The 115,343-nt window shown below is 69.5% G+C and carries 91 protein-coding genes, 1 tRNA gene, 1 rRNA gene and 3 pseudogenes; 47 read left to right on the top strand and 49 right to left on the bottom strand.

All coding sequences use genetic code 11. The features are described 5' to 3' along the window. Nucleotides 1-111: 111 nt before the first annotated feature. Nucleotides 112-633 carry a DUF4256 domain-containing protein gene (locus ACGLYG10_RS04690; protein ID WP_073328418.1) on the top strand — a complete coding sequence of 174 codons (522 nt, stop codon included), beginning with the start codon at nucleotides 112-114 and terminating at the stop codon, nucleotides 631-633. A gap of 26 nt (nucleotides 634-659) precedes the next feature. Here ACGLYG10_RS04690 and ACGLYG10_RS16560 read toward each other — a convergent pair whose 3' ends face one another. After that, a complete protein-coding gene (locus tag ACGLYG10_RS16560; protein WP_244542581.1) occupies nucleotides 660-1,703 on the bottom strand; it encodes a type II toxin-antitoxin system ParD family antitoxin in 1,044 nt (347 codons plus the stop codon). A gap of 33 nt (nucleotides 1,704-1,736) precedes the next feature. Here ACGLYG10_RS16560 and arfB point away from each other — a divergent pair, with 33 nt between their 5' ends. Next, on the top strand, nucleotides 1,737-2,177 hold the full coding sequence (gene arfB, locus ACGLYG10_RS04680; protein WP_073328413.1) for an alternative ribosome rescue aminoacyl-tRNA hydrolase ArfB: 441 nt from the start codon (nucleotides 1,737-1,739) through the stop codon (nucleotides 2,175-2,177). 44 nt (nucleotides 2,178-2,221) lie between these two features. Here the strand turns inward: arfB and ACGLYG10_RS04675 are convergent, their stop codons facing one another. Together ACGLYG10_RS04675 and ACGLYG10_RS04670 are read right to left on the bottom strand one after the other, a co-directional pair. Then, nucleotides 2,222-2,656: a GNAT family N-acetyltransferase gene (locus tag ACGLYG10_RS04675; RefSeq protein WP_073328410.1), complete on the bottom strand. Its 435-nt coding sequence runs from the start codon at nucleotides 2,654-2,656 to the stop codon at nucleotides 2,222-2,224. A gap of 262 nt (nucleotides 2,657-2,918) precedes the next feature. Beyond that, entirely contained in the window at nucleotides 2,919-3,752 is an 834-nt protein-coding gene (locus ACGLYG10_RS04670; RefSeq protein ID WP_073328407.1) for a MerR family transcriptional regulator, read from the bottom strand. 112 nt (nucleotides 3,753-3,864) lie between these two features. On the opposite strand from ACGLYG10_RS04670, the gene ACGLYG10_RS04665 reads away from it, so the two are divergent. Then, entirely contained in the window at nucleotides 3,865-4,104 is a 240-nt protein-coding gene (locus ACGLYG10_RS04665) for a type II toxin-antitoxin system Phd/YefM family antitoxin (protein WP_073328404.1), read from the top strand. Continuing rightward, nucleotides 4,101-4,529 carry a type II toxin-antitoxin system VapC family toxin gene (locus tag ACGLYG10_RS04660; protein ID WP_073328401.1) on the top strand — a complete coding sequence of 143 codons (429 nt, stop codon included), beginning with the start codon at nucleotides 4,101-4,103 and terminating at the stop codon, nucleotides 4,527-4,529. The genes ACGLYG10_RS04665 and ACGLYG10_RS04660 overlap by 4 nt, the downstream gene beginning before the upstream one ends. 28 nt (nucleotides 4,530-4,557) lie before the next feature. Here ACGLYG10_RS04660 and ACGLYG10_RS04655 read toward each other — a convergent pair whose 3' ends face one another. Continuing rightward, complete coding sequence (locus ACGLYG10_RS04655) at nucleotides 4,558-5,406, bottom strand: alpha/beta fold hydrolase (protein WP_073328399.1); 849 nt, start codon at nucleotides 5,404-5,406, stop codon at nucleotides 4,558-4,560. Continuing rightward, nucleotides 5,403-6,431, bottom strand: a complete 1,029-nt coding sequence (locus tag ACGLYG10_RS04650) for an NADP-dependent oxidoreductase (protein WP_211482973.1) — start codon at nucleotides 6,429-6,431, stop codon at nucleotides 5,403-5,405. Before ACGLYG10_RS04650 ends, ACGLYG10_RS04655 begins: the two co-directional genes overlap by 4 nt. 697 nt (nucleotides 6,432-7,128) lie before the next feature. Between ACGLYG10_RS04650 and ACGLYG10_RS04645 the strand changes: the two genes are divergently transcribed. Continuing rightward, nucleotides 7,129-7,566, top strand: coding sequence for a winged helix-turn-helix transcriptional regulator (locus ACGLYG10_RS04645; protein ID WP_073329249.1), 438 nt, complete (start codon nucleotides 7,129-7,131; stop codon nucleotides 7,564-7,566). Nucleotides 7,567-7,749: 183 nt separating this feature from the next. Here the strand turns inward: ACGLYG10_RS04645 and ACGLYG10_RS16905 are convergent. Together ACGLYG10_RS16905 and ychF are read right to left on the bottom strand one after the other, a co-directional pair. After that, nucleotides 7,750-7,800, bottom strand: a pseudogene (locus ACGLYG10_RS16905) (HigA family addiction module antitoxin); the annotation flags it as partial. A 39-nt stretch (nucleotides 7,801-7,839) separates the two neighbouring features. After that, a complete protein-coding gene (gene ychF / locus ACGLYG10_RS04635) occupies nucleotides 7,840-8,925 on the bottom strand; it encodes a redox-regulated ATPase YchF (RefSeq protein ID WP_073329247.1) in 1,086 nt (361 codons plus the stop codon). A 69-nt stretch (nucleotides 8,926-8,994) separates the two neighbouring features. Between ychF and ACGLYG10_RS04630 the strand changes: the two genes are divergently transcribed. Then, the gene (locus tag ACGLYG10_RS04630; RefSeq protein ID WP_073328394.1) at nucleotides 8,995-10,296 is read left to right on the top strand and encodes a DNA recombination protein RmuC; all 1,302 of its coding nucleotides are present in this window, start codon (nucleotides 8,995-8,997) and stop codon (nucleotides 10,294-10,296) included. Between the two features lie 220 nt (nucleotides 10,297-10,516). On the opposite strand, the gene ACGLYG10_RS15820 is transcribed toward ACGLYG10_RS04630, so the two are convergent. Then, the gene (locus tag ACGLYG10_RS15820) at nucleotides 10,517-10,774 is read right to left on the bottom strand and encodes a hypothetical protein (RefSeq protein ID WP_139240834.1); all 258 of its coding nucleotides are present in this window, start codon (nucleotides 10,772-10,774) and stop codon (nucleotides 10,517-10,519) included. A gap of 41 nt (nucleotides 10,775-10,815) precedes the next feature. Here ACGLYG10_RS15820 and ACGLYG10_RS15815 point away from each other — a divergent pair, with 41 nt between their 5' ends. Continuing rightward, nucleotides 10,816-11,115, top strand: a complete 300-nt coding sequence (locus ACGLYG10_RS15815) for a hypothetical protein (RefSeq protein ID WP_073328391.1) — start codon at nucleotides 10,816-10,818, stop codon at nucleotides 11,113-11,115. A gap of 79 nt (nucleotides 11,116-11,194) precedes the next feature. On the opposite strand, the gene ACGLYG10_RS04620 is transcribed toward ACGLYG10_RS15815, so the two are convergent. After that, nucleotides 11,195-12,238, bottom strand: coding sequence for a 4-hydroxy-3-methylbut-2-enyl diphosphate reductase (locus ACGLYG10_RS04620; protein ID WP_244542580.1), 1,044 nt, complete (start codon nucleotides 12,236-12,238; stop codon nucleotides 11,195-11,197). 63 nt (nucleotides 12,239-12,301) lie between these two features. Between ACGLYG10_RS04620 and xseA the strand changes: the two genes are divergently transcribed. Next, nucleotides 12,302-13,669 (top strand): exodeoxyribonuclease VII large subunit, encoded by a 1,368-nt coding sequence (xseA, locus tag ACGLYG10_RS04615; protein WP_073328388.1) that lies wholly within the window; start codon nucleotides 12,302-12,304, stop codon nucleotides 13,667-13,669. Nucleotides 13,670-13,737: 68 nt separating this feature from the next. Here xseA and ACGLYG10_RS04610 read toward each other — a convergent pair whose 3' ends face one another. Continuing rightward, on the bottom strand, nucleotides 13,738-14,763 hold the full coding sequence (locus ACGLYG10_RS04610) for a LacI family DNA-binding transcriptional regulator (RefSeq protein ID WP_073328386.1): 1,026 nt from the start codon (nucleotides 14,761-14,763) through the stop codon (nucleotides 13,738-13,740). 201 nt (nucleotides 14,764-14,964) lie between these two features. Between ACGLYG10_RS04610 and ACGLYG10_RS04605 the strand changes: the two genes are divergently transcribed. Together ACGLYG10_RS04605 and ACGLYG10_RS04600 are read left to right on the top strand one after the other, a co-directional pair. Continuing rightward, on the top strand, nucleotides 14,965-15,255 hold the full coding sequence (locus tag ACGLYG10_RS04605) for an exodeoxyribonuclease VII small subunit (RefSeq protein WP_073328383.1): 291 nt from the start codon (nucleotides 14,965-14,967) through the stop codon (nucleotides 15,253-15,255). A 72-nt stretch (nucleotides 15,256-15,327) separates the two neighbouring features. Next, the gene (locus tag ACGLYG10_RS04600) at nucleotides 15,328-16,284 is read left to right on the top strand and encodes a carbohydrate kinase family protein (RefSeq protein ID WP_073328381.1); all 957 of its coding nucleotides are present in this window, start codon (nucleotides 15,328-15,330) and stop codon (nucleotides 16,282-16,284) included. Between the two features lie 41 nt (nucleotides 16,285-16,325). Here ACGLYG10_RS04600 and ACGLYG10_RS04595 read toward each other — a convergent pair whose 3' ends face one another. Further along, nucleotides 16,326-17,657 (bottom strand): PhoH family protein, encoded by a 1,332-nt coding sequence (locus ACGLYG10_RS04595; RefSeq protein ID WP_073328378.1) that lies wholly within the window; start codon nucleotides 17,655-17,657, stop codon nucleotides 16,326-16,328. A gap of 220 nt (nucleotides 17,658-17,877) precedes the next feature. After that, entirely contained in the window at nucleotides 17,878-18,741 is an 864-nt protein-coding gene (gene uppS / locus ACGLYG10_RS04590; protein WP_073328375.1) for a polyprenyl diphosphate synthase, read from the bottom strand. A gap of 177 nt (nucleotides 18,742-18,918) precedes the next feature. On the opposite strand from uppS, the gene trhA reads away from it, so the two are divergent. From trhA to msrA, 3 genes are all read left to right on the top strand, one after another. Next, nucleotides 18,919-19,617 (top strand): PAQR family membrane homeostasis protein TrhA, encoded by a 699-nt coding sequence (gene trhA / locus ACGLYG10_RS04585; protein WP_073328373.1) that lies wholly within the window; start codon nucleotides 18,919-18,921, stop codon nucleotides 19,615-19,617. Between the two features lie 167 nt (nucleotides 19,618-19,784). Continuing rightward, entirely contained in the window at nucleotides 19,785-20,279 is a 495-nt protein-coding gene (locus tag ACGLYG10_RS04580) for a GreA/GreB family elongation factor (protein ID WP_073328370.1), read from the top strand. Between the two features lie 229 nt (nucleotides 20,280-20,508). After that, complete coding sequence (gene msrA, locus ACGLYG10_RS04575) at nucleotides 20,509-21,252, top strand: peptide-methionine (S)-S-oxide reductase MsrA (protein WP_083565532.1); 744 nt, start codon at nucleotides 20,509-20,511, stop codon at nucleotides 21,250-21,252. A gap of 123 nt (nucleotides 21,253-21,375) precedes the next feature. On the opposite strand, the gene ACGLYG10_RS04570 is transcribed toward msrA, so the two are convergent. Beyond that, complete coding sequence (locus ACGLYG10_RS04570; RefSeq protein ID WP_244542579.1) at nucleotides 21,376-22,092, bottom strand: LysE/ArgO family amino acid transporter; 717 nt, start codon at nucleotides 22,090-22,092, stop codon at nucleotides 21,376-21,378. Between the two features lie 129 nt (nucleotides 22,093-22,221). Between ACGLYG10_RS04570 and ACGLYG10_RS16955 the strand changes: the two are divergent. Beyond that, nucleotides 22,222-23,085 (top strand): annotated as a pseudogene (locus tag ACGLYG10_RS16955) (ABC-ATPase domain-containing protein); the annotation flags it as partial. Between the two features lie 549 nt (nucleotides 23,086-23,634). After that, nucleotides 23,635-24,939 (top strand): annotated as a pseudogene (locus ACGLYG10_RS16950) (P-loop domain-containing protein); the annotation flags it as partial. A gap of 106 nt (nucleotides 24,940-25,045) precedes the next feature. On the opposite strand, the gene ACGLYG10_RS04555 reads toward ACGLYG10_RS16950, so the two are convergent. After that, on the bottom strand, nucleotides 25,046-25,603 hold the full coding sequence (locus tag ACGLYG10_RS04555; RefSeq protein ID WP_073328365.1) for an NADPH-dependent FMN reductase: 558 nt from the start codon (nucleotides 25,601-25,603) through the stop codon (nucleotides 25,046-25,048). A 165-nt stretch (nucleotides 25,604-25,768) separates the two neighbouring features. On the opposite strand from ACGLYG10_RS04555, the gene ilvA reads away from it, so the two are divergent. From ilvA to ACGLYG10_RS04540, 3 genes are all read left to right on the top strand, one after another. Then, complete coding sequence (gene ilvA, locus ACGLYG10_RS04550) at nucleotides 25,769-27,343, top strand: threonine ammonia-lyase, biosynthetic (protein WP_073328363.1); 1,575 nt, start codon at nucleotides 25,769-25,771, stop codon at nucleotides 27,341-27,343. A gap of 962 nt (nucleotides 27,344-28,305) precedes the next feature. Beyond that, complete coding sequence (locus ACGLYG10_RS04545) at nucleotides 28,306-29,001, top strand: ABC transporter ATP-binding protein (protein WP_073328360.1); 696 nt, start codon at nucleotides 28,306-28,308, stop codon at nucleotides 28,999-29,001. After that, entirely contained in the window at nucleotides 28,976-30,091 is a 1,116-nt protein-coding gene (locus ACGLYG10_RS04540) for a hypothetical protein (RefSeq protein ID WP_139240832.1), read from the top strand. The genes ACGLYG10_RS04545 and ACGLYG10_RS04540 overlap by 26 nt, the downstream gene beginning before the upstream one ends. Nucleotides 30,092-30,163: 72 nt before the next feature. On the opposite strand, the gene ilvD is transcribed toward ACGLYG10_RS04540, so the two are convergent. After that, complete coding sequence (ilvD, locus tag ACGLYG10_RS04535) at nucleotides 30,164-32,059, bottom strand: dihydroxy-acid dehydratase (RefSeq protein WP_073328355.1); 1,896 nt, start codon at nucleotides 32,057-32,059, stop codon at nucleotides 30,164-30,166. Nucleotides 32,060-32,353: 294 nt separating this feature from the next. On the opposite strand from ilvD, the gene ACGLYG10_RS04530 reads away from it, so the two are divergent. Further along, nucleotides 32,354-33,721 carry an amidase gene (locus tag ACGLYG10_RS04530; RefSeq protein ID WP_073328352.1) on the top strand — a complete coding sequence of 456 codons (1,368 nt, stop codon included), beginning with the start codon at nucleotides 32,354-32,356 and terminating at the stop codon, nucleotides 33,719-33,721. A 261-nt stretch (nucleotides 33,722-33,982) separates the two neighbouring features. Here ACGLYG10_RS04530 and ACGLYG10_RS04525 read toward each other — a convergent pair whose 3' ends face one another. After that, nucleotides 33,983-34,390: an FKBP-type peptidyl-prolyl cis-trans isomerase gene (locus tag ACGLYG10_RS04525; RefSeq protein ID WP_073328349.1), complete on the bottom strand. Its 408-nt coding sequence runs from the start codon at nucleotides 34,388-34,390 to the stop codon at nucleotides 33,983-33,985. A gap of 141 nt (nucleotides 34,391-34,531) precedes the next feature. Beyond that, nucleotides 34,532-35,506, bottom strand: a complete 975-nt coding sequence (locus ACGLYG10_RS04520) for a Bax inhibitor-1/YccA family protein (protein WP_073328347.1) — start codon at nucleotides 35,504-35,506, stop codon at nucleotides 34,532-34,534. Nucleotides 35,507-35,842: 336 nt separating this feature from the next. Here ACGLYG10_RS04520 and ACGLYG10_RS04515 point away from each other — a divergent pair, with 336 nt between their 5' ends. The 4 genes from ACGLYG10_RS04515 (at nucleotide 35,843) to ACGLYG10_RS04500 (ending at nucleotide 40,166) form a co-directional block, all read left to right on the top strand. Next, the gene (locus tag ACGLYG10_RS04515) at nucleotides 35,843-36,784 is read left to right on the top strand and encodes an ABC transporter ATP-binding protein (protein WP_073328344.1); all 942 of its coding nucleotides are present in this window, start codon (nucleotides 35,843-35,845) and stop codon (nucleotides 36,782-36,784) included. A 77-nt stretch (nucleotides 36,785-36,861) separates the two neighbouring features. After that, a complete protein-coding gene (locus ACGLYG10_RS04510) occupies nucleotides 36,862-37,791 on the top strand; it encodes an ABC transporter permease subunit (protein ID WP_083565528.1) in 930 nt (309 codons plus the stop codon). Nucleotides 37,792-37,863: 72 nt separating this feature from the next. After that, nucleotides 37,864-39,423 carry a sensor histidine kinase gene (locus ACGLYG10_RS04505; RefSeq protein ID WP_073328342.1) on the top strand — a complete coding sequence of 520 codons (1,560 nt, stop codon included), beginning with the start codon at nucleotides 37,864-37,866 and terminating at the stop codon, nucleotides 39,421-39,423. Beyond that, nucleotides 39,405-40,166, top strand: a complete 762-nt coding sequence (locus ACGLYG10_RS04500) for a response regulator (RefSeq protein WP_083565525.1) — start codon at nucleotides 39,405-39,407, stop codon at nucleotides 40,164-40,166. Before ACGLYG10_RS04505 ends, ACGLYG10_RS04500 begins: the two co-directional genes overlap by 19 nt. Nucleotides 40,167-40,287: 121 nt before the next feature. On the opposite strand, the gene pth is transcribed toward ACGLYG10_RS04500, so the two are convergent. The 12 genes from pth to ACGLYG10_RS04440 all read right to left on the bottom strand — a co-directional run bounded on the left by pth (nucleotide 40,288) and on the right by ACGLYG10_RS04440 (nucleotide 56,656). After that, nucleotides 40,288-40,884, bottom strand: coding sequence for an aminoacyl-tRNA hydrolase (gene pth / locus ACGLYG10_RS04495; RefSeq protein WP_073328339.1), 597 nt, complete (start codon nucleotides 40,882-40,884; stop codon nucleotides 40,288-40,290). Between the two features lie 25 nt (nucleotides 40,885-40,909). Next, on the bottom strand, nucleotides 40,910-41,521 hold the full coding sequence (locus ACGLYG10_RS04490; RefSeq protein WP_073328337.1) for a 50S ribosomal protein L25/general stress protein Ctc: 612 nt from the start codon (nucleotides 41,519-41,521) through the stop codon (nucleotides 40,910-40,912). A gap of 296 nt (nucleotides 41,522-41,817) precedes the next feature. Then, on the bottom strand, nucleotides 41,818-42,834 hold the full coding sequence (locus tag ACGLYG10_RS04485; protein WP_083565523.1) for a type I 3-dehydroquinate dehydratase: 1,017 nt from the start codon (nucleotides 42,832-42,834) through the stop codon (nucleotides 41,818-41,820). Then, entirely contained in the window at nucleotides 42,831-43,889 is a 1,059-nt protein-coding gene (locus ACGLYG10_RS04480; RefSeq protein ID WP_073328335.1) for a Ppx/GppA phosphatase family protein, read from the bottom strand. Before ACGLYG10_RS04480 ends, ACGLYG10_RS04485 begins: the two co-directional genes overlap by 4 nt. A gap of 66 nt (nucleotides 43,890-43,955) precedes the next feature. Further along, the gene (locus ACGLYG10_RS04475) at nucleotides 43,956-44,447 is read right to left on the bottom strand and encodes a DUF501 domain-containing protein (protein WP_244542577.1); all 492 of its coding nucleotides are present in this window, start codon (nucleotides 44,445-44,447) and stop codon (nucleotides 43,956-43,958) included. Continuing rightward, on the bottom strand, nucleotides 44,444-45,160 hold the full coding sequence (locus tag ACGLYG10_RS04470; protein WP_139240830.1) for an FtsB family cell division protein: 717 nt from the start codon (nucleotides 45,158-45,160) through the stop codon (nucleotides 44,444-44,446). Before ACGLYG10_RS04470 ends, ACGLYG10_RS04475 begins: the two co-directional genes overlap by 4 nt. Nucleotides 45,161-46,637: 1,477 nt before the next feature. Beyond that, nucleotides 46,638-47,924 carry a phosphopyruvate hydratase gene (eno, locus tag ACGLYG10_RS04465; RefSeq protein WP_073328330.1) on the bottom strand — a complete coding sequence of 429 codons (1,287 nt, stop codon included), beginning with the start codon at nucleotides 47,922-47,924 and terminating at the stop codon, nucleotides 46,638-46,640. A gap of 221 nt (nucleotides 47,925-48,145) precedes the next feature. Continuing rightward, nucleotides 48,146-48,700 (bottom strand): hypothetical protein, encoded by a 555-nt coding sequence (locus ACGLYG10_RS04460; RefSeq protein ID WP_073328327.1) that lies wholly within the window; start codon nucleotides 48,698-48,700, stop codon nucleotides 48,146-48,148. 236 nt (nucleotides 48,701-48,936) lie between these two features. Next, the gene (mfd, locus tag ACGLYG10_RS04455) at nucleotides 48,937-52,686 is read right to left on the bottom strand and encodes a transcription-repair coupling factor (RefSeq protein WP_073329236.1); all 3,750 of its coding nucleotides are present in this window, start codon (nucleotides 52,684-52,686) and stop codon (nucleotides 48,937-48,939) included. A gap of 49 nt (nucleotides 52,687-52,735) precedes the next feature. Further along, a complete protein-coding gene (locus ACGLYG10_RS04450) occupies nucleotides 52,736-54,037 on the bottom strand; it encodes a Coenzyme F420 hydrogenase/dehydrogenase, beta subunit C-terminal domain (RefSeq protein WP_073328325.1) in 1,302 nt (433 codons plus the stop codon). Nucleotides 54,038-54,062: 25 nt separating this feature from the next. Beyond that, entirely contained in the window at nucleotides 54,063-55,571 is a 1,509-nt protein-coding gene (locus ACGLYG10_RS04445; RefSeq protein ID WP_083565521.1) for a lipopolysaccharide biosynthesis protein, read from the bottom strand. Then, entirely contained in the window at nucleotides 55,568-56,656 is a 1,089-nt protein-coding gene (locus ACGLYG10_RS04440) for a polysaccharide pyruvyl transferase family protein (protein WP_073328322.1), read from the bottom strand. The genes ACGLYG10_RS04445 and ACGLYG10_RS04440 overlap by 4 nt, the downstream gene beginning before the upstream one ends. A 273-nt stretch (nucleotides 56,657-56,929) precedes the next feature. Between ACGLYG10_RS04440 and ACGLYG10_RS04435 the strand changes: the two genes are divergently transcribed. Both ACGLYG10_RS04435 and ACGLYG10_RS16160 read left to right on the top strand, forming a co-directional pair. Then, nucleotides 56,930-57,544, top strand: coding sequence for a YveK family protein (locus ACGLYG10_RS04435; protein ID WP_073328320.1), 615 nt, complete (start codon nucleotides 56,930-56,932; stop codon nucleotides 57,542-57,544). A 106-nt stretch (nucleotides 57,545-57,650) separates the two neighbouring features. Beyond that, complete coding sequence (locus ACGLYG10_RS16160) at nucleotides 57,651-58,892, top strand: hypothetical protein (protein WP_073328317.1); 1,242 nt, start codon at nucleotides 57,651-57,653, stop codon at nucleotides 58,890-58,892. 119 nt (nucleotides 58,893-59,011) lie between these two features. On the opposite strand, the gene ACGLYG10_RS04425 is transcribed toward ACGLYG10_RS16160, so the two are convergent. Both ACGLYG10_RS04425 and ACGLYG10_RS04420 read right to left on the bottom strand, forming a co-directional pair. Then, complete coding sequence (locus tag ACGLYG10_RS04425) at nucleotides 59,012-62,035, bottom strand: LamG domain-containing protein (protein ID WP_073328314.1); 3,024 nt, start codon at nucleotides 62,033-62,035, stop codon at nucleotides 59,012-59,014. Between the two features lie 182 nt (nucleotides 62,036-62,217). Next, complete coding sequence (locus tag ACGLYG10_RS04420; RefSeq protein ID WP_139240828.1) at nucleotides 62,218-62,841, bottom strand: hypothetical protein; 624 nt, start codon at nucleotides 62,839-62,841, stop codon at nucleotides 62,218-62,220. 140 nt (nucleotides 62,842-62,981) lie between these two features. Between ACGLYG10_RS04420 and ACGLYG10_RS04415 the strand changes: the two genes are divergently transcribed. Then, nucleotides 62,982-63,968 (top strand): glycosyltransferase family 2 protein, encoded by a 987-nt coding sequence (locus ACGLYG10_RS04415; protein ID WP_073328312.1) that lies wholly within the window; start codon nucleotides 62,982-62,984, stop codon nucleotides 63,966-63,968. After that, nucleotides 63,965-64,687, top strand: coding sequence for a polysaccharide deacetylase family protein (locus tag ACGLYG10_RS04410; RefSeq protein ID WP_170866455.1), 723 nt, complete (start codon nucleotides 63,965-63,967; stop codon nucleotides 64,685-64,687). The genes ACGLYG10_RS04415 and ACGLYG10_RS04410 overlap by 4 nt, the downstream gene beginning before the upstream one ends. Nucleotides 64,688-64,728: 41 nt before the next feature. Here the strand turns inward: ACGLYG10_RS04410 and ACGLYG10_RS04405 are convergent, their stop codons facing one another. The 3 genes from ACGLYG10_RS04405 to ACGLYG10_RS04395 form a co-directional block, all read right to left on the bottom strand. Further along, entirely contained in the window at nucleotides 64,729-65,703 is a 975-nt protein-coding gene (locus ACGLYG10_RS04405) for a ribose-phosphate diphosphokinase (RefSeq protein ID WP_073328309.1), read from the bottom strand. A gap of 66 nt (nucleotides 65,704-65,769) precedes the next feature. Then, entirely contained in the window at nucleotides 65,770-66,774 is a 1,005-nt protein-coding gene (locus ACGLYG10_RS04400) for a bifunctional UDP-N-acetylglucosamine diphosphorylase/glucosamine-1-phosphate N-acetyltransferase GlmU (protein ID WP_073328307.1), read from the bottom strand. Nucleotides 66,775-66,922: 148 nt separating this feature from the next. Beyond that, a tRNA-Gln gene (locus ACGLYG10_RS04395) sits at nucleotides 66,923-66,994 on the bottom strand. Nucleotides 66,995-67,206: 212 nt separating this feature from the next. Here ACGLYG10_RS04395 and ACGLYG10_RS04390 point away from each other — a divergent pair. From ACGLYG10_RS04390 to ACGLYG10_RS04375, 4 genes are all read left to right on the top strand, one after another. Beyond that, on the top strand, nucleotides 67,207-68,586 hold the full coding sequence (locus ACGLYG10_RS04390; protein WP_073328304.1) for a glycerophosphodiester phosphodiesterase: 1,380 nt from the start codon (nucleotides 67,207-67,209) through the stop codon (nucleotides 68,584-68,586). A gap of 47 nt (nucleotides 68,587-68,633) precedes the next feature. Further along, nucleotides 68,634-69,095 (top strand): hypothetical protein, encoded by a 462-nt coding sequence (locus ACGLYG10_RS04385; RefSeq protein ID WP_139240824.1) that lies wholly within the window; start codon nucleotides 68,634-68,636, stop codon nucleotides 69,093-69,095. A 145-nt stretch (nucleotides 69,096-69,240) separates the two neighbouring features. Continuing rightward, nucleotides 69,241-69,906 (top strand): YveK family protein, encoded by a 666-nt coding sequence (locus tag ACGLYG10_RS04380; protein WP_073328300.1) that lies wholly within the window; start codon nucleotides 69,241-69,243, stop codon nucleotides 69,904-69,906. 111 nt (nucleotides 69,907-70,017) lie between these two features. Then, complete coding sequence (locus tag ACGLYG10_RS04375; RefSeq protein ID WP_083565502.1) at nucleotides 70,018-72,792, top strand: right-handed parallel beta-helix repeat-containing protein; 2,775 nt, start codon at nucleotides 70,018-70,020, stop codon at nucleotides 72,790-72,792. Between the two features lie 60 nt (nucleotides 72,793-72,852). Here the strand turns inward: ACGLYG10_RS04375 and ACGLYG10_RS04370 are convergent, their stop codons facing one another. Beyond that, nucleotides 72,853-73,800, bottom strand: coding sequence for a glycosyltransferase family 2 protein (locus tag ACGLYG10_RS04370; protein ID WP_073328296.1), 948 nt, complete (start codon nucleotides 73,798-73,800; stop codon nucleotides 72,853-72,855). A 164-nt stretch (nucleotides 73,801-73,964) separates the two neighbouring features. Here ACGLYG10_RS04370 and ACGLYG10_RS04365 point away from each other — a divergent pair, with 164 nt between their 5' ends. Genes ACGLYG10_RS04365 through ACGLYG10_RS04355 form a run of 3 tightly spaced genes read left to right on the top strand, consistent with a single transcriptional unit; the run spans nucleotide 73,965 to nucleotide 77,315 of the window. Continuing rightward, nucleotides 73,965-74,981 (top strand): glycosyltransferase family 2 protein, encoded by a 1,017-nt coding sequence (locus ACGLYG10_RS04365; RefSeq protein ID WP_073328294.1) that lies wholly within the window; start codon nucleotides 73,965-73,967, stop codon nucleotides 74,979-74,981. Next, on the top strand, nucleotides 74,971-76,149 hold the full coding sequence (locus tag ACGLYG10_RS04360) for a DUF1972 domain-containing protein (RefSeq protein ID WP_073328292.1): 1,179 nt from the start codon (nucleotides 74,971-74,973) through the stop codon (nucleotides 76,147-76,149). The genes ACGLYG10_RS04365 and ACGLYG10_RS04360 overlap by 11 nt, the downstream gene beginning before the upstream one ends. Continuing rightward, nucleotides 76,146-77,315: a glycosyltransferase family 4 protein gene (locus tag ACGLYG10_RS04355; protein ID WP_073328290.1), complete on the top strand. Its 1,170-nt coding sequence runs from the start codon at nucleotides 76,146-76,148 to the stop codon at nucleotides 77,313-77,315. The genes ACGLYG10_RS04360 and ACGLYG10_RS04355 overlap by 4 nt, the downstream gene beginning before the upstream one ends. Nucleotides 77,316-77,408: 93 nt before the next feature. Here the strand turns inward: ACGLYG10_RS04355 and ACGLYG10_RS04350 are convergent, their stop codons facing one another. After that, nucleotides 77,409-78,152 carry a CDP-alcohol phosphatidyltransferase family protein gene (locus ACGLYG10_RS04350; RefSeq protein ID WP_073328288.1) on the bottom strand — a complete coding sequence of 248 codons (744 nt, stop codon included), beginning with the start codon at nucleotides 78,150-78,152 and terminating at the stop codon, nucleotides 77,409-77,411. Nucleotides 78,153-78,242: 90 nt separating this feature from the next. Next, entirely contained in the window at nucleotides 78,243-78,878 is a 636-nt protein-coding gene (locus tag ACGLYG10_RS04345) for a TetR/AcrR family transcriptional regulator (RefSeq protein WP_073328285.1), read from the bottom strand. Between the two features lie 1,243 nt (nucleotides 78,879-80,121). On the opposite strand from ACGLYG10_RS04345, the gene ACGLYG10_RS04340 reads away from it, so the two are divergent. From ACGLYG10_RS04340 to ACGLYG10_RS04310, 7 genes are all read left to right on the top strand, one after another. Then, nucleotides 80,122-81,597 carry a sugar transferase gene (locus tag ACGLYG10_RS04340; protein ID WP_244542576.1) on the top strand — a complete coding sequence of 492 codons (1,476 nt, stop codon included), beginning with the start codon at nucleotides 80,122-80,124 and terminating at the stop codon, nucleotides 81,595-81,597. Further along, nucleotides 81,597-82,037, top strand: coding sequence for an FAD synthase family protein (locus ACGLYG10_RS04335; RefSeq protein ID WP_073328280.1), 441 nt, complete (start codon nucleotides 81,597-81,599; stop codon nucleotides 82,035-82,037). Before ACGLYG10_RS04340 ends, ACGLYG10_RS04335 begins: the two co-directional genes overlap by 1 nt. Nucleotides 82,038-82,042: 5 nt before the next feature. Then, nucleotides 82,043-87,850 (top strand): Ig-like domain-containing protein, encoded by a 5,808-nt coding sequence (locus tag ACGLYG10_RS04330; protein WP_083565653.1) that lies wholly within the window; start codon nucleotides 82,043-82,045, stop codon nucleotides 87,848-87,850. 110 nt (nucleotides 87,851-87,960) lie between these two features. Further along, on the top strand, nucleotides 87,961-88,923 hold the full coding sequence (locus ACGLYG10_RS04325) for an AAA family ATPase (protein WP_073328274.1): 963 nt from the start codon (nucleotides 87,961-87,963) through the stop codon (nucleotides 88,921-88,923). Between the two features lie 10 nt (nucleotides 88,924-88,933). Continuing rightward, nucleotides 88,934-90,238, top strand: a complete 1,305-nt coding sequence (locus ACGLYG10_RS04320) for a DUF58 domain-containing protein (protein WP_244542575.1) — start codon at nucleotides 88,934-88,936, stop codon at nucleotides 90,236-90,238. Continuing rightward, the gene (locus ACGLYG10_RS04315; protein WP_073328271.1) at nucleotides 90,235-92,535 is read left to right on the top strand and encodes a transglutaminase-like domain-containing protein; all 2,301 of its coding nucleotides are present in this window, start codon (nucleotides 90,235-90,237) and stop codon (nucleotides 92,533-92,535) included. Before ACGLYG10_RS04320 ends, ACGLYG10_RS04315 begins: the two co-directional genes overlap by 4 nt. After that, entirely contained in the window at nucleotides 92,532-93,791 is a 1,260-nt protein-coding gene (locus ACGLYG10_RS04310; RefSeq protein ID WP_139240822.1) for an RDD family protein, read from the top strand. Before ACGLYG10_RS04315 ends, ACGLYG10_RS04310 begins: the two co-directional genes overlap by 4 nt. A gap of 84 nt (nucleotides 93,792-93,875) precedes the next feature. Here the strand turns inward: ACGLYG10_RS04310 and ACGLYG10_RS04305 are convergent, their stop codons facing one another. From ACGLYG10_RS04305 to ACGLYG10_RS04295, 3 genes are all read right to left on the bottom strand, one after another. Continuing rightward, on the bottom strand, nucleotides 93,876-95,333 hold the full coding sequence (locus tag ACGLYG10_RS04305; protein ID WP_073328266.1) for a serine/threonine-protein kinase: 1,458 nt from the start codon (nucleotides 95,331-95,333) through the stop codon (nucleotides 93,876-93,878). Next, the gene (locus ACGLYG10_RS04300) at nucleotides 95,330-96,673 is read right to left on the bottom strand and encodes an FHA domain-containing protein (protein ID WP_073328263.1); all 1,344 of its coding nucleotides are present in this window, start codon (nucleotides 96,671-96,673) and stop codon (nucleotides 95,330-95,332) included. The genes ACGLYG10_RS04305 and ACGLYG10_RS04300 overlap by 4 nt, the downstream gene beginning before the upstream one ends. A 160-nt stretch (nucleotides 96,674-96,833) precedes the next feature. Then, entirely contained in the window at nucleotides 96,834-97,562 is a 729-nt protein-coding gene (locus ACGLYG10_RS04295) for an FHA domain-containing protein (protein ID WP_244542574.1), read from the bottom strand. A gap of 62 nt (nucleotides 97,563-97,624) precedes the next feature. On the opposite strand from ACGLYG10_RS04295, the gene ACGLYG10_RS04290 reads away from it, so the two are divergent. Further along, a complete protein-coding gene (locus ACGLYG10_RS04290; RefSeq protein ID WP_073328261.1) occupies nucleotides 97,625-98,209 on the top strand; it encodes a hypothetical protein in 585 nt (194 codons plus the stop codon). 16 nt (nucleotides 98,210-98,225) lie between these two features. On the opposite strand, the gene ACGLYG10_RS04285 is transcribed toward ACGLYG10_RS04290, so the two are convergent. The 4 genes from ACGLYG10_RS04285 to ACGLYG10_RS16800 all read right to left on the bottom strand — a co-directional run bounded on the left by ACGLYG10_RS04285 (nucleotide 98,226) and on the right by ACGLYG10_RS16800 (nucleotide 102,938). Then, a complete protein-coding gene (locus ACGLYG10_RS04285; RefSeq protein ID WP_073328258.1) occupies nucleotides 98,226-100,082 on the bottom strand; it encodes an ABC-F family ATP-binding cassette domain-containing protein in 1,857 nt (618 codons plus the stop codon). Then, nucleotides 100,082-101,047: a 4-(cytidine 5'-diphospho)-2-C-methyl-D-erythritol kinase gene (locus ACGLYG10_RS04280; protein WP_073328256.1), complete on the bottom strand. Its 966-nt coding sequence runs from the start codon at nucleotides 101,045-101,047 to the stop codon at nucleotides 100,082-100,084. Before ACGLYG10_RS04280 ends, ACGLYG10_RS04285 begins: the two co-directional genes overlap by 1 nt. After that, nucleotides 101,044-101,997, bottom strand: a complete 954-nt coding sequence (rsmA, locus tag ACGLYG10_RS04275; RefSeq protein WP_073328253.1) for a 16S rRNA (adenine(1518)-N(6)/adenine(1519)-N(6))-dimethyltransferase RsmA — start codon at nucleotides 101,995-101,997, stop codon at nucleotides 101,044-101,046. The genes ACGLYG10_RS04280 and rsmA overlap by 4 nt, the downstream gene beginning before the upstream one ends. Nucleotides 101,998-102,116: 119 nt before the next feature. Further along, nucleotides 102,117-102,938: a resuscitation-promoting factor gene (locus tag ACGLYG10_RS16800; RefSeq protein ID WP_073328251.1), complete on the bottom strand. Its 822-nt coding sequence runs from the start codon at nucleotides 102,936-102,938 to the stop codon at nucleotides 102,117-102,119. An 892-nt stretch (nucleotides 102,939-103,830) separates the two neighbouring features. Here ACGLYG10_RS16800 and ACGLYG10_RS04265 point away from each other — a divergent pair. Continuing rightward, nucleotides 103,831-104,343 carry a hypothetical protein gene (locus tag ACGLYG10_RS04265; RefSeq protein WP_139240819.1) on the top strand — a complete coding sequence of 171 codons (513 nt, stop codon included), beginning with the start codon at nucleotides 103,831-103,833 and terminating at the stop codon, nucleotides 104,341-104,343. Between the two features lie 50 nt (nucleotides 104,344-104,393). Here the strand turns inward: ACGLYG10_RS04265 and ACGLYG10_RS04260 are convergent, their stop codons facing one another. The 3 genes from ACGLYG10_RS04260 to metG all read right to left on the bottom strand — a co-directional run bounded on the left by ACGLYG10_RS04260 (nucleotide 104,394) and on the right by metG (nucleotide 108,197). Beyond that, nucleotides 104,394-105,338 carry an aggregation-promoting factor C-terminal-like domain-containing protein gene (locus ACGLYG10_RS04260; RefSeq protein ID WP_073328245.1) on the bottom strand — a complete coding sequence of 315 codons (945 nt, stop codon included), beginning with the start codon at nucleotides 105,336-105,338 and terminating at the stop codon, nucleotides 104,394-104,396. Nucleotides 105,339-105,417: 79 nt separating this feature from the next. Next, nucleotides 105,418-106,350 (bottom strand): TatD family hydrolase, encoded by a 933-nt coding sequence (locus ACGLYG10_RS04255; RefSeq protein WP_073328243.1) that lies wholly within the window; start codon nucleotides 106,348-106,350, stop codon nucleotides 105,418-105,420. Then, nucleotides 106,347-108,197, bottom strand: coding sequence for a methionine--tRNA ligase (gene metG, locus ACGLYG10_RS04250; protein WP_073328240.1), 1,851 nt, complete (start codon nucleotides 108,195-108,197; stop codon nucleotides 106,347-106,349). Before metG ends, ACGLYG10_RS04255 begins: the two co-directional genes overlap by 4 nt. Nucleotides 108,198-108,331: 134 nt before the next feature. Between metG and ACGLYG10_RS04245 the strand changes: the two genes are divergently transcribed. The 3 genes from ACGLYG10_RS04245 (at nucleotide 108,332) to ACGLYG10_RS04235 (ending at nucleotide 110,523) form a co-directional block, all read left to right on the top strand. Beyond that, on the top strand, nucleotides 108,332-108,883 hold the full coding sequence (locus tag ACGLYG10_RS04245) for a hypothetical protein (RefSeq protein ID WP_139240817.1): 552 nt from the start codon (nucleotides 108,332-108,334) through the stop codon (nucleotides 108,881-108,883). Nucleotides 108,884-109,168: 285 nt separating this feature from the next. Beyond that, nucleotides 109,169-109,663 (top strand): hypothetical protein, encoded by a 495-nt coding sequence (locus ACGLYG10_RS04240; protein WP_139240815.1) that lies wholly within the window; start codon nucleotides 109,169-109,171, stop codon nucleotides 109,661-109,663. 110 nt (nucleotides 109,664-109,773) lie between these two features. Next, entirely contained in the window at nucleotides 109,774-110,523 is a 750-nt protein-coding gene (locus tag ACGLYG10_RS04235; protein WP_073328233.1) for a hypothetical protein, read from the top strand. Between the two features lie 25 nt (nucleotides 110,524-110,548). Here ACGLYG10_RS04235 and rsmI read toward each other — a convergent pair whose 3' ends face one another. Further along, entirely contained in the window at nucleotides 110,549-111,529 is a 981-nt protein-coding gene (rsmI, locus tag ACGLYG10_RS04230; RefSeq protein WP_244542573.1) for a 16S rRNA (cytidine(1402)-2'-O)-methyltransferase, read from the bottom strand. Nucleotides 111,530-111,565: 36 nt separating this feature from the next. Between rsmI and ACGLYG10_RS04225 the strand changes: the two genes are divergently transcribed. Beyond that, on the top strand, nucleotides 111,566-113,485 hold the full coding sequence (locus ACGLYG10_RS04225; RefSeq protein ID WP_073328230.1) for a dolichyl-phosphate-mannose--protein mannosyltransferase: 1,920 nt from the start codon (nucleotides 111,566-111,568) through the stop codon (nucleotides 113,483-113,485). Nucleotides 113,486-115,000: 1,515 nt separating this feature from the next. Here the strand turns inward: ACGLYG10_RS04225 and rrf are convergent. Then, nucleotides 115,001-115,122, bottom strand: a 5S ribosomal RNA gene (gene rrf / locus ACGLYG10_RS04220). Nucleotides 115,123-115,343: the final 221 nt, after the last annotated feature.

Raw genomic sequence — 115,343 nt, 5'->3', positions numbered from 1 at the left:
GCCGCCGTGTGACGTGTCGGGGAGCGGTACCCGCAGCACCGTTCGCCACTCCGGCGAGGCATAGGGGACAATGCGCCCGGACGTTGGGGTAACACATACGGAGGAGACGACATGCTCGACGTACTCAGGGCCCGATTCGAGGCGCATCCGCACCGACATCAGGGCATCTCCTGGGACGCGGTCGCCGCCCGCCTGGCCGCGCATCCCGAGGCGCTGATCGCGCTCGGGCGCATGGAGGACACGGGCGGGGAGCCCGACGTCGTCGCCTATGACGCGCAGGCGGACGAATTCGTCTTCTACGACTGTTCGGCCGAAACGCCCGCCGGCCGGCGCAGCCTGTGCCTGGACGACGAGGCCCTGCGCTCCCGCAAGCGGAACCCGCCGCGGGGCAGCGCCGCGGGTGAGGCGGCGGCGATCGGCGTCGAGCTCATGAGCGAGGCGGACTACCACCACCTGCAGGGCCTGGGGGAGTTTGACTTGAAGACCTCGACCTGGCTGGCGACGCCGGCGGATGTCCGGGCACTGGGAGGCGCACTGTTCGGCGACCGGCGCTTCGGCCGGGTCTTCGTCTACCACAACGGCGCCGACTCCTACTACGGGGCGCGCGGCTGGCGCGGCGTGCTGCGGGTTTAGCGGCCGGGGTCAGCGCGCAGCCGGCGTCAGCCGGTAGGCAGTCCTGCCGTCTTCGGTGTTTTGGATGAGATGAAGGCATCGAAGTCGAAGGGCTCCGCGGGGCCGCTCGCTTCGCCTGCTGCAAGCGCCTCGCGCAGTGCCGTCGGCCCCGCCGCGCGGCGTGCAATGGCTGCTGCCCGAGGATCGTCGGGCAGCACGACGAGCCCATCGGTGACGCCGGGCCAGTGCAGGGGCGGGGAGAAGCCGGCACGTGCGAGCGCCGTGCGGATGGCGGCGGCTTGGGGGTGGGCGATCACCGGCTGGTAGGCGGCCCCGGGGTTGATGACGTCCAGATCGGCGACGGCGGCGTGCAGGCGCGCCAGGCGGGCGCGACGCCGGGTGAGCTTTCCGCCGAGTCCCGGGGCGGCGAGCCGGGCACGGTAAGGGCCCGGCATGGGGGCGGGCGCCCAGGCGAGGTCGAGCAGGTCCTCGACGGCGTCCTTGAGCACGGGCACATCCCGGTGGCGCTCGGCAATCGCGGCGACGGCGGCCAGGTCCGCGTTCAGCTCGTCCCCGGTCGGCGCCGCCGGGCGGACGAGCCCGTGGACCACGCCGCCGAGCGGGATGGGCAGCAGCTTGCGCAGGCTCGCCACCAGGTAGTCGGCGTTGTCGAGGTCAGCGGCACCGGTCCCGGGTCCGGCGTCTGTCAGCAGTTCTTCGGCACGTTCCAGTGCCGTGTGGGTGGCGTCGACGACGATGCGCGCCCCGGTCGAGCGGGCGGCAGCGAGCACGGTGCGGAGTTCGCCGTCGGCCCGGTTGCCGAAGGTCTCGGCGTGCAGGATCAGTGGCGGCCGGTCGCAGGCCGCGAGCGCGGCGGCGAGGGCGCCGGGGGCGAGCAGGCCGGATGGGGCACAGTCGACGTCGGTGACGTGCAGGCCCTCGAGTTCGAAGGGGGTGGTCATGGCGGTGCAGCGCACGCGGGGCGCCAGGACCTCGCGGACGCCGTCGGCGCGGGCCTCGCGGGCCACCAGGGCCAGCGCGTGCCTGCCCGCGGCGGTGAACACGGGCGATGCCGGCTGGGACGTAGGCATGCGCCCAGGGTAGGCCCGGCGCACACTGTTCGCATGAAGGACCTGTCGATCCCGCCCGGCCCCGGCTGCCCGCGGGGGCTGACGGTGCCGGCGGCGGAGCTGAGCGAGCAGTTCACGCATGCCTCCGGCCCCGGCGGCCAAGGCGTAAACACCGCCGACTCCCGCGTCCAGCTGAGCCTGGACCTGGCGACGACGACGGCGCTTGACGAGCGGCAGCGTCAGCGGGCCCTGCAGAACCTGAACGAGCGCCTGACCGGGACGGTGCTCACGGTTACCGCGGCCGAGCACCGCTCCCAGTACCGCAATCGGATGGCGGCGCGGGAGCGCCTGGCGGCGTTGCTGCGGGGTGCGCTCGCGCCGCCGGTGGCGCGCCGGGCAACCAAGCCCACCCGTGGTTCCCAGCGTCGTCGTCTGGCGGCCAAGCGACGGCGCGCGGAGCTTAAGGGCCTGCGGCGCAGACCGTCCGCCGAGTAGAGCCGCAGGCGCTTGCCGGGCGGCAGGGATGTGGGCGAGCGGTCTCAGAGACCCGCGAGCGTCTTTGCAGTTTCCCCGCCCGTCAACGCACCGGGATTGCGCAGGCCCGCGCCGGCCAGGCGCGTGAATCCGAGCTTCTCGTAGTACGGCAGCATTCCCGGATCACAGCACAGATCGACGGCGTACATGTCGTCGAGCTGGGCTAGCAGTCGACGCACCAGTTCCGTGCCGATCCCCCGGCCCTGGTAGTCGGGGTGGACCTCGAGCCAGGGGATGAAGGCGTTGAGCACGCCGTCGCTGATGGCGTTGATGTAGCCGATGACGCGGTCGCCGTCGAGCGCCCAGACGCGCCGGTAACTGCCGTCCATGACCGCCACCAGCTGCTGCGGGGAGGGAGGAGACGGCCAGCCGACGAACATGCCCTCGATCTGTCCGGGAGCGACGGCGCCGCGGCCGGTGAGGTAGGTCAGCTCGTCCATGGCGGGGATCCTACGGCGGAATTGCTCCCAGCAACGTATGTCACTCAGCCCTGGGCTGCGCCACTTCACCGTCTGCAACGCCACTTCGGGGTTAACAACGCCGTTTAACCGTCTGCTGAAAGCTCCTGGGGTATACAGCAGAACGTTAAGTAGCGTTGTTAACGTCCAACCGGCGCAGCAGACACCTCGGCCCCGATGCAATCACCACACACCCAAACCGGAAGAACCGGTAACACCGCAGACGTCGCACACGGGCGCGCGGTCACTCCTCGATGATCGGGAAGCACGCATCCGTAACCCAGGTGGACGGGTCGGGGTTGTGCGCCGGGCCGACCCGGTAGATGTTGAGCATGGGTCCCGTGCGAAGGTTGTGGGCCGCGATGTAACTGCCGATCGCCGCGGTGACCTCCGGCATGCCGTCATATCCGCCATGTAGCGTGGCGGCCACGACGTCGCGCGCAGGCACCTCACGGCATTCCAACGGCGCTACCGGTGTGAAGGGTTCCGGGACTCTGATCCAAACCTCGAGCTCTACATCAGTCTCCCTGTACTCCGGGTCTAGGTAGGTCGCCCCACCCAGCCCTTCGTCATGACTGGGCAGTTCCAGGCCGCTGCGCTCCATGAGCGGCACGATCTCCTGCCACAGCCGGCCCTCGTCGTTGTAGGACGGCAGGACGCGGCGCAGGACTGCCACGGTCATGGCAGGCATGTGAATCTGGCGGACATCGATATCCATGGTCGACTCCTTGAGATAGGCGTTGATATGTTCAAACGCGGCGCTCATGCGTTCCAGCCGTTCCCGCTCGGCATCCAAGCGGTCGCCGTGGGCGGACATGATGGCGCGCACACGCGTCGGATCACCACGGTTGGCCATAATCTCGGCGATCTCCCCGACCGGCATTCCGGCGTCACGCAGTCGCACGATCCAGTGTGCGTCAGTGAGCTGAGAGGGCGCGTAGGACCGGTGCCCGGTGAATGGGTCGATGGCGGCGGGCTCGAGTACACGCTGCTCCTGGTAATAGCGCAGCATCCTCACACTGATAGCCGTGAGCCTGGAGAACAGACCGATACGCAACAGTCCTTCGTCGTGATCCATGCCTCCATGGAACATCCTCACACCGTGTCAGATGCAAGGGGGGCGTCGTCCCCTTGCACGGGCTACGCACCCGACATAACGTAGGGTATGTAGCTACACAGGAGGTGCCGACATGTCCTCGATCACTGCTCGCGACTTCAACCACGATGTCAGCGCCGCCAAGCGGGCGGCCAATGAGGGACCGGTCATCATCACGGACCGAGGCAAACCGGCTTACGTTCTACTGACCATCAACGACTACCACCGACTCGGGGAGACGGGCGCCTCGCTCGTGGACAGGCTGAGCATGGATGACGACGTCGACGTCGAGTTCGAGCCGGCCTCTATCGGTCTGAAGGTTCCGGAGTTATGAGCTACCTATTGGATACCAATGTAGTCAGCGAGCTCCGCAAGCCCGCACGCAGGGCCGACCCCCGAGTGCGCTCATGGGTCGCTTCACGAAGGCCGTCGGACCTGTATCTCTCGGTGATAACAATCCTTGAGGTGGAACTGGGCATCGCCAGGCTGGACAGGCGGGATCACGCCCAGGCGCAGCGACTCCAATCATGGCTGGACGGGCAGCTTCTCAGCGCCTTTACTGGTCGCGTTCTCCCCATCGATCTTGCCGCAGCCCGCCGCGCCGCACACCTGCATGTCCCCGACCCGCGGCCGGAGCGCGACGCACTGATCGCGGCCACCGCCGCGGTCCACGGCCTGACCGTCGTGACGCGCAACGTCAAGGACTTCGCACCGCTGGAGGTAGCGGTCGTCAACCCTTGGGAGGGCACGCCCCGATGAACGAAGCTGTGCAGGCAACACAGTTCCGTCAGTCCAAGAAGGCGCGAACTTGTGAGGCGAAGAGGTCCGGCTCCTGGAAGATGGCGCCGTGGCCGGCGCCGGGGAAGAGCTCCTCGAGCCTGGCTGCGGGAAGACGCCGTCCCAGGTCCAGGGTGTTGGGACTGGGAACCATGAGGTCGTTGTCGCCGTTCACCACCAGGACCGGGTGGTCGATCCGGGACAGGTCCTGCGGCTCCTGCCGCCCCCAGCCGCGCACGGCCCTGAGTTGGCGCAGGAGTCCGGGCACCCGCGCGGCCCTGTCCGGATGCTTGAAGGCCGCCACACGGCCCAGGAACCCATCCGCCCTGTCCCAGGCGGTCACGGGGAAGAACAGGTAGTGACGGGGGTCCTTCCGGGTCAGCGCCGCCTTCGCCATGGCCCGGAAGGTCAGGCCCGGCACCCTGGTGATGCCCGCGCCTCCCGCCGGGCCGGTTCCAGCCAGCACGGCCATGCGGAACCGCTGCGGATGGGTCAGCAGCAGCTGCTGGGTGACGAAGCCGCCCAGCGAGAGCCCGAGCACGTCTACCCGCTCCAGCCGTGCGGCGTCCAGGAACTCGATCACGCCGTCGGCCATACCCGCAACCGTGGTGGGCGCCGAGCCGAACGAGCCGCCCATGCCGCGGTAATCCACCGCTACGACCGGGCGGTCCTGCGCCAACCGGTCGACCAGCAGCGGGTCCCAGCCGTCGAGAGTGGCCGCCAGGTGGTTCAGGAGCAGCAGGGGCACCCCGTCGTCGGAACCGACCGCCCGGTACGCGAAATGCGCCCCTTGGGGTACGGTCATGCGCTCGACCGGCGCGTCCGCGTATGGGCCGTCGAAGTACTTCACGGCGCTCACTCCCTTACCTCCACGACGATCTTGCCCGGGCGAGCCCTCCCGGAGGCGGACAGCTCCATGGCCTGTTCCAGCTCGTCCAACCGGAAGGTGTGCCCCACCAGCGGCTTGATGCTGCCGTCCTCAATGGCGGGGGCGAGTTGCGCCAGCCGGCCGCCGTCGGCACGCATGAACAGGAACTTATACTCGGCGCCCTGCTGCTTGGCGGCGCGGCGCACCTTGCGACTCATCAGCCACATGACCGGCTTCAGGATCGGCTTGCCCAGCTGTGCCGCGAACTCAGGGTCGGGCGTGCCAACGACCGAGACCATGGTGCCTCCCGGTCGCAGCACCTGCATGGAGCGCAGGGTCTCGTCCTTTCCCAGGGTGTCCAGGACGACGTCGTAGTCCTGGACATGGTCCTCATACCTCTGGGTGCGGTAGTCCACGACGACGTCGGCGCCCAGCTCGCGGGCCAGGTCGACGTTCTTGGTGCTCACGGTGGTCGCGACCGTGGCGCCAAGGTGCTTGGCCACCTGGATGGCGATAGAGCCGAGGCCCCCGGTGCCACCCTGGATGAAGACCTTGTCCCCCGGCTTGACTCGCGCCTTCTCCATGAAGGCCTGCGCGGCCGTAAGCAGCACCAGCGGCAGGGAGGCCGCCTCGGTGAAGCCGAGCCCGGCGGGCATGGGGGCGAGGTCGGCGGCGTCGACGGCGATGGCCCGCGTGAAGGTGCCGATCCGGTTGATGGCCGGGCGCCCGAACACGTAATCACCCACCGCGAAGTCCTCCACGCCGGGGCCGACCTCGGTGACCACGCCGGCGAGCTCCTGCCCCAGCACCTGCGGCAGCCGGTAGCCGATGAGCTGCCGGAACTGCCCGGCGGCGATCATGCGGTCCAGCGGGTTGAGGCCGGCCGCGCGGACTCCAACCACCACCTGCCCCCGGCCGGCCGGCGGCTCGGCTACGTCCAGCCACTCGAGCGTCCCACCGTTGCGGTAGGAGGTAAGGGCGTAGGCCTTCATCACGTCTGCTCCTGTCTCTGTCATGCTCCCATCGGGATACGACCCGGCAGGTGACAACCATCTAAGTCCAGATCGCGAACTTAGCCTGCGTCGGCTGCGCTGTCAACCGGACAGTCCAGCCGACACCGCCTGCTTAACGCACGGCCTTCATAGGTTCTTCGCGTTTGCGGGGTGCGGCGGGCCGGCGGTCGGCGTGCGTGTTTGGAATGCTGGACACGTACGCCCGGGGGCGTCTTGAGTTCGTCACCAATGCGGCTGGCATTCGCAGCCAAGAGGCCGCGGTCCCCGAGCCGGCGCCCACATGACTCCAATGGCTCCAACGAATCCTCCGCCGGCCACCAACACCGTCGATCCGAGAACGAACCCGCCAACCCGAGAACGACCTCTTTGGCCCGAGTACGACCTCGCCGAGCCGAAACCGACCACCGCATCACAGACCCAACCCAAACCGCCACACCCACAAACACGGAGAACCCCTGCACACCCCGGTCGCGAGCCGTGGAGCTCAGTGCTACGCTCCCTGGGTATCAAAAGCGGACTCAGAGATGCGCCGGGCTCGCAGGCGACGAGCGTACACGGGTGCGACGCGCATGCACGGATGCGGCCACACCTGCAGGCGAGCCGACGAGCCTGTTCCGCCCGCATCGACGCCGCATATACACGCATCCAGGAGACCGCGGCGCCATCGGCAGCCGCAACGGATCAGGGAGTGTTAGAGACCATGACGGGACCACAAACCACCTGCCCCATCGCCGCCAGCCTGGAGCTGCTGGGCGAGAAGTGGACTCTACTGATCCTTCGCGATATTCACCGGGGTATATGCCGGTTCAGCGACCTGGAGGAGAGTCTCGGATGCCCGCGCTCGGTACTGTCGGCGCGACTGAGGAAACTCGTCGAACACGACATCCTGCGGGTCGAGCCCTACCGGGAGCCCGGCCGCAGGCAGCGACACGCCTACACCCTCAGCACCAAGGGACGCGATCTTGTCCTCGTGCTGGCGGCGCTACAGCAGTGGGGACTCAAGCATCTGCCGGACGTGGCGCCGATTGCGCCGGAGCCGGTTCACCTGGGTTGTGGCAGCCCCGTCGAGGCGCGCCTGTCCTGCCGCCGGGGCCACCACGTCGAGGCCGAGGCCGTCGGCCTTCCGGAATGGCCGTAAGCCGCCACCCTCACATCGTCGGCACTCAGGCGGCTTGGATGAGCTTGATGGCGTCGAGCTCAGCGGCGATGCGGCCCTCCGCCAGTTCCAGCTCCTAGCGCGACTGCAGGTTGAGCCAGAGAACTGCGGCTCAACGCCGAAGTAGCGACCTAGGCGCAGCCCCGTGTCCGCGGTAATCGCCCGCTTGCCATGCACGATCTCGTTGATACGACGCGGAGGCGCACCAATCGACACCGCGAGCGTGTGCTGCGTGATGCCGAAGGGACGAATTCGTCACACGTTAAACCGGAACTCGACCACGTCACCGTCGGCCATGACGTAGTCCTTGCCCTCCATGCGGACCTTGCCGTGGGCGCGGACCTCGGCCATGGAGCCGTACTCCATGAGGTCGTCGTAGGAGACGATCTCCGCCTTGATGAAGCCCTTCTCGAAGTCGGTGTGGATCACGCCCGCCGCCTGCGGGGCGGTCCAGCCCTTGTGGATCGTCCAGGCGCGCGACTCCTTCTCCCCCGCCGTCAGGAAGGTCTGCAGACCGAGCGTGTCGAAGCCGACCCGCGCCAGCTTGTCCAGACCGGACTCGTCCTGGCCGTTCTCGTGCAGCATCTCGGCGGCCTCGTCGGGCTCCAGTTCCACCAGCTCGGCCTCGAACTGGGCGTCCAGGAACACGGCCTCCGCCGGGGCCACCAGGGCGCCGAGCTCCTGCTGTCGGGCGGCGTCGTGCATGCCGGCGTCGTCCAGGTTGAACACGTAGATGAAGGGCTTGGTGGTCATCAGCTGGAACTCGCGCAGGATCTCCTCATCCAGTGCCTTGCCCGCCGCGGCGGCCGACAGCAGCTCGCCCGCCTCCAGCACCTTCAGCGCGGCCCGCGCCACCTCCAGCACGGCGGCGTCGGTCTTCTTGCCGCGCACCTCCTTCTCCAGACGCGGGATCGTCTTCTCCAGGGTCTGCATGTCGGCCAGGATCAGCTCGGTGGCAATGGTCTCGATGTCCGAGGCGGGGTCGACCTTGCCGGCCACGTGGACCACGTCGGGGTCGTCGAAGGCGCGGGTGACGATGCAGATGGCGTCGGCCTCGCGGATGTTGGCGAGGAACTGGTTTCCCAGTCCCTCCCCCTCGCTGGCGCCGCGCACGATCCCGGCGATGTCCACGAAGGAGACGGTGGCGGGCACGATCTTCTGGGAGTGGAACATCTTGGCCAGCGCGTCCAGCCGCGCATCCGGCAGGGGCACCACACCGACGTTCGGCTCGATCGTGGCGAAGGGGTAGTTCGCCGCGAGAACGGTCGCCCGGGTCAGGGCGTTGAACAGGGTCGACTTGCCGACGTTGGGCAGTCCAACAATTCCGATAGTGAGTGCCACGGGGCGAGTGTAGCGGCCCGCCGCTAAGCGCCCGGAATTCATGTCGGCGCCCCGTGTCATGGTGGCCCCATGTCCACAGCGCTTCCCATCCTGCTCCTGCTCATCGGCCTGCTCGTCGGGGCGGTGGCCGGTTACGCCCTGGCGGTGGTCCGCTCGGCTACCGCCCGTGCCGGCGGTCGCGACGAGGCCGCCGCCCTGCGCGCCGAGGCGGCCCAGTGGCGGGCTCGCGCCGAGGAGCTGACCGCCCGCACCGTCGCGGCCGAGGAACGCGCCGAGCGCGACGGCTCCGTGCTGCGCGCCCTCGCGCCGGTCCGCTCCCAGTTGGAGCAGGTCGGCGCCCGGGTCGAGCGGATGGAGCAGCAGCGCGCCGCCGAGCACGCCACGCTCACCGAACAGCTGCGCGCGGGGGCCGAGTCCGATCGCGAGCTGCGGCGCACAACGACGGCGCTCGAGGGCGCCCTGCGCTCGCGCTCCTCGCGTGGGCTGTGGGGTGAGGTCGAGCTCGCCCGCGTGCTCGAAGCCTCCGGGATGATGCGGCATATCGACTTCTCCGAGCAGCGCTCGGTGGCCTCCGTGGTCGGTCGCCGCAACGGCGCCGGCGGCAGCGGGGGCGCCAGCGGCAAGTCGCGGCCCGACGTCGTCGTGCACCTGCCCGGCAACGGATTCCTGGCGCTGGACGCCAAGGTGCCGTTGGACTCCTACCTGAAGGCCTGCGCCGTCGGAGCAGATCCCGACGGTGCCGCCGCGCCCAGTCCCGCCTCACCCGGCGGCCCCACTACCGACGGCACCCTCTCCGGCCACGGTGCCCATTTCGGGACCGCCACGCAGGAGCGCCGGGCCCGGCTGCTGGCAGAGCACGCCAAGGCGCTGCGCGCTCACGTCGACGCCCTGGCCGAGCGTCACTATGCGCGCACGCTCCAGGACTCCCCGGAACTGGTGGTGCTGTTCGTGCCGGCCGAACCGATCCTGGCCGCGGCTCTGGAGGCCGATCCCACGCTCATGGAGCACGCACTCGACCACGGGGTCGCCCTGGCCACGCCCGCTTCACTGCTGGCGCTGCTGCGAACCTGCGCGACCGCATGGGCGCGCACCGCCGTCAACGACGACGCACGCGAGCTGGTAGAGCTCGGGCGCACGCTTTACGAGCGCCTCGGCACGGTCGCCAGACATCTCGACACCCTGGGCTCCGCCCTGACGCGCTCCGTGACCGCGTACAACCAGGCGGTCGGGTCCATGGAGTCGCGACTGCTGGTCACGGCCCGCTCCTTCGAGACCTTCGGCGACGGTCTGACCACGCCACGGCAGGTTTCCCCGGATAACGCGCAGGTTCGGCGCTTCGCCAGCGCCGAGTTGGCGGCGGACTCCGAGTAGCGGCAGGGCTCCGCAGAGACGGCGATTCGCAACGATGGGGTTACATATGCGCTTTCATTCACATAAACTAGTTGCACACGATATCTCACAGCAACCTTCCAGGTGCGCCCCCTAGCGTACCTGGCGAACTTTGAATCTACCTTGTGGAGGTTCTTCCTACATGGCAGCCCCAACCACCAGCAGCCCCCCATCCAGCGCCAACGCCACTCGTGGCGAAGCCTCATCCGCGCGCGATGAAGTACTCGACCACCTGGACACCCTCGCCTCCAAGCAGCAGGAGCTGCAGGAGCAGCTCAGCACGCTGCGCGACGAGCGCGACAGCCTCATCCTGCGCGGGCTCGCCAATGGCCTGAGTTCCACCGAGCTGGCCGAGACAGCCCACCTGACCGGGGCGCGAGTACGCGCCATCGCCGATGCCGCGGCGGACTCCTCCGCCCGCGAGCGCATCTCGCGGGCCATGTCCATACTGGTCGCCCACCGCCCCCGATCTGCACCACCTACGGCGCGCTCGCAGAAGCCGTGGGCATCGGCTCGGCGAAGGGCGTGGCCTCCTCGCTGGCCACCAACCCCGAGGTCCCGGCCCGCGCCGGCGCGCGCGTACTCCTGCTGCGCTGGGCGAATCCGGCGCTGGGCGGCTACGTCATTCCCAGCGAGGAACCCTCATGGCAGACCCAGGGCGACGACACCGCCTCACGCCTGGACTGCCTTCAGGCCGAGCACCTGGTGGTGCAGGTCGACTCCCCGAACGGACCGGTGTGGCTGGTTCCCTTCGATCGGGTTGTGGCCGACGCCGATACCCTGGCAGGCATCATCGGCTGAGCCTCGCGCTCCGCGGGTCCCGAACCGTGCACAGACAGCGAGCTGTCGGCCGCGCCCCAACCGGTGCGCGGCCGACAGTTCAACGGGTGTGGTCGTGCGCGGGGCGGTCACGCTCCGGGGCGCGGCCGCCGGCGGCGGTCTTGAGGTCGGCGCGCAGGTTCTTCGGCAGGGAGAAGGCGATCTTCTCCGTCGCGGTACGCACCTGCTCGACGTCGGTGAACCCCAGCTCCCCCAGTCGCTCGATCACCTCGCGCACCAGAATCTCCGGCACCGAGGCCCCGGAGGTCAGGCCCACGGTGTTCGCGCCGTCGAACCAGGAGGGATCCAGCTCGCGGGCGTAGTCGACCCGGTGGGCGGCGGGCGCGCCGGCCTCCAGGGCAACCTCCTTCAGTCGCACGGAGTTGGAGGAGTTGCCGGAGCCGACCACGATCATCACGTCCACCTGCGAGGCGATGGTCTTGACGGCACCCTGCCGGTTCTGAGTGGCGTAGCAGATGTCGTCACCGGGCGGGTCACTCAGGCCCGGAAAGCGCTCCCGCAGGCGCCGCACCGTCTCCATGGTCTCGTCCACGGACAGGGTGGTCTGGCTGATCCACACCACCTTGCTCGGGTCACGCACCTGTACGGAGTCGACCTCGTCGGGGCCGTTGACCACCTGAATATGGTCGGGTGCCTCCCCCTGGGTCCCTTCGACCTCCTCGTGGCCCGAGTGACCGACCAGGATGATGTCGTAGTCGTCCTTGGCGAAACGAATCGCCTGCTTGTGTACCTTCGTCACCAGCGGGCAGGTCGCGTCGATCGTCTGCAGGTGGCGTGCGGCCGCCTGCGCGTGCACGGCCGGGGACACGCCGTGGGCTGAGAAGACCACGCGCGCCCCCTCGGGCACCTGATCGGTCTCCGAGACGAACACCGCGCCCCGCTTCGAGAGCGCCTCCACCACGTACTTGTTGTGCACGATCTCCTTGCGCACGTAAATCGGCGCCCCATAGAGGGCCAGGGCCTGTTCCACGGCGTCGACGGCGCGATCCACGCCGGCGCAGTAGCCGCGTGGGGAGGCCAGCAGGATGCGCTTTCCGGGCCGGCCGGCGGCATCCGGCGCACCCGCAGCTTGAGCAATCGTCACGCCCCCACTGTGCCACACCACCCGGTCGGGCGAACACGCCCCGGCGGCGTTTAACGTGGCACAGTGGAGCACGTGACCGACTCCTCGCCCCGCCGCACACCTTCGCCGCCCGCGCAGGCGCCCCTGAACCCGCCCGCCGCCCAGCCCGCTGGTCCCGGCACGAGCCGGCCCCTGGCCCGTCTGGCGCGTGAGACCACCCCGGAGAACCCCTGGCCGCTGCGGCTGCTGTCCACCAAGATCGACGAGTACGTCAACAAGATGACCTTCGTGTGGGTGGAGGGGCAGATCGTCCAGTTCAACCGGCGCCCCGGCTCGGGCATGCAGTACCTGACCCTGCGCGACGCCGACGCCGACATGTCCATGTCCTTGTCCGTGTTCACCCGGGAGCTGGCCGCCATCGAGCGGGCCACCGGCGTGCAGGTGACCGAGGGGTCTCGCGTCGTCGTCCACGCCAAGCCGCGCTTCTGGACCAAGCGCGGCAGCCTGGAGTTGCGCGCCGACGACATCCGCCCGGTCGGCATCGGCGACCTGCTGGCCCGCATCGAGCAGCTGCGCCGGATCCTGGCGGCCGAGGGCCTGTTCGACGCCGAGCGCAAGCACCCACTGCCCTTCCTGCCCCGCAAGGTCGGGCTGGTTTGCGGCCGCAACGCCAAGGCCAAGGACGACGTCGTCGTCAACGCCCGCCTGCGCTGGCCCGGCCTGCCCTTCGAGATCCGCGAGGTAGCCGTGCAGGGGGCGCAGGCGGTGCGGGAGGTCACCGCCGCCATCCGGGAGCTCGACGCCGACCCGAGCGTGGACGTGATCGTGGTGGCGCGCGGGGGTGGGGCCGTGGAGGACCTGCTGCCCTTCTCCGACGAGGGGCTGGTGCGGGCCGCGGCCGCCGCCCGCACCCCGATCGTCTCCGCGATCGGGCACGAGACCGACTGCCCGCTGCTGGACCTTGTCGCCGACTACCGGGCGTCCACCCCCACGGATGCGGCCCGTCGCATTGTGCCGGATCTGGCCGAGGAGACCATGGGGCTGGACCAGGCCCGTGAGCGCATGCGCACGGTGCTGCGCTCCCGCCTGGACGCCGAGCAGCGCGGCCTGGACCAGGTGCTGGCCCGGCCGGTGATGGCCGATCCGACGCTCATCGTGCGCGACCGGGTTGCCGAGCTGGAGCAGGCCCGCGAGCGCATGCGCCGGGCGCTGTCCGCCACGCTGTCCCTGGCCGACGCCGATCTGCGCGCCGATCACGCCCGTCTGCGGGCCCTGTCCCCCCAGGGTGTGCTCGACCGGGGCTACGCGATCCTGCGCAGCCCGGGCGGCGGCATCATCACCTCCGCCCGGCAGGTGAAGAAGGGCGATCTGATCGAGGGCGTGCTGGCCTCGGGCCGCCTGGTGGCGCAGGTCGTGGGTACCACCAAGCCCGTCTCCAACGCACCCGAATAATGGGACGCCGACCCGCGCCGGATCGGACTACCCACCTGTGCCGAGCCCGCCCCTGCCGAGTGCCAGGTTCAGCTTCCCGGCCGCGTCACCGACTCCCGCTCAACCACGCGCCCGACGATTCGCAGGTTCTGCGGCTGCGCATCCGGGTTATCCAGCAGGCCGTAGAGCCGCTCCACCGCCCACGCCGCCATCTCCGCGTGCGGGAGGGCGATGGAGGTCAACGGCGGGGACAGCGACTCGTTGATCAGCACCATGTCGTCGAATCCGACCACGGACAGGTCCTGCGGTATGCGCAGTCCCAACTCGGCGGCGGCCGCGTACACGCCCATGGCCATGGCGTCGGCGAAGCAGAACACTCCCGTGGGGCGCTGTGCCGGTGGCGCGTCGAGCAGCCGGATGGCGGCGTCGTGAGCGGCGCGACCGGTCGGCGTGCAGGCGACAACGACGGGCTCGATGCCACTAGCGCGGCAGCGGGCGAGGAATCCCTGTGCGCGCCCGTGAGCCGCGGGGATGTCATCCTGATTGTTGATCATGGCCACGCGGCGGTGCCCGGACGCTAACAGCGCCTCGGCGCCAGCGCGGCCGCCGGCCACCTCATCCGGCACTACCCAGGAGTAACGGGCGTCGGTGGTGAAGGCGTTGACCACCACCGTGGGCACGCCCGCCAAGGCCGATGGCACCGTCACCTTCTGGTGGTAGAGGGCACCGAGGATGACGCCGTCGACTTGATAGTCCATGAGGGTGGCGATCACACCGTCCTCGTCGTCGGCCGTGTCGGCGACGATGAGCAGCCCGCCGCGGGCGCGCACGGCGTCCTGGGCTCCCAGCACCATGCGGCCCAGGTGTTCGGTGGTGGCCAGTTGGCGCCCGACCAAGGCGATCGTGTCCGTGCGTCGAGTGCGCAGGGCGCGGGCGGACGGGTTGGCGCGGTAGCCGAGAGCCGCCGCCACGGACTTGACGTGGCTGCGGGTCTCCTCCGAGACGCGCGATCCCTCCGGGTTGTTCAAGGCGTGCGAGACCGTCGTGACGGATACGCCGGCCTCCCGGGCCACATCCTTGATGGTGACCCGGTCAGCCTTGCGACCAGGACTCATCGGCCACTCCCTCCTGCAGACACTCAGGCAGGCGGTAAGTATCTCCCATGTGGTCCGCCGCGATGCAGGCGCGGGCCATCAAGACCATCGGCGTACCAGGCGTGCAGTTGCTTGCCGGTTCGCGCGGAGTCTCGATCCGGATTCACCGTGCCCGAGCGTTAACTGGCGCACATCCGCCGCCCGCGTGCAACAATCGGTGCCATGAGCGCACCCTCCCCCGCTGAGTCGATCGGCCCCGCAGACGCCAACGCCGACGTCGCCTCCCTGCCCTACGAGCAGGCCCGCGAGCAGCTGGTCGGCGTCGTCCAGCGCCTGGAGGCCGGTCAGGTTCCCCTGGAGGAGGCCCTGAAGCTGTGGGAGCGCGGCGAGGCCCTGGCCGCCCGCTGCCAGTCCTGGCTCGACGACGCGCGCGCCCGCCTGGCCGCCGTCGCCGGCAACGGCAGCGAGCCCGCCGAATCCGCCGGCCCCGACGCCAATTCCACACCCTTCTGAGCGCCCTTCCGCCCCGTATTCACTTGTCACCGTCCGCCCTCGCCACCGCCCATCAACCATGAGGAGCCCAACATGTCCGCACCCGGCCCCGCAGGCGCCGCCCTCGTCATCGGCGAGGCGCTCGTCGACGTCGTCATCCACCCCGGCGAGCCCGCCCAAGACATTCCCGGCGGCTCCCCCGCCAACGTCGCCCTGGGGCTCAGCCGCCTGGGCCGCGACGCCGAGCTGGACTGCTGGATCGGCACCGACCCGCGCGGCCTGGCGGTGAAGGCGCACCTGGAGGCCTCCGGAGTGCGGCTGACACCGGGGTCCGACGGCGCCGAGCGCACCTCGACGGCACAGGCCACCATCGGCGCCGACCGCGCCGCCACCTACGTGTTCGACCTGGACTGGAATCCGCCCTACCCGCAGCGCACTGAGGGCGCCCCCGCGCCACTGCTGGTGCACACCGGCTCCATCGGGGCGGTCCTCCAGCCCGGCGCACGCACGGTCGAACAGGTGCTGTCCGACTACCGGGCCACCTCCACGATCTGCTACGACCCCAACGCCCGCCCGCAGCTGATGGGCACGCCCGAGCAGGCACGCGCGCAGGTCGAGCGGCTGATCGCCCTGGCCGATGTGGTCAAGTGCTCCGACGAGGACATTGCCTGGTTCTACGGTGAGGACGCGGACGTCGAGGCCGTGGCGCGCGACTGGCTGAAGCTGGGCGCGGCCGTCGTCGTCGTCACCCGCGGCAAGCAGGGTTCGCTGGCGGTGACCGCCTCCGGGCTGCGCATGGAGGTGCCCGCCGACCCCACCGTGGTGGTCTCCGACACCGTCGGCGCGGGCGACTCCTTCATGGGCGGGCTCGAGGACGGCATCTGGGCCGAGGGCCTGGTGGGCGCCGAGCAGCGTGAGGCGCTGCGCAACATCGACGCCGCGGCGCTCGAGCGCGTGCTGCGGCATGCGGCCGCCATCGCGGACATCACCGTCTCCCGCGCCGGCGCCAACCCGCCCACCCGCGCCGAGCTGGAGGGCCACACCGCCTGACCCCGCCCGGCCCTCTCCGCAGCGGCGGGCAGGTTCGGCACTCAGTACAGCGGGATCTCGTCGAGCATGCGCGTGACCAGCTCGGCGATCTCGCTGCGCTCGGTGCGCACCAGGTCGACGTGCGCGAACAGGTCCCTGTCCTTCAGGGACTCGACCACGCTGACCACGCCGTCCCAGCGGCCCACCCGCAGGTTGTCCCGCTGGGCGACGTCGTGGGTGAGCACCACCTTGGAGTTCTGGCCGATCCGGGACAGCACCGTCAGCAGCACATTGCGCTCCAGCGACTGGGCCTCGTCCACGATCACGAAGGCGTCGTGCAGGGAGCGTCCGCGCACGTGCGTCAGCGGCAGCACCTCCAGCTGCCCGGCGGCGACGATCCGGTCGATCCGGTCCGTGGGCACCACCGAGCTGAGGGTGTCAAACACCGCGTCCCCCCAGGGGGACATCTTCTCAGCCGAGTCGCCGGGCAGGTAGCCGAGGGTCTGCCCGCCCACCGCGTACAGGGGCCGGAACACCATCACCTTGCGGTGCTCGTGCCGGTTGACGACGGCGTCCAGGCCGGCGCTCAGCGCCAGGGCGGACTTGCCGGTGCCCGCACGGCCGCCCAGTGAGACGATGCCGATGTCGGGGTTGAGCAGGTGGTCGATGGCGATGCGCTGCTCGGCGCTGCGCCCGCGCACGCCGAAGACCTCGCGGGAGGGGTCGACCAGGTGCAGGGTCCCGCCGACCACGGTGGCCAGCGCCGATCCGCGTGGGGAGGTCACCACCACGCCGGTGTGGGTCGGTTGAGCCGCCAGGTCGTCGGCGGCCTCCTCGTCCGTCAGCCCGGACAGGTCCAGGACGCCGTCGTCCCACAGGCGGGAGATCTCCTCCGCGGTGACGGTTACAGCGGTCATGCCGGAGTAGATGTCCTCGCTGGCGAGCTCGGCCCGGTACTCCTCCGCGGTCAGCCCGACGGCCGCGGCCTTGATACGCATGGGCAGGTCCTTGGACACGACGACGACCTCGCCGTCGTCCCCTCCCTGCCGGGCGCGGCGGGCAAGGGTGACGGCCACGGACAGGATGCGGGAGTCGTTATCGCCCAGGCGCATGGCGGCGGGCAGCACGTGGTCGTCGGCGCCGTTGAGCTCGACCCGCACCGTGCCGCCGCGGTCGCCCACGGGGATGGGGCGGTCGAGCCGGCCGTGCTGCTCGCGCAGGCCGTCGAGCAGCCGCAGTGCGGAGCGGGCGAAGTAGCCCAGCTCGGGGTGGTGACGCTTGCCCTCCAACTCGGTGACCACCACGACCGGCAGCACGACGGCGTGCTCGTCGAAGCGCAACACGGCGCGGGGGTCCGACAGTAGGACCGAGGTGTCCAGGACGTAGGTTCGCATGGCTGTCTCCGTCTGTGCTCGGCGGGCTGTACCCGACGTCCGGCCCCGGCCCGTCTGTGATACCGCTCACCATACCCGCTGTCGCTGCCGGAACGCTGAGCACAACGAGGCGTGGTGGCCGGAGCACCGTCGGCGCGGGCCTACAGTCACGGACCTACCGCCGACGGCCAGCAACTGAGCCACCGCCGACGGCGGGGTCCGGCGCCCGAAGAAACCTCGGCTACTTGCCCAATCGGCGCTCGCGTCGCCCGTAGTCGCGCAGCGCCCGCAGGAAGTCGATGCGGCGGAAGTCCGGCCAGTACACCTCGCAGAAGTAGTACTCGGAGTGGACCGACTGCCACAGCAGGAAGCCGGACAGGCGCTGCTCCCCCGAGGTGCGGATGACCAGCTCGGGGTCGGGCTGCCCCTTGGTGTACAGGTGCGCGGTGATGTCCTCCTCGGACAGGGAGTCGGCGACCTGCTCCAGCGTGGCGCCGGCGGCGGCGCGCTCACGCAGCAGGGAGCGCACGGCGTCGGCAATCTCTTGGCGCCCGCCGTAGCCGACGGCGACGTTGACCTGCATGCGCCCATCCACGCCCGGCCCACCGGCATTCCCCGCCGCAGACGCCGACGCGCCGGCGGCGGATCCGGCACCGGGGACGACGCTCCCGTCGCCGGGGCCGCCGTCGTCGCGCCCGGCGGTGGACGCGACGGCGGCACGCAGCCGGTCCGCCACGGGCGCGGGCAACAGGTCCACATTCCCAACCAGACGCAGCCGCCAGCGGCCGGCGGCGGCCAACTCGTCGACGGCGTGGGCGATGATGTCCAGCAGCGGCGAGAGCTCGGCGGGGTCGCGTGAGAGGTTGTCGGTGCTCAGCAGCCACAGGGTGACCACACCGACGCCGGCATCCTCCGCCCACCCCAGGAACTCCTCGATCTTGTCGGCGCCACGCTTGTGCCCCTGCGCGGTGCCGATACCCATGGCCCGCGCCCAACGGCGGTTGCCGTCGAGGATGACACCCACATGCTCGGGCACGCGGTCGGGTTTGACCTGGGCGACCAGGCGGCGCTCGTAGAGGTCGTACAGGAGGTTGTCGCCCGCCATGGCTCGTCTCTTTCTGTGCGCGCCGGTCCGCTATGACGCCGCCGCACCAGGGTCGGTGGGCGCGCCCAGCTCCGAGGGTACCGCGAGTGAGCCCTAGCCCACCTTCCCCACAAACCTACGGAAGCGTAAGTTACGGTAGCGTAGGTTGCTGGGACGTCCACGTGAGGAGAACCGTCGATGCGTACTTCCGCCCGGTCGCGCGGCGCGGCCGCAATCAGCGCCGCCAACGACCTCGCCCGCGCCGTCAAACCCAAGCTGCGCGGGTGGATCCACGCCTGCACCGCTCCCCTGGCGCTGGCCGCCTGCATCGTGCTGACGGTGCTGGCGCCGGGTGCAGGGCTGAAGTGGGCGTGTGCCGCCTACCTGGCCTGCTCGCTGCTGCTGTTCGCCAATTCGGGCGTCTACCACATCTCCAACGGCCACTTCCCCAGCGCCGTGTCCACGGTGCTGCAGCGCTTCGACCATGCCAACATCTACCTGCTGATCGCCGGCACCTACACACCCCTGTCGGTGGCACTGCTCGACGCCGGCACGGCCCGCCTGGTGCTGGGAATCGTGTGGGGCGGGGCCGCACTCGGCATCCTCACCACGCTGCTGTGGCCGACGGCGCCGCGCTGGCTGTCGACCCTGTTCTACATCCTGCTCGGCTGGGTGGCGCTGTGGTTCCTGCCCCAATTCTGGGTCACCGGCGGTCCGGCGGTCTTCTGGCTGCTGGTGGCCGGCGGCGTCGTCTATACGGTGGGCGGTGTCATCTACGCGCGCAAGCGCCCCGACCCGTTCCCCCGCTGGTTCGGCTTCCATGAGATCTTCCATACGTGCACGGTGGCCGCGTGGGCCTGCCACTGCGTGGCCTGTTATCTGGCGGTGCTGGGCTGAGAGGCCGCGCACCGCGCCGCGCCCACCGCAGACATCCGGCCGACATGGCCACGCACACCGCCGTCGCCGACCCACGGGGCGGCGGGAACGTATAGACTCGCGGTTTATATCCGGACAGCACCTGAGGATTCCTGAGGATTTCTGCCGCCCGTTCGCAAGGAGGAACCATGGCCGAAGAGACCACCGAACAGCAGGGCACCTGGCTCACCCAGGAGGCGTTCGACCGACTCACCGAGGAACTCGAGCGCCGCAAGAACGTTGAGCGCAAGGCGATCGCCCAGCGCGTGGAGGCCGCCCGCCAGGAGGGCGACCTGCGGGAGAACGCCGGCTATCACGCGGCCCGCGAGGAGGCCTCGCTCAACGAGGCCCGCATTGTCACGCTCACCGAGATGCTGGAGCACGCGCAGGTGGGCGCCGCCAGCTTCGACGGCTCCGTCGCCGCGGGCACCGTCGTCACGGCGAAGGTCGCCGGCCGCGAGCAATCCTTCGCCCTGGGCGGGCAGGAGATCACCGCGGACGTCCCCGAGGGCGTCAAGGTCTTCTCCCCCGACGCCCCACTCGGCCGCGCCCTCATGGGGCACCGTGCCGGCGAGACCGTCACCTACAACGCGCCCACCGGCAAGGAAATAACCGCCGAGATCATCGACGTCAAGGCGCTGTAGACCGCACCAACTATCAACGCGCCCCGTTCCCGCCCACGCGGCGGGCACGGGGCGCGCTTGTTCCTCCCCGATCCCACTCGTACTCCACGCCTCGCGCCGCATTCCCGGGTTATCGGCGCGAACGTGGCGTTTTCGACCGGGGCGCCCGGGGGTGCCCGCGCATACGCCTCCGGCGTACTCCCATGGTTCACACTTAACGCGCTCGGCCGCCCCGAGTACGGTCACCCCCATGACAGCAGCTACACAGTCCGCTCCTGCCGCCGCGCCGACGGCGCGCCCCCGCCCGGCACGCAACCCTCAGATTCCCGGTCGGGAGACCACGCTACTGCCCAACCCGGGCGACCACGTCGTCCTGGGCACTCCCCTGGACGGCCCCTGGCCCGAGGGCACCCAGGTGCTCTACCTGGCGGGCGGCTGTTTCTGGGGTGTGGAGCGCTTCCTGTGGCGCCAGCCCGGCGTCGTGGCAACCGCCGTCGGCTACATGGGCGGCACCACCCCGAACGCCACCTACCAGGAGGTGTGCACCGGCGCCACCGGTCACGCCGAGACGGTGCGCGTGGCTTATGACCCGGCCGTGTGCGGGCAGGGCGGGGAGAGCCTGCTGCGCACCTTCTGGGAGAACCACGACTCCACCCAACTGAACCGGCACGGCAACGACGTCGGCACCCAGTACCGCTCGGCGGTATGGACCACCACGTCGGCGCAGGCGAACGCCGCCCTGGCGATCCGCACCGCCTTCCAGGGCGAGCTGACCCGGCTGGGCCGCGGCACCTGCGTGACCACGATCGCCCCCGCCAGCGAGCTGTACGCCGACTTCGGCGGCCCCTTCTACCTGGCGGAGGACTACCACCAGGGCTACCTGGACAAGAACCCCGACGGCTACTGCAACCACGGCCCCAACGGGATCACCTGCCCGGTCGGGATCGCGAACGTGCCCGCACAGACGGACGTGCTGCCGCCGGAGGCGGTGTAAGCACACCGATTGCCGCGGCAACGTGTTCGGGCCGGGCAGAGGCGTTCAGCGTCTCTACCCGGCCCGTTACGTTCCCACCCGGCGCCCTACCGGCGCCGCCTTCGGCGAGAAAGGCCGCCGCCTTCAGGCACCCAGCGCCAGATTGACTGCCACCCCCAGCATGACCAGGCCGACCAGCACGTCCAGCACGCGCCAGGTGCGTGGGCTGGACAGCGGCCCAGACAGCGCCCGCGCCCCCAGGCCCAGCGCCGTGAACCACAGGATCGACGCCGTACCGGCGCCGGCGGCGGCCACCCACCGGGCCGTCCCGAAGCCGTTGGTGACCGTGCCGAGCATCAGCACGGTGTCGAGATAGACGTGCGGGTTCAGCCAGGTGAGCGCGAGCGTCGTAAGCGCCACCGACGACGCCGGACGCGCCTGCTCCTGCTCAAGCGCACCGGGACGCATGGCCGACCGGAAGCTGGAGATCGCGAAGCCGATCAGGTAGAGCACGCCGCCCCAGCGCAGCACCTCCAGCGCCCAGGGGGCCAGGCGCGCCACCACGCCGATCCCGCCGGTGCCAATGGCGATGAGCGCCAAGTCGCTGAGCGCACAGATGGCGATCACCAGCCCGACGTGTTCGCGGCGTACGCCCTGGCGCAGTACCCACGCGTTCTGTGCGCCGATGGCCACGATCAGCCCCAGGCCGGTGGCGAAGCCGGTAATGGCCGGCGCCAAGCCTGCGTTGTGTGCGGCCGACACCGTTCCGAAGACCGGTGCCGCCGTCAAGGCAGCGGACGCCGGGTTCCAGGACGCAGGGATCAAGGCCGCGCAATCCAGCAGGCTCATGGAAGTGATCACTACCCGACCGTACGGGCAACGGCCGGGCTGCCGTAAGCCCCGGCCCGCCGTCCGCCTCGGTGGCGGAGCCCACGCGGTGCCGGGTGCAACTCGCCGTCGGCGGACCGCACCGCAGGGATCGCGCCGGAAATGTGCCAATATCAGGGCATGAGTGAGCGCAGTGACTTCACAGACGACCGCGGCTATGGCGACCGCGGCAACCGTCGCGACCGATACGACCGGCGCGACCGCGGGGACTACCACGGCTCCGGCGGCTACGACCGTGGCTACCGCAGCAACTACCGGGGCGACGGCGAGCGCGGCTACGGCCGGGATCGCGGCTATGGCGACCGGCGCGACGACCGGGGCTATAACCGCGACCGCGACGGCCGGGGATACGACCGGGGCGGACGCGGCTACGACCGCGACGGCCGGGGCTACCGCAACCACCGGGAGGACCGCGATTATCGCGACAACCGCGGCTATGGCGACCGGCGCGGACGCGACTTCCAGCGCGACGACCGCGGCGGACGCGGTTACGACCAGAGCCGGAGCTACGACCGGGGCGGACGCGGATACGACCAGAGCCGGAGCTACGACCGCGGCGGACGCGGATACGACCGGGGCGGCCGGGGTTATGACCGCGGCGGGCGCGGATACGACCGGGGAGACCGGGACCGCGACTACCGGCGCGAGGGCCGCCGCCACGAGAAGGGCCCGCGCAAGGGCACGCTCAGCGACCTGGTGGATTACCTGCACGTACTCGACGGCCGCTCCTATTCCGCCTACCGCGACACGGTCGGCCACTACCGCGCCCCCGAGGGCTGGGTCCTGCACGTCGACTACGTCCAGCCCGACCCCTACGCCCCTCCCACCCGCATCCGCATTCAGGTTCCTGCCGACCTGCCGGGTCTGAAGCTGCTGCACGAGGAGGACCTGCTGTCCACCCACGACCGGCGCGTCGCGGTGGGCGATTTCCTCACCCGGGAATTGCACCGCGGTTTCCGCGGCACCAACCTCTCGATCGCCGGCCCCGGCCAGGAGATTCTCGAACGCTGCTCCGTCATCGTCTCCGCCCCGGCCGAGGCCGATCCCGAGGCACAGGCCGACGCCGATGCCTCCGCCGCGGCGTCCGCCGCGGACGCGGAGGAATCGCGCGGCCCCGCAAAGCAGGCCGACGAGGTCGTGGACCTGTTCACGGTGCTGACCGAGACGGACGCCGAAGACGCGGACGAGTCCGTTGCAGTGGAGGAGGCGAGCAGCCCCCGCGCGACCGCCGCCGAGGATGATGCCGCCGCCGAAGATGACGCCGCTCAGGCCGCTGCCGAAGAGGACATGCCCGCCGCGGATGACTTCGCCGCTGCCATCGGCTCCACCGAGCCCGCCGACACCACGATTGCGGCGCCGTCGGCGCAGATCGAGTTCACCGAGCCGGCGTCCGCCGCCTCCGCTCCACAGGCCCCGGACGCCGTCGAGGACGCCGAGGACGCTGCCGAGGTCGCAGGTGCTGAAGCAGAGGAGGGGCCCGCCCCGGCTGCCGCCTCCGGCCCCGACTTCATCATTGAGATCCGCGCCCGGGTGGCGCTGCCGGCCCGTGGCCGCTCCATCCGCGGCCGCGAGGCCGCGAACATCTTCAACCTGGACCTGACCCGCGAAGTCAACGCGGCCCTGGACCTGACCGGCGAGCGTGCCGAGCGCCTGCTGGCGCACGTCGCCGCCCTGGAGGACCACCGGGCGCTGACGCGGGCGGTGCTCGACAACGGCTGGGTCTCCTTCCTCGCCGACGGGTCGATCCTGCCCCGCCGCTCCGGCGTCAGCGATGCACCCATGGAGGAGGGCGCCGTAGCGCTGACCGCCCCGGACTCGCTGGCCGCCACCGTCACCCTGCCGCACGCCGGCGAGGTGCGCGGCACCGCCGTCGGCTCCGGAGTAACGCTCATCGTCGGCGGCGGCTACCACGGCAAGTCCACGCTGCTGAGTGCGATCGAGCGCGGCGTCTACCCGCACGTGCCGGGCGACGGCCGCGAGCTGGTCGCCACGGTCCCGGACGCCGTCAAGGTACGCGCCGCGGATGGCCGGGCGGTCACGGGCGTGGACCTGACCCCGTTCATCTCCCACCTGCCCGGCGGTAGGGACACCGCCTCCTTCACCACCACCAATGCCTCCGGTTCCACCTCGCAGGCGGCCTCCATCGTGGAGTCGATCGAGGCGGGCGCCTCGGCGCTGCTGCTGGATGAGGACACCTCCGCCACCAACCTCCTGATCCGCGATGCGCGCATGCGCACGCTGGTGGCCGACGACCAGGAGCCGATCACCCCGTTCGTGGACCGGGTGGGCGCGCTGGCCGAGGCGGGCGTGTCCACCGTGCTGGTGATGGGCGGCTCCGGGGACTACCTGGATGTGGCCGACCGGGTGCTGTTGCTGGACTCCTACGTGCTGCACGACGCCACCGAGCGGGCCGCCGAGGTCGCTGCGGCGCAGCCGCGGGAGGCCACGGCGCTGGCGGACTTCCCCATGCAGACCCCGCGCGTGCCACTGCCCTCGCAGCGCACCCAGCGCGGCCCGGTGCGCACGCGCGCCCGCGGCACGGACTCGCTCACCCTGGACCGGGAGGACATCGACATCTCCGACGTGGCCGGCGTGGTCGAGTCCGGGCAGGCGGAGGCCGTGGCCTACGCCCTGCGGGCGCTGCTGGAGCAGCGCTTCGACGGGGAGTCGACGCTGGCCCAGTGTCTGGATGACCTGGACGCGCTGCTGGACGATGAGGGCCTGGACGCGTTGGATCGTCGCCCGGCCTTCCTGGTGCGCCCGCGCATGGTGGACGTGGCGGCCGCGGTGAACCGCTACCGCAAGCTCAAGCTGGCCTGAGGGGCCCACACAGGCAGCTGAGCGCCGCTCTAGACCCAAATGGACGGGGAGCCCGCCACCTTGCGAGGTGACGGGCTCCCGCGTGTATGGGCAGCGCGAGACGGATTCAGCGCAGCGCGGCCAGCGCCTGGTCCTGGGCGACGATCGCCTCGACCATTGCGGGGACCTCGCTGTCGTGGAAGGCGGCCGGGGCGAAGCTGGACATGTTCTCGAAGTCGGTGGCCAGGTGCAGGTTGACCTGCGGCCCCACCACGCCGGTGGTGAAGTTCGACAGAATCAGGCGCAGGGCCTCGATCGGCCGGTGGCCGGCGGAGAAGGAGTAGCCGACCAGGCCGACGGCCTTGTTGGCCAGCACGGACGGGGTGATGAAGTCGATCGCGTTCTTCAGCGCGCCCGGGACGGAGTGGTTGTACTCCGGGGTGACGAAGACGTAGGCGTCGTATGCCGCCAGGGTCTCATTCCACTTCACCGCGGCAGGGTCCTTGGCGGGGGCGGCCATCGGGGGAAGCTCCTCGGCGAAGACCGGCAGGTTGAAGGCGGCGAGCTCGAGGACCTCGGCCTGCACGCCCGCAACGGTGTTGGCCTTCTCGGCAACCCACTGAGCGACGGGCCCGCCCACGGAGTTGGGTCGAACGGAGCCGGTGATCACGGCGATCTTGGTCATGTTGTACTCCTTGAAAGCACGGTTGAAAGCAAATCAAGCAGACCGGACTCTAGGCCAAAGGTCCCCGTCGACATACAGTCTATCCAATGATCTTGCTCATACTCATCGCTCTTGCTTCTAGAAGGCCGTGCGTTTCCAAGGCGCGCCCCCAGTTAGGCTGAGAGCGTGAGCGATGCCGGAAGCAACGGAAACCACGCCGACCCCGACTCCCCCTGGGACGGCGCCCGCTACCTGCGGGAGATTCTGCGCGCCCCCGTCTATGAGGCCGCCGAGCACACCCCTCTTCAGCCGATGCCCGCACTGTCGACCCGCCTGGGCAACACGGTTGAGGTCAAGCGCGAGGACCTGCAGTCCGTTCATTCCTTCAAGATCCGCGGCGCCTACAACGCCATGCGCTCACTGTCCGACGCCGAGCGCGAGCGCGGCGTGGTCACCGCCTCCGCCGGCAACCACGCCCAGGGGGTCGCCCGCTCCGCCTCCCTGCTGGGGGTGCGCGCACTGATCGTCATGCCCACCGTCACCCCCCGCATCAAGGTCGACGCCGTGCGCACCCTGGGTGGCGAGGTGCTGCTGAGCGGGGACAACTTCGACGCCGCCAAGGCCGAGGCGCTGCGCCTGGCCAAGGCCGAGGGGCTGACCTACATCGCCCCCTTCGACGATCCCCGCGTCATCGCCGGCCAGGGCACCATCGGGTTGGAGATGATCCAGCAGGACGCCGATCTGGACCGCGTGTTCGTGCCCGTGGGCGGTGGTGGCCTGGTCTCCGGCATCGCCGTGCTGATCAAGCAGTTGATGCCGCAGGTACAGGTCATCGGCGTCGAGCACGAGGAGTCCGCCTGCCTGAATGCCGCACTGGCCGCCGGGGAGCCGGTCACGCTGGAGCACGTCGGCCTGTTCGCCGAGGGTGTGGCGGTGCGCCGCATCGGGGATGAGACCTTCCGCCTGTGTGCGCAGCTGCTCGACGACGTCGTGACCGTCTCCTCCGACGAGGTCTCCGCCGCCGTGCGCGACCTGTTCGAGGACCTGCGCGCCGTGCCGGAGCCCAGCGGAGCCGTCGCCCTGGCGGGACTGAAGCAGTACGTGGCCGCGCACGACCTCTCCGGCGAGCGGCTGGCCTGCGTATTGTCGGGGGCGAATCTGAACTTCCACCAACTGCGCTACATCTCCGAACGCGCCGAGATCGGCGAACAGCGCGAGGCCATCCTGGGCGTGACCATCCCCGAGGTGCAGGGCGAATTCCTGCGCTTCGCCTCCGTGTTGGGCGGCCGCGCGGTCACCGAATTCAACTACCGGGTGTCCGCCTCGGCCCCCGCGGGCGCACCGGCCCGAATCTTTGTGGGCGTGCGGCTCACTCGCGGACGCGACGAGCGCCGCGAGATCGTCGCCGACCTGGAGGCCGCCGGCTACGGCGTGGTGGACCTGACCGAGGACGAGCTCGCCAAGGTGCATGTGCGCTCCATGATCGGCGGGCGGGCCCCGGAGGGCCTGGTGGAGCGGCTGTTCAGCTTCGAGTTCCCGGAGTCTCCCGGGGCGTTGACCCGGTTCCTGGAGATCCTGGGGACTCGCTGGAACATCACCCTGTTCCACTACCGCACCGACGGCGCCGACTACGGGCGCATCCTGACCGCCTTCGAGGCCGGCCCGGCCGACGCCGAGCTGACCGAGCACATGGACCGGCTCGGTTACGCCTACCAAGAGGAGACGGACGACCCCTCCGCCCGCTTCTTCCTGGCCCGCTGAGCCCGCAGACCCCTCCCCGCCCCGCCCCGACCCTTCACCGAGGTCGGTAGATCTTACGTACCGAGGTCGGTTGCACCCTCAGCGGTCTCTTCGTGTTAAAGGGCTCTTCCGGTTTGTGGGTGTGGTGTCCACGGGCCGGTCGAGAGCCTGGGCCGGCGAGCGAGTGGACTGGGGGCTCTGCTACGCCGGTTGGACGTTAACAACGCCACTTAACGCTCTGCTGTATACCTCGGAGCCCTTCAGTAAACCGTTAACAGGCGTTGTTAACCCCGAAGTGGCGTTGCAGACCGGGAAGTGGCGTAGCAGATGATACCCGCCCCCAGACGCCGGGGTCGCCGGCAGACAAGTCCGGCACGGTGAACCGGCAGGCCCACCGGTTTCCTCACCCGGAGACACGCCGACCGCCACATCCACAAGCACGACGAGCCGGCCCGGATGGCCTGGCGGGGTTGTTCAAGAACACACCCCGGCCCTCGAGGACGCCTCCCGGGAGAGCGTCCTCGGCGGCCCGACGACGTCCCCGCCGACCCGAGCACGCCCCCATCACCCCAACCACCACCCCACACCACAGCCCCGGCCGGACCCCACACCCGCAAACCGGAAGAGCCTCTTAACATCGCCATATTAAGGCCAATTCAACAGTTCACCTTGCGCCTTCATTATACATCTGATACATTCGCAGCGAGCGATACCCACATTTGAAAGGCGCGATCAACAATGCCCCCTGAACCTGCCACTCGCTCGCGGCGCACACTGCGTTTGGTAATTGGCCTCCTAGCACTGGCGGTGGCGGTTCGAGCATTCACCATCGGCAATATCCTCGAAGCCATCGCGAGCCTTGTTTTAGGGGCGCTGTTCGTCGCCGCCGCATTCCTAGGGCGCTCCGGATCACCGAAGGCTTGAGCCGCACGCCGACCATCCGTTTCCGCTGCTTTTCACCTCACCCGATCGAGGAGGGAATCATGGAACACGTCTTCGAGGTCGTTGGGCTGCGCTCCTGGTACAACCGCTCCGACCCCGTCCTGACCGATGTCTCGCTGACACTCGATGCGGGCGAGGCGGTGGGGTTACTGGGCGTCAACGGCGCCGGAAAAACCACCATGCTCAAGGCGCTCTGCGACGCGCACCGGGGTTACGAGTTCCGGTCCATGCGGTACCGCGGACGCGCATGCAGGCCGGATACGCCCGCATTCAAACAGCAGCGCTATTTCGCCTTAACCAACGACACCTCGTTCCCCACCTGGTCTTTGGACACCTTCATTCGTTTCCTGGACCGCGCCTATGGGCGGCGAGAACGCCCGCAGCTGCTCGACGAACTCATCGACGGCTTCAACTTCGGCGGCTATCGGTCAACCCCATTCGGGCAGCTGTCCAGCGGCACCCGAAAGAAGGCCGCGCTCATCGCCGCCTTCCAAACGCCGGCCGACATCTTGTTCCTCGACGAGCCGGTGGACTTCCTCGACTTCGCGGCAACGGAATATCTCTACCACTGCATAGTCGCTGCCGCCGAGCGTGGACAGGCGGTATTACTGAGCTCCCACATCGCCGAGTCCTTCACCCGGTGCACCACCCGGCTCTACGTACTCTCCGCGGGCCGACTCAGCGGCCCCTTCGACACTCCTGGGGATTCCGATGCTGTCGCAGCCCTCGTCAACTAGCGCTCTGGCAGCTCGCGCCGTGGCGGGCGAGTTCCTCAGCAAACGGACCATATGGTCCAGCCTGATCCTGACGGCGGTCGCGGCGTGGGTTGGCATGCACCTGGGCGTCGTGGTCAACCTGCGGGTCGCCTCCGCCGGGGTCTTCCTGGCCACGGCGGCAGCCATGTCATCAATCGCCTGGACCTGGGTCCACAGCGAGCGGTGGCCGGGCCTGACACGTTTCCCGATCGCCACCAAGGACCTGGCTCGCGCCGCCTACCTCGTCGGTTCGCTGGTGGTGCTCCTTGAAGTCGTTCTACCCGTGATCGCGTTCATCTCCACGGCTCAAAGCATCACGTGGACCGATGCCATCACGGTGATTCTGCTCGCCCTCGGAATGGCGCCCCCGGTCCTCCTGTTCTGGAGCGGCCCCACGCGCCACCATCGCCTGGGAGCGCTCATCGCATTGGCGGCCGGGATCGTCCTTGGCATTGTCCTCAATCCGCTCATTGCGGCCGTGGTGCTCGCCGTCGAGGGCACCGTCTGTTTCCTCCTCGGCTTCGAGGTGGTTGACGACGCCGCACGAAGGCGAGGAGCCGGACTGCACGTCTCCAGCCTCGTACTCGGTGAGTTGGCGAGCTCCCGAATGACGCAGATCAACACCGCCGCGCTGGTTGCCTTCGGCTGGATGTTCAACGCAATGCTCCACAACCACGGTGCCGCGCTACCGCTCGGGGCCATCATGGTGGTGCAAAACACCCCGCTCAACGCCTACTTCTCCCGGCATCCGAGCACCTGGCTCGTGGTCAAGACCTGTCCGCGTACGTGGCGCACGCTATGCGTTTACGCCCTCCAACTCACGGCCCTGTACCTGGCCTGCGGAGCCGTCGCCGTCTTCGCTCCCGAACCAACCCTCGCGCACTTCGGCAACGACGTCGTCTTCGTGGTCACCGCGGCTTCATCCGCGGCCCTGGCCGCCGTCCTCATGGAATGGCGCTGGCCACTGCTCGATTGGAAGTCCGAGCGCGAAGTAATCCGCCACCCGCGCAAGTACGTTCCCGCACTCGTCGCCTGCATACTCTCCACCGCATGCTGGGCGCTCACACGCTGAGCGGGTGCGGCCCCCGACGACGGCGGGACGCGCACACCCGCTCAGCTGCGTTAGTTCCGAATGCGACAGGCGTCAGCGAACGCGGATCCGGCTAAGGTCACGGACGGCGCCGAGGTCGGCGCTGGTGGCCAGCATGGCGTAGGCGCGCAGCGCCTTTGACACGTGGCGGGGACGCGGGTTGTGCGGCGTCCACGCGTCCTCCCCGCGAGCCTCCTCCTCGGCGCGACGCCGGGCGATCTCCGCCTCGTCCACATCCAGCTCGATGGAGCGGTTCGGGATGTCGATGACGATGCGGTCGCCGGTACGTACCAGTCCGATGAGCCCGCCCGCGGCGGCCTCCGGGGAGACGTGCCCGATGGACAGCCCGGAGGTGCCTCCGGAGAAGCGGCCGTCGGTGAGCAGCGCGCATTCCTTGCCCAGGTGCATGGACTTGATGTAGGTGGTCGGGTAGAGCATCTCCTGCATGCCCGGGCCGCCGCGAGGCCCCTCGTGGGAGATGATGACGATGTCCCCGGCCTTCACCTTGCCGCCGAGGATGCCGTCCACGGCCTCCTCCTGGGACTCGAAGACGACGGCGGGGCCGGAGAAGGTCAGGATCGAGGCATCCACCCCGGCGGTCTTAACGATGCAGCCCTTCTCCGCAACGTTTCCGAACAGGACGGCCAGGCCGCCGTCTGCGGAGTAGGCGTGGGCGATGTCGCGGATGGCGCCATTCTCCCGGTCCACGTCCAGGGCCTCCCACCGGGAGTTCTGGGAGAACATCTGGGTGGTGCGCACGCCCGCGGGGGCGGCCAGGTAGCGGGTGCGGATCGCCTCGTCGACACGGCTCGCCTGCGGGTCGCGCACGCCGTCCTCGCCGGGGCGGCCGATGTCGTACTGGTCGAGTTCGTCGGCCAGGGTGCCGCGCAGCACAGTGCGGGTAGTGGTGTCGAGCAGACCACCGCGGTCGAGCTCTCCGAGAATGCCCATGATGCCGCCGGCGCGGTGGACGTCCTCCACGTGCACGAGGTTGGTCGAGGGGGCCACCTTGCACAGGTGGGGCACCTTGCGGGAGAGCCGGTCGATGTCGGCCATCTTGAAGTCGACCTCCGCCTCCTGGGCGGCGGCCAGCAGGTGCAGCACCGTGTTGGTGGACCCGCCCATGGCGATGTCCAGGCTCATGGCGTTCTCGAAGGCCGGCTTAGTGGCGATCGACCGCGGCAGGACGGAGGCGTCGTCGTCCTCGTAGTAGGCCTTGGCGATCTCCACGATCCGGCGGCCGGCCTCCTGGAACAGGACCTTGCGGTCCGCGTGGGTGGCGACGAGCGAGCCGTTGGTGGGCAGCGCCATGCCCAGGGCCTCGGTCAGGCAGTTCATGGAGTTGGCGGTGAACATGCCCGAGCAGGAGCCGCAGGTGGGGCAGGCCAGGCGCTCGATGGCGGAAATGGTCTCGTCGGGGACGGTGGGGTCGGCGGCGTCCATCATGGCGTCGATCAGGTCGAGCTTGCGGGTGGTGCCGTCGGCGGCGACCATCTTCCCGGACTCCATGGGCCCGCCGGACACGAAGATCGTGGGGATGTTCAGGCGCAGCGAGGCCATGAGCATGCCGGGGGTGATCTTGTCGCAGTTGGAGATGCACACCAGGGCGTCGGCGCAGTGCGCGTTCGCCATGTACTCCACGGAGTCGGCGATCAGTTCGCGGCTGGGCAGGGAGTAGAGCATGCCGTCGTGACCCATGGCGATGCCGTCGTCGACGGCGATCGTGTTGAACTCCTTGGCGATGCCGCCGGCGGCCTCCACCTGTTCGGCGACGACGCGTCCGACGTCCCGCAGGCCCACGTGCCCGGGGACGAACTCGGTGAAGGAGTTGGCGATGGCGATGATGGGCTTGCCGAAGTCCGAGTCCTTCACGCCGGTGGCGCGCCACAGGGCGCGGGCGCCGGCCATGTTGCGGCCGGTGGTGGAGGTAGCACTGCGATAACGGGGCATGAGCGTCTCCTGGGATGCGGACGATTTTCGAATGGCCACAGCGTAGTGTCAGCAACGTCGGCAGTCCGTGTGCGTTCACTCACCGGACCACCGGTTTCCCGCGGCACAGCGCCATTCCGCCGACGACGTCCCCACTCACCGGCAGGCGAGACGCCTCACATCTACCCGCCGAATTACGGCACACACTCCTCACGCCTCCCATCTCCTGCCCCGCCGTCGGCATGCCCGCCCCACCCGCCGGAGCCCATAACGACGCCCCCTTACACTCTTGAGCACCGGATCAACGGAGGCCGCATGGCCATTCCGCGCAACGCCGTCGACATCGCCCGTGCCGTCAGCGCCGGGCGCATCACCGCCCGGGCCACGATCCAGGCCGCGCTGGAACGCATTGACGCACTGGACCCGGATCTCAACGCCTTCACCGTGGTGCGCCGCGAAGCCGCCCTGCGGGAGGCCGATGCCCTCGACCGGCGCATCGCGGCAGCCGGCCCGGGCGCAGCCGGACCGCTCGCCGGCGTGCCGGTGGCGGTCAAGGAGGAGTACGACGTCGCCGGGGAAGTCACCACACTTGGCGGCCGAGGCAATAGCAGTCCCGCCCGGGCGGACTGCGCCGTCGTCGGGCGCCTGCGGCAGGCGGGGGCGATCATCGTCGGGCGCACCAATATGCCCGAGTTCGGCCAGTTCCCGGTGGGAGAGTCCGCCCATCACGGCGACTGCCTGAACCCCTGGGACCCTGCACGCTCCCCCGGCGGCTCCTCTGCGGGCTCGGCGGTCGCCGTCGCCACCGACGCGGTTCCGGTGGCCATGGGTTCCGACGGCGGGGGTTCGCTGCGCATTCCGGCCTCGGCCTGCGGGGTGCTGGGGCTGAAGCCGACACGCGGCCGGGTCAGTTCGGCGCCGTCGGCGGACCACTGGTTCGGACTGGCGGGCTTCGGGGCGCTCACGCGCACCGCCCACGACCTGGCCGTGGTCATGGACGTCATCAGCGGCAACGAGCCGGTGGACCGGTGGCGGCTCGATGCCCCTACCCGGCGGTTCGTTGACGCCGTGGACGCACCACCGCCCCGACTACGCATCCTCTTGGCAGCCAATGCGGTCATGCCCGGCGCGTGCTCGACGCCGCCCGTCGCTCAGGCCGTGGATGGCCTGGCTGCCCGCCTGCGAAAGCTGGACCATGACGTGCGCACGGCTAGGGTCGCCTGGCCGGTGCCGACCGCGCCGTTCCTGACGCTGTACTTCGCCGGCATGCACGTCGAGGCGCAGCAGGTTGAGCACCCGGACCGTCTGGAGTCGCGCACCAGGACCTCGACGCGTCTGGGCGCGCTCATTCCGCAGCCGGTGGTGCGCGCGGCGCTGCGTCAGGCTAAGCGCGTGCGCGACGGCGTCGAGGCCGCCTTCGGAAGCGCGGACCTGTTGATGCTGCCCACCCTGCTCGACCTGCCCGGCGGCGCGCAGGACCTGCGCGGGCGCGGTTGGACGGCGGCCATGCTCGCCTCGACGCCGGTGGTGTCCAACACTGCGATATTCAACGTCTCGGGGCATCCGGCACTGTCCGTGCCGGCGGGGCTGTCCCAAGGACTGCCGGTGGGCACTCAGCTCGTGGCCCGCACCGGGCGCGAGGACCTACTGCTGGCGGTAGCAGCGCAGCTGCATACCCACTAGGCGGCAGCGACTCACTCCGGAGGACGCCGCCTCGTCCCCGCCAGCTACACCCCGTCCCCTGCTACGAGCTTTTGCCTTCTATTACGAACTTTTGCACCCTGGTGTACGCCTTTTTGCCGCACACCAGGGTACAAAAGTTCGTGTCGGGGGCGAAAGCTCGTACCAGAGCATGAACTCAGAGCACGAACTCGCGTCTCCGGCCGAGTAGATAAGCGCTCCAGGAGCGGACCGCCGCGGCGGTCACCCGCCCGGGCGTCCGCGTCACATGGTGCCGAGGATCTCCGTGACGAACACCAGGGTGTCGCCGCCCTTGATACCGGCCTGCGGCACCCCGCGCGAGCCATAGCCGAGCTCGGAGGGGATGGACAGGATCACGCGGCTGCCGACTCGCTGGCCGACCAGCCCGTCGTCCCAACCGCGGATGACCATGCCGACCCCGACCTGGAAGTTGAGCGGCTGGCCGCGGTCGTAGGAGTTGTCGAAGACGCGCCCGTTCCAGACCTGGCCCAGGTAGTGGCACACGACGGTGTCGCCGGCCTCGATTACGGCGCCGTCACCGGCGTCGAGCACCTGCACCTGCAGGCCCTCGGGGGCATCCGGCCCGGGGAAGGTCAAGGTCGGCTTGGCGCCCTTGGCGCCGGAAACGGTGGGCATGTTGCTGTTGATCATGCGGGCCAGGCTACGGCAGGGGGCGCCGCCGCGCCCAGTTCGCCGCACGGCCCGACGGCGTCGTCTGCCCCACTCAGGACGCGACGGTGCCCGCGGCGCCGGAGAGACCGGACCGCGGGCACCGTCGTCGGCGCCGAGGCGTCAGTTGTCGCGCAGTATGGCGAGAATGCGCAGGAACTCCACGTACAGCCACACCAGGGTGACGGTCAGGCCGAAGGCGCCGGACCAGGCGTACCGGGTGGGCAGGCCGCGCTCCACCCCGCGCTGAATGGACTCGAAGTCCATGGTGAGGCTGGCGGCCGCCATGACTACGGCGAGCACGCCGACCACCAGGCCCAGCGGAATGCCGAAGATGGTGGCGCCGCGCAGGCCCCACGGGTCGGAGACGAGGCCCGTGAGCATGAGCACGAAGTTGATCACGCTGAAGATCAGGTAGCCGCCCATGGCGGTCAGCAGGATGCGCTGCGCCTTGGAGCTCAAGCGGAAGCCGGCGAACTTGTAAGCCGCCAGCACCACGCCGAAGGTCGCCACCGAGGCAAGCACCGCCTGCATGACAATGCCGTCGTAAAAGCTCTCCATGACGCCGGAGAACGCGCCGAGCATGGCGCCCTCGCAGACGGCGTAGGCCATGATCAGTGCCGGGCTGGGCTCGCGCTTGGCGGAGTTGACCAGGCCCAGCACCAGGGCGCCGATCGCGCCGCCAATCATGGCCAGCAGGCCGATCCCCGCCGTGGCCTCGGTGGTGGCCAGCATCCAGCTGACGGCGCCGACGGCGAGGATCACCGCGAAGATGCCGAAGGTGCGCACGATGACGTCGTCGTAGGTCATGCGGCCGCGGTCCACGTTGGTGGCCGCCGGCGCGCCGTACTGGGCCTCCAGGTCGGAGAGCTGCTGCGGGGAGACGCTGCCGTAGGCGGGCGCCTGGCTGTACTGGCGGCCGGTCTGATAGCCGTAGGCGGGCGCCTGGCCGTACGGCTGAGTGGCCTGCGGGCCGGCCTGGCCGGGCTGGTATCCCGGCATGGTCGGATAGCCGTTGGGAGTGCGCTGCTGCACGGACGACGCCGAGCCGGCGCTCCCGTCGAATACGGGGCTGCGGGAGAAGTACGGGTTGCTCATCGCGTGCAGTATCGCCGATATTCCTGAAGAAGCCCTGAATGCGGTCAGCCGCCGGCTCCACCAGGAGTTCAAGGCTCCGGTCACCCGGCAGATCTACCGGCCCCGCCGGTGACGTCACCCGGCCTCGGTGAGGTTCCTCCTCCAGGAGGACCCCGCTCCTCCGGCGTGCCCAGGACGGCGCGGCGACTAATCGCCAGCCGGGCCGATGAAGGCGCCCGGGACACTTCCTAGCCTGGTGGTGTTCGGACGCAGGCCGGTAAACATCCGGCCGCAGCCGCCGCGCAAATGCGCGAACACGCAAACTGCGCCACCCCGCCCCGAAAAGAGTTGATTCCGTTGATCGAAGCTGTCGATCTCACCAAGCGCTACGGCTCCAAGACCGCCGTCGACCACATCTCCTTCACGATCGAGCCCGGCACCGTCACCGGCTTCCTCGGCCCCAACGGCGCCGGCAAGTCCACCACCATGCGCCTGATCATGGGCCTGGACAAGCCCACCGAGGGCACCGTGAAGGTCAACGGCCACTTCTACCAGGACCTGCGCGCACCCCTGTGCCAGGTCGGCGCCCTCCTGGACGCCAAGGGCCTGCACGGCTCCCGCAGCGCCCGCGCCCACCTGACCCAGTTGGCGGTCTCCAACGGCATCCCCACCCGCCGCGTCGACGAGGTGCTGGACCTGACCGGCCTGACCCCGGTGGCCAAGAAGCGCGTCAAAGGCTTCAGCCTGGGCATGGGCCAGCGCCTGGGCATTGCCGCCGCACTCCTGGGCGACCCACAGGTGCTCATCTTCGACGAGCCCGTCAACGGCCTGGATCCCGAGGGCGTGAAGTGGGTGCGCGAGACCTGCCGCCACCTGGCCGACCAGGGCCGCACCGTCTTCATCTCCTCCCACCTGATGAGCGAGATGGCGCAGACCGCCGACCACCTGCTGGTCATCGGCCGCGGCCGCATCCTCACCTCCGGCCCCGTGGACGAGGTGATCGCCTCCGCCACCAACGACGTCGTCCGCGTCGCCTCGCCGCAGGCAGCCGACCTCGCCGCCGCCCTGAACACCGCCGGCATCGACACCAAGGCTCCCGAGCCCGGCGTCCTGACCACCACGATGGCACCCGCCGCCCGGGTGGGAGAGATCGCCGCCGCACACGGCATCGTCCTGCACGAGCTGGCCACCCAGCACGCCTCCCTGGAGGAGGCCTACCTGGAGTTGACCGGCAACGACGTCGAATACACCGCCGGCTCGGCCCCGGCGCCGCTCCCCGCGGCCGCCGCCCGAGCCTGACCGTCGGCCCCGACGCCGCTCGCCGCGCGCCGTCCCGCCGCACCCCACAAGCCACATCGACACACGAAAGCATCCACATGTCCACCTCCACCGTTTCCGAAACCGTCTCCCCCGGCCGGGAGCAGACCGACGCCGCTCCCACCAACGTCGCCCGCGCCCGTGACGACCACCCCGCCCGCGCCCGCCGCAGCGACGCCCGCCCGACCGCCGCGCCCTCCGGCTGCCGCCAAACCTTCGGCCGGGCGGTGCGGGCCGAGTGGGTCAAGGTCCGCTCCCTGCGCTCCACCTGGATAACCTCGAGCATCGCCGTTGGCATCACCGTGCTGCTCAGCGCGGCCATCTCCATCGGCTACGCCGGCAGCTCCGAGCTCGCCGACCAGGCCGCCGACGCGGTCATCTCCGGTAACCAGTTCGGCCAGATCGTGGTGGCCGTGCTGGGGGCGCTCGTCATCACCGGTGAGTACTCCTCCGGCCAGATCCGCTCCTCGCTGGCGGCGGTTCCCCACCGGGGACGGCTGCTGGCCGCCAAGGCCCTCGTGGTCGGAGTGCTGGGCTTCCTCATCGGTGCCGTATCCACGCTGGTGACCTGGGCGGTATCGGCGCCCTTCATGGACGGACACGCCGGCTCACTGGCCGACCCCGAGTACCTGGGCTTCGTATGGGGCACCGGCCTGTCCTTCGCCGGGATCGCACTGATGGCCCTGGGACTCGGCTTCCTGCTGCGCTCCACGGCGGGGGCGATCACCCTGGCGCTGACCCTCCTGTTCATCATCGACCTGCCGCTGTCGCTGATGGCCCTCAAATGGGACTGGGCCGCCACCCTCGAGGGGTTCGAGCCGCTGCAGACGGCAATGGCCGTTTACGACCCGTTCCACCACATGGTGACCTGGGGGCAGGCCGACTCCATGTACTTCCTCCAGCAGTGGCAGGCGGCCCTCGTCTTCGGCGCCTGGGCGATCGTGCCGCTGCTGGCCGGCTGGGTGTTGTTCGCCCGCCGCGACGCCTGAACCGCACCCGTGCCCCGGCGGCCACTTGCCGCCGGGGCACAATTAGTCCATGAGCAGAGGGGAGCCCACGCGATGAGCACGCCGTCAAGCGCCGGCCGGGTGCTGCGTTGGCAAGCCGCGCACCCCTACCTCGCCGACGCCGCCATCGCGGTGGTGGTGCTGGTCCTCAACGTCTTCATGGGGCTGTGGCCGCTGCGGCAGGCGCAGATCCCGTCGCTGCACTCCTGGCTGCCGCTGACGCTGGCCGCCTGCCTGGTGTGCGCGCTGGCCCTGGTCTTCCGCCGCCGCCACCTGACCGTCAGCTGGGCGGTGCTGACCTTCCTGCCGCTCGCCCACGAGGCGGTGGTAGCCCGCGGTTTTCCCGACATGGGGGTGGCCGAGATCGGCTATGCGGCCGACGCGCTGCGCGCCTTCACCCTGCTGGGCCTGCCCTTCGCCCTGGCCACCCTGGCCCTGCACCACCGGGCCGCCTGGGTGTGGGCGGCCTGCGCCGTCTCCACACTGACCACCGTGTTCGGCCAGGCCGCGCTCGGCGGTTACGCGGTCGACACCCTCGGCGGGCTGCTCATGCCCTACGGACTGATCAACATCATCGGGGTGCTGGTAGGGGTGGTGATCCGCGCCCAGGAGACCCAGCTGCACGAGGCGGAGCTGCGCTCAGCGCGCCTCATGCTGGCCCGCGAGCAGGAGGCTGCGCTGGCCGCCGCCAACGAGCGCTCCCGCATCGCCCGCGAGATGCACGACGTCGTCGCCCACTCCCTCGCGGTCATGATCACCCTGGCCGACGGCGCGGCCACCGCCATCGACCGCAACCCCGCCATGGCCAAAGAGGCCCTCACCACACTGGCGGAGACCGGCCGCTCCGCCCTGGCCGACACGCGCCGACTGGTGGGGGTGCTGCGCGAGGACCCCGTCGCCTCCCCCGCTGCCCGGGACGACGCCGACACTCGCCCGGTACCAGCGGCCCGCCGCGCGCCCGCAGAGTCGACCGGGGCGGATACCTCCACCACCGCCCGCGAAAGCGCCGTCGTCGAGCCGCCCGCGGCCGCGGGCACCACCGTGCGCGAGCTGCCGGTTCCCGAGTTCGCCCCGCCCGGCACCGTCGCCCCGGTCGAGCCCAGCCAGCCGATCGCCGACCTGCGTCGGCAGGCCACCGACGTGGACGCCGACGCCTCCCGCGGTCAGACGCCACTCGCCCCCGCCCCCGAGCAGGCCGACCTGGAGGTACTCGTCGAGCGCTTCCGCACCGCGGGCGTACCCGTCACCTACCGGTGGACCGGCCGCAGGCTGCCCGCGGATAAGGGTCTGCAGCTCACCCTGTTCCGCATCGCCCAGGAGGCGCTGACCAACGTGCTGCGCTATGCGCCCACCACGCGCTCGGTCGCCGTCGCCGTCGACCGGCACGCCGGCACCGCCGTCCTCACGATCGACAACGACGCCGCCCCGGGCTCGACGCCGCTGCACGGTTCCGGCAAGGGGCTGATCGGCATGCGCGAGCGGGCCGCCGTCTATGGTGGCACTGTGCAGGCGGGGCCGACCCCGACCGGCTGGCGCGTGCGGGCCGTACTGCACTGGGATGACAGCCTGGAAGACAACGACGAAGGGACAGCGCCGTGGCAGATGCCGCAGTGAACGACGCAGCCGACCCGACCGCAGGCGCCGGGGCGGTGCCGCCCGGGCAGGCGGACTCCGCCCGCCGGCAGCGGCCCATCACGGTGGTGCTGGCCGACGACCAGGCGCTTATGCGCATGGGCTTCCGCATGGTGCTCGACCCGGCCGAGGACATCGAGATCGTCGGGGAGGCCTCCGACGGCGCCACCGCCCTGGCACAGGCACGCGCCCTGAAGCCCGACGTGATCCTCATGGACGTGCGCATGCCCGGTATGAACGGCATCGACGCGACCGCCGCGATCACCGCGCAGTGCCCGGACACCAAGATCCTCATCCTGACCACCTTCGACCTGGACGAGTACGCCTTCGCGGGCCTGCGCGCCGGGGCGAGCGGCTTCCTGCTCAAGGACACGCGGCCGGGCGAGTTGGCGGAGGCGATCCGCACGGTCGCCAGCGGCGAGGCCGTGGTCAGCCCGCGCATCACCCGGCGCATGCTGGAGCTGTTCGCCTCGCACCTGCCCGAGGACGGCGAGCGCGCGCAGGAGGATCCGCGCATCGCCGCGCTCACGCCGCGCGAGCGCGAGATCCTGATGCTGATGGCGCAGGGGCTGAGCAACTCCGAGATCGCCGACCATCTGGTCGTCTCGGCGACCACGGTCAAGACGCACGTCGGCAACGTGCTGGCCAAGCTGGACGTGCGCGACCGGGTGCAGGCGGTGGTGGTCGCCTACGAGACCGGCCTCATGCGCCCCGACCACCAGTAGTCTCCAGCACCACCGCGCTCTCCCGCCCTCTTCGCCGAGGTCGGTTGATTTTACGTACCGAGGTCGGTAGATCTTACGTGCCGAGGTCGGTAGATATGGCGTTTCGACGTCGGCGGGCGGCTCAGGCCGTATGCAGCCGCTGTTGTGCAGCGGTGAAGCCGTCTACCGCCACCTGTTCGACGACGTCGGCCGCCTGTTCCAGGGTGACGGCCAGCTCCGCCCGTTCCCGCCCGGGGAAGTCGCTGAGCACGAAGTCGGCGGGGTCCTGCCGCCCGGGGGGCCGCCCCACGCCGACGCGCAGCCGTGCGTAGTCCCGGGTGCCCAGCGCCTGGGAGATGGAGCGCAGGCCGTTGTGCCCGCCCTCGCCGCCGCCGCGCTTGAGTCGCAAGGTGTGCGCGGGCAGGTCGAGGTCATCATGGATGACCAGCAGGTGCGAGGCCGGGTCGACATCGTAGAAGCGGGCCAGCGCCTTGACCGGTCCGCCGGACTCGTTCATGTAGCCGGTGGTGCAGGCAAGAATGACGCGCGGTCCGGGGGCGCCGCCGGGTAGGACGCCCAGACGCACGTCGGCGACCCGGGTGTGGGTCTTGTGGCTGGAAAGGCGGGACCCGGCGCGCCCGGCCAGCACGTCGATGACCATTTGTCCGACGTTGTGGCGGTTGTGGGCGTACCGGGTCCCGGGGTTCCCCAGCCCGACGACGAGCCAAGGGGAGTTCATGAGCGTATGGCTGCGACGGCGAGCGTCACTCGGCCTCGGCGGGGGCCGCGCCCTCGGCAGCCTCGGCCGGGGTCTCCTCCTCGGCGACCGCGACGGCCTCCAGGGAGACGTTGACGACGTCGGTGTCGGCCTCGGTGATCGCCTCAACGTCATCGGGCAGAGTCAGGTCGGACACGCGGACGGCGGTGCCGGCCTCGACGCCGGTGAGGTCGACGTCGATGGACTCCGGGATGGCGATGGCCGGGGCGGAGACGAGCACGTGGGCCAGCTCGATGATGTGGATGGTGCCGGGCTCGGGCTCGCCGGTCACGACGACGGGCACCTCGACCTCGACCTTCTCGTTGCGGTTGACCAGCAGGAAGTCAATGTGCTGCACGCCCGGGCGGATGGGGTGGCGCTGGACGTCCTTGGCGAGCGCCAGCAGGGACTCACCGTCGACGTTCAGCTCGATCAGTGCGTTCTCGTTGCCGCGCAGGGCCAGGCGAGTGGCGTGCTCCTCCAGCAGCAGGTGGCGGGGCTCGGTGCCGTGCCCGTAGACGACGGCGGGTACCTGGCCGGCGCGGCGGGCGCGGCGGGAGGAACCCTTGCCGAACTCGGTGCGGTCGGTGGCGTCAAGCTTGATGGCGTTGGCGGGCATGCGTTCTCCTCGGTTGTGGCGGGGAGCGTGCCCCGCGGTTCGGTGGTCCGGCGGGCACGACGACGCGCAGCACCTTCCGGCACCACCACGTCGATCACGGATGCGCTGGGCGCATCCCTCGCCGGGGCAATGCCGCCACTCTACGCGATGACGGTGCTCTCCGACGACGCCGCCAACGGTGACCCGCCCCACGGCCCGGGCGCTGATCGATCACACGCGTAATACCGACCGACCTCAGCACGTAACTTCCACCGACCTCGGCACGTAAGATCAACCGACCTCGGCGAATGGAGACATCAGGAGTGCAGCAACGCCAGGGCCTCCCGCACCCGAGCCACGGGCAGTTGTCCGGGCGCGGAAGCCGCCGATCCCGCGGTCGCGAAGGTGAGCGCCGAACCGAACACCCCGCCCGCAAGCCGGGTCAGGACGCCCGCCTCCCCCATGGCGATCGCCACCACCGGGATGTCCAGCTCCCCACGGGCGCGCGCCGCCACGCCCACGAGCCGCTCCACATCCGCCGGACCCGCCGGGGTGACGGCGAGCTTGGCGACCGCGGCGCCCGCGTCCTGCATGGCGTGCAGACGGCGCAGCATTTCGACGTCGTTCGGCGTGGCGGCGAAGTCGTGGCTGGAGGCGACCACGTCGAGCCCCGCCCGGCGCGCCAGCCGCACCAGCCGCGGCAGGTCGCCACGGGCCAGTTCGGCGTCGACCGCGGCAGCGGCACCGCATTCCCTGCCGACCCGCTCAATCACGTCAGCGAGCGCGGCCCGGTAGGTGACGTCGTCGACGTCGAGCCCGCCGCCCTCCGCGGCTGTGCGTACGGTCAGCAGCACCGGCATGCCCGAGCCGCGCAGTTCCGCCCCCACCGCGCGGGCGGCCGCCAACCACAGTCCCGCAAGCTCCTGCGGCGCCCACCGTGCCGGCATGGTCGTGGCGGCGCGCTTACACCCGGTCGCCGCAGCCACCTCCGGTGCGGTCAGCAAGTCGGCGCGCAGCTCAACCAGGTCCGCCCCGGCCCGGCGGGCCGCCCGGGCCTGCTCGGCGCAGGCGGCGGCGTCGGCACCGGTGGTGGCGACCGCGACCATGGGCACCGGCCCGCCCAACGTCGCCCGCCGCCAGGTGGCCGGTCGTGCGCACGCCGGTGAGCCCGGCACCGCGATCCCGCTCTCCTCCAGGCGGGCGCGCAGGTCCTGCACCTCCCGGAGTACTGCCCGTCGGTCTGCGGGGACGCCCGCCGACGACGAGTCCTCGGGGACTTCCGTTGAGTCGGTCCCGGCCGCGGGCTTGGCTGCCCGTATGCCGTCCGTGTTCATGCCTGCGCTCCCGCGGGAAGGAGCGAGATGGCAATGCCGTCCAGGATGTCGGACAGGCTGGTGACGGCGGTGGTCAGCGGATGCCCGGCGGCGGCCGTGTCGGCGGCGACCCGGCTCACCACCTCGCTCCATACCAGCGCCCCGGCGGCGATGACGTCGCGGCGGCCGGGCAGCAGGTACCCCCAGGACTCCCGCTGCGCAGCGGTGGAGTGCACGATCGCGTCGCAGGATGCCAGCACCCGCGCGATGCTCAGCTCGGCCCCGTCGATGGCGTCACGGTCGAAGGCGTCCAGGCCGAGGGCGTGGGCGGTGACGGTGGAGATGGTGCCGGCGAGCCCGACCAGCCGGGTGGCGGCGCCCAGGTCGACGGCGTCGGCGGCCCGGTCCAGTAGGGCGCGCACCTCCGCGCGGGCGGCCTGCTCCGCGGCGGGGGTGACGCCGTCGGCCAGGTAGCGCTCGGTGATGCGCACCGAGCCGGTGTTCATCGAGTAGGCGGCCTGCGGGGCATCCACGCCCAGGACCAGCTCGGTGGAGCCGCCGCCCAAATCGACGACGAGGCGGGGGCCGCGTGAGGCCTCGTTCCGCTGCTTGGCGGGCTCTTGCCCGGCCCGGTCGGCGTCGGCGGGCCCTGCCGCCGGAGCGCCGTCGTCGTCGGCCCCGAGTAGTGAGCCGGCGAAGGACAGGCGGGCCTCCTCCTCGCCGGAGACGACCTCGGGGACGATGCCCAGCGCCGCGCGCACCCCGTCGACGAACTCGTCACGGTTCTCGGCGTCGCGCGTGGCGGAGGTGGCGACGAAGCGCGCGTGCTCGGCGTTCAGCGGCACGTCCAGGCCGGCGCAGGTGGCGGCGTACTCGCGTACCACCGCCAGGGTGCGGGCCAGGGCCTCGGGGTCGAGGCGCCCGGTACGGTCCACGCCCTGTCCCAGGCGGACGATGGTGCTGGAGCGGTGCAGGGGGTGCAGGCGGACGGCGCCGGTGCGCTCGTCCCGGACGGCGTCGGCGACCAGCAGCCGGATGGTGTTGGTGCCGCAATCAATGGCGGCGACGCAGGTCATGTGTGGCTCCCCCTCGGATGGCTGTGCCGACGGCTTCAGCGGTAACTCTACGGCGGCGGTCGGCGCTCAGCAGGAGCAGCGTTCGGGGTCCCACAGGCCCCGCTCGCGCAGTGTGTCCAGGGTGAGGTCGCCGATGGGGTTGACGCCCCGGCCAACCGCGAGCGTGTGCGCGAGCAGCGCGTGCAGGCACTTGACCCGGTTGGGCATGCCGCCGGCCGATACCCCGGTGATCTCCTCGGGGCTGCCCAGTTCGGCGCGGCGAGCCAGGTAGTCGTTGTGAGCGGCCGCGTAAGCGGCGGCCAGATCGGGTTCGGCGGCCAGGCGCCGGTTGAACTCCTCCATGAGGTGCTCCGCCTCGAGGGTGGAGCAGCCGCGCACCGCCGCCGGATGGGTCAGGTAGTACATGGTGGGGAAGGGCGAGCCGTCGGGCAGGCGCGGCGCGGTGCGCACGACCGTCGGTCGGCCGCACACGCAGCGGGCGGCCACGTCGACGACACCGCGCGGTGTACGCCCCAGCTGCGTACGCAGGGTCTCCAGGTCGGCTTCGCTCACGGTCACTGCTGGTCTCCTGATTCGGTGTCGGCGCCGGTCGACGGCGTAGCCGGCTGCGGCGTCGTGGTGGACTGCGGGGCGGGGGTGGACCAGCCTCGGCGGGCGGGATCGTCGGCCTGTTCCCGTTCGACTTGTCCGGCCACGCGCGCCGACTCGCGCAGCTCCTCGTACCAGGGCAGTCGCTCCTCGGCGTCGGCCCGGGCGGAGCCGGCCGCGTCGGTGTCCTCGAAATCGTCGGCCCCGACCACGACGTAGGTGGTCTCACCGGGCATGACATACGACAGGCGCTCGCGGGCCTGGGCCTTGACGTAATCGTCGTCGTCCCAGCGGGCCAGTTCCTCCTCCAGGGCTGTGGAGGTGGCACGGGCCTCATCGATCTGGTCCAGCACGGCGTCGTACTGGGCGCGCTGGCTTAGGTAGCCGCGCAGCGAGGGGAAGACCACGACGAAGGCCAGGGCCAACACACCGGCGAGGATGAGCAGGCGCATGGGCAGGGACAGCCCCTCCGCGCCGCCCAGGCGGGGAGCCGGATCTTCGGAATCTTCGTGGGTGGGGGCGGAGGTGGCGTTGTGGTCGGCGTCGGCAGCGCCGCGGGAAGTGCTGCGGGCGGTATCGGGCTTATCGGTGTGCCTGCCGGCGCCGGCTCGAGCGTCGCGGGAGGGGCCGGAGCGGGTTCTGCGGGCGCCGGGGCGTGCTGGTACAGGTCGGCGCGGCGTCATGGAACCGATCCTGCCTCACGGACGTGCGCATGGCGAGCGTGCGGCGCCGGTGCGTCGGCCACGAAGCGGCAAGTATCCCGGCACTGCCCCGACACCGCGGCAGGGCGGCGGCCCGATGGCAGGGCGGCAAGACGACCGCACGGCGGCAGGGCGGCAGGGCGGCAAGACGACCGCACGGCGGGGACGACATCGGGGCGTCAACGTCCCTGTTTGGACCGCCATCCTCCATTTGGACCGCCGTAGTACGCCACTGGGGCGGTCCAACCCGACACGGGCGGTCCCAAGAGACTTTCGCGGTCCGAATAGAAGGCGATCGGAGAGATGCGTGCGTGGTTCGGGGCTATTGGCGCGAACGCGTGTTTTGGCCCGGCGGCGTGCGGGGGCGGTGTTGTTGCACGACCCTGGGCGACACTGCACGACCTTGGTGCGCACTCCACGACCCCGGGGTGGTCGTGCAACACACACCAAGGTCGTGGAACGCAGCCCGAGGTCGTGCAGCACATGCATAGGGGCGGGGTGAGCATCACCGCCACCGGGGTCATCGGCACGAACGTGGTGCATGAGACCGGCGTGTCGCGCGGGTGTCGTGCTGAACCATACCCAACCCGATAAACCCCAAGTTCTCCCCACTATTTCAACGAAAACCCCCGATCACGCGCACACATTCGCGCCGATAACTGGCGTTTCCGGTTTGTGGGTGTGGTGGTGGATTCTGGTGTCGTGGGGTGCCGAGCTGTCAACCTGCGGGCATGCCGGCTCGACGTCGCCCGCTGAACCGTGAGACGGCCCCGCAGGCTGTCCGCCTACGGGGTGTGCCGGCTGCAACCGGCAGCCGGCCTGCCGTTGGCGCACATGCCACTGTGCGGTGGTTGCCCGAAATGTCACCAACCGGGACAAACGAGCCTCAACACCTACCAGGGGCATCCGGCACCCGCATGATTCCAACGTTTCCTTCACGGCCGCCAACGCCGCCGGACCCGTTTGTCCCGAATCATGACAATCACCCCTCCTAGAGACTCCCGGTGCACGGCCCACCCCGAAGGGACAGGCGAGCCGACGCTCCCGACCCACCGCTACTTGCCGTGCGCACACCCCGCCCACCCGTCACACCCACCAGACGGTCCACCTCCACCAGACGCCCGCCACCCGCCCCACCACACCCGCAAACGGGAAACGCCCGACAACTCCAAACAGAGCGGTCCCGGGGCACGCACACGATCAACGCGTGCATACCCCGGGACCAATCCGGGAAAGCAGGCCTCGGCTCAGGCAGACAACTTACGCCGTGCCCGCCCCGAGCCTCCGCTAACGCTTCGGCTCAGGCAGACAACTTGCGCCGTGCCCGCCCCGAGCCTCCGCTAACGCTTCGGCTCAGGCAGACAACTTGCGCCGTGCCCGCCCCGAGCCTCCGCTAACGCTTCGGCTCAGGCAGACAACTTGCGCCGTGCCCGCCCCGAGCCTCCGCTAACGCTTCGGCTCAGGCCTTGAAACGCGGGAAGGCGTTGGCGCCGGCGTAGACAGCGTCCTCGCCCAGGGCCTCCTCGATGCGCAGCAGCTGGTTGTACTTGTTGATGCGCTCGCCGCGGGCCGGGGCACCGGTCTTGATCTGGCCGGAGTTGGTGGCAACCGCCAGGTCGGCGATGGTGACGTCCTCGGTCTCACCGGAGCGGTGCGAGGTCATCGTCTTGTAGCCGGCGCGGTGCGCCATCTCCACGGCCTCGAGGGTCTCGGTCAGCGAACCGATCTGGTTGACCTTCACCAGCAGGGCGTTGGCGGCGCCGAGCTCGATGCCCTTGGCCAGGCGCTCGGGGTTGGTGACGAAGAAGTCGTCGCCGACCAGCTGGACGCGGTCACCGATCTTGTCCGTCAGGGCCTTCCAGTCGTCCCACTCGTCCTCGGAGAGCGGGTCCTCGATGGAGACGATCGGGAAGTCGGTGATGAGCTTCTCGTAGTAGTCGACCATGAAGTCGTTGTCGCGGGCCTCGCCCTCGAACTGGTAGGTCTTGGTCTCGGCGTCGAAGAACTCGGAGGAGGCTACGTCCATGGCCAGGGCCACGTCCTTGCCGGGGGTGTAACCGGCCTTCTCAATGGCCTCGACGATCAGCTCGAGCGCCTCACGGTTGGAGTCGAGGTTGGGGGCGAAACCGCCCTCGTCGCCCAGGCCGGTGGACAGGCCCCGGCCCTTCACGACGGCCTTGAGCGAGTGGTAGACCTCGGCGCCCATGCGCAGCGCCTCGCGGAAGGTCGGGGCGCCGACCGGGGCGATCATGAACTCCTGAATGTCCACGTTGGAGTCGGCGTGGGAGCCGCCGTTCATGATGTTCATCATGGGAACGGGCAGGGTGTGGGCGTTCGGGCCACCGAGGTACTGGTACAGGTCAAGGCCGGCGGAGTCGGCGGAGGCGGCCGCGGCGGCGAGGGACACGCCCAGGATGGCGTTGGCGCCGAGCTTGCCCTTGTTGGGGGTGCCGTCCAGCTCGATCATGAGGCGGTCGAGGCCGCGCTGGTCGGCGGCGTCGTAGCCGATGATCTCGGGGGCGATGGTGTCGTTGACGTTGGCGACCGCCTTCTCGACCCCCTTGCCGAGGTAACGGTCCTTGTCGCCGTCGCGGAGCTCGACGGCCTCGAAGGCTCCGGTAGAGGCGCCGGAGGGGACGGCGGCGCGGGCGGAGGAGCCGTCCTCCAAGAGGATCTCGACCTCGAGGGTCGGGTTGCCGCGGGAGTCGAGGATCTCGCGCGCGTGAACGTTCTCGATGAGGGCCACTTGATGCTCCTTGCTGAAGTTGTGTTGCCTGGGGAACAGGCACATGCAGGGCCAGCCTAGCGGCCCGCGGCCCACATCACGAGTGCATTGGTCCCGTCACTTCCGCAGTTGTTCACGCCCGGCGAGATCGCGCACCCGGCGCGCCGGCGGTTTCGGCCAACGACGTCGCCGCAGCCGCGCGCCTCCTCCACCCAGTCGAGGCGCATGGGCCGCCGTCTGCGTCAGCCCAACTGCAGTTGGGTGTCATCCTGCAGCAGCCACGCACCGCCGCCCTGATACCGCGGTGAGGCCTCCACACTCAGGGCGCCATGCAGTTCCTGGTATCGGGCGCTGACCGCGTCCTGGTCTTCCAGCGCGAAGACCTGGTTGGCTATCTGCACATAGCGATAGGTGTCGACGGCGGCGGGCGAGTAGTCAATATCCTTCTGCGCCTGCAACTCGGCCAACGCATCCGCGTCCGAAACTTCGATATCGAATTCTGCGGCCAGCTGTTCGGCCGCCGGCAGATCCGCGAGCGCGGTCACGACGAAGGCGGCGGTGGGTCCCTGCTCGCCGCCGGCGGCGGCGTACTCGGCGAGGTCCTGTGTGGCGTCCTGCACCTCCTGCTCGGAGAGCGTAAACGTCTGAAGGACGCCGTCGGCATCGGTGTAGTTCACGATGGCGGCCTGCCCCGGGTGTGCGGAGCAGCCGGCGAGGGCACTGACGCCGAGCAGCAGGGCGGCGCCGGCTCCCAGTACGCGGGCACGCCGGGTGAGACTTGTGGTGGTTCGGGTCACGGTCTACTCCTTGCACGGTCGGCGACGACGGCGTGGCGCAGCCACCCGGCTCCGGAGCCAATGCCGTAGCGAGGCGTCGCCGACTCCCAGACGGTTGCGCACGACAGTCCGTCACCCTACGCCCGTAGGCCGCAGCTTCGTCGAAGCCGCCCCGTCGCCGGCGCCGATCTCGGCACGTAAGATCAACCGACCTCGGCACGTAAGATCAACCGACCTCGGCGAGTTGGCGGCGGGGCTCAGCGGCGCCGGCGGTACTTGGTGGCCTCGGTCTCCCAGTCGGTCTCCCCCGCGACGACGGCGTGCAGCAGTACCTCCGCCCAGCGCAGCAGCTCCTCCCCCTCGATGGCGGCGCCGCCCATGCGGGCGGTACCGGGCGCGGGGACCACAATGGTGCGGGTGGCGGGCTTGAGCACCGTGCCCGGGTACAGGCGGGTGACCTTCATGCGCGCCGATTCGGGCAGGTTCACCGGCGCGAAGCGGATCGACTTGCCCTGCGCCACGATCTCGCGCACCCCCAGCTGGGCGGCCAGCGCCCGCAGCCGCGCCAGGGCCGCCAGGCGGCGCACCGCCTCGGGCACCGGCCCGTAGCGGTCGGTGAGCTCGTCCAGCACGTCGGCCACATCCGCGTCGGTGCGGGCGGCCGCGAACTTGGTGTAGGCCTCCAGGCGCAGCCGCTCGTGGGGCACGTACTCCTCGGGGATGGTGGCGTCCACGGGCAGGTCCACGCGCAGCTCGACGTCCTCCAGGTCCTCCTCGTCCGCGCCGGCGGCCCCGGCTCCGCCCGCGTCCCCCACCTTGAGGGCCTTCTTATAGGCGGCCACCGCCTCGGAGACCATGCGCACGTACAGGTCGAACCCGACCCCGGCGATGTGCCCGGACTGCTCGCCGCCCAGCAGGTTGCCGGCGCCGCGGATCTCCAGGTCCTTCATGGCCACCTGCATGCCGGCCCCCAGGTCGGTGTTGGTGGCGATGGTGCGCAGCCGCTCCAGCGCCGTCTCCGTGAGCGGCTTGTCCGCCGGATACAGGAAGTAGGCGTAGGCGCGCTCCCGGCCGCGTCCCACGCGGCCGCGCAGCTGGTGCAGCTGGGACAGGCCCATGCGGTCGGCCCGGTCCACGATCAGGGTGTTGGCGTTGGACACGTCCAGGCCGGTCTCCACGATGGTGGTGCACACCAGCACGTCGATCTCCTTGTGCCAGAAGTCGTCGATGACCTTCTCCAGCCGGGACTCGTGCATCTGCCCGTGGGCGGTGGCCACCCGTGCCTCCGGCACCAGGTCGGCCAGCCGGGCGGCCACGGACTCGATGTCCTCCACCCGGTTGTGCACGAAGAACACCTGCCCGTCGCGCAGCAGCTCGCGGCGAATGGCGGCACTGACCTGCTTGGTCTCATAGGTGCCCACATAGGTGAGGATGGGGTGGCGGTCCTCCGGCGGGGTGGACAGGGTGGACATCTCCCGCAGGCCGGTCACCGCCATCTCCAAGGTGCGCGGAATGGGGGTGGCGGACATGGACAGCACGTCCACATCGGTGCGCAGCGCCTTGAGGGTCTCCTTATGCTCCACGCCGAAGCGCTGCTCCTCGTCGATGACCACCAGCCCCAGGTCCTTGAAGCGCACCTGCCCGGTGATCAGCCGGTGGGTGCCGATGACGACGTCGATGGTCCCGTCGGCCAGTCCCGCCAGCACCCGCTCGGACTCGGCGGCGGTCTGGAAGCGGGAGAGTTGGGCGACGTTGATGGGGAAGCCCGCGTAGCGCTCGGTGAAGGTCTCGGCGTGCTGGGACACCAGCAGGGTGGTGGGCACCAGCACCGCCACCTGCTTGCCGTCCTGGACGGCCTTGAAGGCGGCCCGTACGGCGATCTCGGTCTTGCCGTAGCCGACGTCCCCGCAGATGAGCCTGTCCATGGGCTGGGGTTTCTCCATGTCGGCCTTGACGTCGTCGATGGTGGCCAGCTGGTCGGGGGTCTCGGTGTAGGGGAAGGCCTCCTCCAGTTCGGCCTGCCAGGGGGTGTCGGGGCCGAAGGCGTGCCCGGTGGTGGCCGAGCGGGCGGCATACAGGCGCACCAGTTCCCCGGCGATCTCGCGCACCGCCTTGCGCGCCCGCTGCTTGGTCTTGGCCCAGTCGGCGCCGCCCATGCGGTTCAGAGCGGGGTTGTCGGAGCCGACGTACTTGGTGACCTGGTCCAGGGCGTCGGTGGGCACCAGCAGCCGGTCTCCCGGCTGGCCGCGCTTGGAGGGGGCGTACTCGATGACCACGTACTCGCGGGTGGCCTTCTCCTTGCCGGCGCCGCGTCCGGAGCCGACGTCGCGGCGCAGCAGCTCCACGAAGCGGCCGACGCCGTGCTGGGCGTGCACCACCAGGTCGCCGGGGCGCAGGGACAGCGGGTCCACGCTCTTGCGGGTGCGGCGGGCGGGCAGGGTCTTGGCGGAGCGGGCCGCGGCGGGGGCGCGTCCGGTCAGGTCGGACTCGGCCACCAGGGCCAGGCGCAGTCCCTCGGCCACGAAGCCGTGCCCGGCGGAGGCCTGGGTTACGCGCACCACGCCGTCGGGGGACTGGTAGGACAGGTCGGCGGCGTCGTCCAGGCCGGTGACGATGCGCGCGGGCACGCCGCCGTCGGCCAGCAGCTGGGCCATGCGGCGGCCGGGTCCGGGCCCCTCGGTGGCGACGACGACGCTCCAGCCGCCCCGGGTCAGCTCGCCGATGTCCTTCACGGCGGCGTCCAGGCGCCCCCGGTAGCTCTCGGGGTCGCGCAGCGGCAGTTCGAGGGTGTCCGGGGAGGCCTTCAGGGAGGTGAAGGACCACCAGCCGCGGTTCGTGGACAGGGCCAGGGCGCGGGCCTCGGCGAGGTGGGCGAAGGCGGCGGCGGAAAGGTCGATGGGGGCGTTGCCGCCGGAGGCGGCCGAGGTCCAGGCGGCGGCGAGGAACTCCTCGGTGGTGGCCGCCAGGTCCTCGGCGCGCCCCCGCACCTTCTCCGGTTCGGCCAGGACCACGAGGCGGTCCCCCACCAGGTCCAGGAGCGGCACCATGCGTTCGGTCAGGACGGGGGCGAGGGACTCCATGCCCTCCACCGGGATGCCGGCGGCCAGTTTCTCCAACATGTCGGCGGCGGTGGGGATGACTCCGATCAGGGCGCGGGCGCGCTCGCGCACCTGCTGAGTGAGCAGCACCTCCCGGCAGGCGGTGGCGGTGACGGCACCGAGGTCGGCGATGGTGCGCTGGTCGGTGACGGCGAAGGAGGAGACGGACTCGATCTCGTCGCCGAAGAAGTCCACGCGCACCGGCCGCGGCTGGGTGGGCGGGAAGACGTCGAGGATGCCGCCGCGGACGGCGAACTCACCGCGACCGGTGACCATGTCCACCCGGGTGTAGGCGGCCTCCGCCAGGCGGGTGGCGAGCTCCTCCAGGTCGGCGCGGTCTCCCGCGGCCAGGTGGATCGGTTCCAGTTCCCCCAGGCCGTCGACCACCGGCGCCAGCAGGGCGCGCACGGGCACGATCAGCACGCGGATGGGGCCGCGCCACGGGTCCGGCATGGCGTCGGGGCCGGCCGGGGCGCCGTCCTCGGGATGGGCCAGGCGCCGCAGCACGGCCAGCCGGGTGGCGACGGTGTCGGCGCGCGGGGAGAGCCGCTCATGCGGGAGGGTCTCCCAGGCGGGGAAGACGGCGACGTCGGGGTCGGGCAGGTAGCAGCGCAGGGCGGCGGCGAGCTCCTCGGCCTCCCGCCCGGTGGCGGTGACCACCAGCAGGGGGGTGCCGTCGCCGGCTGCTCCCACCCCGGGGCGCGCGAGGCGGCCCGAGGGATCCGGGCCGGCCCCGGTGACGCGGTCGACGCCGGCCGCGCCCAGGGCCATGGCGGCCAGGACGGCGGGGCGGGCGCCGGGGGCGACGACGACGCTGCGGTCGGTGCGCGAGCGGCTGCCGGCGGCCGTAACCAGGGAGTCGATGGCGGGGTCGGTCAGCAGCGGGGGCAGGAGAGCAGTCAGACGCACGGTGGGGAGTGTACGAGGCCTGCGGCCGCGGTGATGCGGCGGTATGCCGTCAGCGTTGAACGGCCCCGGCACAGCCTCGCCTGGTCCCCGGTTTATGTCTGCCCCAGGGCCAGTCGACGGAGAACTTGCGACGCAAACGACTGATGGATCCTCGCAGTTGATGCCAGGAGTCACGAGGACGCCGCAGCGCCCGCCGCCAGATGCCGAATCCGGTCATGCGCGGGGTGCGCAGTCCCATGAGCCGAGCCGCCGTTCGGCGGGACACCAGGAAGTCCCGGCGCCCGTGCTGATAAGGCTGGACCGCGCGCAGATCGTCTAAGTCGAGCGGGGACACCGAGATCACCCCCGCCTTCGCCGCATCCCGGATGATCTCCAGCCCCTGCGGCGTACGTGCCAGCAGGGCACTAACGCCTGCTCCCTCCGTGAAGTCAGGGTAGCCGTCCGGGGTGGCCCGCCAGAAGTCGGAGGCGGTGATATCCGAGTACTCCCCGACACCATCGGGACATACCCGGCAGCGCCACTGCACGGTCGGTCCCAGGGCCCGCCCCCACGACTCCGAATAGGAGGTGCTCACCGTAGTGCCGTCGGCCGCGACTGCCGTGAACTCGCCCGGCCAGCCGTGGCCACGGTAGCGCATGTCGCACAGGGGCCGGGTACGGTCGGCGTCCGTCCCTGTGAAGAGTTCATCCAGGAGCCTGTCGGTGGCACGCTGATCGGGGGTGCCCGCGCAGAAAAAGCTCAGGATGATGGGACGCTGCCCGCGTTCCCGGCTGAGGCTGCGTATCGCCTGCGCCTCACAGGGCTTACCGATGAACGCCGTCCCGCTGGTGGCCGCATCCGGCGCTGCCGCATTGGCCGCGGGAGCGTATCGACTGCCGGCAAGGGTAAGGACCTCCTGCGCCGCCTCGACGGTCTGAGTCAGAGTGTGGGAGGGATCGTCCCGGTCCTTGCGGGCGCCGACGACGCGGCAGGCACGTCCTGACTCCAGCAGCCATGACGCGATGGCGGTGAGCACGCCGCCGGAACTGCCCTGGTGGCGAATGGTCTCGTCAGTGGCGTAGGCCTCCCAGGCTCCCAATACCGGGCCGAAGTCCGAGTCCCACTGGACGCCCGCAGGTCGCTGTGCTTGGGTGCGGATTCCTGGGCAGGATGCGCGGAAGTGTCGTAGCTCCTCCGAGTCCATACGTGATGCGGCTTCGGGGCTCACAGTGGGACGCATAAAGCCGCCCTGCAGCTGCATGGTGACGCCCTCGAACTGAGCGCACAGGCCGCATCCCGAACAATTGAGTGAGTCGACCACACGGTTGATCTCGGTGGCAACGTTCACCGGGCGCTTGGAGATTCCAGTCATCTTCTCTTCCGAGTCGAGTTGGTTGTCAGCGCTTGACCATCATGCGCGTCATCCTGCTCAATTCGCGCATATCCACGCGGACGCTAGGCAGCACCAGCCACAGCAGCGCCATGGCTAGGCCCATGGCTACGGTGGCGGCCAGGCAAACCATGATTGCGGGCAGGTCGGACGCCAGCGTGCACAATGCCCACGCGGTGACCGTAGCAGCAGCACAAACGGCGAGGATCCGCAGCCCGTTCCACACCAGCGGCACGGTGTTGAGCCCCGATTGCCGCCCGGACAACAGCAGGGAGACGGGCCACAGGATCAGCGGGCTGGCCACGTAGGCGTAGGCGACACCGAGGGCCCCGAACTGCGCACCGATGATAATCGCCGTCATGCGCACCACCGCGGAGAACATCGTGTAGCGCAGGTATGCGCGCCCGAGTGCGCGCGAGGTGTAGATCCAGCCCCCGACCATCGACAGCGTGGTGAGCCCCTCTCCAACCGCCACCAGTCGCATGTAGGGAACCACGCTGAGCCAGTGATCGCCGAGCACAACGGACACGACCGCCGGAGCGGCGGCCACCACGATGCCCAAAGAGAGAAAAACCGGGTATCCCAGTGCGAGCTGCCCGCGACGCAGATAGGCGAGGGTGCGTTCGTCGTCGTCCTGGAGCTTGGCCGTCACCGCCAGGCCGAGCGTACTCACCTGCGGACGGAACTGGTTCAGCGGGGTACGCAGTGTCTGCACGGCGCGGTTGTACAGCCCGAGGGTGCCGGCGCCGAAGAGCCGCCCCATGAGGATCGAGTCCAGGTTGGAGGCGAGATAGGAGACCATCTGGGTGCCAGCCATCTGCATGCCGAAGCCGAGCAGGGCGCGCATGGGCTCACGGCGGTCGTAACCGCACGGCAACCAGCCCGCGATGATCGGCAGGGCGATGAAGGGGACGAGTGCCGCGATGATTCGCTGCACCACCAGCGCCCAGTAGCTCCAGCCCCAGGCCGCGGTCAGCGCGCCCAACGCCAGCGCCAGGGCCGCGGCGGTCAGATCAACCATCAGTACGCGCCCCACCAGCAGCCTGCGGTTCAGGTCCGCGCGGTACTGGTTGACCATCCCGGCCATCAGGAAGGTGGGAGCAATGGCCGCGCACACCCCGGCTACTGCCGACTCGTGGTAGAAAGAGGCCAGCAGCGGGGAAATGGCCACACCGATACCAGTTAGCACCAGCCCAGCGAAGGTGTTCAACCACCACAGGTTGGAGCGCTGTCCGTGGCTCAGAGTGCGTCCCTGAATTGCGGCGGTGGACAGGCCGAAGTCCTGGAAGATAGTGGCCACGCCGACCACGGCGGTGACCATGCCCACCACGCCGTAGGCGCGGTCGTCGAGCAGGCGCGCCAACACCACGACGTTGCCGAGCTGGAGCAGAATACGCAGGCCCTGGGTCCATACAGTCTGCCCGGCCGCCTTGGCGGCACGTTTGCCAAGGACGCCAGCGCCCTCCAGGCTCGGGCTCAGGGAGTGCTCGGTACGTTCCGCGTCGGCACCGGTCACAGTAGCTCTCCCAGCGCTCCGGAGAAGCGATCAAGGTCGCGGTCGGCGTGCCTTCGGACTTCAATCGCGTCGTCCTGCAAACCGGGGGAGGCGACGGCGGCCAGGGCGCGGTCGACCACGTCGTCGCCATGCAGGTCGACGACGTGGTCCCAGCCGAGTCCTGCCAGCAGTGGCGCGAACTTGCGCGAGTAGGCCAGCGGGATGGCGGGGGTGCCCATGGACAGGGCGTTGAGGCAGGCATGCATGCGCGAACCCAGCACCACTCGGGCCGAGCCGACCGCCTCACGCACCTGCCCCAGAGCGTCTGCCCCATCGGGCACGATGACCTCCATGTCCCCGAGCTCGCGTTGCAGGTCCGCCAACGGGTAGCGGTCGTTGTCTCCCGCCGAGTCATCGGGACCGACGACGTGCGCCAGCAGGGCGACAGTGCGGCCCTCTGCCTGTAAACGGCGAGCGATCTCCAGGACGTCGCGGCGGTAGCGGGTGGCGTCGACATGGGGGTTGTCGTCCCACAGGAGTCCGGAGACGTTGAGCACCACGTCCCGGGTGGTCGGCACCGGCGGGTGGTCGATCGCAAAGACCACATCGGTGGACTCCACATCCACGGGCCGTCCCAGTTGCGCCGCGCAGGCGGCCGAGCTGGCGTCCCGGCTGGCCACCAGCCGCGCATGGTTCAGGGCGCGGCGGGCCAGGTGGGCACCGCGCCTGGTGCTGAACGGGCCGATGGTCTGGGGAGTGAGGACCACAGGCACGCCCATCCGGTGCAGAATCTCGGGGAAGCGAGACATGTCGCGCATCCGGTCCAACCCGTATATATCGGCGAAGGAGTCTCCCGAGCGCGTGTCAAGCACCAGGTCGAAGGAGGCAAGCCAGTCGAACAGGCCGTGCGCGCCGGTCACGCGTTCCTTGAGCAGCCCCCTCCGACTCATGAACAACGACGTCGGGGCGTCTCCGTGCCCGGTGCCTTGAATCTGAATCTCCGCGTTCGGGAACACCTTTGCAGCGACCGCCCGGGTACCGACGGCGAGCGCCCGCACGCCGAGGTTGGGCTGATCGAGCGAGGCCCAGAGGATCAGAATGCGCATGGATTCCTTCGTAGCTGGTGAAGACGTAAGGGCCGTGAGCGCAAAACCGTTTCGCTTGAAGGCCGGAGCCAGAGTACCCCTACGGCGCGGGACCATGGCGTTATCACCGCCTCACACCGGGCAGACACTGAACCACCCCCAGTGATGTTGCGCACGTGCATCGGGGATTGCCGCGGCTATGCCTCGTGACCGGTAACGTCGTGCGCGAATGAACGAGCCCACCGCTACCGTCGCGCAGCGCTGCAAAGCCCTGCCCCTGCTGGAGGTCTGCCCGTGACCCCTGAACTTATCGTTCGGGCCCTGCACAGACGCTGGCCCGTCATCGTAGCCCTGTCCGCTCTCGCCGCCGCGCTGGGGATCCTGACAGCGGCAACGAGCTCCCCCGTCTACCGTTCTTCGGTTACCAATGTCCTCGCCGTGTCATCCGCCCATGGCGGCAACAACGTGACCAGCGCCGCCGCCGTCATCGACGCGGTGGCGCCCACGCTCGCCGAGATCAGCATGTCGTCCTCGATGCTCGACACCGTGGCGGAGGACACCGGGATCCCCGCCGAGGAGGTCGCGGAGCACATCACGGTTTCAAACCCGACCGATACCCTGCTGATCGTCGTAAGAGCTACGGGGTCCTCGCCGGAGCAGTCCCAGGCGATGGCGGCGTCCGCCGCTGATGCGCTTGCCGAGCGCACCGCGTCAATGAGTGTGAATATCGGTTCCGCCAGTACGCATCTGTCCCTATCGGAGGTTGACTCCTCTTCCACGGCACAGCTCATCGCCCCGTCCAAGTCACGCAACGGGGCCATCGGGTTGATTGCTGGAGCATGCCTGGGGTTCCTGGTGGCGCTCCGGCTCGAGGCGGTTCGACAGCCAACGGTTGACACAGGTTTGTGAGCAACCCGGGCCCGAATGGCCGGCATCCGGTCTACGCTTTTGTTCTCATGACAGTTACCCCTCGTTCTCATGTGCCGCACCACCGGCCCCTAGCGACCTCTGCCCGATGCCAACCCGCCTGACCCCGACCAGAAGAAAGCTGCTCGCGGCCGCCGCCGTCGCCGCGGTGTCCTGGCGGACGAGCCTGGCATTCGGCATCAACCTCGGCGATGTGCTCGCGGTGACGCTGTTTCCGCTGACCTGGAAGGCGGCTCGGTACTCGCGGGCGATCGGCCTGCTGATGTTGTGCTCGCTGGCGGCGATTGCGACAGGCCTGGTGCTGATGCTCGCCGCGGCCGCCGAGTTCGTCATCGTTCCCAGCGGCGCCATGTCCATGGTGCTGGCGGCGGCCGCCATCCCCGCCGGCGCCTGCGCAATCATCTGGGCCGCCAAGGAGCTGGGCGTGGATCTCGCCGCCGCCTGCTTCATGATCGGGCTGCTGGCCGACGCCTCTATCCGCGCGGTTTCACTCGACAACCCCTGGAAGTTCGCCTTCGGCCTTCCGACGAGTGTGCTGTTGCTGGCGTTGGCACATCGGAGAAGCCGCGCGGCCGAGATACTCGCCGCGGTCGTCCTGGCGGCCGCCTATCTGCTCAACGACTCCCGATCGGCTATCGGGTTCCTCCTCGTCACAACTGCGATCCTGTTGTGCCAGGCGATTGCCTCGCGCACCCACGTGCACCCATCGCCACGAGCGGCCCTCGGCGCGCAGGCCTCGCTCATCGCCGTGCTGGGAGCGTGCGCTGTCGGTGTGGTGCTGGCGGCGTCGTCGTCCGGGTACCTGGGCGAGGCAGCGCGCGCACGCACCGCGACTCAGTCCGCGACCTCGAACGTCCTCACCGCGGCACGGCCGGAAATGGGTGCCACCTTCGCGCTGCTGCGCGACCGCCCCTGGGGCTACGGAGCCGGGGTCGCGCCGCGCTACGGCGATATCCGGGTGGCCATGGACGGAATGCAGACGCTCGGATATGAACCGAACAACAACTACGTCCTGCACTACATGCTGGGTGGCGGTCACTTCGAGCTGCACTCCGCGTTGGCTGACCTGTGGGCCGCGCTGTCCATCCCGGGCCTGCTGCTCGGCCTGGCGGTGATGGGGTTGTCCTTCGTGGCGTTGGGACGCACACTGACAACGTTGCGTTCCCGGGGGTGGATTGTCTTCGTGGCGGTCGTCGTGGCATGGAACTGCCTATTCGGTCCGCTCAGCACGATCGTCGCCTATATGGAGCTGGCCGTGGCCGCCGCGGTCTGCATGCCGTCAGTGGCCGAGCAGACGGCTCAGTACCGGTCATCCACGCAGGTCCGATGACGCGGGCACTCGAAGCACGGCCCGCGAAGACGCCTGTACAGATCACGGGCCCTGTACCATGCACGCATGTCAAAGCATGTGGCCGAATACAGGGCCCGTGACCGGAGCTGAGCGGACGACTATGCGATCTTGACCAGCAGATTGTCCACGCGCAGCGTGAGCTCGGACGAATCTGCCTTCCCCGAGGTGAAAGTGATGATTCCAACCGACCCCGGGTCAGCCAGCGCGGCCTCCTCGTCGGTGACCTCGATTCCCCAGTCCTGGGGCTCCTCGACCTCACCAATCCAGGCCTTGATCCGCAGGTCCGTGGAATCCGCCCCATCCGCAACGAACCGCATATGAAGGACCTGACCCGCACTGTAGTTTCCACTCACACGAGCGGTGCCGAGCGCAGTCTGCGTCGCACCGACCCTCTTAGAGAGCGTCATCAGCACACTGCCCGTTGGAGCAATGTCGAATTGCACCTGGTAGCGTCCGGCCGAGTTGGCGCGGGCCACGTAGGTCACATAAGCCGCAGCCCCAGTGGGCATCTGGTCAAGAACGAAATCGACGGTGGAGTCGGTGGAGGTCGAGTCAACGACCGGCGACGACACTGAGTTCGCCGTACCTGCACCGGTCATCGTCATCAGGCCGACCGATCCGTCCACCGACATACGGCTCACACCGTAGTTGGCAGTCCATACAGCCCCGGAATCCGTCGTACCCCAACCCCTGGTGGTCTCACGCGTGAACGAATCGGAGATGAGCACGCCGTCCGCCATTTCGCCCTGTTCGGCGGGATCCTGTTCCGGCAGTTCACCTGTAGTGCCTAGGGTGTGGTGAGAGGCCACTTGTTGGGCGCTCAGCACCTTCCCGTAAACGGCGACTTCATCGATCGCCCCAGCCAAGTAACCACTCGAGCCCGCATTGGGTAGTCCCGAGTTAGTGTCGCCGCCGATGCGCCAGTACCCGTTGTAGGACTGGCCGGAGGTCATCGCGGCATCCGCGGCTACGGCCTCGCCATCGACGTACAGCACCGTGCCCGAGGCGCCATCGGTGGTGGCCACCACGTGGTGCCAGGCGTTGTCGTTGTATCCCGCCGCCGAGGAGACGACCCGGGTTGAGCCGGGGTAGAGCATGTAGCTGATCGTCCCGTTGTTACTCAGGTAGATCATGCGATCTTTGTTCTGGCCGTCGCGGTCGTTGCGGGAGGAGAATCCGACGATCTCGCCACCGCTGCTACTGCTGGTGCGGAACCAGGCCTCGACGGAGAACGTCGACGGCGCGGCGGATGCCGCGGTCTGCGCCGCCCAGGAGCGGAACCGACTGGTTGAGGAGAAGGAGGCTGCGGCCCCTCCATCCCACACGCCCTGCACGCCGGTGGTGTACCGGCTTCCGCGATAGGTCAGATCCGTACCGCCGATAATGTCGGCGGCCGTCGTTGATCGCGTGTCTTCGTCCAGGGGCCAGTAGTTGGTAGCGCCGTCGAGAGTCACCTGCTGGCCGTATAGGGCCACCCCGTCTCCGGAGGCTGCGGTCACGGTGACCCAGTCCGAGCGGGTGGCCGCCCCGTACGGATCGGTGACGCGCACGACGTACTGGTGCGTGGATCCGGGATCGACCGAATCGGTCACCGTCAGGGTCGGCAGTTCCCAGAATCCCGCGGTGACGTCATGCGTCCAGATCGGTTCACTGTCCAGGCTGTCGCGGTATACGGCGTATGAGAGGGTCTTGTCGTCGCGGTCCCAGTTCGCGGAGAAGCTGAGACGGACCACGCCGGCGGTCGGGCTGCTGACCGTCACCTGGTAGCTGCCGCCCTTGTTCACGGGCCCCTGCTGGTTGGGAGCGATGTCCCGGCGTGCGAAACGGGTCAGGCCCTGCTGGGACTCGCCGTTGACGGCGGTGAACTCGCCTCCGAAGACGATGTACTCGTCATTGCCCTCCACCGTCCAGGTGGCCTGGCCGAGTCCGGTGTAGGTGCCCGGGGTGAAGTCGGGGTACCAGTTGAGGTTGGTGGTACCCGGCTGGCCACCGAAGTCGAAGTACCCGGACGCGGTATTCGTGCCCACGGTCCCGGTGGCGTAGTTGGCGTAGGCCAGCGCGTAGTGGTAGTTGGCCGTGTTGTTGGGGAAACCGCCGATGTTCGAGCAGTCGTGCCCGTGATTGGCCGCGTATACGACGTCACCGCTGGGGAACACGTCGTAGGAGTCTCCGTGGCAGTCGGCGATGTAGTCCACGTCCCCGGTCGTCCAGTCGGCGCGGAACACGCCCTCCAGGTTCCCCTGCGCACGGCTTTGCGTGTAGGCGGCGCCGTACAGCCCCTGTTCGTCCGCCTTCAGGTCCATGATGCCGCCGTAGGTATTGCCGGACTTGACCACGGAGGTGAGGTTGTTCTGACGCACGCTGCCGTCCTGTTCCAGGATGGCCATGCCGTAGCCGGGGTTGGTAGAGCCGTTGACCGAGGTGAACGAGCCGCCGATGGCCACCCCGGTGCCGTTCGGCTCGGCGGCGATCGTACGCACGCTGAAGTCGGGGATGTTCGCCTTTAGGTCAAGAAGCTTCTTGGTCGTCAGATCCACGGCCGCGAAGCGCAGGCGCTCCTGGTTGTTCACCTGGGTAAAGGCTCCGCCCACGTATAGCGTCGATCCATCGGCCGACACCTCCACGGCGAACACCTTGGCGTTCGCCGCAGCCGTGAGGGGCTTGCGCTCGGCGGTGACGGGATCTATCGCGGCGACCCTCCACACGGTCTCGCCGTTCACCTGGGAGAAGGCCCCGCCGATGAAGAGGCGGGAGCCGTCGGGCATAGCCGCAATCGACTGAATCGCTCCGTTGGTCTGCGGAGCCCAGTCCAGCAGATCACCGGTGGCGATGTCGTAGGCGAGAGCGTTGGTGCGGGTGACCGTGGAGTCGGAGCCCGCCGGTCGGACGGTGGTGAACTCGCCGACGACGTACACGGTACTACCGACGACCACCTGATCACGCACGACCCCGTTGACGACCTGTGGGGTCGGGAGCGCATCGGCGGAGACGGTGTCCGGCAGGACTTCCGCGGCATCACCCTCCGCTGCCTGAGCCGATGTTGAGGCCATTACCGGCAAGGCCACCAGCAAAGATGTGACCAGCAGCGCCAAGGCGCGGCGAAGCAGACCGACGTGTTTCACACAACCTCCAGAGTTGGGCGGGGAGAGACGGGCCGGCAAGTCTCGGCAAGGCGTCCCGCCGGGTCCCGTCGAAGATGAAGTATGGCCACATAAAACGCCGTACGGGACCATTTCGTAACACGATCACGTCCGACCGCTCCCCAACCGATATGTTGAGACGCTTTCGACTCCAAACCGTGATTTTAGGAGGTGGGGGCGGCACCCTGGAACACCGCCGCCCGACTCTGCGCCCCCAAGTCGACCACGATACTGATTTTTCCGCGTAGTTCCTGCGGAACCACGAAGGCCATGTCGATGGTCACGGCCTCGCCGGAGGCCAGCGACGCCGGGATCTGGTCCGAGGCCGAGAGCATCTGTGACGCGGGAATATCCTCCTCACCCGCTGCCACCGTGACCACGAGTCCTGCAAGTGACAGCTCATCGGTGCCGGTGTTCGCCACCGTGACGGGGATGATGATGCCGTCGCCGGAGACCTCATCGGGAAGCGCGGCGTCGAGATGCCGACTGCTCAGCTCGCCGATGGCCACGGTGACGGAGTCCTCGAGCGCGACCGCCTGCGTCAGCTCAACCGGGTCGAGCCAGTCGGCACTCATGTCGCCATCGGCGAGCGCCTGGTCCTGATCATCCGGGGCCGGCGACGGGATTATGGCACCGGTGGGAACCGCGGCGGGCCTTGCCGTGGACTGCGTCGGCGCGGCGCTGGATGCGGCCGACGCATCCGCCGATGTGGTGTCCGTGGAGTTTGAGCATGCGGCCACCATCAGGAGGGGCAGAATCAACGCTCCGGAGTAACGAATCATCTTCACGGGCTAAACAGTATAGGAATGCGGGTGCATGTACCGTGTGAACCTGCGCCCCGTCCCGAGTCGCTCAAGGAGTTGAGTATGTACCTTGCCCACCTTCTCCCCGCGCCGCACCGGCACCCCTGGCGATGACGGATTCCCGCATGCACGCCACGGTCGCAATCCTCACCTTCCACCGCCCGGAGCAGGTGTGCGAGACGGTGCGGCTGGTCCACGCCCAGGCCGCCGCCGCCCCGCCGTGGTGCGAAGTCGACGTGCTGGTCGTGGACAACGATCCGGCCGCCTCGGGTAAAGAGGCCGTCGAAGCGCTGGGGCTGGCGGGGGTGCGCTGCGTGGTGGAACCGGTTCCGGGCATCTCCGCGGGTCGTAACCGTGCGCTGGAGGAGGCGTCGGCCGCGGGGCGCGACCTCCTGCTGTTCATCGACGACGACGGAACGCCGGTATCCGGCTGGCTCGAGGGCATGCTGGAGCGCTGGCGGGAGACGGGTGCGGCCGCCGTCGCCGGCTGGGTCGACACCCGCTACCCGACTCGTCCCTCCCCCTGGATTCTCGCCGGGGGCTTCTTCGAACGCAGTCGCTTCCCCGACGGCTCCGAACGGCCCGCGGCCGCCTGCGGGAACCTCCTGCTCGACCTGCATCAGCTCGGCGATCTCCGCTTCAGCACTGCACTGGGATTGTCAGGTGGAGAGGACACGCTGCTGACCCGCACGCTGGTGGCACGGGGCGGGCGCATTGTCTTCGCTCGGGATGCGGTCGTCGTCGACCACGTGGCCACCGAGCGGGTTACTCGCCGCTGGGTGCTGGCCCGCCAACTCAGCCATGGCAACACCTCCGGCCTGCTCGACCTGCACTTCGGCACCGGCCCGCTGGCACGAGTACGCGTGCTGGCAGGCGGCGCGGGCAGGGTCGCCGTCGGCCTGACGCGCGCCGGCTGGGGAGCCTTACGCCGCGACCTGCGCACCGACGCACGGGGCTGGCGCTTGGCCGCTCGCGGAGCCGGCATGACTCTGGCCGGCCTGGGGCTGTCATGGAACGAGTACGCGCGTTCGCCCCGGCCGCTCAGCCGATTGGTCCGGGCGCCCCGTTCCCTCGCCCCAGGTTCCTTCCGCCGCGAGGAGGGCACACGATGACCATGAAATCATTGCTCAGACGGCCTGCGGACGCCCTCCTCGGCCCCGTGATGGGATCGGTGATGAGTGTGCGTACGCGTTCTCGTCAGGTGGTGCTGACGTTTGACGACGGTCCCCTGCCCGGCAGCACCGAGCCGCTTGCCACCGTCCTGGCCGATCACAACGCGCAGGCGACCTTCTTCATGCTGCTCACCCGGGCGCGACGCAGCCCCGGTCTGGTCGGTGAACTCGTCCAGGCGGGTCACGAGGTCGCGTTGCATGGGCTCGATCACCGCCGGGTCACCACCCTGCCCCGCCACGACCTCGCCCCCTGGCTGCGGGACGCCCGCGCCGAACTGGAGGACATCGCCGGCGTGCCGGTGCGCTGGTTCCGGCCGCCCCACGGCGCGCAGTCCCCGCGCAGTCGGCTGGCCGCGTCGGCGGCGGGGCTGACCACTGTCCTGTGGTCCGGCACGACCTGGGACTGGAAGGACGTCTCCCACGAGGAGCGCGTCGCGCGCGCCATGCGCGACGCCGTCCCCGGGGCGATCCTGCTCGCCCACGATGGTGCCGCCGACGCCTCCGATCTGGCGACGGAGGAAGCCGTGGGCGGGGTCGACAAGGTGGCGTTGCTGTCCGAGGTGCTCACGGGCCTGGAGGAACGCGACCTGTCCGCGGTGTCACTGGGAACGGCGCTGACCACCGGCACCCCGGTCCGTCGGCTCAGTTTCTCGCATTAAGGCCGACCGCAGCCCGAGGCCGCCATGCCGACCGATCGTGTTCAGGACTCGAACAGGCTGGTCACCGAGCCGTCGTCGAAGACGGCCTTGATGGCACGTGCCAGCAGCGGCGCGATCGGCAGCACGGTCAGGGAGTCGAAGCGCTTGCCGGGGACGATGGGAAGGGTGTCGGTGACCACCACCTCGCGGGCGCCGCAGCCCGACAGGCGCTCGACGGCGGGGCCGGAGAGCACGCCATGGGTGGCGGCGACGATCACATCCTTGGCGCCGGAGGCCAGCAGCACCTGCACGGCCTTGGCGATGGTGCCGCCGGTGTCGATCATGTCATCCACGAGTACGCAGGAGCGTCCCTCCACGTCGCCGACCACGCGGTTGGCCACGGACTCGTTCGGCCGGGTGACATCGCGGGTCTTGTGGACGAATGCGAGCGGCACCCCGCCCATGGCGTTCGCCCAGCGCTCGGCGACGCGGATGCGTCCCGCGTCCGGGGAGACCACGGCGGCGTTGGCCACGTCGATGCGGCGGCGGATGTAGTCCACCAGCACGGGTTGGGCCCACAGGTGGTCCCAGGGGCCGTCGAAGAACCCCTGCTCCTGGCTGGAGTGGAGGTCCACGCTCATGATGCGGTCGGCGCCGGCGGTCTTGTACAGGTCGGCGACGAGCCGGGCGGAGATGGGCTCGCGCCCCAGGTGCTTCTTGTCCTGCCGCGCGTAGGGGTAGAAGGGGGCGACCACGGTGATGCGCTTGGCGGAGGCGCGCTTGAGCGCATCCACCATGATGAGCTGCTCCATGATCCAGTCGTTCACCCGGTCGCCGTGGGACTGCATGACGAACACGTCGCAGCCGCGCACGGACTCGTTGAAGCGCACATAGGTCTCACCGTTGGCGAAGTCGTAGGCCGTGGAGGAGAGCACCTCGGTGCCGAGTTCGGAGGCCACGTCCTGGGCGAGCTGCGGGTGGGCCCGGCCCGAGACGATGACGAGCCGCTTCTCGCCCTTGGTGATGATGCCGGTCATGACGTGGTTCCTCTCTCGTGGCCGGTGCGGTCCGGATTTCTGGGCTCGGACGGTGGGAAGAGTCGGTCAGGCCGGTCTTCCGGCGGCAGGCAGGTCCGATCCGAGCAGACTGAAGGGGGCGACGACGGCGCCCGCCGGGATGTCGGCGTCCGTCAGCACCGAGTACGGTCCGACGACGGCGCCCTCACCGATGCGGGTGGCGCCGCGCAGCAGGACGCCGGGCTCCAGCCGAACATCGCGGGCGAGCTCGACGGTGACGTCCACCCAGGTCCCCGCCGGATCGACGACGCCGACGCCCTGCTCCATCCAAGCCGAGAGGACGCGCCGGTTGAGTTCGGCGCCGAGCGAGGCGAGCTGGGCGCGGTCGTTGCAGCCCTCGACGAGCCAGTGGTCGGTTACGGCCAGCGCGGAGGTGGCCCGTCCTTCGCGGTACGCGTGGGCGACGACGTCGGTGAGATAGACCTCGCCCTGGTCGTTATCGGTCCCCAGAGTGGCCAGGGCCCGGCGCAGGTGGGCGGCGTCGAAGACGTACACGCCGGCGTTGACCTCGTTGACGGCGAGCTGAGCCGGGCTGGCATCACGCTGCTCGACGATTCCGGTCACGGCCTCGGCGTCGTCGCGCAGGATGCGCCCATAGCCGGTGGGGTCGTCCAGCACCGTGGTGAGCACGGTTACGGCGTCGTCGTGCTCGGCGTGCTGACGCACGAGCGCCCGCAGGGTGGCGGTATCCAGGAGCGGAACGTCGCCGCTGGTGACCACCACCGGTCCGACCAGGTCCTCGGGTAGGGCCGCCAGCCCGCAGGCGACGGCGCGTCCGGTACCGGGAATCTCATCCTGGTCGGCGGGAAGGGCGTCCGGGGCGAAGTCGGCGAGCTCGGCCACGACCGCGTCGCGCTGGTGGCGCACCACGACCACCAGGTGCTCCGGCTCGAGCCCGCGGGCGGCCACGACGGCGTGCTCCAACAGACTGCGCCCACCGATGCGGTGCAGCACCTTGGGCAGAGACGAGCGCATGCGGGTGCCCTTGCCGGCGGCCATGACGATGACGGCGGCGGGGGAGGTGGAAGCCACGGGTCCTCTTCTCAGTGGATCTCAAGGTGAGGCTCAAGGCCGCTGGCGGCCCGGCGATGCCATCCTACGTCGCCCGCCGCCAGGCCCCAACCCGATCCGCGCACCGTCTATTCAGCCGGCGCGACTGCGTGGCGTCGTGCCGGCTCGGTTCCGCCCCCAGGATTCGAACCCGGCTCTCAAGGCTCCAAAGGCCTGCGTGCTGCCTCTACACCAGGGCGGAAGAGCGCCCGTGGCCGACCGTGCGGCCGGGCGCCGGCATAGTTTCTCATACTCTCGCCGCCGCTCCTTCCGCATCTCGGCCTCGCAACCGACCATTGCACATTGACAACGTAGTTGCCTGCATCCGTTAGCTGCCTGCTAGCGTGCGTCTCGCTATCGACCACGCGATTGCATAACACATACACGCCGCTCAGGATGCGACAGGAGGACCCGATGATCGAGGTTCGAGACCTGGCACACGCCGAAGCCCAGGCAGGTTCCGGCGCCCCGCTCACTGTCTCGACCCAGCCGGGACAATTGCTGGTATTGATCACAAGCTCACAGTTCGGATCCGTCGGCACAAGCGGCGTCCCGACGGGCTGGGAGTACTCCTACTCCAACGGAACGAACAGTCTGGGCCGGTCCGGCTTCATCGCCTGGACCCGGGCCTCTCGGCCCGGCGATGTAACCGTTTCCCAGTGGTGGGGCGGCGTATCTACCAACGCCTCCCGCCAACGTGGACTTCTGCTCGCTGTTTCCGGGGTTGCCCCCGACTCGATTCCCACTGTGACCGGTTGGACCGCAGAAAAACCCGTCACCCCCACTCCAGGGTTGCTAATCACCCAGCAGCACGCGACCAAGTATTCGATACTCAACGCTTTCACGGTACCTGATGCGCAGGTTGCCTACGCCGGCCAGGCCAGCACCACATCCGCATGGTCATCTTTGCGAGTGTTACTCACTTCTCCATCAGGCGGCAACATCATCGAGACACCGACCCAGGCCACCACCGTGTGGGCGGCGGTCGAGCTACAGCCCGCACAAGCCTCAGCGATGGCCGTGAGCGTGTCAGTGCGCGGCGCCGATGAGCGAACGATCTCCACTACTCAGACCGCTCTGAACGAGCCGACGAGCTTCAACGTAGAATCATTGGTCTCACGTACGGACGGCTGGATGATCGCCCATCGCGGCGGATCGGCGGACTGGCCGGAGATGAGCCTGCGCGCCTACAGCGAGTCCGTCTCCAGGAACGTTCCAGCCCTGGAGTTCAGCTTTAACCTCACCTCCGATGGCGTTCCCGTGGGGGTTCACAACAAGAATCTGCAGGCGGTCGACCCCAGCGCCCCCAGTACCCGCGTATCCCAGATGACCTGGGCCGAAGTACGCCGATATACCACCATGGGCGAACCCTTCATCCGGCTCGACGACCTGCAGGCCGCCTATGGTGACGACCACGTCCTCTTCATCGACCCCAAACACAGCGGCGCGGCTCACCAAACCTACCTGCCGTGGCTGGACCCCGACCACACCATTCTCAAGTTCTCCGGTGATGCGACCTGGCTGGCCGACATCTGGCGCGAAGCAGGCTTCCGAACGTGGGGCTACGCGTACGAGGAGCACATAACCAGCGGCGAAGCCGCCACCTGGGCACCCCACTGGGATCTGTTCGGAGTCCCCTGGTATGCAAGCGAAGCCGCCTGGCAGACCGCAGCTGGATATGGCGTTCCCCTCATCGGCCACATCTGCAATAGCCAACAAGCACTGGATACCTGCATTAGCCATGGCGCGATCGGCGCCATGTGCGCAAAAATCGACGAGATGGTGATCCAATGAAAGCATCGCTAGCGACCACCCGAGGTCACGCCCCGGGCACACCAAGCATGCAGCTCTCACTGAGCCGACGCCGCTTCGGCCTGATCATCGTCGGCAGTACAGCGATGACTCTCGGCCTCCATTACACAGCGCCGTCGGCACACGCCGCCGCTGCGGAGTTGATCGTCGGGCCTGCAGCTGTTATGAACGGCAAGACGGTGCTGCGTGTGGCGACGAACTCAGCCGGCGTCGACCTGCTGACCAGTACCGGTGCTTTCAAAATGGCCCCCATGGGCTACACGCCCGGGAAGATCCGCCTGCTGTCGCTCAGTCGCGGACTCGGTCTGCGCCCGTTGAGCGAACAGCCCGCGGTGATTAGCACCACCACGGACGCATCTCTTACTGCCGCCTTCGCCGTCTTCGACGGGGTCACAGGCAACGGCGATGTTGAGGTGCTCTTCCCTGGGCTGAGCCTGATCGAATCGGTGCCCGTGGCGACCTCGAGTCAGGCACCATTCTCACTCGCCTGAACACCGGTCGCGATGGGGATCACCGCCCATTCCACCCCACAGACGCGGGACCGTGGCTAACCTGTTACGCTGACAGCGGCCCGAAGACGCTCACAGTGGCTTACCGCATCCCGAGTGAGCAGCGGCCATGACGGGAAGGGTACTCATGAACCGCGATGGAACGGACGGCACCAGCGCCCTGTTTTACAGGTTCGCTCCGCTATGGCTGGCACACCTTGCGCTTGGCGTCGTCGTCGGTCTCATCGTGGCCTCGACCGCCGCACCCGTCTACACCTCTACGGCAAGTGCACTCGTTGCCGCCAACGCCAGCGACGGCAGCCGCAGCGTCTCCTCCGCGAGCACGATCATCAACGCTGTCATGCCCACGATCGTCCAGCTGAGTACCTCGGCGTCGGCGCTGTCCGAGGTCGCACAGGCCACCGGACTCGATGAGTCGGAGGTGAAGCAGGCGGTCTCGGTGTCGAGTTCCACCAACAGCCTGATCATCAACGTTTCTGCCACCGCCACATCCGCCGAGACCGCACAGGCGATTGCAGAGGCGGAGGTGACGGCGTTGCGCCATATTGTCTCCGAGCTGTCGGTCAGCCCTCAGGAGGAGACCTACCTGACCCTGACGGATGTAGACGCCGCCTCGCTACCCACGGAGCCATCTGGTCCCTCGCGGGTTCGCTACGGCGTGTACGGTGGCGTTGCCGGGGCGGCAATCGGCCTGGTGGTCTCGTTGATACTCTTCCGCAGCCGTACGAATAACGCCGACGACGACGGCGCCGACCAGGACCCGCCCCCCGACCCCGAGGCCAGCCGGATTTGAGGTAACCCGCCGGCCGCACGGATTCCCCCGGCCAGGACGAACGCACCTCAGCCCCTTAACCACGCAACCGCATCGTGTTAGAATGCATGCGCCCGAAGTTAGGGGAACATCATGCAACGGCTTACCCTGCCCCTCATTCTGTTGCTCACGCTCACGCCATTGATTCTCACCTATCCACCTATTGCTGTGGCCGCGCCAACGACAAGCATCATCTACGTCAGCGCCTCAGCGAATAATGAACCCGCGGACGGCACTGCTTCACGCCCCTTCCAAACCATCGCGGACGCGCTCAAGCAGGCCGAGCCGGGCGACACGGTGGAGGTTGACAGCGGCACTTACCGTGAGGGCGAACTGGTCCTCAACGGAGTCACGCTCAAGGCCAAGAATGGGACCAAGCCCGTTCTTACCGGCACCGAGGCGCTGGCGCGGGCCGACTTCACTGGCCAGAACGGCATCTGGACCAGCAAGCGCACTGATTTCGTGCGGTTCAACCAGGACGCCTCCACAAATCCCAAGAAGGTGGACGGCGATATGTCTCGCTTCCCAGAGGCCGTGTTCTTCGTTGGAACCGACGGAACCGTCGAAGAGCTGACCCAGGTGGACCACCCTGGCGAGGTCAAGCCGGGGACGATGACCTTCTACGTCAGGGACCTGGCCGCTGAGGAGAACCCTGCCATCGCCTCCCGGTTGGCAAACTCTGACAGCGACTCCTCCTGGGTGCAGGGGCCGCACACGGGCGCACAGTACGTCCTGGGCTCCGACCCTGGCGACAATACGGTCGAGATCATCCAGCACGGCCGAGCCCTCACCATGACCGGCAACGGCGCAGCGGTGATGGGCCTGACGATCAGCAACTACGCGCCGATCCAGTCGTGGAGCTACGTCGAGCCGGTCTGGGGCACGAATGCCAACGCCACCATGGTCTTCAACGCTTCAAGCAACTCCTACATCGATGACGTCACCTTCTCCGGCTCACAGGCCGGACCTGCACTTCATATCTCTGACGCTACCGACGTCACCGTAACGAACTCCAGCTTCACCGGCAACGGTTCCAATGGCGCCGGGGCTAATCGAGCACATCGCCTATTCATGTCCGGGAACACCTTTAGCGATAACGGCGCGAAGAACTTCATCACCGCCGGATGCGGAGCGTACTGCACAGCGGCGGACCTTAAGATCACCCACACCAATGCTGCACGCATCGAGTCCAACGCTTTCGATCGCTCGCAGACTCGCCTGGAGAACTCTGACGATCCTTTCGACGCCTCGGACTTGACGATGAATCACGAGCGCCAGACCGCGTTCAGCGCACTCTGGCTCGATGAGGGTGTTATCAACTCCACGATCGTCGCGAATTCATTCGCCAACATCGATCAGGCCGCCATCTTCGATGAGATCGGCCAGGACAACGTCATCGCATCCAACTTGATTCAAGGCTCCAAGACGGGGATACAACTCTCCGGCAGCGCACGGGACAAGGTCTGGAACAATACGATCGTTGGTACCATAGACCCGATCTACGTGCGCGAGGACGGACGCGTCGACGCATGCAATCTGTCGGCCGAGTGGGAGACCTGTCCTGCCACGTACACGGAGAAGTGGAGTGCGGGACAGTACAACGGCGGAGACACTAGTAAACCGATGCCGTGGGACTCCCTGGACAACGAGCTAATCAACAATGTTATCGCATCGAAGCCGCGCACCGCCTTCACCAGTCCCAGCGCTAACAAGAATCATCGCTATATGAACATGATCCTGGTCGAGGCCTCCAGAAACCTGCGGCGCTCGGGCGAGGCGGAGGGAAGATTCGCGGGCGTAAACGAACAGCTCTCCGAGTCCGACTACAACGTATTCGTCCGGCCAGAGACAATCGATCCCGCAACGGGATCCGACTTATACCTGACCAACTTCGGTATCGGACCCGATTCCTGGGCCGTGTCCGAGACACTCAAGCAGGAATCGCAGGCGCAGGGCCTGACGATTGCTGGCAAGGACACCCACTCGCTCGACCTGCGCGCCGATCGCGGCGACTCTCCGATCTTTGTTCGTGAGACCAGCACCATCACCGACTACAGCGGCGACTACCGGATTCGCGATGGCTCCCCGGCCGACGGTTCGGGCAAGCCACTCAGCGCAGTAGTCGCCTCAGCCCTGGGACTCCCAACAGGAACTACGGTAGACCGAGGCGCTCTGGTGAACGTGGCTTGGAATACCTCCTCCACCGATCTCGGCAGCAACACGCATCTGAGCGACGGCATCTGGGGCGAGCACTTCGAGACCGTGATCAGCGGCGGCTGGGGCACATCCTGGTCGGTCGACCCCGCGGTCCGCTTCACCAGCGGCACAGGCAAGTACGGCATCATAGCGATGGACGTCGCCGGCACTGGTTCGAGTGCGACGGTCCGCAATTACAGCTCTACGACCACACGTGTCAACGCCTACTTCACCTTCGCCGAGAACGGAGCGGGAGGTAGAACCTACGTCTCCATCGCGGCCCGCGGCATGGCCGGTGTAGCTGACTCGTACTATGTCAAGACAGCCCTGGACAACGGTAAGCTGTCCGCATCCCTGATGAAACGCATCGGCAGCGAGGAGACCACGCTGGCAACGATCCCGGTAGAGGGCACGTTCAGCCCGGGGATGCGGGTGAATGTCATTGTCGAGGCGGTTGGGACCTCGCCTACCACGCTGCAAGCCAAGGTTTGGTTGGGAGAGACTTCCGCGCCCACCGAGTGGGATGCCACGGCCACCGACGACGACCCCAGGCTCCAGCGCCGCGGCGTCGTCCGCATCAACACCTACCTCTCGGGAAGCGCCACCTCAACCGGGCAAGCGCTGAAGGTCGCCGTGCTGAGTGTGGAGGATGAGACCAGGGTCCAGCCCTGAGCACCGGCGAGCTGGGCCACGGCCCGCACGGGGGTCGTGGATTCGACCTGCTGCGGCGTCTCAGCGTGCGTAGGGCGCGGTGCGCGGCCCCAGCAGCGTCGCCCGCAGGATGCCGCGGCCGCCCGCGGCGCGGTGCTCATGTTGCGCCCGCTGCGCCTGACGGTCCGCATCCTCGCCTCGGGATGCCAGGGCACAGGCCGAGCCGACCAGCCACAGCGCCGTACCACGCGCCGTAAACTCCAGGCGCCGCCGGGCACGCCGCCAGCCGCTCGTGTCCAGCAGTCGCACCCAGGCCCAGGTCTCGGCGTTACGACGGGCCCGGGTGAGCACCCACTCGCGGCTGGTCCGCTCGGAGGGAACGGTCTCGGAAACCACAGCCGCGTCGCACCAGACGAGTGCACCGGCGCGGGCGGTCAGCGAGCGGGTGAAGAAGGTGTCCTCCCCGCCGGTGAAGGCGAAGCGCGGATCGAATTCGAGTCCCAGGCGGCGCACCACGGTCATGTCCAGCAGCAGGTTGTTGGTGGCGGCACTGCGCATGGGCGTTCCCGTAGGGCGCTGCACCCTGCGGAATACGGGAGCCGATGCCACCCACGGATCCGGCTGCTGCTCAAAGACCGACTCCACTGGCCCCGTCACCCCGACCGCGCCAGTGTTCCGGTAGGTCGCCACCAGTGCGGCGAGCCAGCCGTCGCCCGGCAACTCGTCGTCGTCGATGAAGACCAGCAGATCGCGCTCAGCGGCCTCGCTCAGGGCACGGTTGCGCGCCGCAGACAGCCCCGGGGTGGGCTCCACGACCACATGCACGCGCCCGTCCTGACCGACCCCGCCGGCATTGACGAGACGCTCGCGGGCCGACCCCGCGGCATCGTTATCCACGATCACTACCCGCGCATCGACCTCCTCCAGGTCCTGCAGTTGCGAGAGCAGCTGCGGCACCAGGCCGGCCACCCGTTCGGGGCGCTTGTAGGTGCACACCGCCACGTCAAGGGTGAGCGGGTCTGCGGGCATGGGGAACTCCCAACGGATCACGGGAGTAGTCCACCGACGTAGACCACTCGTGAATAGTCTCGGCATAGTATCATCGCCCCCAAGTACGCGGTCTCGCTGAGACGCTCCCCTTGGTTGCGACCACAACCATCCAATCGGACCCCGGTTAAGAAGATACGGCTGGCATGACTAACCTCTCCTCCACGGCAGTCATAGTCGTCAACTACGGATCGCACGAGCTGCTGGAGACCAATCTCGTCCCCCTTTCCGCCGACGCTTCCCCGAGTACCGGGACACCTCGGATTGTGGTCGTAGACAACGCGACGACCCCCGCCGAGCGGGCAGCCGTGACCGCCCAGGCCCAGGCCCACGGCTGGCTGACGGTACTGCCCGACGCCAACCTCGGCTTCGGCGCCGGCGTGAATCGAGGCGTACGAGCCGCACTCGACGCCGGCGCCCAGACGTTCGCCATCCTCAATCCGGACGCGACCATCGCCCCCGATCAGCTCGCCGCGCTCGTGGCGCATGTAGAGGCGGACCCCATGACGCTCGTCGCTCCCATGATCGTCGACGATGTCGGCAGGCCCGTCTTCTACGGCTACCGCGTGGACCTGACCGACGGCGCTACCCGGTCCCCACGCACCACTCTGATCCCGGGGCACCGTCACGCGGAATGGCTGACCGGCGCCTGCTTCGCGGTCTCCCGCCGGCTGTGGGAGGCGACCGGTGGCCTGGCGGAGGACTACTTCCTGTACTGGGAGGACGTCGACTTCTCCCTACGCGTACTGGCCGCCGGCGGTCGTCTGCTCAACGACACCGACATCGTCGCCCGCCATGTGGAGGGCGGAACCCAGCGCCCCCGCCGAGACGCAACCGGCAGCGAATCGGCGGACCCCGCCGGCGCGGCCGACACCGAGTCGCGGGAACGGCCGGGCGGGCAGCGGCACTCGGCTACCTACTACTACTGGAACGTCCGCAACCGCCTGCTGCTGGGTACGCGCTGGGCGCGCCGCGGAGAACTGGCCCGCTGGGTGCGGCGCACCCCCCAGGAGTCCTGGCGGATCCTCCTGCGCGGCGGCCGCCGTCAGCTACTGACCCATCCCACCACCACCCTGGTGCCCGCCGTACGCGGGGCGATCGACGGGCTGCGTCTCGTCCACCGGGAACGCTTCACCCCACGAGAGAGGCCCAATGACTGCTAGCTCCACCGCGTGGCCCGACCGGCTGCGCATCGCCATGCTCGGAACCCGCGGTGTGCCCGCACGCTACGGGGGCTTCGAGACCGCCATCGAGGAGGTAGGCCGTCGCCTCGCCGCACGGGGCCACCGGGTACTCGTCTACTCCCGCAACCCCGACCCGGACACGCCCCTGCCCCGCATGTATCGCGGCATGCGGGTGGTGGAGCTGCCGGCGCTGAAGAAGCGCTCCCTGGAGACGCTCTCCCACACCGCACTGTCGGTGCGGCACCTGCTGCCGCGCGTGCACCCGGACGTCGCCATCGTCTTCAACGCCGCCAACTCGCCCTTCCTGCCGGCCCTGCGCGCCGCCCGCATCCCCGTGGCCACCCACGTGGATGGCCTGGAGTGGCGGCGCGGCAAATGGGGTCCCACGGGCAGGCGCTACTACCGGGCGGCCGAGGCGCTGGCGGTGCGCTACTCGGACGCGCTGATCGCCGACGCCCAGGGCATCGCCGACTACTACGCCGAGGAGTTCGAGGCGGACACGGACCTGATCGCCTACGGGGCCCCGCAGGTCGCCGTCGGCACCGACCGGCTGGCCGACCTCGGGCTGCAGGCCGGCGGCTTCCACCTGGTGGTGGCCCGCTTCGAGATCGAGAACCACGTGGACGTGATCGTCGACGGCTACGTCCGCTCGGGGGCACGACTGCCACTCGTCGTCGTCGGCTCAGCCCCCTACGCGAATGAGTACACGGCCCGCATCGAGCAGCTGGCCGACTCCCGCGTCCGCCTACTCGGCGGGGTCTGGGACCAGGAACTGCTCGACCAGCTGTACGCGGGCGCGCTCGTCTACTACCACGGCCACTCCGTGGGCGGCACCAATCCCTCCCTGCTGCGCGCCATCGGCGCCGGGGCCGCCGTGGACGCCTTCGACGTCTCCTTCAACCGGGAGGTGCTCGGTGACGCCGGACGCTACTGGGCCACGGCCGCCGACGTCGCCGCCCTGGTCGACTCCGCGGAGGCCGACCCGGACGCGCAGGCGCGCCGCGGGGAGCTGTCCCGCGGTCGGGCCGCCCTGTACGACTGGGATCAGGTGACCGACCGCTACGAGGCACTGTGCCGCCGCCTGGCCGAGCAGGGCCCGCGACACCGGCGCCCCTCCGGACGGCGAACGGGGGCATTTCCCGCATGAGCGTTCCCACCTCATCCCGCGCCGGCTCACCCCTGGTGCTGGTCGCCCACCCCTCCCCGGATCTGTATGGCTCCGACTGGCAGCTGGTGGAGACCATCACCGGACTGATCGAGTCCGGCTACCGCGTCAACGTGGCCCTGCCCGAGGACGGTCCGCTGGTGGGCGTACTCGAGGGTGTGGGGGCGCGCGTCGCCGTCGTCCCCTTCACGGTGCTGCGCAAGGCGCTGCTGAGTCCCCGCGGTCTGGCGGGCCTGGCGGCGCGGGCGCCCGGCGAACTCGCCCGGCTGCGCGGCCTGATCAAGGCCTGCGGCGCCGACGCGCTTTTGGCCAACACCGTGACGATCCCGTGGTGGCCGCTGGCGGGACGTGCAGCCGGCGTGCCGGTGCTGTCACACGTGCACGAGGCCGAGGACACCCAGAACCTGCTTATCCGCGCGGGTCTGAACGCGCCACTGCTCGCCGCCACCCGGATCGTGGCCAACTCCGAGGCCGCCCGGCAAGCGCTGCTGTCCGCGCAGCCGCTGCTGGCAGGGCGCACCCGGGTGGTGCACAACGGCGTGGCGGGCCCGCCACAGCCGCCCGTCCCGCTGCATGAACGCGCTCCCCACGCACCGCTGCGGATTGCCATGGTGGGCAGGCTGTCCCCCCGCAAGGGCGTGGACGTGCTGCTGGAAGCGGTCGCGCTGCTGCGCGAACGCGGTATCGACGCCTCCCTGGAGGTGGCCGGCTCGATCTTCCCGGGATACGAGTGGTACGAGGCGCAACTGCGCGAGCGTGCCGCCGCACCGGACCTGGCCGGGCACGTCGACTTCCTCGGCTATGTGCATCCGACCTGGCCGGTGCTCGACCGGGCTGATGTCGTCGTCGTGCCCTCGCGGCAGGAGCCCTTCGGCAATACGGCCGTGGAGGCCATGCACGCCGCCCGTCCGCTGGTCGCCTCGGGCGTGCAGGGCCTTAAGGAAGTCGTAGACGACGGCGTCACCGGCCTGCTCGTGCCCCCGGATGACCCCGCGGCGCTCGCGACTGCGCTGGGCAGGCTCGCCGCCGCCCCCGACCTCGCCGCCCGCCTGGCCCGGCGCGGGGAGCAGGAGGCACGGGCACGTTTCAGCGTCGCCGGCTACCGGGCTGCCATGACCGCGGTGGTCCGCGATCTCACTCGTAGCTAAAGACCGATCCTCGTCATGCGTAGAGGCCGCGCGGCAAGGCTATACAGGAAGCCTGGTCGCACGAGCGGGCGGGCTGTCTCGACTTACGTCATGTCATCCGCGGCGCAGTTCCAGATACCACTTGGGCAGTGCCAGCGTCACATAGCCGGCATGTCCCAACAACATGAGCCCGTACACCCACAGGAACACCACGGGCGCGAAGCGCAGCACCAGCACCAGGCACATCAGCCCGTAGTCGGTGGGCACCGACAGCAGCGACTTAAGCACGCCCGCGCGGCCCTCATCCTTCGCCAGCGGGGTGCCGCCGGCGTAGCGCAGCTGGTAGGTGAGGATGTAGCTGAAGAAGTGGATGTTCTGCACCGCGCCGAAGGCCAGCGGCACCAGCAGCAGTGCCGGGGTCGACAGGTCGGCGAAGCCGAACAGGCCGATGGCGATGGCACCGTGGATAGTGGACAGCTTGATCACGTCGGCCACGTGGTCCAACCACTCCCCCGCCTTCGAGCCGCCATGGCGTAGACGCGCCAACTGGCCGTCCGCCGAGTCCAGGGCATAGCCGAGCATCAGCAGCAGGGATGTGGCCACACAGGCGAGCACCGAGGGGCGCCATACGGCCAGCAGCACGATGCCGGCGTAGGTGCAGCAGGCGGAGACCGCCGTGACCTGGTCAGGCGTCATGCCCAGCCGGTGGGCGATTGCGGCGAGTACCCGCCCCACGGGCCGGTTGATCAGGCGGGAGTACAGCGGGGCACCCGCCTTCGCCTTCTGCGCCGATGCCAAGGCATGAATGTTCTCCCGGATTGAGGGGCGAGGACTCGTCTGGGACGCGGATGCGCTCATCCAGAGCTCCAATCAGTAGTACAACGACATAACAAGTTAGCACGCCCCGCGCGGCGCCGACTCCGGCCGAGGCCGGTAGTTCCCGGCGTGCTACTCCGCCGTGGTCGGGACGTCGCGCAGAGTGGGATTGGGAGTCATGGCGCGCAAGCCGTTCCAGGCGAGGTTGACCATGTGAGCGGCCACCTCTTCCTTGCTCATCGCCGGGTTGTCCAGCCACCACTGCGCCGGCATCGCCACAATGCCGACCAGCATCTGCGCGTACAGCGGGGCGGTGCGCGGATCGAGCCCATGCGTGGAGAACTGCTTGGCGAGCAGCCCCGACACTTGGATCGCGACGTCGGCCAGCAGGGTGGAATAGGTGTCCGAGCTGTGGGTGTTGGTGGCGGACAGGATGCGGAAGCCGTCGGAGGATTCCTCGATGTAGGTGAGCAGCGCCAGCGCGGCGCGCTCGACGATCACCGAGGCGGACGAGGAGGACTTGAGCGCCTGCGTGATCGTGGTGGAGATGGCGGTGAGTTCGCGGTCCACGATGACGGCGTACAGGCCCTCCTTGCCACCGAAGTGCTCATAGACCACGGGCTTGGACACCTTGGCGCGGTTGGCGATCTCCTCGATGCTGGTGGCCTCGAAGCCCTTCTCAGCGAACAGCGCTCGGGCCACGGTGATCAGTTGCTCACGCCGTTCGGAGGCGCTCATCCGGGTTCTCTTGCTGGCCTTGCTGCTCATAACTGCTCGTTGGGTGTCTGCGTCTTGCAACTCGGGTATGCCGGGGCGTCCGACAAGGCGTTGCGCGCGCAACGCCTGGGCATCGGGGACAAACGACGGCTTTCGGCTTCCTCCTGCTTCAAAGTGAGCCTAACACGGCGCGCCTGCGAAGCCCCTGTCGGCGGCACACGCGGGCCGTTTCACCCCGACCGGCATTGCCGGGCACCAAGGACGCCCCTCGGCGGCACTGGGCGCACAGGGGACCGCCGCACGGGAGCCGCGAGTATGGCGCCCGGGCGGGCGGTTCGGCTTGCTCGACGCCGCCGACGGCCGCCCACGCACCCGGCGTCGCCCCGGAATCCAACACCACAACCCCCGAAGCTGGAAGAGCTGGTTTGGGCCCGCCCGGGACTGTCCAACTCGACGGCGACCAGCACAGCTGGTTTGGGCCCGCCCGGGGGCTTGCGGCTCTGCCCGGCGCCCGCACCCGTCCCGGCGCCCGCACCTTTCCCGCTCCCCTACTCGGACCGCGTCTCTTCAGTTGGACCGCGATTCTGCGGTTGGACCGCTCAAGAGTGCGTCCGGGGCGGTCCAAGCAGAGCCCGGCGGTCCAAGTACAGCTGGGCCGTCCAAGTACAGCTGGGCGGTCCAAGCGGATGCGGGCCAGTCGGTCGAACCGCGAGCCGCCACGCACCCCAGACGCCGCCCCAACCCCCGCCTCCACACCCGCAAACCGGAAGATCCGCATTAGCACCGCCGAATAATCATCCAACCAGGCCCTCGAGCGGACACAAATCGTGACCGTACGTTATAAAAAAGTTGCTAAATGTGACGCACGACGCTCATATACCGCCAGAAACAACGAGTCCGCCACGCTAAAAATCTCAGTAATGTCACGGCGGCGTCGCCGCCATAATCAATTCTTTACTTTTACACCCAACCCCGTTCAGACCTCCACCCAACCCGGCACACCCACCCCAACACACCCCACAAACCGCATCATCACGCCGCTTACCTCCCAAGCCCTTGAAGCACCCCGCCGCCACCTCCGCCCCGAACACTAGCTTCACGCCGTCTCTTTCTGTGCATCTGTTCACGTTCATACCCAACGGCCTCGCGTAGGTAGTAGATTCGGTGGGGACATCGACGAATAAACCCGCGCCCAGCGCCTAACCCGGCGCCCTCGCAGGTCATTTCAGCGGTCCTTCCGCTCCGTCCTCTCACGCGTCTTCCATAAGCAACCGCAAACATCCTTGGAGTCGTCTTGGCCAGCCCGACCAGCCCTTCGTCTCGACCACAGTCCGCCGGGCACGACGACCAGAACCCGGACTCCGCGCGGATCCTGCCGCGGCTGACGTCACCGCTGTTCACCGACTGGCCGACCATGCGCCAGGATCTGCTGTCCTGGATCATGCTCAGCGACCTCACGGCCGTGGTGCTTCCGGTATGGGTGGCGCTGATCAGCCTGAGCTGGGGGGCATCACGGCTGCTGCTGACCGCGCTCACCGGTATCTTGATGGTGTCACTCACCTGGGCGTCGGGCGCACTGGGCGTCGATGTTGTCGACCAGGCACGCTCGGGCGGCGAGCGGGTAGCCCTGGCCACTCTGATCACCGCGCCCGTGGCACTTCTTCTGGGGCAACTGCTTACCCCCGGCCTCCCCGCCGGGTCGGTACTGGCGCCACTGGCCACGCAGTTCGCGCTAGCAGTCGTCGGACGCACCATCGAAAGCAATTGGTTGCGCACCCGCCGCATGGAGGGGCACGGCCTGCGCCGCACGCTCATCGTGATGGGACCGGGCGCCGAGCCGATTCTGCGCGATCTGCGCTCTCACCCCGGAGACGGCTTCCTCGTCGTCGGCTACGTCTCCTCCAGTACCAACCACTCCCGAGCCGCCGCTCGCCTGGGCGACCAGGACGCGATCAACGCGATGATCCGCGCCGAGCACATCGACGTCGTAATGACGCTCGGAGGAGTCGGCCCGGAGGATCTTGTAACCCTGATGCGTGGCCTGACCTCGACCGGTGCGCGCCTGGTGGTCGCCCCCGGTCTGCAGGACGTGGTGCCCGGACGCATGCGCGGGCTACCCGTCACCCACGGCTGGACGGGTCTGATCGACGTGAGCCTGCGCCGCACGCGGCTGCTCGCCAAGGAGGTGTTCGACCGCGTCGCCGGCAGCCTCCTGCTTCTGATCGCCTCCCCGATCCTGGCCGGAGCCGCACTGGCCGTACGTTTGGACTCCCCCGGCCCCGCCTTCTACACCCAGACCCGGGTCGGGGCGGGCGGCAAGCACTTCACCCTGTGGAAGCTGCGCTCGATGTACACCGATGCCGATGCCCGCCGCGCCGCCGTGGTGAGCGCCGGTGGTGACGTCGGCAACGAGGTGCTGTTCAAGAACCGCACCGACCCGCGTATCACCCGGGTGGGTCGCTTCATCCGCCGCACCTCCATCGACGAGCTGCCGCAGCTGATCAATGTGGTGCGCGGGGAGATGAGCCTGGTCGGCCCACGCCCGGCACTGCCCAGTGAGGTCGCCGAGTACGACGCCGAGGCCCGCCGACGGCTACTGGTCAAGCCCGGTCTTACCGGCCTGTGGCAGGTGTCGGGCCGCTCCGACCTGTCCTGGGACTCGACGGTCGCGCTGGACCGCCACTACGTTGAAAACCGAGGCGCCCGCCTGGACGCCAGCATCTTCCTGTCAACCTTCAAGGCCGTCGTCGGCGGCAAGGGAGCGTACTGATGATCACCGGCTACGTGCCCGGCGGCTTCGACATGCTGCATATCGGACACCTCAACATCCTCACCGCGGCCGCCACCCGCTGCGACCGTCTGATCGCGGGCGTCGCCACAGACGAGTCCCTCAAGCGCATGAAGGGGCGTCCTCCGATCGTGCCGCAGGATGAGCGCATGGCACTGGTCGCCGCACTGCGGGTGGTCGACGCCGTCGTCCCCGACTTCGATCAGGACAAGCGCCTGGCCTGGAAGCGCGAGCCCTTCGACATCCTGTTCAAGGGCACCGACTGGCAGGGCACGGAGAAGGGCGACCGACTGGAGCAGCAAATGGCGGAGGTCGGCGCGACCGTCGTCTACCTGCCCTACACGCCCACCACGTCCTCCAGCATGCTGCGGCGCATGCTCACACAGGAGATCGCCACGCACTCGGGCGCAACCGGCAGGTGAAGGGCATGCCTGCCCCAAAGCGCCTTTTCCCCCGCTCCAGCTGGCCAAGCCTCAAACTGTCTCGAAGGCGGCGCCGGGGCCTGTCCGCTGCCCTGGCGGGCCTGGCCGCGCTCTGCCTGGGCACTGCCGCCTGGTTGCACGACGGCGTCCCCCAGGCGGATGTCTCGCTCAACGACGGCGGTGTGTGGGTGACCAGCACCGCGGAGCACCTGGTGGCCCGATTGAACTATCCGTCCAAGCAGGTGGACGGTTCAATCCGCACCGCGTCCGCGGACTTCGACGTCACCCAGAGCGGGGAGGACGTGCTCGTCCCCGACCTGGCGGCCGGCTCGGTGGCGGCGGTGGATCCCACCGCCGTGGCACTATCCACCAGCACGCAGCTGACCGGCGGAACTACCGTGTTGCAGGGCGCGGACCGGGTGTTCGCCGTGGATGCCGAGGCCGGTACCGTATCCGGCACCACCGTCGACGCGGTTGACCTGCTCGCCGCCGCCCCCACCCTGATCGAGGGCATGCCAGGCGTCGTGGCCGTGGCCGGCACCGACGGCTCCCTGTATGCCGTGTCCTCCCGATCCGGCACACTGACCACGGTTCCGGCGAACTCCTCCGGATGGGGAAAGGCCTCGGCACAGTCGCTGAGCTTCACCGACGCCACCGACCTGGCCATCACTGCCGTCGGCGATCGGCCGGTCGTGCTCGAGCGCGGCACCGGGATCGTGCACCTGCCTGACGGGACGAGCACGGATCTGGGGACCTCCGGCCTGGTACTGCAGCAGCCCGGTCCGAGCGCCGACGCCGTCCTGGTGGCCTCGCGGACCGCGATTATGTCCGTCCCGCTGGACGGCTCACCGGCGACCACCATCCCGGCCTCTGCCGACGGCGAGGCGGCTCCCGGCGTCGCCGCCCAGCCTGTGCGCCTGGGCGACTGTGTCTACGGCGCCTGGTCCGGCTCCGGCCAGTTCCTGCGGCAGTGTGGCGACGACGTCGACGCCGTCAGCGACGACGCCCTGGCCTCCTCCTCCCGGCCCGTGTTCCGCGTGAACCGGGACGCGATCGTCCTCAACGACATCACCCAGGGAACCGTGTGGCTGCCCGACGAGAACCTGGTCCTGGTGGAGGACTGGACCGATATCACCTCCCAGACCGACGACCAGTCCGACGACAAGGACGAATCGGCAGAGACCTCCGACGCCCAGTCTCAGCCCGAGCGCACCGAGGAGAACCACCCGCCCCAGGCCAATGACGACACCCTGGGCGTGCGCCCCGGACGCTCCACCGTGCTGCAGGTGCTGGCCAACGACTCCGACCCGGACGGCGACGTACTCAGCGCCGAACCGGGGGACACCGGCACCGCCCAGGTGACCTCCTCCCAGTCCGGCCTGGCGCTGCGCATCGACGTCCCCGAGGATGCCACCGGCACCTACACCGTCCCCTACACCGCCTCCGACGGGCGCGGCGGCGCCGACTCCGCGGTAGCCGCCGTGGAGGTACACGACTGGAGCGTCAACAACGCCCCCGAGCAAATCTCCACCCCAACGCTGGTGATCGCCGCCGACGCCTCCGGGTCCCTAGACGTGCTGGGCAACTGGCTGGACCCCGATGGCGACACCCTCTACCTGGTGTCCGCGCAGGGCGAGGGCTTCGACGTGCGCACCACCAACGAGGGCACCGTCACCGTGCGCGACATGACCGGCGCCGTCGGCACCCGTACCCTGACCGTGGTCGTCTCCGACGGGCAGCAGGCCGCCTCCGGCACCGTTACGGTGGACGTACAGTCCGCTGACTCGGTCGCCCCCATTGCCAACGCCGATCACGTGCTGGTGGTCGCCGGGACATCCACCGTGGTCTCCCCCCTGGACAACGACGTCTCCCCCACCGGCGACCCGCTCAGCTTGGCGGGCGTGGAGGAGACCCCCGCCGGCACAAGCCTGGAGGTCAACCAGCAGGCCGGCACCTTCACCTTCTCCGCCGAGCAGGCCGGCACCTACTACGTCACCTACGATGTCACCGCCGGCTCCGCCGTGGCCCAGGGGATCGTGCGCGCAGATGTGGTTGAGCCCTCCGAGCCGGACGTCCCCCCGGTCACGGAGAACGACACCGTGCTGCTGCGGGAGGGCGGCTCCGCCACGGTTGCGCCGCTGAACAACGACTTCGACCCCGCGGGTGGCGTCTTGGTGCTGCAGTCGGCGAGTGCCCCCGACCAGTCGGGGGTGAGCGTCACGGTGGTGGACCACTCCCTGCTGCAGGTGTCCGCCCCCGGCGCGATCGGGCAGAGTGTGGAGGTGGAGTACACGGCCTCCAACGGGACCGCCTCCGCCACCGGCCACATGACCGTGGTCCCGGTCACCACTGCCGAGTTGCAGGTGCCGATCGCGAGCCCCGACTCCGCCGTCGTGCGCGTGGGCGATGTGGTGACCGTGTCCGTGCTGGACAATGACACCTCCCCCTCGGGACTGGCCCTGAGCGTCGCGGATGAGCTCGGAGTGGCTGGTGCGGACCTGGGCACCGCCTGGACCAGCGGCGACGTGGTTCGCTTCAAGGCCGACGATGCCCCGGGCCGCACCACCCTGTCCTACACGGTGTCCGACACCCAGGGGCAGAGCGCCTTCGGCCAGATCGACATCGAGGTGCGAGCCCGCGACGACGCCGCCAACGCCGCTCCGGTCCCGCAGAGCCTGGAGGCCAGCACCGTCGCCGGCTCGGCGGTGGCCATCACCGTGCCGCTGGACGGGATCGACCCCGACGGCGACTCCGTCAGCCTGGTGGGGCTGGCCCAGACCCCGACGTCGGGAACCGTGGAGGCCTACTCCACCTACCTGACCTACACCCCCCACGAGGGGGCCACCGGCACCGACACCTTCACCTACACGGTCGAGGACCGCTTCGGGGCGCAGGCCACCGGGACCGTGCGCGTGGGCGTGGCCGCAGCGCCCGAGACGAACACGGCTCCGGTGGCCACCGACGACCTGGTGGTGGCCCAGCCCGGCCGCACCGTGGTCACCGACGTCGTCTCCAATGACTTCGACGCCGACGGCGACACCCTCGCCATGGAGGACGCGCCCCTGAGCGATGACCCGGCACTGACGACCTCCATGCGCTCCGGGCGGGCGGTGGCAGACCTGCCCGGCACGGAGGGTGTGTATACGGCCCACTACCGGGTCGCCGACGGACGCGGCGGCATGGACGTGGGCACCATCACCTACCAGGTGCTGGCCGACGCTCCCCTGATCAGCCCCATCGGCGTGGACGACTACGTCACGGTGGACCAGGTGGACGCAGACGGCATGGCGACCGTATCCGTGCTGGACAACGACCAGGACGCCGACGGCTCCCCCTGGGACCTGACCGTCACGACCGCGGACCCGACCGCCGAGGTGGTCGACTCCTCCATCCGGGTCAGCGTCGGCGACGAGCAGCGCCTGGTGCTGTACACGATCACCGATCAGGACGGGCTGACCGGGAACGCCGTCATCGTCATCCCCTCCCGCGACGACCTGCGCCCGCGGCTGGATTCGGCCGCCATCCCGGTGCGCATCCCGGCGGACACCACCACTACCGTGGATCTGGCCGACTACATCCTCACCCGCGTCGGCACGACGCCCACGGTCGCCGACGACGCGACGGTACGCACCGGAACCGGCCTGGATGAGGCCGCGGTGTCCGGCGGTGGTGGCTCCCTGGACCTGACTCCCGCCGCGGGCTTCTCCGGGCAGACCTCCGTGACCCTGACGGTGACGGACTCTGGAGGCGACGGCGCCCTGTCCTCCAACCTGACCCTGCCGGTGGTGGTGGAGGCCACCGGGAACACACCCCCCGGCTTCACCCCCACCGAAGTGATCGTGGCCGCCGGAGAGGACGCCGTCACCGTCGACCTGTCGGCCATGACCCAGGACGCCGACGGCGACGAACTCTCCTTCTCGATCGGTTCCGCCCCCGCCGGCTTCACCGCCTCGTTGTCCGGCTCAACCGTGTCGGTATCGGCCGAGGCCGGCACGGCGACGGGCACCACCGGCACCCTGCCGGTGACGGTGGACGACGGCAATAACGACCCGGTGATAGGCCAGCTGCCGCTGCGAGTCTCCGAATCCACCCAGCCGCTGATGACGACGGCGCCGGCCGTGCTGACCTCCGACGGCTCCCCCGTCAGCATCGACGTCTCCACGCTGGTGACCAACCCCTTCCCCGACCAGCCGATCACCCTGTCCGGCTCCCCGCAGGTCACCTCCGGCACCGGGAACGTGACCACCTCCGGCACCACGCTCACCATCACGCCCGGGGCCGGCTTCGCGGGCCGCCTGGTGGTCCGCTACGAGGTACTGGACGCCACCGGCTCCGCCTCGCGTGCCGTCACCGGCACGGTCACCGTCACGGTCACCGCCGTGCCGAACGCCCCCACCGGGGTCTCGGCCAGCCCGTCCGGCGCCACCGCCATGAAGGTGTCCTGGGTGCCGGGGGCGGACAACGGCTCCGCGATCACCGGTTACACCGTCACCGAGGTGAACGGGGCCGGCTCCTGGCGGTGCGCCGGCTCTCCCTGCGCCGCCACCGGCCTGACGGCGGGCGGCACCTACTCCTTCCAGGTGGTGGCCACCAACGCCGCCGGAGACTCCGCACCGTCGGCCGCCTCCGCCCCGGTGACCCTGACCGTCACCCCGGACGCGCCCACCGGCGTGAGCCTGACCGGCGGGAACGGCTCCGTGACGGTCTCCTGGGGCGCAGCCACCCCCATCAGCGGGGTTTCCATCACCTATGAGGTGCAGCTGCTGCAGGGAGGCAACGTGTCCTCCACCCAGAAGGTCTCCGGCACCTCGGCGACCTTCGGCCAATTGAATCCGGGCAGCTACACCGCCCGCGTGCGGGCGGTGGTGTCCGGCTCCGGGCAGTCCGCCTGGGCCACGTCGGCCGGCAGCGCCAGTGTCTACGGCGCCCCGGGCAAACCGGGCACGCCCAGCATCAGCTGGGACGGAAGCAACCTGAACATCAGTTGGACCGCCGCGGCTAACAACGGTGACGCCGTCAGCTACACCGTCGCCATCTCCGGTTCGGTCATGCAGACGGTCCAGGCCGGGACCAACACCTCGGTGTCCGTACCGGTCTCGCTGGGGGCGGGCACACACGCCGTCTCGGTGACCGTCACCGCCGCGAACCAGGCCGGCTCGGCCACCTCCACGCCGGGCTCCAAGAGCTTCCGCATCACCGGCAAGCCCAGCGCACCGTCGGCACCCGTAGCGGCCGCCTCCGGGACCACGATCACCATTACCCAGGGCTCGGTTGCCGCCTCCGGCGGCGGCTGGGACGCCGGCGAGCTCGAGATCGAGTACCGACTGGTCGACGCCGCCGGCAACCAGGTCAAGGGCTGGGACGACGACAACACCTCCTTCTCCGGCCTGACCCCGGGCGCCACCTATTACGTGGAGGCGCGCACGGTGGTGGACGACGACGAGTCCATCGTCTCCGCCACGGTGCGCTCGAATGCGATCACCATGCCCAATCATTACAGCAACGACTTAACAGTAAATGTCGCATCGGGAGGCTGGGATTATCAGGGCCGCCCCTCATGGTGGAATAGACGCGTCACCGGGCTGACGCTAACAAACTGGGCACCCGATACTCAGGTCACTTGTCAGGCCTCCTGGAAGGGGAGCGGTTGGGAGGCCTGGCCGAATTGGGAGACTACGCTTTCCACGACAGTCACAGTAGATTCCTCCGGGAGCTGGTCAGGAAGCCCGACATGGAAGGATTCCGACGGCAGAATTCAAAACGTACTGTTGACGCATGATTTGGATCCAGCGGGCTGGTTCGGGTGCAATTGACCCGGCATACCCCTAAAGAGTTCAACGTTCTAGAGGCTGCCTGAGTAGCCCAGACGATGGTCGATAATCCTTCGGCCAGCCACGCTCGGACGAAAGGAGCACCCAACCCCATGCCCATGACCCAGGAGAACGCGACGTGGTTCGCCGAAACCTTTGACAAGGTGGTGGACAACGTCGGGGAGGCCCTACTCGGCAAGCAGGACGTGATCCGCCTGGCGCTGACCACCATGCTCGCCGAGGGGCACCTCCTGCTGGAAGACGCCCCCGGCACCGGCAAGACGGCACTGGCCCGCGCCCTGGCCGCCAGCGTGCAGGGCAGCCACTCGCGCATCCAGTTCACACCGGACCTGCTGCCGTCGGACATCACCGGCGTGACCATCTACAACCAGAAGACCACCGCCTGGGAGTTCCACCCCGGTCCGGTCTTCGCCTCCGTGCTCCTGGCCGATGAGATCAACCGCGCCTCCCCCAAGACCCAGTCCGCCCTGCTGGAGGTCATGGAGGAGTCGACGGTCACCGTCGACGGCGTGCAGCACGAGACCGGCCGTCCCTTCATGGTGATCGCCACCCAGAACCCCATTGAGCAGGCCGGCACCTACCGGCTGCCCGAGGCGCAGTTGGACCGCTTCCTGATGAAGACCTCCATCGGCTACCCCAGTCGAGAGGCCCTCACCAGCATCCTGGCGGGCTCGGATCACCCCGACCGCTCCCGCGGGCTGGAGGCCGTCATCACCTCCGGTGCGATCGCCTCCATGTCGGATATCGCGTCACAGAACCACGTGGAGGACTCGATCCTGGATTACATCGGTGCCCTGGTGGAGGCCACCCGCGAATCCCCGGACACGCAGCTGGGTGTATCCACCCGTGGCGCCATCGCCATGGCCCGGGTGACACGCGTGTGGGCGGCCTCGCAGGGGCGCCCCTACGTGCTGCCGGACGACGTCAAGGAACTCGCCGAGGTGGTGTGGGCGCACCGCCTGGTCATGGACCCCGACGCCGCCTTCTCCGGCGCCACCGCCGCCGGGGTCATCACCCGTGCGCTGGCCGACGTGCCCGCCCCCACCACCCGCTGAGCGAACACTCATGGCCAGCCCAGCTTCGCCCCCGCAGACACAAGCCGACACGCCCTCGGCCATGCGGCACACCGTGCAGGAGACACTGCGGACCGCCCGCACCGCCACCGCCCGGCTCCGCTCCGGCACCTCCCGGTGGCGCAGCTGGGGGGTGGTCACGGCTGCGCGCCGCAGCCTGGCCGTAGTCACCTCAACCGGCTGGGCGTGTCTGCTGCTGCTGGGTATCTGCGTCGTCGGCGGGGTTCGGGCCGGCTGGCAGGAGGCATGGGCCGCCGCCGCGGTGCTGGGCGTCGTCGTCGCCACCGCCTGGCTGTGGCTGCTGCCGCGCGGCGGGCACACCGTTCACCACGAGCTGTTCGAGCGGCGCGTCACGGTCGGGGACAACGCCATCGTCCACGTGACCGTGCACAACCCCACCGGCCACCCCCTGCTGCCCACCCGCATGGAGATGCCCGTGGGAGCCGCCAACGCCGTCTTCGCCGTACCCACGCTGTCTCCGGGAGGCGACCACGAGCGCGGCTTCATCCTGCCCACGGCCCGCCGCAGCGTCGTCACCGTCGGCCCGGTCATCTCGGTCAACTCCGACCCGGTCGGCCTACTGCGCCGCGAGCGCAATCGCACCGAGGCGCAGACCGTGCACATTCATCCGCGTACGGTCCGGCTGGGTGTGACCCTGCGCGGCATCATGCGCGACGTCGAGGGCGCCGTCACCCAGGAGCTGTCAAGTTCGGACGTGTCCTTCCACGCGCTGCGTGACTACGTCCCCGGAGACGACCGCCGCAACGTCCACTGGCGCACCACGGCCCGCACCGGCCGGCTCATGGTGCGTCAGTTCGAGGAGACGCATCGAGCCAACCTACTGGTGCTCCTGGACACCCGGCCCGACGACTACGAAACCGCCGAGGACTTCGAGACCGCCATCTCGGTGGCCTGCTCACTGGCACTGGGCGCCATCTCCGACGGCCGCGAGGTCACCGTCCTCACTCAGACCGAGGCGCTGCCGACCGCCACCGGCATGCGCCTGCTGGACGCCTCCTGCCTGCTGACGGAGACGCCCGACGCCTACGGCTGCGACGAGCTGGCCCGCCAAGCCACGACCCGCCACCCGGAGGCCTCCGTGATGGTGCTGGTCACCGGTCAGCGCTGCGAGGACACCGTGCTGGGGCGCGTGCGCACCATCACCCCGGTGGACACGGTGGTGATTGCACTGCGCTGTGGGTCCCGCCCATTCGGACGCCGCACCCTGGGCACTCTCACCGCCTTCGACCTGGACCGCCTGGAGACGCTGCCCGCGGTGATGCGGAGGGCGGTATGAGCGCCCTGCTTGGAAAGCGCTGGCTCTACCAGTTGCTGGTCACCGTGCTGCTGCTGATCGGCACCGTGCCCTTCATCATTCCCTTCGGCTCCACGGTCGGCATGCTCGTCGCCGCGGTCGGAGTAATCCTGGGCGTGGTCATCGGCCTGGCCACCGCCCGCGCCCACCTGTCGGCGCTGCCCACCCTCGCCGTCACGGCGACGGCGCACGTGCTGCTCGCCCCCTTGCTGCTACCCGACGTTGACCACAACCTGCACGGGCTGCATACGGTCCTGTCCGCCACCATCACCGTATGGCGCGACGCGCTCGCCCTACCGCTGCCATTGACCGCCTTCTCCGCCATGACGGTCCTGCCGTGGCTGACCGGGCTGACCGGAGGCGTGCTGGCGACCCGTGCCATCGCGGCGGACCGGCTCCACCTGGCCGGATTCGTAGTCCTGGGCGCGGCGGCGATCGGCGTCGCCTGGGGTGACGCGGACGCGCCCCTGCCGGCCGCCATCGGCGCGGTACTTGTGGCCGGTGTGCTCGGAACGTGGGCGCTGGCCGCGCAGCGAGGCCGGCGCGAGCGCGTGGCCGAGGCCCTGGAGGACTCCGACTCGGGCATCGCTACGGGTACCCGTCGCGGCGTGGCCCGGGCGGGTGCGCTGCTGCTGGCGGTTGCACTCGCCGTCGCCATCACCGCCCCCGCCGCACCACACACCCGCACGGTGCTGCGGGACCTGTTCACCCCGCCGCTGGACCTCACCGAGTACGCCACCCCCCTGTCGCTGGTACGCACGCTGGAGACGGAGATGGCCTCCACCAACCTCATGGAGCTCTCCGGTCTGCCCGAGGGCGCCCGCATACGCATCGCCGCCCTGGACTCATACGACGGCCTGTCCGCGCGCATCGGTCAGGATGCCGGCACCGGCTCTCACTTCCAGCACGTCGGCAAGGGGACGCCGCTGGTGGCCACGGACACCGCCTCCGCCGCAGGCAATGCGGCGGGCGCGGTGAACTCGGTAAACACGGGAAACACAGCCGACGCCGTCACCGTCAACTTCACTCTCGACGGCTACACCTACCCTTGGGTGCCCACCGTCGCCGACGCGCTGTCCATCACCCCCTCCGGGGCTCGCGCCGATGCCATCGCGGACTCCCTGTTCTACGACTCCTTCTCCTCAACCGGGATTGTCACTGCCCGACTGGCCGCGGGCGACGTCCTGACCGAGAACATCGCGGTCCCGGACGCCCTCTCCGACTCGGACCTGTCCCGGCTGGCGCTCGCCGACGTCGAACTCGGCCCCGTCGAGGATGTTCCGGCGGCCGTCCAGGCGCTGGCCCACTCACTGGTCGGCTCCGAATCGGAGCCGCTCAACCAGATCCGCATCCTCCAGCAGGCACTGCGCACGGGCTACTACTCCGACGGCACCAAGAGCCCCTCCGCCCCGGGGCACGGCGCCGCCCGCCTGGCGGCCATGGTCACCGCCGACTCCCTGGTGGGCGACGACGAACAGTACGCGGTGCTGATGATGCTCATGTGCCGTTCGCTGGGGATCCCGGCGCGTGTAGTCATGGGCTTCGATCCGGCTATCGACGGCGACGCCTCCGACGTCACCGGACAAGACGTCAGTGCCTGGGTGGAGGTGCCCTTCGAGCAGGCCGGCTGGATCGGTTTCACCGTCACCCCCGAACGCGACCAGGTGCCCCAACAGCAGAACGCCCGCAAGGTGTCCAACCCCGAGCCGCAGGTGCTCCAGCCCCCGCTGCCCCAGCAGGACCCGGCCGAACTGCCGCCGGTCTACGACGATAATGACAACAACGGCTCGGAGGAGGACCACGTCACCGGCGTCCCCACCGCCGTGATCGTCACGGCGGCAGTGGTCGCGGGGATTGCGGCACTGCTGGCGGCCATACTCGCCGCAAAGGCGCTGCGCCGTAAACGGCGCCGCCGTCGGCAGGGAGTTGAACGCGCCCTGGGGGCGTGGGACGAGGTGGTCGACCGCGCCCGCGACTTCGGTAGGAGGGCGCCGGACGGCGTAACCCGCAGGGAGGCGGCCGCCGAGCTCTCCTCGGGGTTCCCTCAGGCGGAGCTTCACCGCTTCGCGCGGGCAATCGACGCTCAGGTATTCGCGGCGGGCGACCCGTCATCGTACGATTTGAACCAGATCTGGGAATCCGCCGACCTCATCATCCCGGTGATGGGGTCCGATCGACCGTGGTGGCGCCGCCTGCTGGCGCGCCTGTCACCGCGGTCGTTGTGGCGGCCCGCTGGGCGCAGAGCGCGGCCAAGCACTTCGAGGAGGACACACCTGTGACGGCCACTTCAGCATCGCATCGCGCCGAGGGTGTGCCGACACCGCCCCTGCCCGACCCGGCGCAGGCCCCCGTCACGCGCACCCCGCAGGCCCCCGCCACCACGCTCTCGCCCACCCATGCCGACGCCGCCCGCCCGGCACCCATCCGGGCGCGCGTGCTCGCGGGGCTGGTCGATCTGGCCGGGGGTACCCTGGCGGGCGCGGTGCTCACCACGCTCCTACACCTGATCGGGCTCGGTAGTTGGGTAATCGCGGCACTGCTGGCGGCTGTGATCGTACTGGCAGTGCGCGAGGTGGGCCTTGGGCGCACCGGCTGGAGCCCGGGCGGCCGCCTCATGGATGTGCGTGTGGTCAACGACCGCAACGGGCTTCCCCCGGGAGTCGGCGTGCTCCTTCACGCGGACCTCACCTTCATATGTGTGGCACCGACGCTTGGACTGGGCGCCATTGCGCTGCTGTACACGGCTGCCGCGGACCCGGAGGGCCGAGGTTGGCATGATCGGCTCACCGGCGTCAGGATGGTGAGCGTGAATCCACACACTCCTGACCATGTCCCCGCCTCGCAACCCGAGGCCGTCCCAACCTCTGGAGCCGGCGCACGCGGGCCCTTCTCAGAAGCGCGCTTCGCATTCATGCCATCCGGGGGCCCGATTACGCAGGTGCAGGACACCGTCGACAGCGCCAGGGCATCCTCCGTGCCGAACAGCCGGGCGGCGATCATCGACTCGGTGCCCTGGTCGGCCGTGCCCACCGCGTTGGACGCCACCACCGATGACGCCCCCACCGCCCCCTCCGGCATCGCCGTCGGCTCCGCCGGCCGCAGTGCCCATGCCGCCGAGCCTGCGCGCTCCGAAACGCAACCGGCGCAGCCCAGCGGGGGCACGCGCCGCCGGAGACGTACCTCGCACCGCAAGCCCGAACCCGAGACGGTGCGAATCAGGCTCGTGCCGGCGGACGGTGGCGCACCGATCACGCTGGTCTCCCCCACGGTGGTCGGCCGGGATCCGGACAACATTTCCGCCTACCCGCAGGCGGCATGCGTCATCCTGCCCGACGTCAACCGCTCCATCTCCAAGACGCATGCGGCCCTGGCCCCAGTCCCCGGAGGCCTATGGGTCACGGACCTGCACTCCACCAACGGCACCCGCGTTGAGCAGCAGGGCAGCGTCAGGCAGGTGCAGCCGGAGGTGCCGGCCCCCGCGCCGGTCGGCTCGGTCCTCATCCTCGGGCGGGCGTCCTTCCGCGTGGAGGGCTGACGGCCGCCGCCGGCCCCGCCGGGCCGCGGCGCTCATGCGCCCGCCCCATCCTGCCAAGGCGCGCCACTACTCGGCGCTTTGCGCCTACCCTGCCGTCGTGCTCACACACAGTGAGGTAGGGGCGGAGGTTCTGCCATCGGCACGCACGCTGTAGACCTCGATGCAGGTGCTGCCCGATCGGGCCGGCAAAGTGACCGTGGTTGCCTGCGTGGACTGCATGGCGGGGTCCCGCTCCCCAGCCAGGTCCTCGCGATACAGGAAGCTGCCGTCCCAGTCCTCCTCCGGCGCCTCCCAGGTGAACGTGACCGTAGCGCCGTCGTCGGAGAGGTTGCCGACCAGGTTGCGGGGTGGTGTCACCGATGCTCCCAGCGGGTCGGCGCTGGCCGCCGGGGCAAGGGTCGCGAAGGTTGCGACGGGCCGACTGTTCTCCGCCATGCGTGAGCTGACCACGGCGGCAATGACCAACGCCACCGTGACGATCGCGGCGAGTATCCCGATCGACAGCCGCGAGCGCCGCGTTCCGTCCCCCGGCTCCTCATCCGTCGCCTGGACGTCGACGACGGGAACTTGCGTCTCGGCCTCTGCGACGGGCTCGAACACGCCCAGGCGCGTGGCCTTGGGATCGTCGAACAGGATGTCGGCATCGTGGATGGGTTCAGCGTCGCCGGCCGCGTGGAACAGATCCACCGCGGTGATGGGCAGGCCCAGTTCGGCCTGAACCTGCTGCAGTGCTCGTGCGAATGCCAGAGCCGAGGGGTAGCGTCGGGCAGGGTCCTTGTCCATCGCCACGCTGAGCACCCGGTACAGGGACGGCGGCACATCCTGGCGCCCCAGCGGCGGAAGCGGGTCTTTGATGATGCGCCGCGACAACTCGTAAACAGAGTCAGAGGCCTCGGGAATCTCAAACGGGCTGCGGCCCGTGAGCATCGCATAGGCGGTCGCCGCCAGGGAATAGATGTCCGAGGCCGGATCGGCCAGGTGGGATCCGACCAGCTGCTCGGGCGGCGCCCAGGGCACGCTCATGCCGCGCAACTCGTCGCCTTCACTGCGCGGCCCGCTCATGGCGGAGATACCGAAGTCGGAAAGTACCGGCCGACGATAAGCGGTGAACAGGATGTTGGCGGGCTTGATGTCGCGGTGCACGATGCCGACGCGATGCGCGGACTCCACCGCCCCGGCGATCTGAATGGTGGTGCTCAAGGCGTCGGCGACGCTCAGCGGCCCACGGCGCAGCACCGTGCTCAACTGCGGCGGCGGGCAGTACTCCATCACCAGGAACGGGCGCCCATCGTCGGCCGTACCCGCACCGTAGATGGACAGGATGGCCGGGTGCGAGGACACCTGCGCCATCAGGTTGGCCTCGGACTCGAAGCGGGAGACGGGGCCCAGAGCCACGCCGCAACTCATGACCTTGACGGCCACCTCCCGCTGTGGCATGTGCTGCTCGTACAGGTAAACCCGCGAGTAGCCCCCCGCCCCCAGGTCCCTCAGATAGGTGTATCCGGGGATTTCTGGAGGGGACTCCTCGCGGTCATGGGTCACGGCAGGTCCTCCAGCAGCAGCGACTGGCCGTCGCCCAGGTCGAGGATGTCACCGCTGCGCAGCAGCACCGGCTCGGTGGGGGGCATCCGCATCGGGGCGGCGCCGTCGCGCCGCAGCACGGTGCCGTTGGCGGTGGACAGGCTGCGAGCCAGCACGGACCACTCGTCGAGTTGGATGAGCAGATGGTTGCGGGAGATGACCTGCTCCGGGCTGGGCACCGTAATCAGCGCCGGTGTGGCGCCTCCCAGTTCACTGACTCCGTCCGGGGACGGCTCCCGGCCCACGAGCACCGGCTGGTCGAGCACGACCTCTCCGCCGGAGGAGACGCGCACCCGGCCGAGCGGCGGGCAGGGAATGATGCGCGCCGGCTGGGTCAGTTCGGCACCGCACTCGCGGCAGGTGACGTAGTTGGTGGGGTTGGCGTGCCCGGATGGACACACCACCGACAGGGCCATACGGGTGTTCTCCGTTTCAGGCACCTCCGTGTGGGCCGCCGGCAACGGCGCGGCAGAACCAGAGTCCGCCTGCTCCTGCTGGTCCGGCAGCATCCGACCGAGTTCGTCAACGAGATCCTCGGGTAGGTCTGCCACCGTCCAGCCGTCGTGGTCACCGGGGCGGTCCTGGCTTTCCGCAGCCTGCTCGGGCTCCGGGGTTGCCTCCGAGTCGCGTCCCACGGCAGGGGGCGAGTCTGGGGCGGAGTCGGCCTCGGGCTGCGCCGCGTCGGGCTCGACCGTCTCCGGCTGGATGTCGGGCTCGACCGTCTCCGGCTGGATGTCGGGCTCGACCGTCTCCGGCTGGATGTCGGGCTCGACCGTCTCCGGCTGGGTGTCGGGCTCTGGGGCGGCGGCATCCGCCTGCTCGCTGTCGGTGTTCTCCGCCGCGGAACCGGTGTCGGGCGCGCCCAGCTGGAGCCTGCCGGCGCGCAGTACGGCGTCGACGACGGGGCGCAGCACTGTCCCCGGCTGCCCGGGCACGGACAACGAGATACCGGGTTCGCCGGGCAGCGAAGCCTCCACCCAGGTGGCCACCTTGGCGGCGTCGAGGCGCTGGCCGTCAACCTCCAGGGACGGAGTGCCGCGCAGGGCGAGGTGGGTCCCCGAGTCCTCCAGCAGCACCAGTGCGAAGTCGGGGATGCGGGCGAGGTGCCCGCCGGTGCCCATCACGAGTCGATCGAGAATTGCGGTCAGGCCGCCGTCGGGGGATCGCAGCAGGCGCCAAAGCTGAGTCACCAATTCCTCCGGCACTTCCGGCGGCAACAGCAACACCCCTCGCGGCGTCACGGCTGCGCTCCAGGCGCCTTCCGCCCACAGAGTCTCGCGTTCGTTGTTCGCGTCGCTCACGTTATCTCCTTACAGCCGTTGTCCAGTGGGCTCGAAGCGATGGCACACCTGCTGGGAAGTGTCTCACACGCGACAACCCGCGCCAACCGCAATGGCCGGCGTAACCCGTCACCACTAACTACCCGTCTGTGGCCGAAGCGGGCGCCCCCGCCCCAAGCCGTTACTGAATTGTGCATTCGGCATCTCCGAAGTAGACGCGCCGTCCACGTTCCACCGTCTGCGCCCGCCCCGGAGTCAAACGATGAACCCCGTGGGCGTCCTCCGCATGCGTGCCGTTGGTCGAATACAAGTCGGTTATGAGCACGCCGCCGCGCACCGGCTCCAACAGCGCGTGAGTTTTGGAAACCGATGGGTCATCCTGGAAGTCCACCAATAGCCGGCTCGCCCTTCCCGGGAGCGGATCGGGCGCCCGCCCCACCACGGTCGGCTGCGCCACGGTGAACAGGCGCCCGTTCGCCGTCGCCACCCGCACCAGTTCCGGGCTGCGCTCCTTGGCGACCACGATTGTCCCAGCCATGCGGTCATACCAGGTGCGGTGCCAGCCGCCGGCCTCCATGCTCACCACCATGGCAAGCGGGAGCACCCCGAATGTCGGCAGGGCCGCCAGCGTGAACAGCCAGGCGCGTTCGGCGGCCGCGGCCCCCGGAGGATCCGCGGGGCGGATCGCGCGCCGCAGCCGTATCGAGGTCAGCAACTGCCCCGGGCTGGCACCGGTCAGCGCCTGCACCAGAGTCATCAGCGCCGCCGTCAGCAGGCCCGCGGCCAGCCGACCCGCGGGCGACAGCGGTGCCAGGATGCCGACCGCAGCGATAATCGCGATGTCCACGATGCCGCTAACCACGCGCCGACGCCGGGAGGCTGGGATCGGTGAAGGAGCGGAGTCGGCCACCCACACAGCATAGGTCCTGCCGCATCCGATATATTGCACAGGCCTGTTAAAGGAGTAGCACAATGCAGATCGCCGTCTCCCCGAACCTCGACCGCTGGGTCGTCATCCCCGAGTTTCCCCCGCCGGGGTGGGCACGCATGGAGGCGCAGACCCGCAGCCGCATGCTCGACATGACCGGCCCCCAGTGGCGCACGGCCTTCGCGAACCTGCTGGAGGAGCTGCGACACACCGAGCGGGATGTTTCCCTGGCGCGGCTGCTGCACGTCGGCGAGGGCGGACATCAGATCTTCGCGGTCGACCTCAGCCTGGTAATCGCTCAGGACGACGGCACCAAGGAGGGGCGGCGGGCCACCCAGCGCGCACTGATCGCCGACCTGCTTCCACAGTCCGAACCGCAGCGGCTGCGCCCCACGCCGCAGACGGCCGGATTCCAGGCCGTGTCAACGGACACCGCCCCGGGCACAACCGCCCACCCCAGCGCCATGGTCGTGCTGCGCATGGCGGGACTGCCGACCGTTCCGGTCGACCTGGTCATGCGCGCGTGGAAGGCCAGCCCGGAAGTGGTGGCCGGCGCGCTGGATGACATCGTCTCCCTCGGCCAGGCGGTGGCCCCGGTGGACGTGTTCAACGAGTCACCCGGCCAGTGAGCTTCGAAACAGCCGGTTAGTACTCGGCCGCTTCGGCGGCCTGGAGCCACTGGGCCTCCAACTCCTCCCGCTCGGCCTCGGCCCGGGCGAGCTGCCGGCCTAGTTCGGTGAGCTGTTCCACGTCTACCTGCGCCGAGGCCAGCTCCATCTGCCGGTTCAGCTCGTCGATATGGGCCGTCGTCTTCTCCAGGCGGCGCTCGAGGCGGGCGAGTTCCTTGCGTGCGGCATGCAGCGCGGCGCCACTGCGCGCGGAGGCCGCCGGGGCGGAATGGGACTGTCGGGAGGCCGCCTGTGCGGCGTCGGACGCCTCGCGGCGCAGTTGCAGGTACTGCTCCACTCCCCCGGGCAGATCCTGGAGGGCGCCGTCCCCGAGCAAGGCGACCTGGTGGTCGGTGACTCGCTCAAGCAGGTAGCGGTCGTGGGAGACGACCACGAGCGTGCCGGGGAAGGAGTCGAGTAGGTCCTCGATGGCGGCGAGCGTGTCGGTGTCCAGGTCGTTAGTGGGCTCGTCCAGCAGCAACACGTTGGGCTCCCCCATCAGCAGCCGCAGCAGCTGCAGGCGGCGCCGCTCCCCGCCGGAGATCTCCCCCACGCGCGTCCAGGCGCGCGAGCGGGTGAAGCCGAGCCTTTCCACCAGTTGCGCGGCCGTCAGCTCCTTGCCGGCGACCAGGGTGCGTTCCCCGACCATGGCGACGGCGTCGACCACGCGCATCTCGGCCAGCGGGTCGAGTTCATGCGTGGTCTGCGACAGGGTGGCGACGGCGACGGTCTGGCCGCGCACGACCCGCCCGCGAGTGGGGGCGAGAGTGCCCTCCAGTAGCCGCAGCAGAGTGGTCTTGCCGGCGCCGTTGACGCCGACGACGCCGACGCGCTCGCCCGGTGCGAGTCGCCAGGTGACCCGGCGCAGCACCTCTCGCCGCCCGGTGGGGGCGGCGGGGTCGGGGTAGTCAACGCTGACGTCTTCCAGGTCGATGACCTTCTTGCCCAGCCGGGCGGTGGCCATGGCGGCGAGTTCCACGGTGTCGCGCGGTGGTGGCACGTCGGCGATGAGGGCCTCGGCGGCGTCGATGCGAAAGCGCGGCTTGGAGGTGCGGGCGGGAGCGCCGCGACGCAGCCAGGCCAGCTCCTTGCGCAGCAGGTTCTGGCGCTTGGCGGCGGCGGTCGCGGCCAGGCGGGCGCGCTCGGCGCGAGCCAGCACGTAGGCGGCATAACCGCCGTCGTAGGTCTCCACCCGCCCGGGAATCTGGGGGCGGTTGCCGCCGGGGTCCACGCCGGGTACGACCTCCCACACATGGTTGCATACGGCGTCCAGGAACCAGCGGTCGTGGGTGACGGTGACCAGGGCGCCGGCGTCGCGGCGGCGCGAGAAGCGGGCGGACAAGTGGCGGGCGAGCCAGTCGACGCCCTCCACATCCAGGTGGTTGGTGGGCTCGTCGAGGATGACCAGGTCGGCGTCGGCGGTCAGGACGGCGGCCAGGGCGACGCGGCGACGCTGCCCGCCGGACAGGGAGGAGACCGGGGCGTCCAGATCGAGGTCGGCCAGTAGGCCGGCGTGGATGTCGCGCACCGCCGGGTCGGAGGCCCAGGCGTGCTCGGGGGCGGCACCGTGCACGGCGGTGCGCACGGTGGCTTCCGGGGCGAACCGGTCCGACTGGGACAGCAGCGCGGCGCGGGTGTCCCCGGCGCGGGTGACACGGCCGGAGTCGGGCTCCCGGGTGCCGGCCAGCAGGGCCAGCAGGGTGGACTTGCCGGCGCCATTGGGGCCGAGCACGCCGACGCGGTCGCCGTCCTCAATGCCGAGGTTGACGTCGTCGAGCAGGATGCGGGGGCCGACGGTGGCGCGGACGGATTCGACGCCGAGTAGGTGCGCCATCAGCCCACCATCCGGGCGCCGGCAATGGGGGCGTCGGCGCGCAGGGCGCCGGCGACCAGGCCAGACGCATTCAGGGCGTTGGCCACGGCGGCCGCGGTGGTCGGGTCGGGTGCCAGAGCGGCGATGGTCGGGCCGGAGCCGGAGACGATCGCGCGCAGGGCGCCGGCGGACTCGGCCAGGGCGATGACCTCGGCCAGCTGCGGACGCAGGTCCAGGGCGGCGGGCTGCAGGTCGTTGTGCAGGGCGGCGGCCAGGGCGGCGGTGTCACCGTCGCGCAGGGCGGCGGTCAACGCGGCGGGCACATCGGCGGGGGCTGCGGCCACGGGGGTGAGCTCGTCAAAGCGGCGGAAGACGGCGGGGGTGGACAGTCCCTGCGCGGAGGTGGCGAAAACCCAGTGGTAGGTGCCGCGGGCCAGCAGGGGGGTGAGCCGGTCGCCGCGGCCGTGTCCGACTGCGGTGGCGCCGTGCAGCGGGAAGGGCACGTCCGCGCCGAGTTCGGCGGCGAGCCCGGACAGTTCGGCCTGGGTGAGCGCGGTGCCCCACAGGGCGTTGCAGGCGACCAGGGCGGCGGCGGCATCGGCGGAACCGCCGGCCATGCCGCCGGCAACGGGGACGCGCTTGCGCAGCAGCAGGTCGACACCATCCCCCACGCCGGTGGTTTCGGCCAGCAGGGCCGCCGCGCGCACGGCCAGATTGGTGGCGTCGGTGGGGACGGTGGGGTCCGGCTCGGCCAGGGTCAGGGTGATGGTGCCGCGCAGGTCGGCGGCCTGGCGGCGCGCGGTGACGGTCTCGATCAGCCGAACGGCCTGGAAGACGGTGGTCAGGGGATGGTAGCCGTCGGGGCCGGGGACACCGGCGGACAGGAACAGGTTGACCTTGCCGGGCGCTTCCACGCGCACCTGCGTCAGTGATCCGGAGCGGGGCGGCTGCGGGGCGGCCCCGGGAACGGCGTGCAGTGGGTTCATGTCTGGTTCCTATCCGGTTGCGTCGATGCCGGGGCGACGGCGGCGCCCGGGGCGGCGGGCAGGTCGCCGGCTTCGGCCAGGGCCTGGGTCAGGGCGGCGAAGGCGGTCACGTCCAGGCTCTCGCCGCGGGCGCCGGGGTCGATGCCGGCAGCGCGGGCGGCCACCTCCACGGCCGCAGGCGAGCCGGCGAGTGGCGCGAGCGCCCGGCGCAGGGTCTTGCGGCGCTGGGCGAAGGCGGCGTCGACGACGGCGAATACCTGCTCGCGGGTGGCGGTGGTGGCCGGGGGCTCGCGGCGGGTGAGGGTGACGACGGCGGAGTCGACGTTGGGGGCGGGCCAGAAGACGGTGCGTCCAATGCGGGCGTCGCGGCGCACCTCGCCGTACCAGGCGGCTTTGACGCTGGGCACCCCGTAGGTGCGCGAGCCGGGGGCGGCGGCGAGCCGATCGGCGACCTCCGCCTGCACCATGATGGTGGCGGTGCGCAGGCTGGGCAGGGCAGCGAGCACGTTGAGTAGTACGGGCACGGCCACGTTGTAGGGCAGGTTGGCGACCAGCCGCGTGGGCGGCGGGGCAGGCAGTGATTGCGGCCCGGTTATGGTCAGGGCGTCGGCGGCCAGCACCGCCAGGCGGTCTGCGGCGTCGGGCAGGCGGTCGGCCACGGTGACCGGCAGGGCGCGGGCCAGCACGGGGTCGATCTCTACGGCGATGACGCGGGCGCCGGCCTGAAGCAGGGCGAGGGTCAGGGAGCCCAGCCCGGGACCGACCTCGAGGACGGTCTCGCCGGGGGCAACGCCGGACAGGCGCACTATGCGGCGGACGGTGCCGGCGTCATGGACGAAGTTCTGCCCGCGCGTCTTGGAGGGGCGCAGGTCCAGGGCGCGGGCGAGGCGGCGAATGTCGGCGGGGCCGAGGAGGCCGGGGTCGCTGTCGCGGGCGTCGGATTGGGGCACGCGCCCAGCCTATGCCAGGCGCGGTGATCGAGCCGCCGCGAGACCAATTGGGCGACGCGGGGTGGTACGGCCGGGCGGCGCGGCACCGCCGCGTTGCCGGTGCCGCGCCGCCCGGATGGTCAGAGCAGGCCGAGCTGCGCGGCGCAGTGCGGCCATTGGCCCCAGCCGGACTGGGCCTGGAGCTTCTTGGCCATGGCGGTCTGGGTGGCGGCGTCGGCCTCATGCGGGTAGCCGGTGCCGCCCAGCGCCTGCCAAGTGGACAGGGAGAACTGGTACAGCCCGTAGAAGCCGTTGCCGGTGTTGGTGGCCGCGTTGCCGCCGGACTCGCACTGGGCCAGGGCCGCCCACACCGCGTCGTCGGCGGCCGATGCGCTGCCGGAAGTCGAGCTGCTCGAGCTGGACGCCGTGGAACCAGAGGAACTGGCGGAGTCGGAAGCAGCGGCGGAGGCGTCCGCGGCCTCGGCGGTGTCCTCGGTGGTGGAACCGGTGCCGACCAGCACCACCTCGTCGACGCGCTCGCTGACCACCACGCGGGAGATCACCTCGCGTGAGGTCTCCTGGCCGTCCACGCTGGTGACCTGGTAGACCACTCGGGTGACCCCGTTCACACCCGCGGTCTGTACCTCGGTCTCGCCCTCCGGCAGAGCATCCGTCTCCTGCTCCACCCGCTTGAACTCATCGACCTCGTCCTCGGATACCGAGGAGACCTCGGTCGCGTCACCGCCCGCGACCAGCACATCGGCGGCGTCCGCGTCGGCGGCGATGTCTCCACTCGCCGCCGAGGCGACCACCGCGGTTTCGGGGAGCGCCTCGGCGTCACCACCCGGAGCGGCGGCCTGGACCGCGGCGTAGGCGCCGCCCGAGACAGACAGGGCCAGGGCCGCTGCGACGCCTCCGGCGCGGAGCATGCCGGGTTTAAGCAGATCTTTAACGGGTGTCATGGGGTCCTCTCGTCGGTGGCGGCCGCCACCGAATCCTTGAACTCGACGTCGACTGCCATTCACGCTAACGAAGAGCGCGGCAGCGGACAATGACGTCAGTCACGGATCGGGGCGCCGGTGCGAGCGGGCAAACCCGCACCTGTCCCGGCCGGCCTCACCGCCGCCAACCAGCCCACCAGGCCGGCAACACCCACCACACCCACAAACCGGAAGAGCCGGTTATGTGGCTCTTCGCGTTTTGGGGTGTGGTGATGTACAAGTGAGGGCCTGGTGGCGGTCGTTGTGGACGTTCCAGCGGGGCTGCTCTGGCAGGCACGGGTAGGGCGGGCGCGATTGATCGTCGCGAGCCCGGGCAGGCCACAACAGGTCCCGGCGGACGCGGCGAGCCCCGGCCCTACCCTCTCGAATGCGGCGGTCCGGGCGGGAGGACTCGGCTGCTCGCCTGACGGGGCCCCCCTTCTCGGGTCGACGATTCGACACTTCCGACGACAGTACGTACCTTCTGATCAACGATTCGTACTCCTATGGGACGGTACGTACCTCTAGGTGCCGAACCGCCACGAGAGGGTACGAATCGCCGGTGCTAAGTGCCGAACCGTCAACCACAGGTACCAACCGCCAGGGCCCGCGCCGACCTACGCGCCAGATCCCACCCGGGAAAACACACCAGACAACCCGGCCGGCCTGCACCCGGCGGCGCGGGCATCAACGACCAGGCCCGCACCCCGCACCCCAGCTGACAGCTCCCACCCTCACCCACCACACCCACAAACCGGAAGAGCCGGTTATGTGCCGAGATCGGTAGAAGTGGCGACCCCCAGGCGTTTTGAGCGGCAGCGCATGGGCAGGTCACCCCATGGCCGGTCTTTCACGCCGCCCCTAACCTACCCATATGAGAGTGATCCAGTTGCGCGTGAAGGACCTGTGGTGGTGCAGCGGGCTGTTGCCGTTGTGGACCGTAATCGGATCCGTGATTGACGGCGCCGTGGGGTGGGAACTCTTCTTCATCCCCTACGCGCTGCTCATCCAGCTATTCCTGCAGCTGCTGTTGGCCAGTGTCGCGGCGGCGCCCAACAGCAATGCATGGCGGGAACTGCCGCCGTGGACCAATCGGACGGCGCTGGTGGTGCTCGCCCTGGCGCTGCTGTGGCCTCCGCTGGTACCGGCACTTACCGACTGGCCGGAGTTCGACGGCATTCTCACTCGAGCCGGCATGTCCTCCGACGCCGCAGGAGCCATCGGCTACGGACTCGTACTCGCGTACCTGCTCGCATGGGTTGTGGCGCTCATCGTCGCGGCCGTCGAGGGGGCGGCGCTAACGCGCCGCGCCGCCCTACAGCAGCCGATCCCGCCGACGTCCTCGCCGGGACCAGCACATCTAACACGCCGAGGCCGGTGGATGTAACGCACCGAGACCGGCCGTTGCGACCGGTGCGGTGACGAGTGCGGCGGGGATCAGTACCAGCCGGTGGACTCGGAGTGGGCCCAGGCGGAGCAGGGGGTGCCGTAACGCCCGGAGATGTAGCCCAGGCCCCACTTGATCTGAGTGGTGGGGTTGGTGGCCCAGTCGGAGGCCACGGAGCTCATCTTGGAGCCGGGCAGTGCCTGAGGAATGCCGTAGGCGCCGGAAGAGGCGTTCTGGGCCTGGTAGTTCCAGCCGGACTCGCGGTTCCACAGGCTGACCAGGCAGGTGAACTGGGAGTCGTCCCAGCCGTAGGAGGACATCATCGACTGGGCGATGGACTGGGCGGAGGCAGCGGTGGTGCCGTCACCGGAAGCCGCCACCGTGGTTGTGGTGGATTCGGTTTCGGTGTCGGCGTCCTCACCGCTGGTGTCTGCAGCCGTGCCGGTGCCGACCAGCACCACCTCGTCGACCCGCTCGCTGACGACCACGCGGGAGATCACCTCGCGGGAGACCTCCTGGCCGTCGACGCTCGTTACGCGATAGACCACCCGAGTGACGCCGTCAACGCCCTCGGTCTGCACCTCGGTCTCACCCTCGGGCAGAGCATCCGTCTCCTGCTCCACCTGCTCGAACTCATCGGTCTCGTCCTCGGAAACCGCGGTCACTTCGGCCACGTCGCCGCCCACAACCAGGGCGTCGGCGGTGTCCTCGCCGGAGGCGGCGAGGGCCTGCATGCGCGCCTGGGACTCGGTGAGGGGGGCGACGCCGGAGTCACCGAACTGGGTGGCGGCGTAGGCGCCGCCGGAAACCGCCAGGGACAGGGTGGCGGCCACCCCTCCCGCCCGGTACATCGCCGGCGAAATCGAGGTCTTCGCGGGGCCGTCGGCGCGACGGCGGCCATGTGCGTCGGAGGTTTTGGTGAGGCTCTTTGAGGCCAGTGCCCCAAGCTCAACCAGCGTTGTGCTTAAGGAGCTGCTCTGGGAGTGACGACCCACGGGGATTCTTCCTAACGGTTGACAACTGCCGATCACGCTAACCGACTACGGGTGGCTCAGCAACACAAACTGACACATTTCACACCCATGTGCCGTAGGCCTGAGCGGTGTTGCGGGCCAGCACGGCGGCCATTTTCACCTCGTCGTATCCGCGCAATTGCGCGAGAAAACGTACGGTGTCCGGCATCAGATAGGAGCCGTTGGGGCGGCCGCGCCAGCGCTTCGGCGGCAAGTAGGGCGCGTCGGTCTCAATCAGCAGCAGCTCGTCGGGCACGGCCGCGACGGCGGAGCGCAGCTCCTCGTTGGCCGGGTAGGTGATGGGACCGGCCACGGAGGCGTACCAGCCGTGCTCGGCGCAGGCCTCGGCCAGGGCCGCTCCCCCGCTGAAGCAGTGGAAGACGGTCCGCTCGGGGGCACCGTCGGCTTCCAGAATCTCGATGCAGTCGGCGTGGGCGTCGCGGTCGTGGATCTGCAGCGGCAGATCGAGCTGCTTGGCCAGGGCGATGTGTTCGCGGAAGGCCTCACGCTGGACGGCGGCGCCGCGCGGACCGGTGCGGAAGAGGTCCATGCCGGTCTCCCCGACGGCGACGACGACGTCCCGGTTACCGCGCACCTGCGCCTCCAAGCGGCTGACCGCCTCGTCCAGGGGCTCGTCGTGGTGGGGCAGGCGCACGGGCTCCAGGCCGTCGGGGCCGATCTCCCGCACCCGGGCGTGGGCGACGGCCTCGTTGGGGTGGATGGCCAGCGCGACCCGCACGCCGGGAAGCTCACGCGCAAGGGTGAGGCTCGGCGCCCAGGCGGTGGTCTCCGCGGCGGAGGTAATGAGGGCGGTCACTCCAACCGCGGCTGCCCGGGCAACCAGTTCGGCGGCGTCCAGCGGCGCGTCGGCGCCGGGCCCGGCGGCAACCTCTCCGGGAACCGGCAGGTGGGTGTGATTGTCGGTGACCGGCGCCGCCAGAGGGGCGACGGCGTCGGCGGGCGGCCAGGAGCGGTCGCGGTGCTTGCGGCTCATGCGCCGGTGACGTCGTCGGGCTGGGAGTCGGCGTAGCGGGCCAGCTCCTCCTCCACGATGGCCTCGTCGAGCTTGACGAAGACGGGCTTGGGCTTGGCGATCGGCGTACCGACCGCCACGGGGTGGCGCTCCCACGTGGGCACGCCGCTGTAGTCGCCGGTGATGATCGGGTAGCCGGTGCGGCCGGTGAAGGCATCGGGCAGCACCTGCGGGTCGAGCTCGTCCACCTCCTCAATGTGGGGCATGGGGGCGATGGTGCCCTCGCCGCCCATGACGCGATCGACGTCGTTGGCGGCGTGCGGCAGGAACGGGGAGAGCATGAGGTTCAGGTCGACCACCACCTGAGCGAGGGTGTGCAGCACGGTGGCCAGCCGCCGGTGTTCGGGGCTGCCCTCCTCCCCCTTGAGTTTGAAGGGCTGGGTGTCGGCGATGTACTTGTTGGCCTCGCCCACCAGCCGCATGGCCTCGGCGAGCGCGGCCTTCTGCCGGTGGTGGCGGATCAGGTCGCCGACCGTATCGAAGCCGGCGGCGACGGCGTCCAGCAGGGCGCGGTCCACGTCCTCCAGCTCGCCCGGGGCGGGGATGGCGCCGAAGCGCTTGTGGATCATGGCGGCGGTGCGGTTGACCAGGTTGCCCCAGCCGGCCACGAGCTCGCCGTTGGTGCGGCGCACGAACTCCGCCCAGGTGAAGTCGGCGTCGGCGGTCTCGGGGCCGGCGGCGCAGATGAAGTAGCGCAGGGCGTCGGCCTGGTAGCGGGCCAGGAAGTCGCGCACGTAGATGACGATGCCGTGGGAGGAGGAGAACTTGCGGCCCTCCATGGTCAGGAACTCGCTGGAGACGACCTCGGTGGGCAGGTTCAGCACGCCCATGTCGCCGCTCTCGCCGCCGCGCTCGCCCTGGCCGTTGTAGCCGAGCAGCTCGGCGGGCCAGATCTGGGAGTGGAAGACGATGTTGTCCTTGCCCATGAAGTAGTAGGACAGGGCCTGCGGGTCGTTCCACCACTGGCGCCAGGCCTCGGGGTCACCGCTGCGGCGGGCCCACTCGATGGAGGCGGACAGGTAGCCGATGACGGCGTCGAACCACACGTACAGGCGCTTGTTCGGCTGGTCCTCCCAACCGGGGATGGGGATGCCCCAGTCGATGTCGCGGGTCATGGCGCGCGGGCGGATCTCCGCCAGGATGTTCTTGGAGAAGCGGATGACGTTGGGACGCCAGGCGCCGGAGGCCTCCCGCTCGTCCAGCCAGGCGCCGAGCGCATCGGCCAGGGCGGGCAGGTCCAGGAACCAGTGAGTGGACTCGACGAACTCGGGGGTCTCCCCGTTGATGCGGGAGTGGGGGTCGATCAGGTCGGTGGGGTCGAGCTGGTTGCCGCAGGTGTCGCACTGGTCGCCGCGGGCGCCGGCGGCGCCGCAGATCGGGCAGGTGCCCTCGATGTAGCGGTCGGGCAGGGTACGGCCGGTGGAGGGGGAGATCGCGGAGCGGGTGACCTGCTCGACCATGTAGCCGTTGTCGCGCACGGTGCGGAACATGTCCTGCACCACCCGGTAGTGGTTGCCGGCGGTGGTGCGGGTGAACAGGTCGTAGGACAGGCCGAGCGCCACCAGGTCCTCGACGATGAGCCGGTTGTTGCGGTCGGCCAACTCGCGCGGGCTGATTCCCTCCTCGTCGGCGGCAACCAGGATCGGGGTGCCGTGCTCGTCGGTTCCGGACACCATGAGGACGTCGTGGCCGGCCATGCGCATGTAGCGGGAGAAGACGTCGGACGGGACGCCGAAGCCGGCGACGTGTCCGATGTGGCGGGGACCGTTGGCGTAGGGCCAGGCGACGGCGGAGAGGATACGGCTCATGGGGGCAGCCTATCCGTTCCCGCGGCCGGGTACGGCCCCGGGTTGTTCTCCCCCTGTGTTTGCGGCTCCGGCACCCCTATGGTGGCGGCGACGAGCACGCCAGGTGTGCGTCATCGAGCTTGGAGGAGATCACGATGCCCCGACCGCCTGCGTCTGGAAGACCGCGAGTCCCGTTGCGCATCGGCGTGGTCCTGTGCCTGGTGGCGCTGGCCGGGCTGGCCATCTGTCTACCCATGGCGCGCCCCATCAGGGACCTGCAGGCGCTGGATTCGGCTGGGGTGACCACCGTGAGCCTGGATGCGGCGACCACATATGGCCTGTGGGGTTATAGCACCGTGGACTGCACCGTCACCGGCCCGAACGGGGACGGCGTCGTGGTTCTTCCGCCGTCGGAGGAGACGCCAGTGGCCGATCATCGGATTCTCGGAGTGATCGAGGCCGAAGCGACCGGCGATCACACCTTCACGTGTTCCGGGCACGAGAAGCAGGAGGTATCGGTGGGGCGCCTGACCGACCTCCGGATCGTCGACTGCGGTTGGTGGGGAGCGATCACCGCTACCTGCATGGGCCTCGTCGGCCTCCCGCTGGCTACGTTCGGGGGCATTTGGCACTTTATCGACAATAGGCGCGCCCGATCGAACCGGCGCGGCCCCGCCGCAACCACCCGGGGAATCATCCGGGAATAGTCGGCGTACCAACGTCGATCTGCTTCCCGCCAACGTCTCGCCGTCACTCACGGAAGCCGCCTGCGGGCGACACGGCACGTATCGTGAGCGTGATAGCGCGACAACCGACGCCACCAGCCCTCTACCGCACCGGAGTAACCCATTGTCCTACCCCCCCCCGACTCCCGGCTCCCCCTATGCGACCGCGCCCCGTGGCGCCGGCCCCAACTCCTACGCCCCTGCCGCACCGGCCCCAAGGGACACAAGGGGCCGCTTATTCTGCTGCTGTCTGGGGTGGTCCTGTGCGTGTTGGCCGCCGTGATCGTTGTGGCCTTCGCCGGCTACATGACCCGGTTCGATCACGACCCGCGCCCCGTTGACGCCAACGGCTCAACCCGCGTGCAGTTGGACTCCACGGTCACTTACGGCCTTTACGGCAATGGGGACTCACAGTGCTCCGTAACCGCCGCCGATGGCACCGAGGCGACGCTGGCCACTCCGTGGTCAAACACGACGGTCAACGGGCACCTCCTCTTCGCCACGGTTGAGGCAGGCATCTCCGGCGAGTACACCGTCACCTGCACCACCTCCGTCGCCGGTGAGGACGTGTATTTCGGCCCCGCGATCGGAGCACAGGACGTTGGACGCAGCGTTTTCCTCGTCTTCGCCGCAGTCTGCATGTTCATCGTCGGTGTTCCCCTCACAATCGGCGGCATCATCTGGCTCGTCGTACGCAATTCACACAACAGGCGAGCTCTACAGACGCAGGCTGCATATCCAACCGCAGGCACCAGGCTGTGAGGTTCGGCTGACGAAGACGGCATCGCCCCGTAAAGTCACGTAAAGTCACGGTTGAATCTCGTGGGAGTCGGCGGCGGCCCGCCGGCGGGAAGTACCGGCAGGAAGTAGAGGTGCAGGCGATGGCCGTGTGGAATCAGCCCGGTCCGGGCGTCAATGGACCACCGCAGCGCCCGCGAGGCGTGGACGCGGACGGCCTGCCCTCACTGACGGTGCCGCGCGTCGTCACCATCGGGGGCGTGGCGGCGCTGCTGGTGGCGGTAGCACTGTTCGCAGCAGCGGTGGCGATTGCCCCGCGTGTGCTTGAGGAGGACGCCGTCGCGATCGACCAGGGTGGGCGGTCGACGGCGCTGTCCCTGCTTGAGGACACCGAATACGGCTTCTTCTCCGCCGACGCCAACGTCGCCTGCAAGGTCTTCGACCCGGCGGGAACGGCACTGGATGTCTATACGCTGGATCATGACAATAGCGACCCGCCCCAGGTGCTCGGCTTCCGGTCGACCAACGCCGGCACCTACGACGTCGCCTGCACCGGGACAAGCGCGATCACCATCAACCAGTCCAACGTGTCCCCGGAGTGGAGCCGTAGCCTGCGCATGGCCGTCACTTCGATCCCCTTCTGCGTGGCGGGCCTGACCAGCACCGTAGTCGGCGCGATCTGGCTGGTGGCGCGCCGACGTCGTCGCACGCGCGTCATGATGAGCCGACTGTATCCGCTTGCAGGAGCCACCGTCGTTCCGGCACCACCGATGTCGGCACCGCAGCCCGCCCCCGCCGCAACGCCGACGGTCGGTTATGGCCTGGCCCCGCAGCAGGTGGTCTACCGGCCGCTGCCCCCGCCCGACGGCGGCCAGGGCGTCTAGCCCTCTTCTTCCGGGCGCCGGCGTTTTAGGCGTCGTCGGCGTCGCGCCGGGCAAGCGCCGCCCGATACACCTCATTGGGGCGAGCACCGGCCCGCGGGGCGACCTCGGCGGCGGCAGCCTTCAGCCGCATGCCGGAGTCCGCCAGGGCCAGCGCCTCGGCGGCAGCCTGCTGTAGGTCCACCACCCGGGCGGGGGCGCCGGCAACCACCAGCACCACCTCCCCCAGCACGCCGTCGGCCGTGGCGTCCGCGAGTTCCCCCAGGGTTGCGCGCTGTACCTCCTCGTGCGTCTTCGTCAGTTCCCGGCACAGTGCGGCACGGCGGTCCGCGCCGAAGGCCTGGCCCATGGCACGCAGGGTCTCGTGGGTGCGCCGGGGCGATTCCAGGAACACCATGGTGCGCGGCTCATCCGCTAACGCCGTCAGGGCGCGGACGCGCTCCCCCGCCTTGCGCGGGAGAAAACCCTCGAAGGTGAAGCGATCGGTGGCCAGTCCGGAGAGCACCAGGGCGGTAAGCACGGCGGAGGGCCCGGGCGCGGCGGTGACCGGGACGTCGGCGTCGACGGCGGCCACCACCAGCCGGTAGCCGGGGTCCGAGATGCCCGGCATGCCGGCGTCGGAGACAACCAAGACGGCGCTGCCCGCACGGGCGGCCGCAAGCAGTTCGGGGGCCCGGGAGGCCTCGTTGTGCTCATGGAAGGCCACCACGCGGCCGCCCACGCTCACCCCCAGACGGCGGGCCAGGGCGAACAGGCGGCGGGTGTCCTCCGCGGCGATGAGGTCGGCACACTCCAGGGCCCGGCGCAGGCGCGGGGAGGCGTCGGCGACGTTCCCGATCGGGGTCGCGGCCAGGGTGATCGTGCCCGGGCGCGGGGCGGCGTCCACCGAAGGCGCAGGCGGCGCGACATCCTCCGGGGCCGCCGGCCGTGTTTCTGCCGTCCGGTCGGCCTCGGCCGCCGGCGCGCCGCTGTCGTCCGCGGGCGTGGCATCACTCATGTCGTTATTCATGGGCTCAGTATGACGGGCCGCCTTAGACTCGCAGACGTGACTTCACCCTGTGCTGCTTCACCGGATGGCGCCGACGCGTCCCCTACTCCAGGAGACTCTCCCGGCGATGGCTCCCTGCACGCGGCAGCTGCCGCGACTGCCGTCGTCGAGACCGACAGCGCCTCCAAGACCGACACCAACGCCGGTAAGCCCGGTGAGACCGAGACTCCGCGCAGCGAGAACCAGCTGCGGTCTCTACTGGGACTGGAACCGCTTGGCACCGAACTGCCGCGGCAGACGCGTATCAACGGCTGGGTGGCCACCGCGTTGGCTGGACTGGTGGCGGCGCTGACGCGGCTGATTGGCCTGAGTCACCCGCATCAGCTCATGTTTGACGAGATCTACTACGTCAAGGACGGCTACGCACTGTGGCAGAACGGCTACGAGTCCAAGTGGGGCGACGGCGCCGATGAGCTGTTCGCGCAGGGAGACTTCTCTGCGCTGACAACCGACCCCAGCTATGTGGTGCATCCGCAGCTGGGCAAATGGCTGATCGGTCTGGGTATGCAGATCTTCGGCGCGGACTCTTCTTTCGGCTGGCGGGTCATGCCGGCGTTGGCGGGCGTTTTGACGGTGATTGTGCTGGCGCGGCTCACGCTGCGGCTGACCCGTTCGCCGTTGCTCGCCGGCCTGGCCGGGGTATTGCTGGCGATCGATGGTGTAGGGATCACCGAGTCGCGGATCGGACTGTTGGACGGGTTCATCGGCCTGTTCGCGACGCTCGCGCTCTACTGCGTCGTGCGCGACCGGGAATGGTCCCGGGCGCGCCTGGCGGCCGACTTCGCGGGCGTGCCCATCGCTGCGGAGGTGCCTGCGCCCCTGGCACCGCGGGCACACCTGCGCCCGTGGCTGATTGGGGCGGGCATCGCCGCCGGGCTGACCTGTTCGGTGAAGTGGTCCGGCGCCTACCTGCTGGCTGCGATCGGGATTCTTGTGGTCGTCTGGGATACGTTGGCGCTGCGCCGGGTCGGGGCGCGCGCCTGGTTCCTCGAGGGGACCGTTGCGCGCGGCGTTGGGGATTTCATTCGCCTGGTGCCGGTGGCCTTCATCGTCTATCTGGGGGCCGGCTGGGGTTCGTGGTTCTTGCACGACGGCGCCTACTACCGCGGCTGGGCGGCGGCGCAGCGCGCGGAGACCGGCACGGTGGCGCGCTCCTGGCTACCGGATTCCCTCAACGACCTGCTCGAGTACCACCTGTCGATGTACAACTTCCACGTTGGCCTGGACACCGAGCATCCCTACATGTCGAAGCCGATCGGCTGGCTGGTGCAGTGGCGGCCGACGTCGTTGTACTGGAAGGGCTCTGAGGAGCTGGCCGGCGCCGATTGTGGTTCGGGCCGCTGTATCCAGGCCATCACCTCGATCGGCAACATACCCATCTGGTGGGCGGCCGTGCTGGCACTGGTCTTCGTGATCGTGGTACTGGCAATCGGCCGCCGCGACTGGCGCGTTTGGGTGCCGCTGATCGGGTACGTCGGCCTTTACCTGCCGTGGTTCATCTACTCCAACCGGACCATCTTCACCTTCTACACGGTGGCGTTCGAACCGTGCATGGTGCTGGTGCTGGTGTTGGCACTGGGCGCAGTTTCCGGCATGCTCACGCCCGTGCCCGGGTCGGCAGCCGAGCGTGAGGAGGCGCGTCTGATCGCGGAGGGACGGATTGGGCCGGGGCTCCCCTATCCACGTGGCGCCGTGGCCGCATATTTCGGCTTCGGCATGCGTGCAACGCGCACCCGTCTTCCCGAAGCCTGGACGGGCGTACCGCATTGGCGCCTGCGCGGAGAAGGACTGGCACTGATGGCCGGCGTGATTGTGCTCGCTGCGATGTTCACGGTGGCGTGGTGGCCGATTTGGACCGGACAGACCGTGTCCTACACGTTCTGGCACTGGCACATGTGGCTGAGTTCTTGGATCTAGGGCCGGCGTCCACGGGGTAGCCCTGTCTTGTCCCCCTGGTTGGAGCTACGGGGCATTCCGCTGCGCGCGACTGCGGTGGGGCACTTCCCGGGCCGGCAGGCCCGGCGCCCCATGTGGTACGTGCGGCTGAGCTCTCGGCCGCACGGTAGGGCCCGCCGGAGTCCGCGTTCCGCGGGCCCTGCCCCGGGCACCTCCTGCTGGAGCGGTCCAAACCGACGCCGGGGGGCCAACCGTGGGCCCTACCCGGGGCGTAACCTGAGTCGTGACGGTTTAGTGGCTCTTCCGGTTTGGGGGTGTGGTGGTTGTCTGGGGCGGCGGCAGGAGTGCTGCCGATGTCCTGGGACATGGCATGGGGTGGGGTGACGTGGGGTGGGGTGTTTGGTACGCCGGCTGGGCGTTAACAACGCTACTTAACGCTCTGCTGTATACCTCTGGGGCCTTCAGCAGACGGTTAACTGGCGTTGTTAACGCCGAAGTGGCGTTGCAGACGGCGAAGTGGCGTTGCAGACGGTCCCGCTTCCGGGCGCCGGAGCTGTCGGCAGCCAAGTGCAGCCAGGCCAGGCGTTCTGGCGTGGTGAGCCGGCGCCGTGGAGGTTCAACCCGCGTCCTCGAGCACTCCGCCCGGCCGGCGGCGAGGACGCCCCTACCGGCCTGAGGACGCCCTCGCCGGCCCGAAAACGTCCTCGTGCGCCCGACACTGGTCGAATACGTCCTCGTAAGCCCCAAACCCTCCCGCATGTGGAGGGTTTGGGGATGACGAGGACGTTCTCGGCAGAGCAGCACCTACCGAGCACGACCACGCCGGCCCGAGCACGACCACGCCGGCCCGAGCACGACCACGCCGGCCCGACATCGACCTCATCCGCCCCCGAGAACGTCCCCGCCGACCCGACACCGACCTCACCACCCCAACCACAACCACCGCAACCCGGACCGAAGCCACCACGCCGGAAGCACCACACCCTCAAACCGGAAGAGCCGGTTTAGTACCCACAAGTCATGCTATGCCGGCTGGCGCCCGTGAGCTGGGGGCGTCTGTTACGCCACTTCACCGTCTACTACGCCGGTTAACGGTCCGCTGTATACCTCGGAGCCCTTCAACAGACGACCAAGTGGCGTAGTAGACCGCGAACAGGCGTAGCAGTCGAGTACCCCGTTGCCGAGCACACGGCCAAGGGGCCCCTCGGTGAGTACGTGCCCGGCTGAGGTTCGCGGCTCGAGCCAGTACGGGCGTGCCTGCGAAGGTCGCACCGCCTCACCGTTGCCGTGTTGCCCTGATCATGTTTCCGGGAATCAAGCGCAGATGACAGTGATCGCGCACGGCCCCTGGGCCTTTGGCTGTGGTGTCTGCCCACTCGTATTTCCGTGTGTGCGGCCTGTGTGGGCTCGTGGTTTGTGGGCTGGTGCGGCTGCTTTGCCGCGTTGGTGTCTGGTGTGGGCTGTGCTGGGTGTGTGTGGTGTGTGCCCCCCGGGCCGGGGCCCCGGGGTGTGGTTGTGGGTGTGGGTTCGTGAGCGTGCCGGCAGTGTCCTACTCTCCCACCCGCCTTCCGGGGGCAGTACCATCGGCGCTGGGGGGCTTGGCTTCCGGGTTCGGAAAGGAAAGACCGGGCATGACCCACCCCGCTATGACCACCGGCACACACACCAACCCACACCCACCCAGAAACAACCAGGCCAGGCGGGCGCTCGCGCACGCACCACACACCCTGTTCACATATCAGCACCCGCCCGGGGGTGGGTTGCCTGTGAACCGTACAGCGGACGCAAAAAACAAACCAAGTGATTGAAAGAACTACTCAACTCATGTTGTTTGCCGGTTGAACACTGCTGCTTGTGGAAGCCCCACGCGTCAAGCCGC

Origin of the sequence: Actinomyces glycerinitolerans, assembly GCF_900098745.1 — a bacterium.
GTDB classification, from domain to species: domain Bacteria; phylum Actinomycetota; class Actinomycetes; order Actinomycetales; family Actinomycetaceae; genus Actinomyces; species Actinomyces glycerinitolerans.
The sequence above is the reverse complement of the archived record's forward strand: the minus strand, read 5'-3'. Positions and strand labels throughout refer to the sequence as shown.

Coding starts and splice junctions, on each gene's coding strand:
- ACGLYG10_RS04415 (WP_073328312.1), top strand. CDS start 62,982: ATGCACGCCACGGTCGCAATCCTCACCTTCCACCGCCCGGAGCAGGTG.
- ACGLYG10_RS04255 (WP_073328243.1), bottom strand. CDS start 106,350: ATGAGCCGCAAGCACCGCGACCGCTCCTGGCCGCCCGCCGACGCCGTC.
- uppS (WP_073328375.1), bottom strand. CDS start 18,741: ATGGCGGGCGACAACCTCCTGTACGACCTCTACGAGCGCCGCCTGGTC.
- ACGLYG10_RS04510 (WP_083565528.1), top strand. CDS start 36,862: ATGTCCACCTCCACCGTTTCCGAAACCGTCTCCCCCGGCCGGGAGCAG.
- ACGLYG10_RS04355 (WP_073328290.1), top strand. CDS start 76,146: ATGAGCGTTCCCACCTCATCCCGCGCCGGCTCACCCCTGGTGCTGGTC.
- ACGLYG10_RS04555 (WP_073328365.1), bottom strand. CDS start 25,603: ATGACCAAGATCGCCGTGATCACCGGCTCCGTTCGACCCAACTCCGTG.
- ACGLYG10_RS04335 (WP_073328280.1), top strand. CDS start 81,597: ATGATCACCGGCTACGTGCCCGGCGGCTTCGACATGCTGCATATCGGA.
- ilvD (WP_073328355.1), bottom strand. CDS start 32,059: ATGCCCCGTTATCGCAGTGCTACCTCCACCACCGGCCGCAACATGGCC.
- msrA (WP_083565532.1), top strand. CDS start 20,509: ATGACAGCAGCTACACAGTCCGCTCCTGCCGCCGCGCCGACGGCGCGC.
- ACGLYG10_RS04280 (WP_073328256.1), bottom strand. CDS start 101,047: ATGAACCCACTGCACGCCGTTCCCGGGGCCGCCCCGCAGCCGCCCCGC.
- ACGLYG10_RS04285 (WP_073328258.1), bottom strand. CDS start 100,082: ATGGCGCACCTACTCGGCGTCGAATCCGTCCGCGCCACCGTCGGCCCC.
- ACGLYG10_RS04690 (WP_073328418.1), top strand. CDS start 112: ATGCTCGACGTACTCAGGGCCCGATTCGAGGCGCATCCGCACCGACAT.
- ACGLYG10_RS04440 (WP_073328322.1), bottom strand. CDS start 56,656: ATGCGCATTCTGATCCTCTGGGCCTCGCTCGATCAGCCCAACCTCGGC.
- ACGLYG10_RS04660 (WP_073328401.1), top strand. CDS start 4,101: ATGAGCTACCTATTGGATACCAATGTAGTCAGCGAGCTCCGCAAGCCC.
- ACGLYG10_RS04350 (WP_073328288.1), bottom strand. CDS start 78,152: ATGAGCGCATCCGCGTCCCAGACGAGTCCTCGCCCCTCAATCCGGGAG.
- ACGLYG10_RS04410 (WP_170866455.1), top strand. CDS start 63,965: ATGACCATGAAATCATTGCTCAGACGGCCTGCGGACGCCCTCCTCGGC.
- ACGLYG10_RS04645 (WP_073329249.1), top strand. CDS start 7,129: ATGACGGGACCACAAACCACCTGCCCCATCGCCGCCAGCCTGGAGCTG.
- ACGLYG10_RS04360 (WP_073328292.1), top strand. CDS start 74,971: ATGACTGCTAGCTCCACCGCGTGGCCCGACCGGCTGCGCATCGCCATG.
- arfB (WP_073328413.1), top strand. CDS start 1,737: ATGAAGGACCTGTCGATCCCGCCCGGCCCCGGCTGCCCGCGGGGGCTG.
- ACGLYG10_RS04630 (WP_073328394.1), top strand. CDS start 8,995: ATGTCCACAGCGCTTCCCATCCTGCTCCTGCTCATCGGCCTGCTCGTC.
- ACGLYG10_RS04490 (WP_073328337.1), bottom strand. CDS start 41,521: ATGCCCGCCAACGCCATCAAGCTTGACGCCACCGACCGCACCGAGTTC.
- trhA (WP_073328373.1), top strand. CDS start 18,919: ATGCGTACTTCCGCCCGGTCGCGCGGCGCGGCCGCAATCAGCGCCGCC.
- ACGLYG10_RS04450 (WP_073328325.1), bottom strand. CDS start 54,037: ATGACTGGAATCTCCAAGCGCCCGGTGAACGTTGCCACCGAGATCAAC.
- ACGLYG10_RS04610 (WP_073328386.1), bottom strand. CDS start 14,763: ATGAGTCCTGGTCGCAAGGCTGACCGGGTCACCATCAAGGATGTGGCC.
- ACGLYG10_RS04330 (WP_083565653.1), top strand. CDS start 82,043: ATGCCTGCCCCAAAGCGCCTTTTCCCCCGCTCCAGCTGGCCAAGCCTC.
- ACGLYG10_RS04485 (WP_083565523.1), bottom strand. CDS start 42,834: ATGAACACGGACGGCATACGGGCAGCCAAGCCCGCGGCCGGGACCGAC.
- ACGLYG10_RS04540 (WP_139240832.1), top strand. CDS start 28,976: ATGCTGTCGCAGCCCTCGTCAACTAGCGCTCTGGCAGCTCGCGCCGTG.
- ACGLYG10_RS04320 (WP_244542575.1), top strand. CDS start 88,934: ATGGCCAGCCCAGCTTCGCCCCCGCAGACACAAGCCGACACGCCCTCG.
- ACGLYG10_RS04265 (WP_139240819.1), top strand. CDS start 103,831: ATGAGAGTGATCCAGTTGCGCGTGAAGGACCTGTGGTGGTGCAGCGGG.
- ACGLYG10_RS04670 (WP_073328407.1), bottom strand. CDS start 3,752: ATGGATCACGACGAAGGACTGTTGCGTATCGGTCTGTTCTCCAGGCTC.
- ACGLYG10_RS04525 (WP_073328349.1), bottom strand. CDS start 34,390: ATGATCAACAGCAACATGCCCACCGTTTCCGGCGCCAAGGGCGCCAAG.
- ACGLYG10_RS04290 (WP_073328261.1), top strand. CDS start 97,625: ATGCAGATCGCCGTCTCCCCGAACCTCGACCGCTGGGTCGTCATCCCC.
- pth (WP_073328339.1), bottom strand. CDS start 40,884: ATGAACTCCCCTTGGCTCGTCGTCGGGCTGGGGAACCCCGGGACCCGG.
- ACGLYG10_RS04665 (WP_073328404.1), top strand. CDS start 3,865: ATGTCCTCGATCACTGCTCGCGACTTCAACCACGATGTCAGCGCCGCC.
- metG (WP_073328240.1), bottom strand. CDS start 108,197: ATGAGCCGTATCCTCTCCGCCGTCGCCTGGCCCTACGCCAACGGTCCC.
- ACGLYG10_RS04595 (WP_073328378.1), bottom strand. CDS start 17,657: ATGCGAACCTACGTCCTGGACACCTCGGTCCTACTGTCGGACCCCCGC.
- ACGLYG10_RS04405 (WP_073328309.1), bottom strand. CDS start 65,703: ATGACCGGCATCATCACCAAGGGCGAGAAGCGGCTCGTCATCGTCTCG.
- ACGLYG10_RS04375 (WP_083565502.1), top strand. CDS start 70,018: ATGCAACGGCTTACCCTGCCCCTCATTCTGTTGCTCACGCTCACGCCA.
- ACGLYG10_RS04315 (WP_073328271.1), top strand. CDS start 90,235: ATGAGCGCCCTGCTTGGAAAGCGCTGGCTCTACCAGTTGCTGGTCACC.
- ACGLYG10_RS04600 (WP_073328381.1), top strand. CDS start 15,328: ATGTCCGCACCCGGCCCCGCAGGCGCCGCCCTCGTCATCGGCGAGGCG.
- ACGLYG10_RS04675 (WP_073328410.1), bottom strand. CDS start 2,656: ATGGACGAGCTGACCTACCTCACCGGCCGCGGCGCCGTCGCTCCCGGA.
- ACGLYG10_RS04370 (WP_073328296.1), bottom strand. CDS start 73,800: ATGCCCGCAGACCCGCTCACCCTTGACGTGGCGGTGTGCACCTACAAG.
- ACGLYG10_RS04580 (WP_073328370.1), top strand. CDS start 19,785: ATGGCCGAAGAGACCACCGAACAGCAGGGCACCTGGCTCACCCAGGAG.
- ACGLYG10_RS04390 (WP_073328304.1), top strand. CDS start 67,207: ATGATCGAGGTTCGAGACCTGGCACACGCCGAAGCCCAGGCAGGTTCC.
- ACGLYG10_RS04505 (WP_073328342.1), top strand. CDS start 37,864: ATGAGCACGCCGTCAAGCGCCGGCCGGGTGCTGCGTTGGCAAGCCGCG.
- ACGLYG10_RS04245 (WP_139240817.1), top strand. CDS start 108,332: ATGCCCCGACCGCCTGCGTCTGGAAGACCGCGAGTCCCGTTGCGCATC.
- ACGLYG10_RS04480 (WP_073328335.1), bottom strand. CDS start 43,889: ATGACCTGCGTCGCCGCCATTGATTGCGGCACCAACACCATCCGGCTG.
- ACGLYG10_RS04530 (WP_073328352.1), top strand. CDS start 32,354: ATGGCCATTCCGCGCAACGCCGTCGACATCGCCCGTGCCGTCAGCGCC.
- ACGLYG10_RS16160 (WP_073328317.1), top strand. CDS start 57,651: ATGCCAACCCGCCTGACCCCGACCAGAAGAAAGCTGCTCGCGGCCGCC.
- ACGLYG10_RS04470 (WP_139240830.1), bottom strand. CDS start 45,160: ATGACGCCGCGCCGACCTGTACCAGCACGCCCCGGCGCCCGCAGAACC.
- ACGLYG10_RS04380 (WP_073328300.1), top strand. CDS start 69,241: ATGAACCGCGATGGAACGGACGGCACCAGCGCCCTGTTTTACAGGTTC.
- ACGLYG10_RS04385 (WP_139240824.1), top strand. CDS start 68,634: ATGCAGCTCTCACTGAGCCGACGCCGCTTCGGCCTGATCATCGTCGGC.
- ACGLYG10_RS04545 (WP_073328360.1), top strand. CDS start 28,306: ATGGAACACGTCTTCGAGGTCGTTGGGCTGCGCTCCTGGTACAACCGC.
- ACGLYG10_RS04345 (WP_073328285.1), bottom strand. CDS start 78,878: ATGAGCAGCAAGGCCAGCAAGAGAACCCGGATGAGCGCCTCCGAACGG.
- ACGLYG10_RS04365 (WP_073328294.1), top strand. CDS start 73,965: ATGACTAACCTCTCCTCCACGGCAGTCATAGTCGTCAACTACGGATCG.
- ACGLYG10_RS16800 (WP_073328251.1), bottom strand. CDS start 102,938: ATGACACCCGTTAAAGATCTGCTTAAACCCGGCATGCTCCGCGCCGGA.
- ACGLYG10_RS04520 (WP_073328347.1), bottom strand. CDS start 35,506: ATGAGCAACCCGTACTTCTCCCGCAGCCCCGTATTCGACGGGAGCGCC.
- ACGLYG10_RS04325 (WP_073328274.1), top strand. CDS start 87,961: ATGCCCATGACCCAGGAGAACGCGACGTGGTTCGCCGAAACCTTTGAC.
- rsmI (WP_244542573.1), bottom strand. CDS start 111,529: ATGAATAACGACATGAGTGATGCCACGCCCGCGGACGACAGCGGCGCG.
- ACGLYG10_RS04650 (WP_211482973.1), bottom strand. CDS start 6,431: ATGACAGAGACAGGAGCAGACGTGATGAAGGCCTACGCCCTTACCTCC.
- ACGLYG10_RS04605 (WP_073328383.1), top strand. CDS start 14,965: ATGAGCGCACCCTCCCCCGCTGAGTCGATCGGCCCCGCAGACGCCAAC.
- ACGLYG10_RS16560 (WP_244542581.1), bottom strand. CDS start 1,703: ATGCCTACGTCCCAGCCGGCATCGCCCGTGTTCACCGCCGCGGGCAGG.